Source organism: Kitasatospora terrestris (assembly GCF_039542905.1).
Taxonomy (GTDB): Bacteria; Actinomycetota; Actinomycetes; order Streptomycetales; family Streptomycetaceae; genus Kitasatospora; species Kitasatospora terrestris.
The window spans coordinates 1,972,984-2,084,963 of the sequence record NZ_BAABIS010000001.1 but is presented as its reverse complement, the minus strand read 5'-3'; the positions used below and the strand labels follow the sequence as shown (position 1 = coordinate 2,084,963).

Here is a 111,980-nt window from a genome sequence, read left to right as displayed (position 1 = left end):
AGGGCTCCCCGGTCACCGGCGCCTCCAACACCGCCTCGGTGGCCCGCGGGTCCGCGCTGGCCGACACCGACGACAACGCCGCCGACCTGAAGTCCGGCGCCCCGACCCCGGTCAACGGCAAGGGCGAGGCCCCCGACCTCCCGGACGGCGGCTCCGGCTCCACCGGCCCGACCGAGCCCGGCACCGTCCGGATCCACGACATCCAGGGCGCCACCCGGCTCTCGCCGAAGACCGGCAAGACCATATCCGGCGTCCCCGGCATCGTCACCGGCGTGCGCACCTACGGCTCCAAGGGCTTCTGGATGCAGGACCCGAACCCGGACGCCGACCCGGCCACCAGTGAGGGCGTGTTCGTCTACACCGGCAGCGCCACCCCGGCCGTCAAGGTCGGCGACGCCGTCCTGGTGACCGCCAAGGTCGCCGAGTACTACCCCAACTACAACGGCGGCAGCCAGTCGATCACCGAGCTGACCAACCCGCAGGTCACCGTGGTCTCCTCGGGCAACCAGGTGCCCGCGCCGGTCCTGCTGGACGACTCGAACATCCCCGCCGCGTACACCCAGGACGCGGCCGGCGGCTCGATCGACAACCTGCCGCTGAAGCCCGCGGACTACGCGCTCGACCTGTACGAGTCGCTGGAGGGCATGAACGTCCAGGTCGTCCACGTCCGCGTGGTGCAGGCCACCGACAAGTACAACGAGCTGTGGGTGGACGCCCGCAACCAGGACCGGCCGACCCGCCGCGGCGGCGTCGTCTACCTCGGCTACGACCAGCCCAACCCGGGCCGCCTGATGGTCCAGTCGCTCGTCCCGGCCGCCGAGCAGCCCTTCCCGCAGCTCAACGTCGGCGACGAGCTGGAGGGCGTCACCGCCGGTCCGCTGGACTACAACCAGTTCGGCGGCTACACCATCGCCGCCACCGGCCTCGGCCAGGTCTGGGACAGCAAGCTCCAGCGCGAGATCGCCGACCCCGCCAAGCCGAGCCAGCTCACCATCGCCACCTACAACGTGGAGAACCTCGACCCGAGCGACCCGGACGAGAAGTTCGCCCAGCTGGCCCAGGGCGTGGTCACCAACCTCCGCTCGCCCGACATCGTCACCCTGGAGGAGATCCAGGACAACAACGGCGCGGTCAACGACGGCACGGTGGACGCGAGCCAGACCGTCGCCAAGTTCCTCGCCGCGATCAAGGCGGCCGGCGGCCCGGCCTACGACTGGCGCTCCGTCGACCCGGAGAACGGCAAGGACGGCGGCGAGCCCGGCGGCAACATCCGCCAGGTCTTCCTGTTCAACCCCGACCGGGTCTCCTTCACCGACATCGCCGGCGGCGGCTCCACCACCGCCGTGGACGTGACCGGTACCGGCAAGCGCACCTCGCTGACCGCCTCGCCCGGCCGGATCGACCCCGGCAACGAGGCCTGGAACAGCAGCCGCAAGCCGCTGGTCGGCCAGTTCAGCTTCCACAACAAGCCGGTCTTCGTGATCGCCAACCACTTCAACAGCAAGGGCGGCGACCAGGGCATCGACAGCCGCTTCCAGGCCCCGGGCCGCAGCTCCGAGGTCCAGCGGATCAAGCAGGCCACCGTCGAGCAGGCGTTCGTGGCCAAGCTGCTGGCCGCCGACAAGAACGCCCGGGTGGTCTCCCTCGGCGACTTCAACGACTACCAGTTCTCGCCCGCGCTGGACGCCCTCACCAAGGACGACGTGCTGCGCGACCTGGTGATCCAGCTGCCCGAGCGCGAGCGCTACTCCTACGTCTACCAGGGCAACTCGCAGGTCCTCGACCACATCCTGGTCAGCCCCACCCTCAAGTGGCACGACGTGGACTACGAAGTGGTGCACATCAACAGCGAGTTCGCCGTCCAGGCCAGCGACCACGACCCGCAGGTGGTCCGGATCAAGCCGTGACCCGGCGGCCCCGTACGCTGTCGGGATGACCAAGCCGATAGAGCTCGTCGTCTTCGACTGCGACGGGGTGCTGGTGGACAGCGAACGGATCGCGCTCCGCGTCCAGGTCGCCCTGGGCGCGGAGTTCGGCTGGCCGCTGACCGAGCAGGACGTGGTGGAGCGCTTCATCGGGCGCTCCACCGCGTCGATCGGGGAGCAGGTCGCGGAGCGGCTCGGCGCGGCCGCCGCGGCCGCGTGGGGGCGGCGCTTCGAGGAGCTGCACCGCGAGCAGGTGGACACCGGCCTGGAGCCGGTGGACGGCCTTCCGGAGGCCCTGGACGCCATCGCGCTGCCCACCTGCGTCGCCTCCAGCGGTTCACACGCGAAGATGCGCCACACCCTGGGCCGGACCGGCCTCCACGGCCGCTTCGAGGGCCGGATCTTCTCCGCGACCGAGGTCGCCCGCGGCAAGCCCGCCCCGGACCTCTTCCTGCACGCCGCCCGGCGGATGGGCGTCGACCCGGCCGCCTGCGCGGTGGTCGAGGACAGCGCGCCGGGTGTCGCGGCGGCCCGCGCGGCGGGCATGCGGGCCTTCGGCTACGCGGGCGGGCTCACTCCCGCCGAGCGGCTCGCCGGGCCGGGCACCGTGGTCTTCCACGACATGCGCGAGCTGCCGGGCCTGCTGGCGGCCCGGGACGCGTGGGCGCCCCGGCCCTGAGGGTGGGGGCCGGGGCGCCGGTTCCGGAGGGCGGTCAGCGGCCGAGGGCCTTGAGGACCGCGCCGGCCATCGCCGCCTCGCCGGTGGCGTTGGGGTGGAACGGGACGGTCGGCGAGCCGGGCAGCGCGCCCTCCACCCAGCGGTCGTCCGAGCAGACGTCGTGGCCGCGGGTCGGGGTGAGGGTGTCCACGTAGGTGGCGCCGTTCGCCTTCGCGGTGGCGGCCAGCATGGTGTTCACCTTCCCGAGCACGCCCCGCAGGTAGGCCACGTCGCCGACGGTGACCGGCTGCCGGCCGAAGCAGTCCCGCTCGTTCTCCGGCAGCACCGAGGGGTAGCCGACCACCAGCACCCTGGCGTCCGGCGCCTTGGCGTGGATCTTCTGCAGCACGGAGGCGAGTCGCGGCGCCGTGTCGTCGACCCGCTTCGCCAGCGAGTCCTCGCCCCAGACCCACGCCCACTGGCTCCAGCTCCAGTGCCCGTCGGCGTAGTGGTCCTTGCACGGGGTGCCCAGCGGGTTGACCACGGCGCCCGCCACACAGGTGGCGATCACGTCGGCGATGCCGAGGTCCGAGGTGCCCAGGTCGTTGCCGCCGATCCCGAGGGTGACCAGGGTGGTGTCCGCGGTGACCGCGTTCAGCTGCGGGTCGTTGACCCGGAACGGGCCGTCCCACTGCGCCTCGGTCATCGCCTTCACCTTCGCCGCGCCGCAGGTGACGTCGGTGTACGAGCCGCCGATCCGGGCCGCCACCAGGTGGCCGTAATTGCGGTCGGAACGCAGGCACAGGCCCGCGTACTGACCGGGGACACCGGATCCGGCGGCGTACGAGTCGCCGAGCGCGACGTACTTTCCCCCCGCCTCGGCGGCGTGTGCGGGGGTGGTGGCGCCGGACAGGGCGGCGGCCAGCAGGACGCCGCTGACCAGGACGGACGAGCGCTTCAGGGCAGGACGGAGCACGGTTCCTCCTGGGGGAGAGGACGGTGGGGGTGGGTGCCGTACCAATCGGTAAGTTACCGACGCGTCAAATCGCTGTCCAGATTTTCGACACGATTTCCCGAAAGCCCGTCAGCGGTATTCGGAATTCCGCTCCGGTGCGTAGCGGAGGCAATTCTGATACGCCGTGGAGCGGAATTCCGGGCGGAGGAGGTTGACCGCCCGGCCGGAAGGCCGCAGGATCATGGCACCCCACCGCCCCGGAAGGACCCGCCGCATGGCATTCGACGCCGACGTGATCGTGATCGGAGCCGGCCTCGCGGGCCTGGCCGCCACCGCCGAACTCGCCGACGCCGGGCGGAAGGTGATCCTGCTCGACCAGGAGCCCGCGGTCTCGCTGGGCGGCCAGGCGCACTGGTCCTTCGGCGGCCTGTTCCTGGTCGACTCGCCGGAGCAGCGCCGGATGCGGATCCGCGACTCCCGCGAGCTCGCCTGGCAGGACTGGCTCGGTTCGGCGGGCTTCGACCGTCCCGAGGACGCCTGGCCGCGCCGCTGGGCACAGGCGTACGTGGACTTCGCCGCGGGCGAGAAGCGCGCCTGGCTGCACGCGATGGGCGTGCGCTTCTTCCCGGTGGTCGGCTGGGCCGAGCGCGGCGGACTGCTGGCCAGCGGCCCCGGCAACTCGGTGCCGCGCTTCCACATCACCTGGGGCACCGGCCCCGGCCTGGTCGAGCCGTTCGCCCGCCGGGTCCGCGAGGCGGCCGCCCGCGGCCTGGTCGAGCTGCGCTTCCGCCACCGGGTGACCGGCCTGTCCGCCTCGGCGGGCACGGTGGACACCGTCAGCGGTGAGGTCCTGGCGCCGAGCCGGGTCCAGCGCGGCGAGTCCAGCTCCCGCGAGGTGGAGGGGAGCTTCGAGCTGCGCGCCCAGGCCGTGGTGGTCGCCTCCGGCGGCATTGGCGGCAACCACGACAAGGTGCGCGCCGCCTGGCCGGAGCGTCTCGGCACCCCGCCGGCGCGGATGCTCTCCGGCGTGCCCGCGCACGTCGACGGGCTGATGCTGGACGTCGCCGAGGCGGCCGGCGGCCGGCTGATCAACGGCGACCGGATGTGGCACTACACGGAGGGCATCGAGAACTGGAACCCGATCTGGCCCGCCCACGGCATCCGGATCCTGCCCGGCCCGTCCTCGCTCTGGCTGGACGCCCGCGGCCGCCGGCTGCCCGTTCCGCTCTTCCCCGGCTTCGACACCCTCGGCACCCTCGAACACATCATGACCACCGGGCACGACCACACCTGGTTCGTGCTCACCCAGAAGATCATCGAGAAGGAGTTCGCGCTCTCCGGCTCCGAGCAGAACCCCGACCTCACCGGCAAGTCCGTCCGCGACGTGCTCGGCCGCGCCCTGCCCGGCGCCCCCGGCCCGGTCGAGGCGTTCAAGCGCAACGGCGTGGACTTCGTGGTCGCCGACACCCTCGGCGAGCTGGTCCGCGGCATGAACGCCAAGACCCCGGACACCCCGATCGACGAGGCCGACCTGCGCCGCGAGATCGAGGCCCGGGACCGCGAGATCGCCAACCCCTTCGCCAAGGACCTGCAGGTCACCGCGGTCCACGGGGCCCGCCGCTACCTGGGCGACAAGCTGATCCGCACCGCCGCCCCGCACCGGCTGCTGGACCCCAAGGCCGGGCCGCTGATCGCGGTGCGGCTCAACATCCTCACCCGCAAGTCGCTCGGCGGCCTGGAGACCGACCTGTCCGGGCGGGTGCTCACCGCCGACGGCGCGCCCCTGGAGGGCGTCTACGCGGCCGGCGAGGCGGCCGGCTTCGGCGGCGGCGGGGTGCACGGCTACCGCTCGCTGGAGGGCACCTTCTTGGGCGGCTGCCTGTTCTCGGGCCGGAACGCAGGACGGGCGGCGGCCGCAGCCACCGCCTGACCCGCGCCGTTCCCGGCGTTACTTGTCGATGTACATCGAGTCCATGAACTCGATCAGCTGGCGGTCGGTCACCCGCATGCCGTCGCGGTGACCGGACGCCAGGTCCTTCTCGCTGATCATGCCGACCAGCATCTCGCCGTCGATCACCGGGATGCGGCGGATCTGGTGCTGCTCCATCTTCTTCAGCACGTCGTCCATGGAGTCGTCCGCACGGACGCAGTGCAGGTGGCCGGCCAGTTCCATCGCCTTCATCGTCATCGGGTCCTTGCCCTCGGCGATACATCGGGTGACGATGTCACGGTCGGTGATGATGCCCTTGAGCTTGCCGTCGCTGCCGCAGATCGGCATGGCGCCGACGCCCATGTCGCGCATCATCATCGAGGCGTCCATCAGGGTCTGGTCGGCACCGACGCACTGGGCACCGGCATGCATGATGTCACGGGCTGTGATCACGGAACTTCCTCTCCTCGTCCGCGCGCAAGCCGCGGAAGGTGGTGGTGCTGCCACCGTAGGACGAGGTCCCGCCGCCCGCGCGGGGAGCTGCTCCGGGGCCCGGCGGCCGGGCGGCCCGGGCGCTGCGGCAGAATCTGGTGACCGCCCGTGTCCGGCCACCGCCGGACCGCAGCCCCCGCGGTCCGCGGCCGACGACGGCGGCGGGCCACCACGGAAGGACACTTGATGGCCCGTCGAGCCGCCCGGCAGCCCGCCGCCGCCCCCGCCGCACCGGTGACCGTGACCGTCTGCCGGGGCTGCTGCTGCGGCACGACGGCCAAGCACCCGGGGGTCGACCATGCGGGTCAGCTGGCCCGGCTGCGGGCCGGCGTCGGCACCGCCGGACAGGTCCGGGCGGTGGACTGCCTGGACGCCTGCGGGCACTCCAACGTGGTGGTGGTCAGCCCCTCCGCCGAGGGCCGCAGGGCGGGCGGCCGGCCGGTCTGGCTGGGCTGGGTGCTGGCCGAGGACATGATCGACGAGATCGGCGAGTGGGTCCGGGCCGGCGGGCCGGGCATCGTCCCGGCGCCGGGCGTGCTCGACCTGCAGGAGTTCCAGGTCTCCCGCCGGGTCCGCGACGGCCTCCCGGGCTGAGCGGCTCCCCGCACCCGGCCGGTCCGGCCCGGTGGGCGGCTGCCATCCTTGAGGGCATGACCGAACTCGACGGGCGGCCGGTGGACCCGGCGGAGCTGCAGGTGCTGGCGCTCACCAACTACGGGCACTTCACCACCGTGCGGGTGGAGGACGGCCGGGTCCGGGGGCTGGCGCTGCACCTGGAGCGGCTGACCGCCGACTGCCGGGCGCTGTTCGGCACCGAGCCGGACCCGGACCGGGTGCGGGCGTACGTCCGGCGGGTGCTGCCCGGGGAGGGCACGGTCAACGTACGGGTCACCCTGTTCGACCCGGCGCTGGACCTCGGCACCATCGGCGGCCCGGCCCACCCGCGGGTGCTGGTCACCACCCGCCCCGCCGGCCCGCTCGCCGCGGGGCCGATCCGGGTGCGCACCGTCCCGTACGTGCGCGACCTGCCGCAGGTGAAGGGCGTCGGGCTGTACGGCGCGCTGCGGCACCGGCGGGAGGCGCTGCTGGCCGGCTTCGACGACGTGCTGTTCACCGACCCGGCGGGCCGGCTGACCGAGGGCGGCACCTGGAACCTCGGGCTGGTCCGGGACGGCCGGGTGGTCTGGCCGCGCGGCGAGATCCTGGTCGGCACCACCATGCGGCTGCTGCAGCGGGTGGACGAGGACTGGTCGGCGGAGGACGTCCGCTCGCCGGACGGCTTCGAGGCGGCGTTCGCCACCAACGCCGCGGTCGGCGTGCGGGTGGTCTCGGCGGTCGACGGGCGGCCGCTCGCCGGGGAGCACCCGGTGGTCGAGCGGCTGCGCGCCGCGTACCGGGAGCTGCCCGGCGAGCCGGTCTGACGCCGGATCGGGCACCGGGGTGCCGGATCCGGTCAGACGGTGAACCAGGCCTTGCCCTCGGGCGAGTTGAACGCCCGCAGGATGGCGATCGCGAGCACGATGCCGAGCAGGCCGGGGACGGAGCCGCTGAACAGGGCGACGATCCCGTTCAGCACCGCCAGGCCCTCGATGACCGTCACCGTGACGCGCACCCAGCGCAGCCGCCGGGGTACCAGAGCCGCGCAGATCGCCAGCACGAGCGCGAGGAACAGGGTGATCCCGCCGATCGCGCCGAGCACCCCGGAGTCGTCGTCGCCGTCGCTCAGGCCGAGCAGCAGCAGGCCGACCAGGCCGTTGGCGAGCACCTGGAAGACCAGGCCGCCGATCGCGAACTTGAGCGGGCGCGGCATCGGCCCGCCGTACTGATGAACCGTCATGTCCGTTGTCCCCCCGGAACCGTCGAACTCTTCCCGTGTGGAGAGGATGGGCGGACGGCCGCGGGGTGTCAACGGTGCCGGTGATCAGCTCTCGAAGCCGAACCGGTCCAGCCGGAGCGCGCCCCGGAGCGTGAGCCGGACGTCGTGCACGCCGGAGGCGGGCGCGGCGAGTCCGGCCGTCAGCTCGGTCCACTCCTGCGGGCCGCCGGTGGACGGGACCGGGACGGTGGTGACCCTGCCGTCCAGCTCCACCTCGACGGCGGCGGAACCGGGCAGCGCGCGGGCGACGGTCAGCCGGATCCGGCCGGCCCGCCCGCCGAGGTCGCAGTCGTGGAACAGCAGCCGGGCGAGCCCGGCGCCCTCCACCGCCTCGCCGCCCTCCGCGCGGCTGCGCTCGACGATCCGGGCCCCCTGCGCCTCGTTGAAGTCGCGGGCGAGGACGGTCGTCCCGTGCGCCGGTCGCGGCGCGGACTCCGCGGCGGGCAGGGCGAGTTCGGCGGTGGAGCGGAGGTCGCCGGCGCTGGCGGCGGCGGCCAGCAGCTGGCGGCCGGCCGGGGCGGCCCAGCGGTGGTGGGCGACGTCCCGGTGGCCGAGCGCCTCCAGCGGCACCGCGAACTCCACCTCGCGGGCCTCGCCGGGTGCCAGCTGCACGCGCCGGAAGGCGTGCAGGCGCAGCGGTGCGCTGTGCCGGGCCTCCAGTGCGCGGGCGTACAGCTGGACGGTCTCGGTGCCCGCGCGCCGCCCGGTGTTGGTGACGGTGAGCGCCGCGACCACCCGTCCGTCGTCGAGCGAGACCCGCAGCGGGCCGTACCCGAAGGCGGTGTAGCCGAGGCCGTGGCCGAAGGGGTACAGCGGCTCCTCGTCCAGGTACTGGTAGGTGAGGCGGCCGGCGATGATGTCGTAGTCCAGGAGGCCGGGCAGCGGCTGCCCGGCGCGGTACCAGGTCTGCGGCAGGCGGCCGGTGGGCGCGGCGTCGCCGAGCAGGACGTCCGCCAGCGCGGCGCCGCCCTCCTGGCCGCCGTGCGCGGTCCACAGCACGGCCGGGACCTCGCGGGCCGCCCAGTCGACGGCGTACGGGTGGCCGGAGACCACCGCGAGGACGGTGCGCGGGTTGGCGGCGCGGGCGGTGCGCAGCAGCTCCTCCTGCTGCGGGGGGAGGGCGAGGTCGACCCGGTCCTCGGTCTCCCGGCCGTTCAGGTGCGGGTCGTTGCCGGCCACCACGACCACGGTGTCGGCCGCGGCGGCGATCCGGGCGGCCGCGGCGGCGCCGGCCGACACCAGGCGGCAGACGAACGGCTCGGCCTCCTCGTACGCGGTGGTGCACGTGGTGAGCGCGCCGGTGCCGGCCGCCACCGCGATCCAGCGGCCGCTGCCCAGGTGCTGGATCCGGGTGCGGCCGTCCTCGCCGCGCTCCAGCCGGAAGGCCTCCTGGACCACCCACGCGTCGGGGTGGTCGGCGGTGGCGGCGAGCAGCCCGTAGTCGTCCTTGGTGAGGTAGCGGCCGTCGTGCGCCTGCACGGTGGTGACGCCCCGGCCCCAGTCCTGGACGGCGAAGACCTCGCTCCCGCCGACCGCGGGGGCGGTGGCGGCGAGCAGGCCGTCGGGGCCCGCGCCGAGGTAGCCGCCGGTGGTGGTGGAGCGCAGCGCGATCCGGTCCAGGCCGTCGGTGTGGGTGACCCGCTCGGCGCCGAGGCGGGCGCGCAGCGCGTCCAGCAGGGTGGTGCGGTGGGTGAGCGAGCCGCTGTACCAGTCGCGCAGCACGTCGTCGCCGAGCGGGCCGACCACCGCCAGGGTGCCGGTGGGGGCGAGCGGCAGCAGCGCGTCCTCGTTGCGCAGCAGCACCACGGCCTGCCGGGCGCTCTCGCGGGCCAGCGCCCGGTGCTCGGGGCAGTCCACCACGGCCTGGCCGGTTCCGGCGTACGGGTCGAGCCCGGGGTCGAGCTCGCCGGTGCGGATCCGCAGGGTGAGCAGCCGGGCGACGGCGGCGTCGATGTCGGCCTCGTCGACCAGGCCGCGCTCCAGCGCCTCGGTGAACCGGGCGGCCGTGACCTGCGGGTCGGCGCCGTGGTCGGTGAAGCTGTCCACCCCGGCGCGCAGTGCGGCGGCGTGGCCGGTGGCGTGGTCCGGGTAGTGGCGCTGCGCGGCGACCAGGTTGGAGGGGGCCTCGGCGTCGCTGCACACCAGCAGGTCGGCGCCGTGCTTCCAGCGGCGCAGCTCGTCCTTCAGGTAGCCGCTGACGTGGGCGGGCCGGCCGTTCACCACGTTGTACGAGGGCATCACGGCGGCGATCGCTCCGGACTCCACCGGGCCTCGGTAGCAGGGGAGTTCGTACTCGTGCAGGACGCGCTGGCGCAGGTCGGAGGAGCTGGTGGTGCGGTCGGTCTCGTTGTTGTAGCCGAGGAAGTGCTTCAGCGTGGGGGCGGTGCGCCAGTACACCGGGTGGTCGCCGCGCAGGCCCTGCGCGTACGCGGTGGCGAGTTCGGCGGTGAGCAGCGGGCACTCGGCGTAGCCCTCCTCGTTGCGGCCCCAGAGCGGGTGGCGCAGCGGATTCACCACCGGGGCCCAGACGTTGAGGCTGATCGGGGCCTCGCGGCCGGGTGCGGGCGGACGCTCGTGGAAGGCCCGGACCTCGGTGGAGACGGCCTCGCCGACCGCGCGGACCAGCTCGGGGTTCCAGGTCGCGCCGAGGCCGACCGCCTGCGGGAAGGAGGTCGCCGCGCCGAGCCAGGCGACCCCGTGCAGCGCCTCGGTGCCGGTCACGTGCGCGGCCAGGCCGAGTCGCGGGACGGCGGGCGCGTACTGGTGCAACAGGGCGATCTTCTCGGTGGGTTCGAGCCGGGAGAGGAGGTCCTTCACCCGTTCGTCGACGGGCAGCCGCGGGTCGCGGAACGGGGCGTCTGACATGGCGGCGGTCCTCCGGCGGGCTGGCGATCGAAGCGCTTCGAAGTTCGCAGTCCGCCGTGGTGGTGTCAAGGTGCGCACCTGGCCCGAAGCGGCCCGTGCCGCCTGTGTCGTGGTCAAGTCCTGAACTGTGAAGCCCGTGCAAACCCTTGTGCGTCGGCTCCGGCTGGCCTAGCCTCGGCGCCACGTTGAAGCGCTTCGACAGTGCGCTCGACGGACCCGGTCCGCACCACCCCAATCGCCGCCCCCGCGCCAGGACGAAGGGCTCCTCCCACCATGAACAGCGCTGACAGAGCCGCGCTCGCCGCCAACCCCTCCCGCCGCCGGCTGCTCGCCGGTGCGGTCGCCGCGGTCGCGGCGACCACCGGTGGCGGGCTGCTTTCCGCCTGCTCCTCGGGCAAAGGCGGCTCCACGGCCAAGGGCGGCGTGGCCGGCAACGACACCCTGGCGAGCGTCCTCCCGGCGTACGCCGCCTCCGCCGTCGTCACGCCCGACATCCCGAGCGTCAACGGCTCCACCCCGGCGTTCCTGAAGTTCCCCGCCGAGCTGAAGGCGTCCGTGGCCAACAAGCCGGGAAAGGGCGGCAGTTACACCTTCTTCACGCCGCTGTGGGGAGCGGACCCGGGCAGCGGCTCCAAGTACTTCGCCGCGATGGACGACGCGCTCGGCATCAAGGTCAAGTGGCAGCTCCAGGACGGCGTCACCTACCAGGACAAGCTCGGCGCGGTGCTGGCCGGCGACAACGTCCCGGACCTGTTCTGCATCCCGGGCTGGAACATCCTGGGCCAGATCCCCAATGCCATCGGCGCCAAGGCCGCCGACCTCGGCCCCTACCTGTCCGGCGAGAAGGTCAAGAAGTACCCCAACCTGGCCGCGATCCCCACCGGCGCCTGGCAGATGTGCGTCTTCGGCGGCAAGCTCCGCGGCCTGCCCATGCCCAACCGGCCGCTCGGCGGCGTGGTGCCGTACTACCGGGCCGACCTGCTGGAGGCCAAGGGCATCACCCGACTGCCGAAGACCGCCGACGAGTTCCTCGCGCTGGCCAAGGACCTCACCAGCGCCGACGCCAAGGTCTGGGCCTGCGACGACATGTGGTGGACCGCCCAGGTGCTGTTCAACCTGGTGCCCGGCTCGATGCCCAACTACTGGAAGCAGGACGGCGGCAGGCTGGTCCACCGGATCGAGACGCCGGAGTACCTGGAGGCGCTCGCCTGGACCCAGAAGCTCTACGCCCAGGGCAGCGTCCACCCCGACGCGGTGGCCGGCAAGACCAACGACGCCAAGACCCGCTTCACCTCCGGCCAGACGCTGTTCATGAACGACGGCGACGTGATGCGCGGCATGATGAACGAACAGGCCAAGGCCAACCCGAAGTTCCGGATGAAGCCGATGGACTTCTTCGCCCACGACGGCGGCAAGCTGGAGCTGTACGTCGGCCAGCCGGCCGGCATCTTCAGCTTCCTGTCCGCCAAGCTCTCCGGCGCGCAGATCGAGGAGCTGCTCGGCGTCGCCGACTTCGCGGCCGCCCCGTTCGGCAGCAAGGAGTTCCTGCTGGAGAAGTTCGGCGTCGAGGGCCTCCACTACACCAAGGACGCCTCAGGCACCCCGGTGCAGACCGAGCTCGGCACCAAGGAGGTCGTCTCCTCCTACGAGTTCGTCGCCTCCCCGGCCCCCGCCATCGCCTGGCCCGACCAGCCGCAGGCCGCCACCGACTTCGCCAACTGGATGGGCCGGATGATGGCCTTCGGCAAGAAGCCGATGTTCTACGGCATGCAGGTGCAGGAGCCGACCCGGCTCGCCTCGCTCTACACCCGGTTCAAGGACATCGAGAACGACGTGGTCCGCGGACGCAAGAAGATCGGCGACATGCAGGACGAGGTCGCCAACTGGAAGAAGAACGGCGGCGACGAGCTGCGCGCCTTCTACCAGGACATCCTCGACAAGAACGGCAGCGGGAGCTGATGAGCACCGTCCTCGGCAGCCGCCGGGCCGACCGGGGGGAGGCCGCCGCGCCGGCGACGGCCGCCCCCCGGGGCATCACCCGGTGGCAGCGGTTCAAGCGCGACCGGGTCCTGGTCCTGATGACCCTGCCCGCGCTCGCGCTGCTGGTCGTCTTCAACTACGTCCCGCTGCTGGGCAACGTCGTCGCCTTCGAGGACTACGACGTCTACGGCGGCGGCATCACCGGCAGCGAGTTCGTCGGCTTCGACAACTTCGCCGCGGTCTTCAACGACGACCAGTTCTGGGCCGCCGTCGCCAACACCCTCTCCATCACCGGGATCCAGCTGCTGCTGTTCTTCCCGGTGCCGATCGCGCTCGCCCTGCTGCTCAACAGCGTCATGAGCGGCCGCGTCCGCACCGCGGTCCAGTCGATCCTGTACCTGCCGCACTTCTTCTCCTGGGTGCTGGTCATCACGGTCTTCCAGCAGATGCTCGGCGGCGCCGGCCTGATCGCCCAACTGCTGCGCCGGCACGGCATCCAGGGTTTCGACCTGATGACCGACCCGGCGCTGTTCAAGTTCCTGATCACCGCCCAGGCGATCTGGAAGGACGCCGGCTGGGGGGTGATCATCTTCCTGGCCGCGCTCAGCTCGGTCAGCCCCGAGCTGTACGAGGCCGCCGCCGCCGACGGCGCCGGCCGCTGGCGGCGGATCTGGCACGTCTCGCTGCCCGCCCTGCGCCCGGTGATCGCCCTGCTGCTCGTCCTGCGGGTCGGCGACTCGCTCACCGTCGGCTTCGAGCAGATCCTGCTGCAGCGCGACGCGGTCGGCGTCGGCGTCTCCGAAGTGCTCGACACCTACGTCTGGTTCCGCGGCATCCGCAGCGGCGACTTCTCGTACGCGGCCGCGGCGGGCCTGGTCAAGGGCGTCTTCAGCTTTCTGATGGTGGTCCTGGCCAACCGGGTCGCCAGGCGCCTCGGCGAGGAAGGGGTCTACAGCAGATGAGCACGACGATCCGACCCGTGTGGGAGGAAGAACCGAGTGCGGTCGGCAAGGGGTTCAAGGGGCTCGGCCTGGGGGCCATCTGCCTGCTGATCCTCGGGCCGCTGTGGGTGGTGGTGCTGACCAGCGTCTCCGACCCGCGCACCGTCACCGAGGCCGGCGGGCTGGTGGTGGTGCCCGGCGGGCTGTCGGTCCGGGCGTACCAGGAGATCCTCGGCGGCGGCGCGGTCACCCGCGCGGTGGTGGTGAGCCTCGGGCTGACCGGGGTCGGCACGGCGGTGTCGATGCTGGTGTCGGTGCTCGCCGCGTACGGGCTCTCCCGGCGCGGGACGTGGGGCCACCGGCCGATCCTGCTGGCCATGATGGTGACGATGTTCTTCGGCGCCGGGCTGATCCCGACCTACCTGCTGATCCAGAACCTCGGACTGATGGACAGCTACTGGTCGCTGGTCCTGCCGAGCGCGGTGAACGTCTTCAACCTGCTGGTGCTGCGCGCCTTCTTCATGGGCGTCGCCCCGGAGCTGATCGACAGCGCGCGGATCGACGGCGCGGGCGAGTGGCGGATCCTGTGGCAGATCGTGCTCCCGCTCTCCCGGGCGGTGGTCGCCGTGGTCGCGCTGTTCTACGCGGTCGGGTACTGGAGCGCCTGGTTCAACGCCTCGCTGTACCTGAACGACCAGCACCGCTACCCGCTGCAGAACATCCTCAACTCCTTCGTGCTGCGCCAGCAGGCGCCGACCGGCATGTCGCAGGCCATCAACACCGGTGCGGTGCCCGCGCTCTCGGTGCAGATGGCGGTGATGGTGCTGGCCCTGGTGCCGGTGGTCTGCGTGTACCCGTTCGTCCAGAAGCACTTCCAGAAGGGCATGCTGATCGGCGCCGTCAAGGGCTGATCGCACCGCACCGTCCGAGGAGGACCCGCTGATGCCATCCCTCGCCGACGCCACCCGGGGCCGGATCCTGTTCGGTGGCGACTACAACCCCGAGCAGTGGCCGGAGGAGACCTGGGCCGAGGACGTCCGGCTGATGAAGGAGGCCGGCGTCACCACGGTGACGGTCGGTGTGTTCTCCTGGGCGCGGCTCGAACCCGCGCCGGGCAAGCGCGACTTCGGCTGGCTGCGGCGGCTGCTCGACCTGCTGCACACGGGCGGCGTCGAGGTGTGCCTGGCCACCCCGACCGCCTCCCCGCCGCCGTGGCTGGGGCGGCTCCACCCCGGCACGCTGCCGGTCACGGCCGACGGGACCACCCTGTGGTGGGGCTCGCGGAACCAGTACTGCCCCTCGTCGGCCGACTACCGGCGGTACGCGGGCGCGCTGGTGGCCGACCTGGCGGCGGAGTTCGCCGACCACCCGGCGGTGGTGATGTGGCACGTCAACAACGAGTACGGGCCGGTCTGCCACTGCGAGGAGACCGCCGAGCGCTTCCGCGGCTGGCTGCGCGACCGCCACCGGACCCTGGAGGGGCTCAACTCGGCCTGGGGGACGGCCTTCTGGAGCCAGGGCCACGGCTCCTGGGAGACCGTGATCCCGCCTCGGAGCGCGCCGTACCTCCCGAACCCGGCCGCGGTGCTCGACTTCCGGCGGTTCTGCTCGGACGTGCTGCTGGAGTGCTTCACCGCGGAGCGCGACCTGATCCGGCTCCACCGGCCGGACGCGCCGGTGACCACCAACTTCATGACCCTCCACCCGCACGTGGACTGCTGGTCCTTCGCCGCGGCCGAGGACTTCGTCTCGCTGGACAGCTACCCCGATCCGGCGGATCCGCGGGCCGCGGTGTACGCCTCGCTGGGCCAGGACGTGGCCCGGTCGGTCGGCGGCGGCAGGCCCTGGATGCTGATGGAGATGGCGGCGGGCGCCGTCAACTGGCGCCCGGTGAACCGGGCCAAGCCCGCCGAGCGGCTGCGGCTGGAGGCCCTGCAGTCGGTGGCGCGGGGAGCGGACGCGATCCACTTCTTCCAGTGGCGGGCCTCGCGCTCCGGGGCGGAGAAGTTCCACTCGGCTATGCTCCCGCACGCCGGCCCGGACACCCCGCAGCACCGCGCGGTCCGCGAGCTCGGACGGGAGCTCGGCCGGCTCGGCGAGGCGGTCGGCGGCGAGGTCGCGGCCGACGTCGCGGTGGTGCTGGACTGGCCGAACTGGTGGGCGCTGGAACAGCGCGGCCGGCCGAGCGAGCGGGTCGAGCTGCCCGAGCTGCTGCTCGCCTGGCACGGGGCGCTGTGGGACGAGCACCTGACCGTCGACTACGTCCGCCCGGACGCCGACCTGCGGCGCTACCGGATGGTGACCGTGCCCAACCTCTACCTGGCCGACGACCCGGCCGTGGCCAACCTGGTGGCGTACGCCGCCGGCGGGGGCACGCTGGTCTGCGGCTTCCTGACCGGCGTCGCGGACGGGAACGACACCGTCCGCGAGGGCGGCATGGACGCCAGGCTGCGCGCGCTGCTGGGGGTGCACCCGCTGGAGTGGCGGCCGCTCGGCGAGGAGAGCGCGCCGCTCACCGGGCTGGACGGCGCCGCGACGCTGTGGAGCGAGGCGCTGCGGGTCGAGGCGGGGACGGAGGTCCTGGCGCGGCTGGCCGACGGCACCCCGGCGGTCACCCGCAGGGGCAGGGCCTGCTACCTGGCGACGCTGCCGGATCCGGCGCTGCTGCGGCGGCTGCTGGGCGGCGCCGCGGCGGCCGCGGGTGTCCGGCCGGAGGTCGAGGGACTGCCGGACGGCGTCGAGGCGGTCCGGCGGGGCGGGCTGCTGTTCGTGCTCAACCACACCGGCGCGGCCGTCCGGATCGCGTCCGGCGCCGGGCGGCACGAGGTGCTGACCGGCCGGGAGCTGCCGCCGGACGCCGAGCTCGGCCCGTACGACGCGTGGGTGCTGCGGTAACGCGGGGGTTCCACCGGGTGCATCGCCCGGTGCGGTTCTACGATCGAGGACGGTCCTTCCATGTCCAGCCCGGCCCACGGCCTGTTCGACACCGCTCTTGCCGACGACTGGCGGGACGGCTACCTGTGCGGCAACGGTCGGCACGGCGCCGTGGTGCACGGCGACTGCGTCGTGGTGACGCACCACGACCTGGTGCTGCCCGATCCGCTGAGCGGCGTGGAACCGCCGCTGCTCGCACCCCGGTTGGAGGCGATGCGGGACGCGCTGCTGGCCGGCGACCAGGAGCGCGCGGTGCGTCTGTTCGGCGGTGACTGGGAGCCGCGGTCCGTCCAGCGGTTCCATCCCGGCTTCGCGGTGCGGATCCGCCGGCCGGACGCGGCGCAGGCGGAGGGCTTCCGGCGCACCGTGGACTTCGCGACGGGCGTGGTGGCGGCGGAGTGGACGGACGCGGCGGGGCGGTGGCGCTCGGAGTGCTTCGTCTCGCGGGCGGACGACGTCGTGGTGCAGCGGCTGGTGGCGCCCGAGGGGGCGGGCGTCGAGGCGGAGATCGGCGTGGACGGCCGGCTGCCCGGCGTGCCGGAGGAGCTGCGGGCCGCGGTCCGCTCGGTCCGCCGGCCCGCGCAGGCGCCGGCGGTGGAGGGCGGCGGGGCCCGCGACGAGGCGCTGCTGCGGCTGCGGGCCCGCTACCCGGAGAGCGGGCTCGGCTACCGCGGGGCGGTCAGGGTCCTCGCGCCGGGCGGTGCGGTGCGCTGCGACGGGCCGCGGGTCCGGGTCTCCGGCGCGCCCGAGGTGCTGCTGCTGACCCGGGTGGCGCGCGGTCCGGTCGGTCCGGTGGACGGCGACCCGGCCCGGCTGGACACCGGCATGTACGAGCTGCCGCAGAGCCACGCCGAGCTGCTGGAGCGGCACCTGGCCGTGCACCGGCCCGCGTACGAGCGGGTCACCCTCGACCTGGGCGCCGACCCGGCCGAGCGGGCCCGCCCGGTGGCCGAGCTGCTGGCCCGGCAGGAGGCCGACCCGTCGGCGGTGCAGCCCGCGCTGCTGGAGGCGCTGTTCGCGGCCGGCCGCTACCACCTGCTGTCGGCCTCGGGCCACCGCCCGCCGCGGCTGTGCGGGCTGTGGACGGGGGACTGGGACACCGCCTGGGGCGGCGCGTTCACCACCAACGCCAACCTGAACCTGCAGCTGGCGTCCGCCGCGGTCGCCGACCTGCCGGAGGCGGTGCACGCGCTGGCCGCGCTGGTCGCCGACCAGCTGCCCGACTGGCGGACCAACGCCGCCCGCCTGTTCGGCACCCGGGGCGTCGTCGCGCCCGCGCACACCGACGGCGCCAACGGTCTGCAGTACCACTTCAACCACAGCTGGGCGCACCACCTCTGGACGGCGGGCGCCGACTGGCTGCTGCACCCGCTGCTGGAGCACGCCGAGACCACCGGCGAGGCGGTCGACTGGCTGGGGTCGGCGCTCGGCGAAGTGGCGGAGTTCTACCAGGACTTCCTGACCCGTACCGGCCCGGACGGCGCACCCGTCCTGGTGCCGTCCTACTCGCCGGAGAACCACCCGGTCGACCCGGCGACCGGCGCGCCCATGCCCGGGGCCGCCTCGGCGAACGCCACCATGGACCTGGCCGCCGCCCGGCACGCGCTCACCGCCGCCGCCCGCCGCACCACCGACCCGGACGCGGCCGCCGCCTGGCGGGCCCTCGCCGAGCGGCTGCCCGGCTACGCGGTGAACGCGGACGGCGCCCTCGCCGAGTGGGCGTGGCCGGGTCACCGGGACGGCTACGACCACCGGCACGTCAGCCACCTCTACCCGGTCTGGCCGCTGCACGCGATCACCCCGGAGGACACCCCGGAGCTCGCCGACGCCGCCCGCCGGGCGCTGCGGCTGCGCGGCGACGAGAACCACTCCGGCCACGGCCACCTGCACCGCGCGCTGGCCGCCGCCCGGCTGGACGAACCGGCGCTGCTCGCCCGGCCGCTGGCGCACCTGCTCGGCGACGGCTTCTGGTACCGCTCGCTGATGAGCAGCCACTACCCGGGCCGCGAGGCGTACAACGCGGACGTGGCGCACGCGCTGCCCGGGGTGCTGATCGAGGCGCTGGTGCGCTCCACCCCGGAGGAGGACGGGCGGCCCGCCCGGCTGGTGCTGTTGCCCGCGCCGGTCGCCGGGCTGGAGCGCGGGGTGCTGCGCGGCGTGCGCACCCGGTTCGGCGCCACCGTCGAGGAGCTGGCCTGGGACGGCGAGCGGGTCTCGGTGACCCTGCGCGCCCCGGCCGAGCGCCGCTTCGAGTTGCGCGTGGTGCCGGGCGGGAAGCCCGCCGAGCCGGTCCGGCTGACCGCCGGCGCCGCCCGGACGCTGGTGTTTCCGCTGGTCTGAGGGCCCGACGGACTTTGCGAAGGCATGGAGAGTCTTGCGGTGCGCCAGACCGACACGACCGGGAGCGCTCATCGGACGTCCGGGCGGGGCCACCGCGCGCTGGAACGCTCCGGCCATGGATGTCCAACGCATGGGCGTGCCCGCGGGGCTCGCCGACCGGATGAGCACCGCGGAGCAGCACGAGTACCTGCGCAGCAGGCTCTCCCGGCGCGGCCTGCTGCGCGGCGGCGCAGTGACGGTCTCCGCGCCGGCCGACACCACGGCCGGGACCGACGGCGCGATGGTGGCGCCGATCGGCCGTCACCTCGCGTTCGGCGCCGAGCCGGACAGCCAGATCCGGATCTCCTGGCAGGTGCGGGCGCTGCACACCCCCGCGCTGACCCCGACCGGCACCCCGGTCGGCCACCAGGGCTTCGACCCCGCCTCGCAGCAGGCGATCTCCACCCTCTCCACCTTCCGCACCGCGCCCTCCCGGCACGGACGGCACAACCGGCGTACCCGCCGTTCACCTTCACGGCCTTCGGCGACCAGGGCGTCAGCGCGCACGCGGTCGGCAACGACCACGTGATCCTGGCCCAGGACCCGGCCTTCCACCTCCACGCCGGCCGCAGCCTGTGCGGCTTCGACGCGCCGGACAGCTGCGAGGGCCACGAGCAGCGGGTCGACGAGGTCGCCACCCACCACTTCGCCGAGGGCGGGGTGAAGGTGCCCGAGACGGTGGAGTGGTCGCGGGTGCGCTGCACCGGCTACTCCTTCATCAAGGTGGACGGCACCCGGGTCGACCACTGCACGGTGGCGCGCCGCGCGGGGGAGTGCGCCTCGTAGACTGCCCGGTCATGACCGTGCTGCGCTCCGCCCTGCTCTTCGTCCTCGCCGCTCTCCTGGAGATCGGCGGAGCATGGCTGGTCTGGCAGGGCGTGCGCGAGCACCGGGGCTGGGCGTGGATCGGCGCGGGCGCGGTGGCGCTCGGCGCGTACGGCTTCGTCGCCACGCTCCAGCCGGACGCCGCCTTCGGCCGGGTGCTCGCCGCGTACGGCGGGGTGTTCGTGGCGGGCTCGCTGCTCTGGGGGGTCGTCGTGGACGGCTTCCGGCCCACCCGCTACGACGTGGTGGGTGCGCTGATCTGCCTGGCCGGGGTCGCCGTGATCATGTACGGCCCCCGCCGCTGACCCGCTGTTCCTTCCGCGCCCTCGTCGGCCCGTCCGGGCCGGTGGGGGCGTCCGGCGTTTCCGGGACGTGACGCGAGGGTTGACGCGTCCTCGGCATCGACCCTAAGTTCAAGCCTCGCAATAAGGTTCAGACCAATTCCGGCGGCCCAGGTGACGGCCCGTCGGCTGGACCGGCGTGCCCCCACGCGTCCCTGCTGCCAGAGGGAGTCCCCCATGCTCAGAAACGTGTCTCGCGCCCTCGCCGGCGCCGTCGCGCTACCCGTCGCGGTCGCCGGCCTGCTGCTCGCCGGCAGCTCACCGGCCGCCGCCGCGGCCAACCCGGGGCCCGGGTTCCCGGCGCACTACGCGGCCCCGTACATCGAGACCTGGAAGTCCCCGTCGGTGATGGCCGACGTCCGCAACGCGACCGGCCTGAAGTACTTCACCCTCGCGTTCGTGATCGCCGACGGCAGCTGCAATGCCACCTTCAACGGCAACACCCCGATCACCGACGCCGGTTGGACCGGCGCGGTGAACAGCCTGCGGGCGGCCGGCGGCGACGTGATCGCCTCCTTCGGCGGCGCGGCCGGCACCGAACTGGCCCAGGCCTGCACCAGCGTCTCCTCGCTGCAGGCCCAGTACAAGCGGGTGGTCGACACCCTCAACCTCACCAGGATCGACCTGGACATCGAGGGCGGCGCGCTGAACGACACGGCCGCCAACGACCGCCGCAACCAGGCCCTGGCCGGCCTGCAGCAGAGCTACGCGGCGGCCGGCAGGAAGCTCGCCGTCAACTACACCCTGCCGGTGGACCCGGGCGGCCTGCTGCAGAACTCGCTCGACCTGCTGAACAACGCCAAGTCCCGCGGCCTGGACGTCAACCTGGTCAACATCATGACCATGGACTACGGCCCGGCGCTGGACATGGGCCAGGCCGCGATCGACGCCGCCAACAGCCTGCACACCCAGCTCGGCCGGATCTGGACCACCAAGACCTCCGACCAGCTGTGGGCGATGGAGGGCAACACCCCGATGATCGGGGTCAACGACACCACCGTCGAGGTCTTCACCACCGGCAACGCCACCACGCTGGAGGGCTTCGCGGCGAGCCGCGGCATCCAGCAGCTCGCCTTCTGGGCGGTCGGCCGGGACAAGGCCTGCGCCACCAACGGCACCCTGTCCGACTCCTGCAGCGGCACCCCGCAGTCCCCGTACCAGTTCAGCCGGATCTTCAACGCCGTCACCGGCGGCACCACGCCCCCGCAGCAGCGGACCGGCCGGATCACCGGCTACGGCGGCAAGTGCGTGGACGTGGCCGCGGCCTCCACCGCCAACGGCACCGCGATCCAGCTGTACGACTGCAACGGCACCGCCGCGCAGACCTGGACGGTGGCCGACGACGGCTCGCTGCGCGCGCTCGGCAAGTGCATGGACGTCACCGCGGCCGGCACCGCCAACGGCACCCAGGTGCAGCTCTACGACTGCAACGGCACCGGGGCCCAGAAGTGGCAGGCCGGCGCCGGCAACACCCTGGTGAACCCGGCCTCCGGCCGCTGCCTGGACGCGACCGGGCCCAGCTCGGCCAACGGCACCCGGCTGCAGATCTGGGACTGCTTCGGCGCCGCCAACCAGCAGTGGAACCTCCCCGCGTGACCGGCGTGACCACCCACCCGCTGCCCCCCAGGAGTCCTCGATGAACACGACAGCCCGCAGGAGGGCCGTCCCGCTGAGCAGCGTGCTCGGCCTGCTCGCCGGCACCGTCTCCGCGGTGGTCCTCACCCCCGCGCCCGCCGCCCACGCGGCCGTCCCCACCGGTTTCGTCACGGTGGTCGCCAAGAACAGCGGCAAGTGCGTGGACGCCGCCGCGGCCGCCACCGCCAACGGCACCGCCGTCCAGCAGTACGCCTGCAACGGCACCGGCGCGCAGAACTGGCAGTTCCAGGATGCCGGCGGCGGCTACGTCCGGGTCAACGCGCAGGGCGACCCCGGCAAGGTCTGGGACGTCACCGACGTCTCCACCGCCGACGCCGCCAAGGTCCAGCTGTGGACCTACGGCGGCGGCGCCAACCAGCAGTGGCTGCCGGTCGCCGAGGCCGGCGGCACCTACCACCTGGTCAACCGCAACAGCGGCAAGTGCCTGGACGTCCCGTCCGCCTCCACCGCCGACGCGGTGCAGCTGCAGCAGTACACCTGCAACGGCACCGCCGCGCAGTCCTTCACCCTCGGAGTCCAGAACGTGCCCGGTACACCGGACTTCGGGCCGAACGTGACGGTCTTCGACCCGTCGATGCCGGCCTCCTCCATCCAGGCCAAGCTCAACTCGGTCTTCTCCCAGCAGGAGTCCAACCAGTTCGGCACCGAGCGGCAGGCCCTGCTGTTCAAGCCCGGCAGCTACGCGGTCGACGCCAACGTCGGCTTCTACACCCAGGTCGCCGGCCTCGGCCTGTCGCCCGACGACGTCACCATCAACGGCGCGGTGCACGCCGAGGCCGACTGGTTCCAGGGCAACGCCACCCAGAACTTCTGGCGCTCCGCCGAGAACCTCTCGGTCAACCCGAACGGCGGCACCGACCGCTGGGCGGTCTCCCAGGCCGCGCCGTACCGCCGGATGCACGTCCGCGGCAACCTGCAGCTGGACGACGGCGGCTGGTCCAGCGGCGGCTTCATCGCCGACTCGAAGATCGACGGCCAGCTGCGCTCCGGCTCCCAGCAGCAGTGGCTCTCCCGCAACGCCCAGTGGGGCAGCTGGACCGGCTCCAACTGGAACATGGTCTTCGTCGGCGACGTGAACGCGCCCGCCAACACCTTCCCCAACCCGCCGTACACCACCGTCGGCCAGACCCCGGTGGTCCGCGAGAAGCCCTTCCTGTACGTGGACGGGGCCGGCGCCTGGCAGGTGTTCGTCCCGGCGCTGCGCAGCAACAGCAGCGGCATCACCTGGGCCGGCACCCAGCCCGGCAGCTCGCTGCCGATCGACCGGTTCTACATCGCCAAGCCCGGTGCCACCGCGGCCGACCTCAACGCGGCCCTGGCGCAGGGCAAGAACCTGCTGATCACCCCGGGCGTCTACCACCTCGCGCAGACGCTGAACATCACCCGGCCCGATACCGTGGTGCTGGGCCTCGGCCTCGCCACGCTGATCCCGGACAACGGCGTCACCGCGGTGAACGTCGCCGACGTGGACGGCGTCAAGCTGGCCGGCCTGCTGATCGACGCCGGACCGGTCAACTCGCCGGTGCTGATGCAGATCGGCGCCGGCGGTTCGAGCGCCGACCACGCGGCCGATCCGACCTCGCTGCACGACGTGTTCTTCCGGATCGGCGGTGCCGGTGTCGGCAAGGCCACCCAGTCGCTGGTGGTCAACAGCAACAACGTGATCGGCGACCACCTGTGGATCTGGCGCGCCGACCACGGCAGCGGCGTCGGCTGGACGGCCAACACCGCGGCCAACGGCCTGGTCGTGAACGGCCGTTCGGTCACCATGTACGGCCTGTTCGTGGAGCACTTCCAGCAGCACCAGGTGATCTGGAACGGCGAGGGGGGCCGCACCTACTTCTTCCAGAACGAGATGCCCTACGACCCGCCGAACCAGGCGGCCTGGACGAACGGCTCCACCCGGGGCTACGCGGCCTACAAGGTCGCCGACTCGGTGGTCGACCACGAGGCCTGGGGCCTGGGCAGCTACTGCTACTTCAACGTCAACCCCGGCGTGGTGGCCGAGCACGCCTTCGAGGTGCCCAACCGGTCGACGGTGCGCTTCCACGACATGGTGACCGTCTCGCTGGGCGGCACCGGCACCATCAACCACGTGATCAACGGGACGGGCGGACCGTCCAACTCGTCGACCAACGTGGCGAACCTGGTCGCCTACCCGTGACCGACCGGCGGCCGGGCCGGGACTCCAGGCCCGGCCCGGCCGCCGCGTCTCAGGCCGGCTCCCAGCGCCAGCCGTTGTTGTCCACGCACTTGATGGCCCGGCCGCTCGCGTCCGTCCCGTACACGCCGTGGTCGGAGGTGCGGCAGTACTGGCCGGCCTTGTAGCAGTTGCCGGCGTTGGAGAGGGGGTGGCAGCCGCCGGCCTGCGGCTGGGTCGGCTGGGGGGCCTGGGTGGTGCGCGTCGGGGTGGGAGTCCTGGTCGCGGCGGCCGTCCGGGTCGGCGCGGCCTGCGCGGGCACCGCCGTCGCGGTGGGCGTCGGGGTGGGCGTCGGCGTCGGGGTGGGGGTCGGCGACGCGGTCGGAGTGGGCGACGGCGTCGCCGGCACCACCGGGGACGGGGTCGCCGGCGCGCTCGCGGCGGTGGTGGACGGCCGGGCCGGCGGCGGTGCGGCGGCCTCCGGCTCGCAGGCGGTGGTGAACAGTGCCGCGGCCAGGGCTGCCCCGAGGAGGGCGGCCCTGACGGCTCGTGGCACGGCGCGGTCGGTGTGGTGGCGGGTCATGGCGGCTTTCGTCCGGGGACGGGATGCCGGACATCCTGGCGAGTGCCGCCGCGGCGCACCGGCGGAGTGATCCAGTCGTTGCCCGCCGGTGACCGGACCGCTACTGGCGGTAGGTGGTGAGGAAGCGGCCGATCCGGCTGATCGCGGTCTCCAGGTCGTCCGCGCGGGGCAGCGTGACGAAGCGGAAGTGGTCCGGGCGGGGCCAGTTGAAGCCGGTGCCCTGGACGATGTGGATCTTCTCGCGGAGCAGCAGGTCCAGCACGAAGCGCTCGTCGTCGACGATCTTGTGCACCGCCGGGTCGAGCCTGGCGAAGGCGTACAGCGCGCCCTTGGGCTTGACGCAGCTGACGCCCGGGATGTCGTTGAGCGCCCGCCAGGCGACGTCCCGCTGCTCGGCGAGCCGCCCGGTCGGCAGCACCAGGTCGTTGATCGACTGGTGGCCGCCGAGCGCCGCCTGGACGGCGTACTGGGCGGGCACGTTGGGGCACAGCCGCATGCCGGCCAGCATGGTCAAGCCCTCCAAGTAGTCCTTGGCGAGCTCCTTCGGGCCGGACACGGCCAGCCAGCCGCTGCGGTAGCCGCACACCCGGTAGGACTTGGACAGGCCGTTGAAGGTGAGGGTGAGGACGTCGTCGGAGAGCGCCGCCAGGCAGTGGTGCTCGGCGCCGTCGTAGAGGATCTTGTCGTAGATCTCGTCGGCGAGCACCATCAGGCCGTGCCGGCGGGCGAGTTCGAGGATGCCCTCCAGGAGCTCCTTCGGGTAGACCGCGCCGGTCGGGTTGTTCGGGTTGATGACGACGATCGCCTTGGTGCGGTGGCTGATCTTTGCGGCGATGTCCTCCAGGTCGGGGTACCAGTCCGCCTCCTCGTCGCACAGGTAGTGGACCGCCTTGCCGCCGGCCAGCCGGACCACGGCCGTCCAGAGCGGGAAGTCCGGCGCCGGGACGAGCACCTCGTCCCCGTCGTCGACCAGGGCCTGCACCGCCATCTGGATGAGCTCGGAGGCGCCGTTGCCCATGTAGACGTCGTCCACGGTGACCCCGGCGACCCCGCGCTGCTGGTAGTACTGCACCACCGCGCGCCGGGCGGGCAGGATGCCGCGCGAGTCGCTGTAGCCGTGCGCGTTGGGGAGGTTGCGGATGATGTCCTGGACGATCTCCTCGGGCGCCTCGAAGCCGAACGTCGCCGGGTTGCCGGTGTTCAGTCGGAGCACGCTGTGCCCGGCCTCCTCGAGGGCGTTGGCGGTGTCCACGACCGGGCCGCGGATCTCGTAGCACACGTCCTTGAGCTTGCTGGACTGGCGGAACTCCATCAGGGGCCTCCCGGACCGGTCGCCGGGCCACCGCGGCCGGCAATGCTTTGTTCTACCAAGTAGTCGCTTGGAAAGTCCAACCTATTGGCTATGCTGACCGCATGCCACGCCGAAGCTACGACCAGTACTGCGCCGTCGCCCGTGCCCTGGACGCGGTGGGCGAGCGCTGGAGCCTGCTCATCGTCCGGGAGCTGCTCGGCGGTCCGCGCCGCTACACCGACCTGCACGCCGACCTGCCCGGCGTGTCCACCGACATCCTCGCCGCCCGGCTCAAGCAGCTGGAGAGCGAGGGCCTCGCCGAGCGGCACCGGATGGAGAAGCCCGCCAACGCCGTCCTCTACCGGCTGACCGAACGCGGCCTGGCCCTGCGCGGCGTCGTCGAGGCGCTCGCCGCCTGGGGCGCGGACGAGCTCGGCGAGCCCCGGCCGACCGACGCGGTGCGCGGCCACTGGTACACCGGGCAGCCGGTGGCGGGCGACTGACCCCCGTCCCGGCCCGTGGACCGGGGCTTTCGCGCGGCGCGGCCCGTGGTTAGCGTCGCCGCATGACCACCGAACCCGCGCACCAGCTCGCCCAGATCAACATCGCCCGGATGCTCGCCCCGCTGGACAGCCCGCAACTCGCCGACTTCGTCGCCGCGTTGGAGCCGCTCAACGCCGCCGCCGACCGGGCCGAGGGCTTCGTGTGGCGGCTGGCCGACGGCGAGTACGGCGGCAACGCGACCGGCTCGCGGATCTACGGGGACGACTGGCTGCTCGTCAACATGTCGGTCTGGCGCGACCCCGGGACGCTGGAGGCGTACGTCTACAGCCCGGAGCACCGGCCGGTGCTCAAGCGGCGCCGCGAGTGGTTCGAGCGGCCGGCCGAGGCGATGACCGCGCTGTGGTGGGTGCCCGCCGGGCACCGGCCGACCGTCGCCGAGGCCGAGGCCCGGCTCGACCTGCTGCGGGCGAAGGGCCCCACCGCCGACGCGTTCACGCTGAAGGAGCGCTTCCCGGCGCCGGACGCCTGACCGGGAAAACCGTTGAACCGTCAGCGACGGTGTGGTTGAGTGGCAGTCCGGCGCACGGAGCGCCGCAGGCCGCCACGGGCGGAGGAAGGAGGCGTCGCGATGCATCCCGTTCACACCCCGGCGCCTCCGCGTACCGGCCGCTGAGCCGGCCCAGGCGCCTCCCGACTGCTCCGGAGGCAGCGTGTTCTTCCGTCCCACCGTCGAGTCCGACCTCGACGCCGTCCTCTCCGTCACCGTCACCGACCCGATCAGCTGGGCCGACCCCGAGCGGTACCGCCGCTTCCTCGACGCCGGCAGCTACCGTCCCGCGCACACCTGGATCGCCGAGGACGCCGACGGGCGGATGCTCGCCCGCGCCGTCTGGTGGACCTTCCCCGAGGGCGACCGTCCGCTCGCCCTCGACTGCATCTGGGTCGACGGGTCCGTCGCCGACCGGGTCGCCGTCGCCGCCGCGCTGCTGGGCGCCGCGCACCGGGCCTTCCCGGCCGGGGCGCTGCCCGAGTACCACCTCTTCCTGCCGCCGGGCTGGCGCCGGGACCCGGCCGTCGCCGCCGCGGTGCGCTGGCGGCAGGAGGCCGCGGCGCGCGCCGGGCTCGGCGCCGAGCTGGAACGGCTGCGCTACGAGTGGACGCCGGAGCTCCCGGTGCCCGCCGACCGCGGCCTGCTCGAGTTCCGGGCCGAGCCCGACGACGCCGCGTTCGTCGAGGTGTTCCGGCGGGTCGCCGTCGGCAGCCTCGACGACGACACCCGGCGCGGCCTCGAACGGGCCGACGCGCGGGCGCAGGCCGAGGAGACCCTGGCCGACTACCTGCGGATGCCCGGCGAACGCTCCTGGTGGCGGCTCGCGTACACCCCGCAGGGCGAGGTCGCGGGCTTCGCCATCCCCTCCGCCAACCAGGGCGGGCCGGTGGTCGGCTACCTCGGCGTCGTCCCCGAGCAGCGCGGCCGCGGCCTGGTCGACGACCTGCTCGGCGAGATCACCCGCTCCCACGCCGGCCGCGGCGCCCAGCGGATCGGGGCGGACACCGACTTCGGCAACGCCCCGATGGCCGCCGCCTTCGACCGGGCCGGCTACCGCAACTTCGGCGTCCGCCTGGTCCTCTCGGCGACCGCGCACTGACCCGACCGGCGACCGCGCACCGACCCGACCGGCGACGCGCACAGACCCGCCCCGGGCCGCGCGGGCCCGCCCTACCGAGGGGTAGGGCCCGCGCGGACAGGATCGCGGGTGCGCGTACCATCGGTGGGCCATGGAGAACACACCCGCATCCCCCGTGTCCAGTTACGTCGCCGTCGGTGACTCCTTCACCGAGGGCATGTGCGACGACCTGCTGCCCGACGGCCAGTACCGCGGCTGGGCCGACCGGGTCGCCGCCGCCCTTGCCGCCGAACGGCCCGGCCGGGAGTTCCGGTACGCGAACCTCGCGGTGCGCGGCAAGCTGATCGGCCAGATCTGCGAGGAACAGGTCGGCGCCGCCGCCGCGATGGGCACCGACCTGGTCACCCTCGCCGGCGGGCTGAACGACGTGCTGCGGCCCGGCTGCGACATCGACGACGTCGAGGAGCGCCTCGGCAAGGCCGCGGCGGCCCTGATCGCCGAAGGCCGGACCGTGGTGATGTTCACCAGCACCGACCCGACCCGCCGGCTGCCCGGCTCCACCCGGCTGCTGCCGGCGATCCTGCGGATGAAGGCGTTCGTCGAGTCGATCGCCCGCGACAACCCCGGGCGCGTCGTGGTGGTCGACCTGTACACCGCGCCGTGCTTCGACGACCGCCGGATGTGGGCCGAGGACCGCCTGCACCTCTCGCCGGAAGGGCACCGCCGGGTCGCCGCCGCCGTCCTGGAGGCGCTCGGCCGGCCCGCCGCCGAGGACTGGCGGGCCCCGCTCACCGCCGCCGCACCGCGCGGCCGGGGCGAGAAGCTGCGCGACGACCTGCGCTGGCTGCGCCTGCACCTCGGCCCGTGGATCGGCCGCCGGCTGCGCGGTCGCTCCTCCGGCGACGGCCGCCCCGCCAAGCGGCCCGAACTGCTCCCGTACGAGGGCTGAACACACCCGTCCGCCGCGCGTCCGGCCGCCCGACGTGCCGCCGCGCCCGGGATCCCGCCCGGCCCGACCGGTCGGTCCGGACCTGCCAGAATGGCGGAGTCCCGCGAGGAGAACCAGAGAAGGTGCCGGCTTCGTGACCATGCCAGTCGAACGCAAGATCGCCGATGAGCTGGGCGTCCGCGAAGGGCAGGTGAAGGCGGCCGTCGACCTGCTCGACGGCGGCTCCACCGTGCCGTTCATCGCCCGCTACCGCAAGGAGGCCACCGGCGCGCTCGACGACGCCCAACTGCGCACCCTGGAGGAGCGGCTGCGCTACCTCCGCGAGCTGGAGGAGCGCCGGACCGCCGTCCTGGAGTCGATCGGGGCCCAGGGCAAGCTGGACGACACGCTGCGCGCCCAGGTCCTCGCCGCGGACTCCAAGGCCCGCCTGGAGGACATCTACCTCCCGTTCAAGCCCAAGCGGCGCACCAAGGCGCAGATCGCCCGCGAGGCCGGCCTCGAACCGCTCGCCGACACCCTGCTCGCCGACCCCGCCCAGGACCCGGCCGCGGTCGCCGCCGGCTACCTGAACGAGGCCGTCGCCGACACCGCCGCCGCCCTGGACGGCGCCCGCTCGATCCTGGTCGAGCGCTTCGGCGAGGACGCCGACCTGGTCGGCTCGCTGCGCGAGCGGATGTGGACCCGCGGCCGCCTGGTCGCCAAGGTGCGCGACGGCAAGGAGCAGGACGGCGCCAAGTTCGCCGACTACTTCGACTTCGCCGAGCCGTACACCAAGCTCCCCTCGCACCGCATCCTCGCCATGCTGCGCGGCGAGAAGGAAGAGGTCCTCGACCTCGAACTCTCCCCGCTGGACGGCTCCGAGGCCACCGACCTGCCCGGCGAGAACGACTACGAGCAGCGCATCGCCGCCCGCTTCGGCATCGCCGACCGCGGCCGCCCCGGCGACAAGTGGCTGACCGACACCGTCCGTTGGGCCTGGCGCACCCGGATCCTGGTCCGGCTCGGCATCGACCTGCGCACCCGGCTGCGCGCCGAGGCCGAGGACGAGGCCGTCCGCGTCTTCGCCGCCAACCTGCGCGACCTGCTGCTCGCCGCACCCGCCGGCACCCGCGCCACCATGGGCCTCGACCCGGGCTTCCGGACCGGCGTGAAGGTCGCGATCGTGGACGCCACCGGCAAGGTCGTCGCCCACGACACCGTCTACCCCCACCAGCCCGCCAACAAGTGGGACGCCGCGATCGCCACCCTGGCGGCGCTGGCGAAGAAGCACGACGTCGACCTGGTCGCCATCGGCAACGGCACCGCCTCGCGCGAGACGGACAAGCTCGCCGGCGACCTGATCACCCGTCACCCCGACCTGGGGCTCACCAAGGCGATGGTCAGCGAGGCCGGCGCGTCCGTCTACTCGGCGTCCGCGTTCGCCTCGCAGGAGCTGCCCGGCCTGGACGTGTCGATCCGCGGCGCGGTCTCCATCGCCCGCCGACTGCAGGACCCCCTGGCCGAGCTGGTGAAGATCGACCCCAAGTCGATCGGCGTCGGCCAGTACCAGCACGACCTCAGCGAGGTGAAGCTCTCCCGCTCGCTGGACGCCGTGGTCGAGGACTGCGTCAACGCCGTCGGCGTGGACGTCAACACCGCGTCGGCGCCGCTGCTCACCCGGGTCTCCGGCATCACCGGCACGCTCGCCGACAACATCGTCGCCCACCGCGACGCCAACGGGCCGTTCCGCACCCGCAAGGCGCTCAAGGACGTGGCCCGGCTCGGCCCGAAGGCGTTCGAGCAGTGCGCGGGCTTCCTGCGGATCGCGGACGGCGACGACCCGCTGGACGCCTCCGCCGTGCACCCCGAGGCGTACCCCGTGGTGCGCCGGATCCTCGCCGCGACCGGCGGCGACCTGCGGACCCTGATCGGCAACGGGGCCGTCCTGCGGTCGCTGAAGCCCGGCGAGTTCGCCGACGACACCTTCGGCGTGCCCACCGTCACCGACATCCTCGGCGAGCTCGACAAGCCCGGCCGCGACCCGCGCCCCGCGTTCCGGACCGCGACCTTCAAGGAGGGCGTCGACAAGATCGGCGACCTGGAGGTCGGCATGGTGCTGGAGGGCGTCGTCACCAACGTGGCGGCGTTCGGCGCGTTCGTCGACATCGGCGTGCACCAGGACGGCCTGGTCCACGTGTCGGCGCTGTCGAAGACCTTCGTCAAGGACCCGCGCGAGGTCGTCAAGCCCGGCGACATCGTCAAGGTCCGGGTCACCGCCGTCGACGTGCCGCGCAAGCGGATCGGGCTGACGCTGCGGCTCGACGACGACGTGAAGTCCGGCGGCGGGGGTGGGGGCAACGGCGGTGGCGAGCGGCGCGACCGCGACCGGCGGCCGCCGCGCCAGGACCGCCGCGGCGGTGGCGGCAACCAGCCGCCGGCGGCCAACAGCGCCATGGCGGACGCACTCCGCCGGGCCGGCCTGACCAAGTAGGACGAACCGCCAGGGGCGCGGAGGACCGCGCGGCCGGCCACCCCGTCCCGGGGCGCACGGCTGGACGCGCGGGTCCGCGCGCCCCTACCGGTACTGCTCGACCGCGAGGTCGACGAGCTCGCCCCACCACGCTTCGCGGCCCCGCACCAGGAGCCGCTTGGCCTCCGCCGGCTCCATCGGGCGGACCTCCACGACCTGCTCGCCGTCCGCCGGATTGGTCGGCGCGGAGTCGACCACGACCTCCGCCCAGCCCCACAGCCACGCCTTCTCGGGGTGCGGCTGCCACGGCCGGTACGGCACCGGGTGGTCGGTCACCGCGCGGTGCGCGCCGATCCACCGCGCGGGTCCGACCAGCCGGGCGCCCGCCTCCTCGCGCAACTCGCGTTCCAGGCAGGACTCCACGGACTCGGCGGCCTCCCGCGTACCGCCGGGCAGGAACCAGTGGCCGCGGACGTCGCGGCACAGCACGACCAGCCCGTCGGTGAACCCCACCAGGTGGATGTTGGTGATCAGCCCGTCCGGCGGCAGCTCGGCCGAGAACTGGGCGTCGATGCCGCCCCAGGCCCAGCGCTGGGGCGCGTGCAGGATCGGGAACCGGGCTGCGAGGGCCGCGAGTTCCGCTGCTCTGTCCGTGGTGTCCGTCATTGATCGATCGTAGTGCCCGATGATCCCCGACGCCGGGATATTCGCTGTTCGGAGGTGGGGGGCGGGCTGGCATCATGTCGGCGGAGACTAGGGGGCAGGCAACCATGGCACTGGACGACCGGACCGCGACCGCCGTCGGCTTTCTGCTGCGGATGGCGGACGACGGGATCGCCGAGCGGGTCCGCGCCCGGCTCGGCCTCGACGAGGGGCGGGCCGCCGCCGGGGGCGTCGTCGACAACTCCTTCCGCAGCGAGGTGCGCCAAGCCCCCGCGCAGGTCCGGCTGTGGCTGCTGCAGGCGGACGACCCGGAGGTCAACGCGGCCCTGTTCGGCATGGGCGTGCTGCCCGCCGGCCTCGCCCGCGACGTGGCCGACGGCGTGCCGTTCGGACCGGGGGACGCCGGACGGAGGGTCGAGCGCAGCCCGTACGTCACCGCCGTCCGGCCGGACGACGAGCGGCTCGGTGAGGGTCTCGCCCTGCCCCGGATCCTGGAGCGGCTGTACGGAGCGGTCACCCGCGGATCGCTGAAGCGCGCCCGGCGGGCGGCGCAGGAGGTGCGCAGCGCGGACTGGCCCGGCGTCGCGGCGGCCCACGCCGAGCGGCCGCTGCCCGGCTACGCCCGCTGGGCGCTCGCCGGGCGGTTCGACTGCCCGCCCTCGCTGCGGACGGCCTTCGGCACGCACGCCAAGTTCACCCACCGGCTGCGGGAGGCCGGGATCGTCGAGGGCCTGGACGACCTGGTGACCGGAGTGGCGCCGGCGATCTCCGCGCTGCCCCTGCTGGACGTCCTGTACCGGGCGCAGCCGCGCGTGGTGGACCGCAGCGCGTCGGCGGTCCGCCCGCTGGTGCACGAGCGGCTCGGCGGGCACGTCGAGGCCTGGGCGATCGTGGCGCAGCTCCTTCCCGAGTTCATCGGCACCACGGCCGAACTCGTCGACCTGGCGGCGGCCGTCGCCGGCCCCGAGCCGGAGGGGCCGTGGGGGTGAGCGGGCACGTGGTCGACCTGACGGACCGGCGGGCCCTGGCGGAGTGGCGGCCCGCGCCGCCGGAGGTAGTGGCGCAGGCACGGCGGTTGAAGGAGGCGGCGCTGCTGGACTTCGGGCTGACCGAGTCCGCGGTGGCGTCGTGGCTGTACGCGAAGTGCCGTCACCAGGTGCCGACGACGGCGGTGGAGACGGCGGCGGTGGTGGCGTCCGGCGACGGGACGTGCCTGCTGCTGTACAACCCGCGGTTCTTCGTGGCGGTGGGCCTGGCGGGGGTGAAGTTCGTGCTGTTCCACGAGGCGCGGCACCTGCTGCAGCGGCACCTGTTCGCGGAGCCGGAGCTGCGGGCGGACCCGGTGTTCCGGGTGGCGACCGAGGTGTCGATCAACCACGTGGCGATGGTCCGCCTCGGCCGTACCGGCCTGCCGCTGCTGGACGGTGAGCCGGTGGGGATCGACCCGCGGGGGATCCACGCCCGGTACGTCGCGGATCTGACCGCGCAGGGCCTGGACGCGCTGGCGTACCCGGACTTCGTGGAGACGGACCAGAGCGTGTACCGGGAGCTGCTGCGGATGACGGATCCGCCGGTGCCGGCGCACCGGTGCCTGCACCTGCTGCCGGGCGGCGTGCCCGCCGACCAGGAGACGGTCGACCGGATCGGCTCCTCGGTGCTGCTGAACACGCTGCTCGCGGCGCGCCGCGGCCAGGCCCTGGCGGAGCGCGAGCTGCTCGACCTGCTGGACCGGACGGACGGCGCGTCCGAGCGCGCGACCCGGCTGTGGGGCACGCTCGGCGCGGGCGCGTTGCGCGGCACCGCCGGCGCGACCCGCCGGGTCGACTGGTGGCAGCGCTGGCTGGTCGACGTGCTGGCGAGCAAGCTGTCCGAGGGCGAGCGGCTGGTGTACCCGAAGAAGCGCGGCGCCCTGCTGGCGGCGCTCGGGCAGCCGCCGACGCTGTCGCGGCGCGGGCCGGTGCGCACCAAGGTGCTGGTGGTCGCGTACGACACCTCGGGGTCGATGCCGGCCCACGTGGTCGAGTGGCTGACCGAACTCGTCGGCCGGATCGACGGGGTGGAGGCGCACTGGCTGTCCTTCGACGGCGTGGTGATGCCGTTCCGGCCGGGCGAGCGGGTGTACGGAGGCGGCGGTACGAGTTTCCAGGCGGTCGCCGACCACGTGGAGGGCCGGACGCCGACCGCCGAGGGGCGGGCGTTCGAGGAACGCCCGGACGCGGTGGTCGTGCTCACCGACGGCTACGCCCCGCACATCACCCCCGCCGAGCCCGAGAAGTGGATCTGGCTGATCACCGAGGGCGGCGACGACTGGCCCGACCACCACACCCCGCAGATGGCGTGCCACCGGGTCACCACAGGAGCATCATGACCACCACCGCGCCCGCCGTCCGGACCTGGCGGCCGAACGCCACCTACCCGGCTCCGCCGGAGGGCTGGACCGGTACCTCTCCGCTGGAGTCCTTCATCGACGCGATGATCGAGCTCGGCCAGACCGGCCAGGTCTTCGGCGAGCACGGCATCGGCAAGACGTCGACCTTCCACTCGCACCTCGCCGCGGCGTACCCGGACGCGGTGCTGGTGGTCGTCCCGGCGGCCAACCTGACCCCGGACGACCTGCTGGCCAACGCCCCGGTGCGGGACGAGGCCACCGGCGAACTGGTGCTGCGGCAGCTGGTGATGAGCCAGCTGAAGCCGGGCCGGCCGTTCGTGCTGCTGATCGACGACTCGCTGCAGGCGGGGGAGACGATCCAGTCGCAGCTGATGCAGATCGCCTGCAACTGGACGCTCGGCGGGTACGACCTGCGGGCGCTGGGCTGCATCGGGGTGTTCCTCACCGACAACGAGTCACTGGCGGAGACCAGCGCCCGGCGCAGCGACCTGGCGATCCTGGACCGGATGGTGACCCTGCGGATCACCGCCAACGACACCGCCTGGCGGCACCGGCTGGCCGCGGTCCACCGGGACCGGGACCTGTCCAAGGTGTTCCGGATCTGGGCGTCGCTCGACCCGGCGATGCGCGAACTGCTCTCGCCGCGCACCCTGGAGCACGTGCTGGCGATGGCCCGGGAGGGCTTCCCGCTGGTGTGGGGGCTCCCCCTGGTCAACGGGGAGCGGATGCGGCTCGCCGAGCCGGGGAAGGGCGGCAGACCGGGCCGGGACCGGACCGGTGAGGTCCTCGACCGGATCGCGGCCGCCCTGGGCGTGCCCAATCCGGACCGGATCGCCGACCCGGTCCGCCGGGTGGTGGAGGCGGCGCTCGCCAACCGCTGGGCGGTCCTGCTGCAGGGCCCGCCCGGCTGCGGGAAGACCGAGCTGGTCCGGGAGCTGACCCGGGCGGCGCTGGGCCACGACGCGCTGTACTTCTCGATGCCGGTGACCAACGTCGAGGACCTCTGCGCGCCCGTCCCCACCCCGGACGGCGCGCTGGAGAACCTGCTCGCCGCCGACTTCACCGGCCCGGGGCCGAAGGCGATCATCTGGGACGAGTACAACCGGCCCAAGGACAAGGCGGCCTTCGCGAAGCTGATGGAGATCACCCAGGAGTGGTCGATCGCCGGCCGCCCGATCGAGGGCCTGCGCGCCCAGATCGCCCTGCAGAACCCGCCGTACCACCTGGGCCGCAAGCTGCTGGTCGCCCGCAACAACATCGCCCAGGCGACCCGGTTCACCGCCTCGCTGACCGTCACCCCGGCGGACATCCCGGCCAACGAGTGGCTGATCCGGCACTACGGCCGGGACGCCGAGACGGTGCTGGAGTGGTGGAAGAACGACCTCGACGAGGACGGCCGGGCATGGATCACCAAGCGCACCATGGAGCGCCTGATCAAGCTCCACCGGCGCGGCCTGCCCCTGCAGTTGGGCACCGTCTACCTGGGTGACGGCGAGTACGCCCCGGTGTCGCTGACCGCGCTCACCGACCGGCTCGCCGGGCGGCAGGTCACCGGGCTGAAGGAGATCGCCCGCGACCTGGACGGCTGGCTCGCCCGGCTGCGCTCCGCCGCGGCGGCCGGGGCGGAGGGCAACGACGACACCGACGTGGTCCACCAGGCGGTGGCCAACGCCGAGTTGAGCCAGCTGGAGAAGCACCGCAAGGCGGTGGCGGCGCTGGTCGCGCTGCTGCCGGCGAAGCTGCGCTCCACCTACCTGGTGGGTGCCTCCGCCGAGCAGCAGCGGTACTGGATGAAGGTGTTCGCGCAGATCCGCGGCTGACGGGAGGTCAGGGCGGCGGGGTGCGGCGGACGCCGCGCACCGCCGCCACGTCCGGGGCCACCGCCGCCCGCCGGCGGCCGGCCGGTCACCACTCCGCCACCCGGTAGTCCTTGAGGAAGACGCCGGAGAGCGGGTCGCCCGCCTCGCCCCGGACGATCGGGTCGTACACCCGGGCCGCGCCGTCCACGATGTCCAGCGGGGTGCGGAAGCCGTGCGCGGCCAGCCGGGACTTCTTCGGCAGCGGATTCTCGTCGGTGATCCAGCCGGTGTCCACGGCGCACATGTGCACGCCCCGGCCCGCCAGTTCGGCGGCGCTGGTGCGGGTCAGCATGTTGAGCGCCGCTTTCGCCATGTTGGTGTGCGGGTGGCCGGGCATCTTGTTGCGGACCGCGAACCGGCCCTCCACGGCGGTCACGTTGACGACGTACCGGGAGGGGCGCGGGGAGGCCAGCAGCAGCGGCAGCAGGCGGTCGCAGAGCAGCGCCGGCGCGAGCGCGTTGACCAGCTGGGTCTCCAGCACCTCCGCCGGGTCCAGGCCGCCGAGCGTCGCGGACCAGGAGTTGGCCGCCGCGGTGTCGGGGAGCAGCCCGGCCTCGTCCACGGCCGGCAGCACCCGGCCGTCCATCGCGGCGGGCGCCAGTTCGGCGGCGGGCCAGGCGGCGGTCAGCGCGGGCATCGGGGTGAAGCCGGGCGCGTGCGAGACCAGGGCCGGGGCCGGGCCGTCCTCGCCCGCCGCGAGCACCGCATACGCCTCGGGCGGGCGGCGCAGGGTCTGGGCGGCGTTGTTCACCAGGATGTCCAGGGGCCGGCCGTCGGCGCGCAACTGCTCGCACAGGCCCAGCACCTGGCGCGGGTCGCGCAGGTCGATGCCGACCACCCGCAGCCGGTCCAGCCACCCCTCGCTGCCCTCGGCCGCCCGGAAGCGGCGGACCGTGTCGTGCGGGAAGCGGCTGGTGACGATCAGCTCCGCGCCGTCCCGCAGCAGCATCAGGGCCAGCTGGAAGCCGATCTTGACCCGGCCGCCGGTCAGCAGCGCCCGGCGGCCGCGCAGGTCGGTGGAGAGCGCCCGGCGGGCCGTGTTGTCCGCCGCGCAGGCCGGGCAGAGCAGGTGGTAGAAGCCGTCCACCTGACGGTAAGTCGACTTGCAGACATAGCAGCGCCGGGAGCGGCGCAGCTCGCCCACCGGGCCGGCGGCGGGCGGCGGCGCCAGCGGCGCGTCCTCGCGGCGGCCCCTGGCGCCGGTGGCGGTCGCGGCGAGCAGCGCGGCGTCGGCGTCGGTCGCGGTCTCCCGGCGCTCCTGCCGGCGGCCGCGACGGCCGTCCCGGACGAAGGACTCGGCGACCCGCTCGGCCCGCAGCCGCACCGGATGGTCGGCGGGCAGCGCCCGCAGCCGCCCGACCGTCCGGTCGAACGCGGCCAGCTCCGCGTCGTCCAGCTCGACCTGCGACATCGTTCCTCCGGGTGCGGCCTGCGTCGGGTGCCGCCCGGGGGCCGGATTCGAACCGGCGTCTGCGCGATGCCATCGCGCCGCGCCTGCCTCTGCGCTACGCCCGGGGGTGAGAGGGATGCTAGCCGCTCGGCCGCGGCGGTCGGCAAGCGGATTCCGCGCTGGTGGGCCCGGCCGGATTCGAACCGGCGTCCCCCCGGTTCTGGAGACCGGTCGCGTCTGCCTCTGCGCTACGGGGCCCTGGCTGCCACTCGGGGGCCGGATTCGAACCGGCGTGCTCCGCCCTGAGAAGGCGGCGCGCCTGCCCCTGCGCTACGCCCGGGTGACGGTACGGATGGTAGCGCGGGGAACGGCGTGGACCCGACCGGATTCGAACCGGCGTGGACGTCCGAGCAGGACGTTGCGTCTGCCTCTGCGCTACGGGCCCGTGCACCTGAGCCGCCCGGGGGCCGGATTCGAACCGGCGTGCTCCGCCTTGTGGGGGCGGCGGCGTCTGCCTCTGCGCCCACGCCCGGGGGCGGCAGTGATGCTACCGCGCGCCGGAGGCGCCGGCGCCCGCGGCTACCAGGTCGGTGCGGGAACGGTGGTGACCCCCAGGGTGCTCTGCGCGGGCAGCAGGCCGGACCGGATGACGGCCAGGAACAGCGGGACCATCAACTCCATGAAGCGTTCGGTGCCCGCGGTGCCGAGGGCCCGCCAGGGTGCGGCGGCGAGCTGGTCGGTGAGCCGCTCCACCTCGTTGCGCCCGGCCCGGCCCCGCTCGGTGGCGGCGCCGTCCGCGTCCACCCAGCCGCGGGCCGCCAGCCGCTCGGTCGCGGCGGCCCACTCCTGCCCGGTCCAGCCGCGGCCGGCGAAGTTGGCGGCCGGTGCGGCCCCGATGGCCGCGAAGGAGACCAGGGATTCGCACGGGTCGAGCCCGGCGGCCATCAGCGCGGCCAGGTGTCCGTCGCCCCGGTGCTCGCGCAGGACGGTGAGGGCCTGCCAGAGGTCGAGGTGCGGCTCCTCGGCCGGGCCCAGCGCCGCGTTGGCGGCGGTGAGCGGCCGCCCGGCGCTGTCGGCGGCCGCGGCGTCGGCGGCGCGCCGCGCCAGGCCGACCAGTTCGGCGAGGTCGGGCATCCCGGCCGGTTCGCCGAACAGGGCCCGGTAGGTGGCGTCCACGGCCCGCAGGCGGGCGTCCAGGACGGCCGCCGGCTCGGCCACGGCCCAGGCGGCGGGGACGTGGCGGGCGACCGCGGCCGGGCTGAAGCTGTAGAAGGCGGCGGCGGTGAGCTCCGCGCCGACGGCGCCCAGCGGGGCGGCGCGCCAGGCGAAGTAGCTCGGCCAGCGGTCCTCGACGTCGTACCCGAGCCGGGCCGCCTCGGCGAACGCCTCCGGAGCGAAGTACAGCACCGCGTGGGCGGGCTCCAGGTGGTGCCAGGCGCGGCGGGGCAGGGCGCGGTCGAAGGGCACGGTTGCCTCCCGGGTGGTGTTCGGGGTGGGACGACCACCGATCGAACACCACCCGGACGGGCCTGTCCAACGGGAACTGACGGGAGGTCAGCCCGAGTACTGCGCGAAGATCTTCGAGAACTCGTACGGGCTCTGCGCGACGTTGGTGCACTTGTAGAGCGGGCCGCCGGTGCAGGCGTTGCGGTCGCGGGTCATCTCCCAGAACGCCAGCACGCCCAGGTGCTTCTGCTTGGCGAAGGCCACCAGCTGCTGGGCGTCGGCCTGGTTGTAGACGCCGTGGTCGTCGTTCTCGCCGAGCATCGGGGTCACGCCGGTCATCGCCCACAGCTGGGCGTCGGTCCTGGCGGGGTAGAGCGCCTTGATCTGGTCGTGGGTGGACTGGGCGGCCTGCACGGCGTCGTCGCCGTAGTCGGTGGCGGGCCGGTTGTAGTCCATCGCCATCACGTTGACCAGGTCCAGGTCCACGCCCTTGTCGCGGGCGGAGCGGACCACGGAGACCCCCTCGGCGGTCAGGCCCTCCGGCAGCACCGGCAGGGTGAGCGACACCTTCAGGCCGGGGTGGGCCTGCTGCAGCTTGGCGAGCGCCGCCGAACGGCGGTCGTTGGCGGCGGTGTCGGGGACCGCGGCGCCCTCGATGTCGAAGTCGACGTACCTCAGGTCGTACGCCTTCACCACCGCGTCGTACTCGGCGAACAGCGAGTCCACCGTCGAGCAGGCCTGGGCGAGTTCGGTGCCGGAGGCGCCGCCGAAGGAGACCTTGACGTCGCCGCCGGCCGCGCGCAGGGCGTCGATCTGGTCCTTGCCCCAGCCGCTGCGCGGGTTGTAGGCGTTGAACCAGGTGGCCCTGCAGCCGGTGGAGGTGACGAACGCCAGCGTGAAGGACTTCAGGTTGCCCGCCGCCGCGAGGTCGGTCAGCACCGGGGTCGGCCAGGAGCCCAGGTCCACGTAGGGGGCGACCGGGACGGCGACGTTCGGCGGGGGAGCGGTGGCGGTGGACGACGGCGACGCGGAGGCGGAGGCGGACGCCGAGGCCGAGGCGGACGGGGACGGCGAGGAGCTGCTCGGCGGCGGGCCGGTGGGCGTTCCGCCGGGGCCGGAGAGCACGATGTCGTCGGCGGTGTACGCGCCCTGCCCGTACCAGCCGTGCAGGTAGACGGTGACGCTGGTGGTGGCCGCGCCGGTGGTGAAGCTGGTGGACAGCTGCTGCCAGGAGCTGCCGCCGGGCGTCCAGGTGGCGGGGTCGGTGACGCCGCTGCCGGTCGCGCCGAGGTACACGTACTGGCCCTGCACCCAGGCGCTCAGCGAGTAGGTGGTGTTCGGCCGGACGGCGACGGTCTGGCTGCACTGGGCGGTACCGGACGCGGAGACCGCCCCGCGCAGCGCGTACGAGCCGCCGTGCACGGGCGAGTTGACGACCGTGCCGGTGCCGCCGGCGCAGCTCCAGGCGCCGAGCGCGCCGGACTCCAGGCCGGGGTCGGCGAGCAGGTTGGTCGCGGCGGCGTCGGCGGTGGCGCCGAGGCCGGCCAGGCCGCCGGCGGCGAGTGCGGCGGCGCAGAGCGCGGGCACGAGGACGGAACGCCGCCGGGCGGCGTGGCGGTGGAGCTCGCGTGGCATGGGGGTTGCCTTTCGGACGTGCCGCGGCGGCCGGGACGTGGACGGGGCGTCACGGGCGGAGCGGATGTGGGGGTTCGGTCCTGACGCGGTGCCGGGTCGGGCGGCTCCGCGTTCAAAATGGACTGGACCACTTGTGCACGTCAAGCGAACTCATCCGGTTTGACCAGACCTTGAGGTTCCGGCCCGGTCCGCTTGACTTCGAGTGCACTCCAAGGGACAGGCTGGTTCCCGCACGACCGGTTCGGAACGAAGAGGAGTGAGGGCGATGCGTACCACCACACTGGGCAGCGGCGGACCCGAGGTCGGCGTGGTCGGGCTCGGCTGCATGGGGATGACCTGGGCGTACGACCCCAACGGCCGGGACGACTCGACCTCGGTGGAGGTGATCCGGGCCGCGCTCGACCTGGGGTCCACGCTGATCGACACGGCCGACATCTACGGCCCGTACGACAACGAGGAGTTGGTCGGCAAGGCGCTGGCCGGCGAGTTCCGCGAGCGGGCGGTGCTGGCCACCAAGGTCGGCCTGGTGCCGGGCACCGGCGGGGCGCGGATCGGCAACGACGGCCGGCCGGAGCACGTGCGGCGCTCGATCGACGACAGCCTGCGCCGCCTGGGCACCGACCACGTCGACCTGTACCAGCTGCACCGGGTCGACCCGGCGGTGCCGATCGAGGAGACCTGGGGCGCGCTGGCGGAGGCGGTGCGGGCGGGGAAGGCGTTGCGGATCGGCCTGTCCGAGGTGACGGTGGAGCAGATCGAGCGGGCCCGGGCGGTGCACCCGGTGGCCTCGGTGCAGTCCGAGCTGTCGCTGTGGACCCGCGACGCGCTGGACGAGGTGCTGCCGTACACCGAGGAGCACGGCATCGCCTTCCTGCCGTTCTCCCCGCTCGGCCGGGGGTTCCTGACCGGCCGGTTCGCCTCGGCCGAGGACATTCCGGCGGACGACTGGCGCTCCAACCTGCCGCGCTTCCAGGCGGACGCGCTGGCGGCCAACCTGGCGCTGGTGGAGAAGGTGAAGGAGATCGCCGCCCGGCACGGGGCGACGCCCGCGCAGGTGGCGCTGGCCTGGGTGCTGGCCCAGGGCCGGTACGTGGTGCCGATCCCGGGCACCAAGACGCCCAAGTACCTCGCGGACAACGCGGGTTCGGCCGACGTGCGGCTCACCGCGGCCGACCTGGCGGAGCTGGACGCGCTGCCCCCGGCGGTCGGCTCCCGCTACTGAGCCGGTGCAGTGCGGGCCCCGCCGCGCGCAGGACGCACGGCGGGGCCTCCCGGAGGCTCAGCGCTCGCGGATCCAGATCTGCCGGCGGCCGGTCTCGGACGGGGCGCTGATCGGGACCTCCTCGACCCGGTCGAAGCGGTAGCCGAGCCGGCGCGGGACGCCGGCGCTCGCGGTGTTCGCCTCGTCGCAGTGGATCTCCACCCGCACGATCCCGGGCAGCGCGAGCGCGGCCTCGGTGAGCGCCCGGGCCGCGCCGGTGGCGATGCCGCGCCCGGTGTGCGCGGCGTCCACCCAGTAGCCGAGCTCCAGCGCGCCCGCGCCGATCCGGCCGTGCAGGCCGAACGCGCCGAGCACCGCGGCGGGGTCGGCGGCGGTGTCGACCACGTACATGAAGTCGGTGCCCTCGTCCCAGATCCGCTCGCCGGCGGCGGCCATCTCCACGCTCTGCGCCATCTCGGGGGCCCGGCCGGCCCAGGGCATCCAGGGGCGCAGGTGCTCCAGGTTGGTGGTGACGGTGGCGTTCAGGCCGGCCGCGTCGGAGCGCCGGCGGCGGCGCAGCCGGTAGCCGTCGAAGAGCGGCAGCAACTCGGGCGGGCGGCCGGTGGTGACCGGTCGGGGCGTGCTGTCAGGGGCGTCCGGGGAGTGGCTCATGATCGGAGTATGGGCCACCCGGTACCGCCCTGACCAGCGCTTTCCCCGACCGGCCGGTGCGGACCGGAGCCGGATCGGAGCCGGATCGGCGTCGGAGCAGTGCCGGATCAGAGCCGGACCAGGACGTCCTCCAGCGGTTTGCGCAGCAGGTCCGGCACCCGCGCGCCGGGCGCGGGGTAGCCGACCGGGATGACGTAGGCGGCGCGCTCCTCGGCCGGGCGCTCGCACACCTCGTTGAGGAAGCGCATCGGGCTGGGCGTGTGGGTGAGGGTGGCCAGTCCGGCCTGGTGGAGGGAGGCCAGCAGCAGCCCGACCGCGATGCCGACGGACTCCTTGACGTAGTACGGCCGGGGCGTGTCGGGGCCCTTGTGCACCTCGAAGACCACGATGACCGCGGGCGCGTCCTCCAGGAACGGCTTGTGCCAGTCGGTGCCGATCGGGGCGAGCGCGGCCAGCCACTCCTCGGACGCCCGGCGGCCGTAGAACTCGCGCTCCTCGGCCTCGGCCGCCTCGCGCAGCCTCCGCTTGCGCTCGGGGTCGGTGACCACCACGAACCGCCAGGGCTGGACGTGCGCCCCGCTGGGCGCGGTGGCGGCGGTCCGGACCGCCCACTCCAGCACCCCGTCCGGGATCGGATCGGTGGCGTAGTCGCGGACGGTCCGGCGCTGGGCCATCACGTCGTGGAAGGTACGGCAGCGGTCCGCCGCCTGTTGGGCGGGCACCGTCATGGGCCGGAGCGGGACGGTCGGATGGGCCGTCGCCGATGCACTGTCAACCATGGCCGTCAGCAGAGCACATGACGGTGCGTCAGGGGAAGGGCTCAGTGCTCGTGGACCAGACCATTCTCGACGACCAGCCGCCGGTTGACCGACACGGTGTCCAGCATCCGCCGGTCGTGGGTGACCAGCAGCAGGGTGCCGGTGTACGAGGCGAGAGCCGACTCCAGCTGCTCGATCGCGGGCAGGTCGAGGTGATTGGTCGGCTCGTCCAGCACCAGCAGGTTGACCCCGCGGGCCTGCAGCAGCGCCAGCGCCGCCCGGGTCCGCTCGCCGGGGGAGAGGGTGGCGGCCGGACGCAGCACGTGCGCGGCCTTCAGCCCGAACTTCGCCAGCAGGGTGCGGACCTCCTCCGGGTTCTGGTCCGGCACGGCGGCCTGGAAGGCGTCGGACAGCGGCTCCTCGCCGAGGAACAGGCCGCGCGCCTGGTCGACCTCGCCGACCAGCACGCCCGAGCCCAGGGCGGCGCTGCCGCCGTCCAGGTCGAGCCGGCCGAGCAGCGCCGCCAGCAGCGTCGACTTGCCCGCGCCGTTGGCGCCGGTGATCGCCACCCGGTCCGCCCAGTCGATCTGCAGGTCGACCGGGCCGAAGGCGAAGTCGCCCCGGGTGCAGGCGGCCCCGCGCAGGGTGGCGACCACCGAGCCGGAGCGCGGCGCGGAGGCGATCTCCATCCGCAGCTCCCACTCCTTGCGGGGCTCCTCGACCACGTCCAGGCGCTCGATCATGCGCTGGGTCTGCCGGGCCTTGGAGGCCTGCTTCTCGGTGGACTCGGCGCGGGTCGCGCGGGCCTTCTTGTCGTTGTCCGAGCCCTTGCGGCGGGCGTTGCGGACGCCGTGCTCCATCCAGTTGCGCTGCATCTGCGCCCGGGCCTCCAGCGAGGCCTTGGTGTCGGCGTACTCCTCGTAGTCCTCGCGGGCGTGCCGGCGGGCGACGGCACGCTCCTCGAGGTACGCCTCGTAGCCGCCGCCGTACAGGTTGACCTGCCGCTGGTGCAGGTCCAGCTCCAGCACCCGGGTGACCGTGCGGGCCAGGAACTCGCGGTCGTGGCTGATCAGCACGGTGCCCGCGCGCAGGCCCTTGACGAAGGCCTCCAGCCGCTCCAGGCCGTCCAGGTCGAGGTCGTTGGTGGGCTCGTCCAGCAGGAAGACGTCGTAGCGGGAGAGCAGCAGCGAGGCGAGGCCCGCGCGGGCCGCCTGGCCGCCGGAGAGCGCGGTCATCGGCAGGTCCAGCGAGACCTTCAGGCCGAGCTGGCCGGCGATCTCCTCGGCCCGCTCGTCCAGGTCGGCGCCGCCCAGCTCCAGCCAGCGGTCCAGGTTCTCGGCGTACGCGTCGTCGGCACCCGGACGGCCCTCGACCAGGCCTTCGGTCGCCTCGTCCAGCTCGGCCTGGGCGGCGGCCACGCCGGTGCGGCGGGCCAGGAAGGCGCGCACCGACTCGCCGGGGCGGCGGTCCGGCTCCTGCGGCAGGTGGCCGACGTTGGCGGTGGCGGGGCTGAGCCGCAGCTCACCGCCCTCGGGGGTGTCCAGCCCGGCGAGCAGCCGCAGCAGGGTGGACTTGCCCGCGCCGTTCACCCCGACCAGGCCGATCACCTCGCCCGGGGCGACGACCAGGTCCAGGCCGGAGAAGAGGGTGCGGTCGCCGTGGCCGGCGCTCAGATCCTTGGCGACGAGAGTGGCAGTCATGATGGGCCGAGTTTAGTCGGCCCCGGCCGTGCCCCCGAAAAACCCTTTGCGCCCCCCGCGGGCGGTCCCTACCGTTGGGGGCGTCGGAAAGAACTCCCCGCGTTTGGAGAAGGCCCTTGCTCCTCTGAAGTCACGAGACACCGCGTCGCGCCGCCACCGAGATGGCAGGCGTGCGGTCGGGTGTACGACTTCAGCGTCGAGCGGGCCGTTTCTGTTTTCCGGACCCCTGCGTTCCCGTACCCCCGCGGTGTCTCCCCGTGCAGTCCCCACACCCACGGCGACCACGCAGGAGGCCCACACCATGGCGCAACCGACCACTTCCATCCTCTGCACCGAGCTGTCCTTCGAGTGGCCCGACGGCACCCCCGTGCTGGACGGCTTCCACCTCGCGGTCGGCCCCGGCCGGACGGGCCTGATCGGCCTGAACGGCGCGGGCAAGTCCACCCTGATCCGGCTGATCGCCGGCGACCTCACCCCGACCTCCGGCACCGTCCGGATCGCCGGCGAGGTCGCCTACCTGCCGCAGGACCTCACGCTGGCCAACGACCAGAGGGTGGACGAGGCACTCGGCATCCGGGCGGCCCGCGAGGGCCTGCTCGCCATCGAGTCCGGCGACACCGACGAGCGGCACTTCACCGCCGTCGGCGACGACTGGGACGTCGAGGAGCGCGCCCGCGCCACCCTCGACCGGCTCGGCCTCACCGCACTCGGCCTCGACCGCAGCACCGCCGACCTGTCCGGCGGCGAGGCCGTGCTGCTCCACCTCGCCGCGCTGCTGCTGCGCCGCCCCGACGTGCTGCTGCTCGACGAGCCCACCAACAACCTGGACCGGGTCGCCCGGACCCGGCTGTACGAGGCGGTGGCCGGCTTCCCCGGCGTGCTGCTGGTGGTCAGCCACGACCGCGAGCTGCTCCAGCACGTCGACCAGATCGCCGACCTGCGCGGCGGCGAGGTCACCTGGTACGGCGGCAACTTCGCCGCGTACGAGGCGACCCTGGCGGCCGAGCAGGAGACCGCCGAGCGGCTGGTGCGCAGCGCCGAGGCGGACGTCCGCCGGCAGCAGCGCGACCTGGTCCAGGCCCGGATCCGGTCCGACCGCAGCGCCAGCTACGGCAAGAAGATGGCCGTCACCCGCAACGACCCCAAGATCATCGCGGGTGGCATGAAGAACCGGGCACAGAACACCGCGGGCCGGCTCGCCGGCATGCACACCGACCGGCTGAACGACGCCAAGGACCGGCTCACCGCCGCCGAGGAGGCGGTGCGCGACGACGCGGAGATCCGCATCGACCTGCCGCGCACCGCCGTCCCCGCCGGACGCACGGTGCTCGTCCTCGACCGGGTGCGGCTCGCCCACGGGCCGGCCGCCGACCTCGAACTGCGCGGCCCCGAGCGGATCGCGCTGATCGGCCGCAACGGCTCCGGCAAGTCCACCCTGCTGCGCACGATCGCGGGCGAACTCGCCCCGGTCGAGGGCGAGGTGGGAGTGCCGGTGCCGATGCGGTACCTGCCGCAGCGGCTCGACCTGCTCGACGGGCGGCTGAGCGTCTTCGGCAACGTGAAGGCGTTCGCCCCGGCGCAGAGCGACAACGCCGTCCGGGCCCGGCTGGCGCGCTTCCTGTTCCGCGGCGCCCGGGCCGACCAGAGCGCGGCGACGCTGTCCGGCGGCGAGCGCTTCCGGGCGACGCTCGCGGCGCTGCTGCTCGCCGACCCGCCGCCGCAGCTGCTGATGCTCGACGAGCCGACCAACAACCTGGACCTGGCCAGCATGCGCCAGCTCACCCAGGCCCTGGCCGGCTACCGCGGGGCGCTGATCGTGGCCAGCCACGACCTGCCGTTCCTGCGCGGGCTCGGCATCACCCGCTGGATGGAACTCGAGGGGGGCGAACTGCGCACGGTGGACCCGCGGTGACCCCCGGCACGCTCCGCCTCCCGGGCCGGGTCCTCGTGGTGGACCCGGCCCCGGGCGTCCTGGCCCTGCCGGAGCTGGACGCCCTCCACGGGCTCGGCCTGGAGCCCACCGTCAACCTCCGCCGGATCGGCGACGCCGGCCTGCGGGCGGAGATCGCGGCCCGGTGGGCGACGGTGGACTTCGACGGGTTCGCGGAGGAGCAGCTGGCGTGCGCCCTCGAGTCCGGCGGGGCCGGGTTCGACGCCCTGAAGTGCCGGGCCGGTATCCCGCTCACCGCCGCGGTCCTGGCCCGGGCCACCGCCGCCGGCCTCGGACGGCGCCTGGTCCTGGCCGGCCGGGCCGCGTCCGGGGCCGACACCTTCGACGCCGGGGCGGCCGACCGCCTCGGCGTCGCGGTCCGCACCACCCCGGGCGCCAACGCGGCGGCCGTGGCGGAACTGACGCTGGCGCTGGTCCTCGACGCGCTGCGCGGAGTCTCCCGGCGGTCGGACGCGCTGCGCGCCGGCCGCTGGGGCGACGCGGTCGACGGCCTGCCCACCGGGAGCCTGGCCGGCGCCCGGCTCGGCCTGATCGGCTCCGGGGCGATCGCCCGGCGGGTCGCGGAGCTGGGCCGGGCGTTCGGGGCCGAGGTGCTGGTGCACGGGTCGCCCCGGTTCACCGCCGAGCGGGCGGCCGGCTGGCCGGGACGACGGGTGCGGACGGTCGAGGAGCTGCTGGCCGCCTGCGACGTGGTGTCCGTGCACGTGCCGGCCACCGCGGAGACCCGGGGGCTGATCGGGCCCGAGCGGCTGCGGCTGATGCGGCCCGGGTCGGTGCTGGTGAACACGGCCCGGTCGAGCGTGGTCGACGAAGCCGCGCTGGACCGGGCGCTGCGGGACCCGCTGTCCGGCCCGTCCCGGGCGGCCGTCGACGTCTTCGACGAGGAGGGGCCGGGCTTCGCCTCGCCGCTCGCGGACAACCCGTTCTGCACGCTGTCCCCGCACGCCGCGGGCATGACCAGGTCGGCGGTGGAGGAGTCCTCGCGGCGCCTGGTGCGGGCCTTCGCGGAGTTCCTCGGGGAGGCCGGCCCGGGCCGCCGGTGAGGAGTCAGGAGGGGGCCGATTGCGAAATGGTGACGGTCCATTCTGTTCATAGAACTGTTTGGCTGTTCACGGACAGGCTCTGACTCGGCTACCCAGCAGCTACCCGACTGGAGTACAGAGTGAGCCCCTCCTCCTCTTCCCCGCGCCGCCGCACCCTCACCGCCGGCGCCCTGGCCGCCACCGCCGCCCTGGTCGCGGCCGGTGTGCAGTTCACCACCGTCGCCGACGCCGCCAACGGCCGGGACACCGCCATCGCCAAGGCGAAGGCCAACGTCTCGCGCAACGCCGACCTGTTCGGCTTCGGCGCCGGCCAGGACCTGCAGGTCAAGGACGTGGTGATCGACGCGGACGGCACCCAGCACGTCCGCTTCGACCGCACCTACCAGGGCCTGCCGGTGATCGGCGGCGACCTGGTGGTCCACCAGGACCCGCACGGCCGGCTCAAGGACTCCTCGCGCGCCAAGGGCCACAACCCGGCCGTGAAGACCACCGTCCCCGCCGTCCCCGCGCAGACCACCGCCGCCAAGGCGCTCGGCGCGGTCGGCCAGGACGTCACCGCCGCCACCTCCACCCCGCAGCTGGTCGTCTGGGCCGCCGACGGCACCGCCCGGCTCGCCTGGCAGACCACCGTGAGCGGCACCGGGAAGCAGGGCCAGCCCTCCGGCCGGATCGTGGTCACCGACGCCATCACCGGCGCCGAGATCGAGCAGCTCGCCACCGAGCACCAGGCCTCCGCCACCGGCACCGGCCACTCCGAGTACACCGGCGACATCACCTTCGCCGACACCCTGCAGGCCGACGGCACGTACGCGCTGATCGACCCGGTGCGCGGCCACGTCACCAAGGACGCCCACAACCTGTCGTCCAGCAGCATCAAGGCCACCTCCGGCACGCTGTACACCGACGCCGACAACGTCTGGGGCGACGGGAAGAAGTTCTCCACCGACCGCGCCACCGCCGCCGTCGACGCCCACGCCAACACCGCCTGGACGTACGACTACTACAAGAACACCTTCGGCCGCAGCGGCATCAAGAACGACGGCAAGGGCGCCACCGTCTTCGTCCACGTCGGCACCAACTGGGACAACGCCCAGTGGTCGGACGCCTGCTTCTGCATGATGACCGGCGACGGCGACGGCACCACCGACCCCGAGCAGGTCGACCTGGACACCATGGGCCACGAGATGACCCACGGCGTCACCAGCGCCACCGCCAACCTGCGTTACAGCGGCGAGTCCGGCGGCCTCAACGAGGCCACCAGCGACATCTTCGGCACCATGGTCGAGTTCTACGCCAACAACGCGTACGACAAGGGCGACTACCTGTTCTCCGACCAGTCCACCCCGCCGTGGCTGCGCCGCTTCGACAAGCCCTCGCTGGACGGCCGCTCGGCCGACTGCTGGAGCAAGTCGGTCGGCCGCCTCGACGTGCACAACTCCTCCGGCGTCGGCAACCACTGGTTCTACCTGGCCAGCGAGGGCAGCGGCGCGAAGACCGTCAACGGCGTCAACTACAACTCGCCGACCTGCAACGGCTCCACCGTCACCGGCATCGGCAACCAGAAGGTCGCCGCGATCTGGTACCGGGCGCTGACCGTCTACATGACCTCCACCACGGACTACAAGGGCGCCCGCACCGCGTCCCTGAACGCCGCCAAGGACCTGTACGGCAGCGGCAGCACCGAGTACAACGCGGTCGCCGCGGCGTGGAGCGCGGTCAGCGTCTCCTGACCCCGCCCCGGCCGCACGGGAACGGCCCGGTCCCCACGGACCGGGCCGTTCCGTCGTTCGGCACCACGTCAGAGCTGGGTGACGGTGACGTCGTCGCAGTAGCCGTACCCGGTGCCGCTGCGGGCGTAGCAGTAGATCCGCGCGGTGGTGGTGTTCGCCCCGGTGGTGAAGGTGGTGGAGCCCTGTGCGTACGCGGTGGCGGTGAAGGCCGCCCGGGTGGTGGAGCCGAGCGCGTCGTACTGCTTCACGCCGAGCGAGAGCTCGCTGCCGGCCGCCGACACCTTGCCCCAGCCGGACAGCCGGTACGTGGTGCCCGGCTTGACGGTGATCACCTGCTCGGCCGCCGCCTGGGCCGGGCCGACCTTCACCGCGTACGTGCCGGAGTGCGCGTTGGCGGTGTCCAGCACCACCCCGCCGTAGTACGTCCACGGGGCGATCGCGCCGGACTCGAAGCCGCCGTTGCGCACCGGGTCGGGCGCCGCGCAGGCCGCGTCGTCGAAGGACCCCGCCTGCTGGAAGCCCTGGTCGGGCCGGCAGACCTGCGGGACGGGCGCGCCGAAGAAGTCCTGCCCGCCGTTGCCGGCCACCACCGCTCCCGCCCCGCGGGCCGGGGAGCCGGCCGCCAGGGCGAAGTCGGCGGCGGCGGTGCCCGCCTGGTTCGCGAACTTCGGGTCGGCGGTGACCTTGCCCGGGTCGGTCGGCTCGTTGGCCGGGTGGTTGCCCCAGAACAGGTTGGAGTCCCAGGTGAAGTCGCCCGGCTTGTAGGCGCTGGACCCGAAGCCGGTGTACCCGCCGGTGCCCAGGTTGGCGAACACGTTGCCGGACAGCAGGGTGGTCGAGGTGCCCGAGCCCTGCTGGACCACCGCCGCGGTCGAACCGCTCGGCAGGTAGGCGGTGTTGTTGTACATCCGGGCGTTCTTCTCACCGACCGCGAACAGCCAGCGGCTCCTGTCGGCCCGGCTCAGGTTGTACCGGACCACCGTCCCGGTCGAGCTGGACCCGGCGCCGCACGCCCCGCAGAACAGCATGAAGCCGCCCTCGTTGTCGTGGCTGTAGTTGTACTGGAACAGCGCGCCGGTGTTGCCGTAGTCCGAGTCGAAGGCCATGCCGTCGTTGTTGTCGGACAGCCGGCGGACGTGGTGGACCTCGTTGTACTGGATCGTGGTGGAGTCCGAGTTGATGGTCCAGATGCCGGCGTTGGAGCCCATCGGGCGCATCGCGATGTCGTACGCGGTGTTGTGCTCGACCAGCGCGTGGTCGGCGGCGCGGACCACGATGCCGTCGCCGCCGGTGTCGCTGACGGTGTTGCCGCGGAAGACCAGGCGGGTGCTGGCCCGCCAGTTGACGGTGGTGCCGCAGCCGTCGCCGGTGCCGTAGCTCGGCCGGCACATCCAGGTGGAGCGGTTGGTCAGACCCTCCCGGTCGACGTGCTCGATCCGGGAGTTCTGGACCAGGACGTCGTCGAAGTTGGTAGGGGTGGTGGTGCCGGAGACCCGGAACTGGATGCCGTTGGACCACTTGGTGGCGTCGCCGTTGACGTCGTGCACGTGGACGTCGTCGACCAGGTAGTGGGTGCCGACGCCGTCGGGGAGGTCGGCGACCTCGACCAGCAGGCCGTTGCGCTCCCGCTTGGTGGCGTTGGTGTCGGCGAAGGTGATCTCCAGGTCGCGGATCTCCCACTGCTCGACGTTGTAGAGGTGGACGGCGGCCTTCTCGGTGGAGGCGGGGTTGCCGGCCACCACCGGGCGGGCGGTGCCGGTGCCGTACGCCGCGAGGGTGATCGGCGCCCCGGCGGTGCCGGAGCCCTGCGGCTTCAGCGTACCGGTGCAGGTGGCGCCGCGCTTGAGCAGCAGCTTGTCACCGGGCTGGAAGAGGTGGGCGTTGGCGGTGCCGAGACCGTTCCACGGGCTGGTCTGACTTCCGGTACCGTCCGAGGCGGCCGAACAGTCCAGGTACCAGGTGGCCGGGGCGGCCGCCGCGGTGGCGGCGGGAACGAGGGGGAGGAGCAGCGCGGCGGCGAGGGTGCCGGTGAGCGCGGTGCGGTGCAGGAGCATGGTGGGGACTCCCGAGAATGGAGAGGGTGGGGGTGGGCGCCCGCCCCGCACCGTAGGTTTGGCTGCGTGATCGAGTCAATACATCCAGAGCACTCGATCGAAAGCCGATCGAATGATACAAATTGATCGGACAGGTTCGTGTGCATGACCGAGTCAGTGAAGGGGACCCGATGAGCAGCTCGGCGGACGAACGGCGGGCGCGGATCCTGAAGGCCGTCCGCGAGCTCGGCAGCGTACGCGTCGTCGACCTCGCCGACCGGCTCGCCATCCCGGCGGTCACCGTCCGCCGCGACGTCGCCGCCCTCGCCGACGCGGGTGAACTCCACCGCTCGCACGGCTCCGTCGCCCTCCCCGACAGCGGCCCCTCCGGCCGCACCGGCCCCGGCCGCGACCGGGTGATCGGCATGCTCGTCCCCACCGTCGGCTCCTACTTCGACGAGGTGATCGCCGGCGCCCGCTCCGCCGCCACCGCCGCCGGCGCCCGCCTCGTCCTCGGCATCGCCCCGTACGAGGCCCGGGACGACCGCGCCCAGGTCGACCGGCTGCTCGAATCCGCCGTCGACGGCCTGCTGCTCACCCCGAACTGGCGCCCCGACCAGGATCCCGACCAGCACGACTGGCTCGGCGACCTGCCAGTCCCCGCCGTCCTGGTGGAGCGCAAGGCCCTCCCCGGCAGCCCCGGCGCCGAGCTCGACGCGGTCGGCTCCGACCACCGCCACGGCGTCCTGCTCGCCCTGCGGCACCTCGCCGCGCTCGGCCACGGCACCGTGGCGCTCGCCGCCCGCGACGACACCTGGACCGCCCACCAGGTCCGCACCGGCTACGCCGAGGGCGTCCGCCTGCTCGGCCTCGAACCGCACCCGGTGATCGAGACCCACCGGCCCGGCACCCCGTTCGGCCTGACCGACTCCGAGTGGTCCGCCGACCAGCTGGCCGGCGCCGTCGAGCAGGGCATCCGCGCCTTCATCGTGCACAACGACCAGGACGCCATCCAGCTCCCGCCGCTGCTGCGGGTCCGCGGCCTGCGGGTGCCCGACGACGTCGCGCTGATCTCCTACGACGACGTCTTCGCCGCTCTCGCCGCGCCCCCGCTCACCGCCGTCTCCCCGCCCAAGCGCACGGTCGGCGCCACCGCCCTGGAGCTGCTGCTCCGCCGTCTCGCCGCCGCCGCCCCGATGCCGGGCCACCACCTCGAACTCCTCCCCGAGCTCAAGATCCGCACCTCCTGCGGCGGCAGCTGACGGTCCACCCCCCCCGGGCCCCCGGGCCCGCGGCCGGTCAGAGCAGCACGAGCAGCTTGGTGCCCGTCACCAGCTTGCGGTTGACGGAGGTCGACTGGACGAACACGGTGTAGGACGGGTTGTCGCCCGGCTTCACCGTGGCCTCCGCCTGCGGCAGGCCGAGGAGCTGACGGGCCGCCGGGCCCGAGAACACCCGGCCCGTCATCCGGCCGGTGGCCGGGTCCTTCTCCGCCACGGCGAGCTGCTTGTTGCCCTGGATCTTCTCGCGCTTGGAGAGCTCGTAGAAGGCGCAGCCGGTCTTGTACGCGTGGCCGGCGCTGGTGACGAACTCGCGGATCGGCGACTGCTGGTCGACCGGGATGAGGATGTACTTGCCGTTGTCCAGCGCGTCGAGGTTGGCCTTCACGTCGGCCGCGCTCAGGTCCTGACCCATGGCGAAGAGGTTCTTGGTGCCGCGGACGCCCTGCTCGCGGCCGCGCAGGAAGCTGGTGGCGGCCGACTTGACGGTGCCGATCGCCTCCTCGACGCCCTGGGTGGAGTCCGCGTCCCAGATCGCGATGTTGCCCGCGGGGAAGCCGTACTCCTGGGCGGTGCGCTTGGCCAGCGAGTTGGGCACCAGGATCGCCGACGTCCAGTGGTCCGGCAGCGCGTCCATCGCGCCGCGGATCCGGCCGAGCCACTTGTCGAGGACCGCGGCGCCCCGCTTGCCGCCCATCCGGACGTGCATCTGGCCGGTCTCCGAGCAGCCCGAGGCGTTCTCCTCGCCGTCGGTGACGACGACCTGGAGGAAGGAGTGCTCGCCGTACCCCTCCCAGATGTTCTTGAGGTCGTCGATGGACTTCACGGCCGCCTCGATCAGCGCCGTCGCGCCGTTGTCGACCCGGTAGAGGCCCCGCAGGGACGGCAGGTGCTTGACGTCCATGTCCCAGACCAGGTTCTCCACCTCGTGGTCGAAGGAGTAGAGGCTGATCCGGGTCTCGTGGCCGAGGCGGTCGGACTCCTCCTGGAGGCCCTTCACGAACTCGTCCACCACCCGGACGAGCTGCGCCTCGTGCTTGCGCATCGACCCGGAATTGTCCACCACCAGGGAGACGTGGTTGACCTTGTGCTTGATCTTCTTGGAAACCATGGAAATACCCCTTCCCAACGCCTTTTCGGCGCCCCCTCCGACGTTGGTTCCACACTACGGTGCGGCACTGACAGTCCCCTCCGACCTGGGCGGACACCGGTTCTGACGGACATTCCGGGAACTCCCCGGCCGCGCGCGGCGCTGATTTCCGGGGTGCCCGCCGGAAATGCGCCAACCCGCCCCGACCGGCCGAACGGCGGCCGAATGCCGACCGGACGCCCGGCCGGTCACCGGGTCGGTTTCCCCGGCCGGTCGGCCGGGGGCCGCGTACGCCGCGCGGAGGAGGCGGCGGCCCGCCGGATCGACCCGCCGGGTGATCCCGGCCGCACCCGGTCGCGGCTAGCGTGGCGGACATGACGGACCTGGGTGACCTCGTGCAGCACACCGCCGACCGGCTCGCCGAGCAGCGGGCGGGCGTGGTGGTGGCCGCCGTCGCGGGCGGCGCGACCGAGATCCGCGGCGCCGGCCGCACGGGCGGCCCCGACGGTGCGGCGCCCGGCCCGGACACGGTGTTCGAGATCGGCTCGGTCACCAAGGTGTTCACCGCGCTCGCGCTCGCCCGGCTCACCGTGGCCGGCGCCACCGCCCTCGACGAACCGCTCGCCGACCTGCTCCCGGCCGGGGCCCGCGTCCCCGCCCGCGACGGCGTACCGATCACCCTGCGCGACCTCGCCACCCACACCTCCGGCCTGCCCCGCCTCCCGAAGGGCATGCTGCTCGGCGCCCTGCTCCGCCCGCACGCACCCGACCCGTACGCCGGCTGCACCGCCGACCGGCTGCTGGACGGCCTGGCCCGCACCCGGCTCGGCGCCGTCCCGGGCCGGCGGTTCCGCTACTCCAACCTCGGGGCCGGGCTGCTGGGCCTCGCCCTCGCCCGCCGGGCCGGCGGCACGTACGGCGACCTGGTCGGAGGCCTGATCACCGGCCCGCTCGGCCTGACCGACACCCGGCTCGACTCCGATCCGGCCCGCACCGCGCAGGGCCACTCCGCCCGGCTGCGGCCCGTCCCGCACTGGCACCTCGCCGACCTCGCCGGGGCCGGCGGACTGCGGTCGACCGGCGCCGACCTGGCCCGCTTCCTCCAGGAGCAACTGGACCCCGGCCGGGGGGAGTCGGCCGAGGCGATCGCCCTCACCCGGACCGTCGAGCACCCGGTCGCCCCGGTGGCCGCGGTCCACCTCGGCTGGATGAGCCTGCGCCTCCACCCCCGGCAGGGCGGCCACCGGCGTTACTGGCACAACGGCGGCACCGGCGGCTTCACCTCGTACCTCGGCTTCGACCCGGAGCGCGGGGTCGGCGTGCTGGCCCTCGCCAACACGGCCCGCCCGGTGGACTCCGCCGCCGAACTGCTCACCGAGCTGCAGGGCGCCGCCTGACCCGGCGCCGAGGCGCGGCGCCTGAATAAATCGGACATATCACCCTAGTCTGGCCCACATGACGGACCTGGACTTCGCAGACACGACCGACTTCGAGAACGCCGACCGCGGCTTCCTCGGCACCCTCGCGGACCCGCGGATCACCGGCCCGGACGGCCGGGTGGTGTGGGACGCCGCCGCGTACGCCTTCCTGGACGCCGAGTGCCCGGACACCGCCAACCCGAGCCTGTGGCGGCAGGGACAGCTCACCGCCCGGCACGGCCTGTACGAGGTGACGCAGGGCATCTACCAGGTGCGCGGCCTCGACATGTCCAACATGACCCTGGTCGAGGGAGACACCGGGGTGATCGTCATCGACCCGCTGATCTCCGTCGAGACCGCGGCCGCGGCCCTGGCCCTGTACCGCGAGCACCGCGGCGACCGCCCGGTCACCGCGATGATCTACACCCACTCGCACGCCGACCACTTCGGCGGCGCCCGGGCGATCGTCCCGCACGGCCGGGACGGCACGGTCCCGGTCCTCGCGCCCGCCGGCTTCCTGGAGCACGCCGTCAGCGAGAACGTCTACGCCGGCACCGCCATGACCCGCCGCGCCATGTTCATGTACGGCATCGGCCTGCCCGTCCACCCCGCCGGGCAGATCGGCTGCGGCCTCGGCGCCGCCGGATCCACCGGAACGGTCAGCCTGGTCGCGCCGACCCTCGACATCACCCGCACCGGCCAGCGGGAGACCATCGACGGCGTGGAGATCGTCTTCCAGCTCACCCCGGGCACCGAGGCGCCCTCCGAGATGAACTTCCTCTTCCCGCAGCGCCGGGCCCTGTGCATGGCCGAGAACGCCACCCACACCCTGCACAACATCCTGACCCTGCGCGGCGCGCTGGTCCGCGACCCGCGGATCTGGGCCCGCTACCTCTCCGAGGCCCAGGACCTCTTCGCCGACCGCGCCGAGGTGGTCTTCGCCTCCCACCACTGGCCGACCTGGGGCCGGGAGGACATCACCGCGTTCCTCACCGCGCAGCGCGACGTCTACGCCTACCTCCACGACCAGACGCTGCGCCTGCTCAACCGCGGCCTCACCGGCCCGGAGATCGCCGAGGAGATCACCCTGCCCCTGGCGGTCGAACGGACCTGGTCCACCCGCGGCTACTACGGCTCGGTCAGCCACAACGTCAAGGCGATCTACCAGCGCTACCTCGGCTGGTTCGACGGCAACCCGGCCCACCTGTGGGAGCACCCGCCGGTCGAACAGGCCCGCCGCTTCACCGCCGACTACGGCGGCATCGCCGCGATCACCGCCAAGGGCCGCGAGTACGCCGCCGCCGGCGACCTGCGGTTCGCCGCCACCCTGCTCAACCACGCCGTCTTCGCCCAGCCCGAGCACCGCCCGGCCCGCGAGGCGCTGGCCGAGGTCTACGACCGGCTCGGCCACGGCGCCGAGAACGGCACCTGGCGCAACTTCTACCTCACCGCCGCGATGGAACTGCGCGGCACCCTCGCCGAGGTCGACATCAACCTCGGCAACCCGGAAGTGACCCTCGCCCTGACGGTCGAGCAGCTGATCGACTCGCTGGCGATCCGGATCGACGGCCCGCGCGCCTGGGACACCCGCCTCACCGTCGACTGGCGGATCACCGACCTGGAGCAGGCCTGGCGCCTCACCCTCTCCAACGGCGCCCTCACCTACCGGCCCCTCCCGTCCTCCGCCGACCCGGAGCACCCCGCCGACCTCACCCTGACCCTCACCAAGCCCCAACTCCTCGGCGTCCTCGCCGGTCAGGGCCTGGACGGCATCACCCTCGACGGCGACCCCGCCGTCCTCGCCCGCCTGGTCGCCCTCCTCGACACCCCGGACCCGAACTTCGCCGTCGTCACCCCCTGATCCCCACCCCCACCCGCGCGGCCCGGACCCCCGACGGGGACCGGGCCGCACGCGGTTCCGCTACCCCGGGTGGAGCGAGCGCAGGAGGGCCGCCCCGGTGGGGAGCAGGGGCGGGAGCGGGGCGGCGGAGGGGTGCCAGGGGGCCTCGTACTCCCAGGAGACCCAGCTGCCCCCGGGGAGCAGGCGCAGGCAGTCGGCGACCGGGAGGACGCCGGTGCCGAGCGGGAGCGGGGTGAGGTCGGCGGTCGAGGCGATGTCCTTGACCTGGACGTAGCCGAGGTGCGGGGCGAGCGCGCGGTGGGTCTCGGCGGGTGTCTCGCCCGCGAGGTGGGTGTGCATCAGGTCCCACAGGGCGCCCGCCGCGGGGGAGCCGGCGGTGGCGAGCAGGCGGGCGAGGTCGTGGCCGGAGCGGTGCGAGTCGTGGGTCTCCACCAGGATCCGGACGCCGAGACCGGCCGCCCGGGCGGTGGTGGCGGTGAGCCGGCGCGCGGCGCGGGCGTCCGCCCCGGCGGCCGGTCCGTCGCCCCCGCGCGGGAACACCCGGACGTACGGGGCGCCGAGGTCGGCGGCGAGCTCCAACTGGCCGTTCAGCTCGGCGAGCAGGGGCGCGTCCGGGCCGGGCTCGGCGATGCCGACGTAACCGGCGACAGCGAGCGGGGTGATCCCGGCGGCGGTGAACGCGCGTGCGGCGGTGCGGCGTTCGGCCGGGCCGAGGCCGGGGTGGACGGGTTCGCCCGGCGCGGAGCGCAGTTCGAGGCCCTGCCAGCCGCTGTCGGCGGCCAGCCGCAGGGCGTCGGCGAGCGGCAGTCCGGGGACGCCGAGGGTGGAGAAGGCGATCGGCACGGCGGGTCTCCCGGCTAGTCGGCGCGGACGGTGACGGCGGCGGTGGCGAGCTCCGCCCGGTGCGTGCCGCCGTCGGGCCAGTGGACGGTCACCTGCCAGGCGCTGCCGGAGGGTTCGGCGGTGACCGCGGGCGGGGTGAACGGCTGCTCGGCGGCGGTCAGCCGGACGGCCGCCACGGACAGCCCGTCGCCGACCGTGCCGTGCAGCTCCGGGACCGCCGCGGCCGGGCCGTACGCGGTGCCCGCCGGCACGTCGGTGACCGCGGCGCCGGCGAATCCGCGCAGGCCGTGCACCTCGCTGAGCAGCGGCGCGTCCGAGGTGTCCGACGGGGCGGACCCGGCGGCGGGGACCGGTACGGCCCGGACCCGGGCGTGCGGGCCCTCCGCCTCGGCGGCGACCCGGCTGCCCGCCGCGGCCCAGCCGCTCGCCCGGACGGGGGTGTCGGCGGGGGCGCCGGTGACCAGGTGGACGCGGAGCTCGTCGGCGCCGCGGGCGAGGGTGAGCGAGGTGACGGTGGTGCCGGGGCGGGGGTGGTGGGCGGAGGCGGCCCAGCCGGGCCCGGCGCCGAGCGGGGTGATCCGGCCGCGTCCGGTCGGCGTGCCGTCGAGGAGCAGCGCGAAGCGGTTGTCGCCGTCGGTCGGCCCGGTCCGGGTGGAGTGGGCGAGCGGGGCGTAGAGCGGGTCGTCGGGGGCGGGTTCGGGTGCGCTGCCGGCGGCGAGCTGGTCGTCGCTGCCGTGGTTGTGCAGCCGGACGAGGCCGTCGGCGGCGGTGGACTGGATCAGCCAGCCCGCCGTGGGCAGCGCGGTGACCGCGTCCGCGCGCTCGCTCGGCCCGGGTTCCTCGACCGCCGTCCAGACCGGGTGCTCGGCGGGCAGCAGCAGCCCGAGGAAGCCCTTCGAGGCCCAGTACGGGGAGGCGGGCCCGGAGTAGGGCTGGACCAGTGGCGGGTAGGGGCCGTGCCAGCCGAGGGTGAGCAGGCCGTCGGCGCCGACCGCGCCCCGGTCGAGGAAGTAGCGCAGGGCGCCGGAGGCGAGCCGGCGGGTGGCGCCGGGGGAGAGCGGGGTGCGGTCGGCGAGCGCTCCGGCCCACAGCGGCGCGGCGGCGGCGAACCGGTAGCTGAGCGAGCGGCCCTGGTGGACGGGCGCCCCGCTGCGGTCGAAGAGCCGGGCGTACCCCTCCAGGTGCTCGGCGAGCCGGGCGCCGTAGCGCTCCAGCAGGCCGGCGTCCTTGCCCGCCCAGGCGTGCAGCACCGGGTACAGGTGCAGCGCCCAGCCGTTGTAGTGGTCGAGGGCGCGGGGGCGGCCGTCGGTGTACCAGCCGTCGCCGAGGTACCACTGCTCGATCGCGTCGAGCCCGCGGTCGACGGCGGCCCGCGCCGCGTCGGTCTCGATGCCGGCCTCGGCGAGGAAGCCGCCGACGGAGAGCGGGAAGAGCCACCAGTTGTTGTCGTGCGGCTGCCGGCGGAGCGCGTCGGCGAGCCAGCGGCCGGCCCGTTCGCGGACGCCGTCGTCGAGGCGGTCCCACAGCCAGGGGCGGGTGAGGCGCAGGGCGACGGCGACGGAGGCGGCCTCGACCATGGGCTGGGAACGGTCCTCGATCCGGCCCCAGGACTCGGTGTCGCCGTCGGCGAGGTCGCGTTCGGCGGTGGGGGTGCGGGTGCCCGCGTCGAGGCCGGCGGCGTAGCGCTCCAGCAGGCCGTGCGGGTCGGCGCCGCCGGCGCCGGCGACCCGGAAGGCGGCGAGCAGGAAGGTGCGGGCGTAGCCCTCCAGGCCGTCCGAGCGGCGGCCGGACCAGCTGGGGCGGGTGCCGGGCAGGTTGATCAGGGCCCGGCCGGGGCTCGCGTGCGGGTGGACGGCGGCCAGCAGCCGGTCGGCGGCGGCCTCCCAGTGCGCCCTGGTCCAGCCGGTGTACGGGCTGAGCTCGCGGTCTTCGGGGGGCAGCTGCATCGCACGTCCTTGGGTGGCCGGGGGCGTCGTGGGCGCGTGGGCGTCGTGCCGAATCTAGGAAGCGGGTGATCGGGAGTCAAGAGCAGCTGATCAAGCGATCGCGTTGATCGGATCGTAACCTGGCCCTCCAGGGGCCATTTTCCAAGCTCAATGGCGGTTGATCGGCCGATCGGGCGCTGATCAGATCGGATCATTTGATCCAGATCTCTTGACTCTGATCGCGACCCGACCCAAGATAGCGGTCAACCCAGCCCGACCAGGCCAAACCCGCAGCAATTCGGGCAATCCCCCACAGGAGTCGAGCATGCCCTCTTCCGCTCTCCACCGCCGCAGAGCCCTCCGCGCCGCCGCCGGCGCCACCGCCACCGTCCTGTGCGCGACGCTGCTGGCCGCCTGCGGCAGCAGCGGCGACAAGGGCGCGACCGCGGCCGACGCCAACGACGGCAAGCCGGTCTCGCTGACCTTCTGGGGCTGGGCCAAGGGCACCAAGGACGTGGTGGCCGCGTTCAACGCCTCGCACCCGAACATCCAGGTCACCTTCGAGGAGATCCCTTCCGGCAACGCAGGCGGCTACGCCAAGATCTCCAACGCGGTGAAGGCCGGCAACGCCCCCGACGTGTTCAACGTCGAGTACCCGCAGCTGCCCGACTTCGTCAGCCAGGGCGCCGTCCAGGACATCAGCAAGCTGGTCTCCGCCGACCTGAAGAAGAAGTACCTGTCGCAGGCGGTCGACCTGACCACGCTGGGCGGTTCCACCTTCGCCCTGCCCCTGGACGCCGCGCCGCAGGCCTTCTACTACCGCAAGGACCTGTTCGAGAAGGCCGGCGTCGCCGCGCCGAAGACCTGGGACGAGTTCCGCACCGCCGCCGAGAAGCTGAAGGCCGCCGACCCGAACACCCGGATCGCCACCTTCTTCCCCGACGACCCGTCCACCGTCGAGGCGCTGAGCTGGCAGAACGGCGCCCACTGGTTCGCCACCGCCGGCGACACCTGGAAGGTCGACCTGGCCGGCGCGGAGACCAAGAAGGTCACCGACTACTGGCAGAAGCTGATCTCCGACGACCTGGTCCGCTCGATGCCCTCGTTCAGCCAGCAGTGGACCGCCTCCCTGCAGAAGGGCGAGACGGCCGGCTACGTCGGCGCCGCCTGGGGCGGCGGCGTGCTGAAGGGCACCGTCCCGGACGCCTCCGGCAAGTGGGCGGTCGCCCCGGTCCCGACCTGGGACGGCCGGCCGGCCAGCGGCATGCTCGGCGGCTCGACCTTCGCGGTCTCCAAGGACAGCAAGAAGGCCAAGGCCGCGGTCGAGTTCGCCACCTGGGCCACCACCACCCCCGAGGGCATCCAGGCCCGGATCGCCACCGGCACCTCCTCGATGTTCCCGGCCGCGCCCGACCTGGTGCCGGTCGCCAAGGCCGCCTTCAAGACCGACTTCTACGGCGGCCAGGACATCTACTCGGTCTACGTGGACGCCGCGCAGTCCATCAAGCCGGACTGGACCTGGGGCCCGGCGATTAGCGCCACCAACGGCTCGCTCAAGGACTCCTTCGGCAAGCTCGCCCAGGGCGGCACCGTCTCCGGCGCGGTCGACACCGCCCAGCAGGCCACCGTCGCCGAGATGAAGAACCGCGGCCTCAAGGTCAACGGCTGATGTCGACCCCCGCGCCCAATCCCGCGCAGGCCTCCCGCGCCGCCGCCCGGCGGCGCGGGCGGTACGGGGCGCCCGCCCTGCTGCTCGCCCCGTTCATGGTGCTCTTCACCGCCTGCACGCTGGTCCCGATCGGCTACGCCGTCCACCTCAGCCTGTACACCGAGCACCGCTCCGGCCTCGGCTTCGGCGGCTCCGAGACGGTCTTCACCGGCCTGGGCAACTACACCCGGGCGCTCGGCGACGCGGCCTTCCGGGCCGGCTTCTGGAACACCGCCCAGTACTGCCTGCTGTACATCCCGCTGATGATCGGCCTGTCGCTGCTCACCGCGCTGCTGCTGGACTCCGCGCTGGCCCGCGCCAAGCGCTTCTTCCAGCTCGCGCTGTTCCTGCCGCACGCGGTGCCCGGCATCATCGCCGCGCTGGTCTGGGTGTACCTGTACACCCCCGGCATCAGCCCGGTGATCGACGCCCTGGGCGGCGCCGGCGCCCAGGTCGACGTGCTCGGCCACCCGCTGTCCGCCGTGGTCAACATCGCGGTCTGGGAGTGGACCGGCTACAACATGGTGATCTTCTACGCCGCCCTGCAGGCCATCCCGCGCGAGGTGCTGGAGGCCGCCGTGGTCGACGGCGCCGGCCCGCTGCGCACCGCGCTCAGCGTCAAGATCCCGCTGATCCGGGCCTCGATCACGATGGTCGGCCTGTTCACCGTGATCGGCTCGCTGCAGCTGTTCACCGAACCGATGATCCTGCACGACGTCGCCCCCGGCGTGGTCTCCACCTGGACCCCCAACATGTACGCCTACTCGGCCGCGTTCGAGCGCAACGACTACGGCCTGGCCGCCGCCTCCTCGGTGCTGCTGGCCCTCGCCGCCGCCGTGCTCTCCTTCGCCGTCACCCGGGCCTCCCGGGGCCGCAGCCGCAAGGAGGACGCCGCGTGAGTACGACGCTGACCCCCGCCCCCCGCACCGAGCCGGCGGCCCGCCGCACGGCGGGCCCCCGTCCGCCGCGCCGCCCGTGGACGCTGTCGAAGACCGCCGTCAACGGCGCCCTGGTGCTGGCCACCGTCTACACCCTGCTGCCGCTCGGCTGGCTGGTCACCGCCTCCGCGAAGAACACCGGCGACCTGCTGGTCGGCCGCACCCTCACCCCCGAGCGCTTCCACCTCGGCCAGAACCTGCACGACCTGGCCACCACCGGCGACGGCATCTACTTCCGCTGGTACCTCAACTCCCTGCTGTACGCCGGGCTCGGCGCGGTGCTCTGCGCGTTCGTCTGCGTCTGCGCCGGGTACGCCTTCCACGTCTACCGCTTCCCCGGCAAGGAGCAGCTGTTCGGCCTGGTCCTGCTGGGCGTGCTGGTGCCCACCACCGCGCTCGCCCTGCCGATGTACCTGCTCGCCTCCGAGCTGCACGTCGTCAACACCTTCTGGGCGGTCTTCGTGCCCTCGCTGGTCAACCCGTTCGGCGTGTACCTGGCCCGGGTGTTCTGCGCCGGCTACGTGCCCGGCGAGGTGCTGGAGGCGGCCCGGATGGACGGCGCCGGCGAGCTGCGCACCTTCTGGTCGATCGGCCTGAAGATGGTCATGCCCGGCTTCGTCACCGTCTTCCTGTTCCAGTTCACCGCGATCTGGAACAACTTCTTCCTCCCGCTGGTGATGCTCTCCGACAACCGGCTCTTCCCGGTCAGCCTCGGCCTGTACGCCTGGAACACCCAGACCCACGCCTTCCCCGAGTACTACCCGCTGGTCGTCACCGGCTCGCTGCTCGCCGTCCTCCCGCTGGTGATCGCCTTCGTGGTCCTGCAGCGGCACTGGAAGGCCGGCCTGACCGCCGGCAGCGTCAAGTAACCGGCAGCGTCGAGCAACCGACCCGCCACCACCGTTCACCGACTCCGATCGGGAGCCCCCGATGCCCAACGCCCTGCCCGCGCCCGCCCAGGCGCCGCCCGGCCCCGCCGTCCCGGCCGCCCGGCACCGCCCGCGCGCCCTGCTCGCGATGCACCGCGACCTGGCCGCGAAGCTGATCGACGACACCGCGATGGCCGCGCTGACCGCGGCCGCCGACCTCGACCCGGCGCTGATCGTCGACGACTTCACCGACCCCGGTGCCGCCGCCGCCCTCGCCGAGGCCGAGGTGATCGTCTCCAGCTGGGGCTGCCCGCCGCTGGACGAGGCCGTGCTCGCCGCCGCGCCCCGGCTGCGCGCCGTGGTCCACGCCGCCGGGTCGGTCAAGCACCACATCACCGACGCCTGCTGGCGGCGCGGCATCCAGGTCACCTCCGCCGCCTGGGCCAACGCGCTGCCGGTCGCCGAGTACACCCTCGCCGCGATCCTGTTCGCCAACAAGCCGGTGCTCCGGCTGGCCGCCGACTACCGCGGGCGCCGCGCCCAGCACGACTGGCAGGCCGCCTACGCGCGCACCGGCAACTACCGGCGCACCGTCGGCATCGTCGGCGCCTCCCGGATCGGCCGCCGGGTCCTGGAACTGCTCCGGCCGCACGACTTCGCGGTCCTGCTGCACGACCCGTACGTGGACGCCGCGGGCGCCGCCGAGCTCGGCGCCCGCGGCGTGGAGCTCGACGAGCTCTGCGCACTCAGCGACGTGGTGAGCGTGCACGCGCCCGAACTCCCGGCCACCCGCCACCTGATGGACGCCCGCCGGCTCGCCCTGATGCCCGACGGCGCCACCCTGGTCAACACCTCGCGCGGCTCGCTGATCGACCAGGACGCGCTCCTCGCCGAGCTGCGCACCGGCCGGCTGAACGCGGTGCTCGACGTCACCACCCCCGAGGTGCTGCCCGCCGACTCCCCGCTGTACGAGCTGCCGAACGTGCTGCTCACCCCGCACGTGGCGGGCTCGCTCGGCACCGAGCTGCACCGGATGGCCCAGGCCGCCGCCGACGAACTGGCCCGCTACGCCGCCGGGCTGCCGTTCGCCCACCCGGTGCTGGCCGACCAGATCGACCGCACAGCCTGATGTTGCGTCAGCTGGCCACCCGGAAGCCGATGTTGCCGCTGGAGCTGTCCGGGGTGTTGGAGCTGCGGGCGCCCAGCCGGTAGCGGTTGCAGTACGAGGCGTGGCACATGTGGGAGCCGCCGCGCATCACCCGGGAGGGGCCGTCCGGCGGTCCGACCGGGTCGGTCCGGGGCCCGGTCAGGTGGAAGTCGGCGCTGAACCGGTCGGCGCACCACTCCCACACGTTGCCCACCGGGTTGTACAGCCCGAAGCCGTTCGGCCGGTAGGAGCGCACCGGCGCCGTGCCGCGGTGCCGGCCGGTCTGCACGGTCGGGAAGACGCCCTGCCAGATGTTCAGCAACTCCCGTCCGCCCGGAGCCAGTTCATCGCCCCAGGGGTAGCGCTGCTGCTCCCGGCCGCCGCGCGCGGCGTACTCCCACTCGGCCTCGGTGGGCAGCCGGGTGCCCGACCAGGCGCAGTACGCCTGCGCGTCGTGCCAGGAGACGTGCACCACCGGGTGCTGCTGGCGGGCGGCGAAGTCGGACCCCGGCCCCTCCGGCGCCCGCCAGCTGGCCCCCGCCACCGCCCGCCACCACGGGGTGGCGGCCACCGGCGGGGAGACGGCGCGCAGCCGGTCGGTCAGGAACCCCTCGAAGACGAAGCTGGACCCGAAGCGCTCCGCCTCCGTCAGGTACCCGGTCTCCCGGGCGAAGGACGCGAACTCGGCGTTGCTGACCGCGGTCGGTGCGACCGAGAACCCGGAGACCGTCACCGGCCGCACCGGGCCCTCCCCGTCCGCCGCGATGCCGTCCGGGTCCTCGGCGCCCATCAGGAACGTGCCGCCGGGCAGCGCGATCAGCTGCCGGGCGGCGCGCAGCGCCGCCGCCGAGGGCGGGGCGGCGACGGGCAGCGGCAGCCCGAGCTCGACGGGCTCACGTCCGGGGGTGCAGCAGGACAGCATCGCGGGGGCCTTTCGGGCGGGGCGGGTCAGGAGGTCCGGTCGGCGGCCAGCTGCGCCGCCAGGGCCGGGACGCCGAGCGCCTGCTCGTCCGCCGGACTCGCCTGGTACAGCCTGTTGGTGAGCTGGTACGGGTCGGCCACCAGGTCGTAGTACTCGCGGAAGGCCACCGCCCCGGTGCCGGCCGGCCGGCCGTCGGCGTCGGTGTGGAGCTTGTAGTACTCGGTGTACTGCTTGGTCCTGCTCAGGTACGAGGACCAGGTGTGCGGGCTCTTCGCCTGGTGCACGCCCTGCTCCCACCACTCCACCAGCAGGTGGTCGCGGCTGTACGGGCCGAGCAGCGAGTGGCCGTCCAGCGACCAGTTCGGGGTGATCCCGGCGGCCTCCAGGACGGTCGGCGCGATGTCGATGTTGGCGACGATCCGGTTGTCGGTGGTGCCGGAGCCGAGCCCGCCGGCCGGCCAGGAGAGGTAGAACGGCACCTCCACCGACGGCAGGTAGGGCACCGACTTCTTCAGCCAGCCGTGGTCGGCCCAGGTGTAGCCGTTGTCGCCCAGGTAGATCACCAGGGTGTTGTCCAACTGGCCGAGCGCCGCCAGCTTGTCGTGGAACGCCTGCACCGCGTCGTCCACCGACAGCAGGGTGCGCAGCTGGCGGGTGCGCAGCGCCTGCGCGTCGGCCAGGGTGGCGCCGGCGTCCCGGATCCACTCGGGCTTGTCGCTGCGGTCCGCCTCGGGCACCGAGGGGCGGCCGTTCCAGGCCGGGACGGCGGTGTCGGCGTACTTCGGCTCCGGGGTGTTGGGCTCGTGCGAGGCCTTCGGCGCGACGAACGCGAACCACGGGCGGCTGTCGGTGGCGGCCTTGTCCAGGAAGGCCAGGGTGCGGTTCCTGATGACCGTGGTGGAGTACCCGGCGATGGTGCGGACGGTGCCGTTGTCGTTGTACGTCCCGTCGTTGTAGACGACCGGGTCCTCCAGCAGCCACTCCTCGAAGTGCGGCGGGTTGTCGGCCACGTTCCAGGCGTTGAGGTACTTGCCGAACAGGCCGGTCCGGTAGCCCGCCTGCTTCAACGCCCGCTGCAGGGTGGCGCTCTGGTCGAGGTTGTACGGGTGGCCGTTGTCCAGCACCCCGTGGTTGTGCGCGTAGCGCCCGCTGAAGATCGAGGACCGGGACGGGGCGCACAGCGGGGTGGTGACGTGCCCGTCGGTGAAGCGGACGCCGTTCCCGGTCAGCCAGGCGACGGTGTTGGGCGTGGCCCACTCGGTGTGCTTGGGCTGGTCGTCGGTCAGGATCACCAGGACGTTCGGGCGGGTCGCGGCCGCGGCGGCGGGTGCGGCGGCGATCGAGGCCGCCGCGGGGACGGCGGTCGCGGCCGCCACGGCGGCGGCGCCGGCCAGGAATCCCCGGCGGCCGAGCTGCGGTTCGTCGTTCCGGCTCATGGAAGCCCTTTCATGGAGGGGAAGACGGGGAACGGAAGACACGGACCTCTCTCGGCGGTGGAGTCACGCCGAGGGGCTCGGACAGAGCGCGCCGTGCAGTCGACCGAAGTCGACGTGCCGGCGCGCGGTGAGATGCGCTGCTGCCGCCATGGCAGGGAACCTAGGGCCGGTCCGGAGGGCTCCGGAAGCGGCCGGCGCCAATCAACGCACGGATTTCACGGTGCTGTTGCAATGTTGCGCGAACCCGCCGGTTTCACCCGTCCCACAGGATGGAACGCCCGCGCACGCTGCGCGGACGTCAGGGCAGGATCGCCGGAGCCCCCACGCCCACCCGGAAGGACGCCCCCGTGACCGTCGTCGAGGTCCCCGGTTCCAAGTCGGTCACCGCCCGCGCGCTGTTCCTCGCCGCGGCCGCCGAGGGCACCACCACCCTGCTGCGACCGCTCGCCTCGGACGACACCGAGGGCTTCGCCGAGGGGCTGCTGAAGCTCGGGTACCGGGTCGAGCGCGAGGAGCGCGAGTGGCGGATCGAGGGCCGCCCGCAGGGGCCGGCCGGCGACGCCGAGGTGTACTGCCGGGACGGCGCCACCACCGCCCGATTCCTGCCGGTGCTCGCCGCCGCCGGCCGGGGCAGCTACCGCTTCGACGCCTCCGCGCAGATGCGCCGCCGCCCGCTCGGCCCGCTCACCGCCGCCCTGCGCGACCTCGGCGTGCGCCTGCACCACGAGGAGCAGGAGGGCCACCACCCGCTGCGGATCGACGCCGACGGCGTCGCCGGCGGCGAGGTCACCCTGGACGCCGGCCTGTCCTCCCAGTACCTGACCGCGCTGCTGCTGCTCGGCCCGCTCACCCGCGACGGCCTGCGGATCACCGTCACCGACCTGGTGTCCGCGCCGTACGTGGAGATCACCCTGGCCATGATGCGCAGCTTCGGCGCCGCCGTGGAGCGCGACGGCAACGTCTTCACCGTCCCGGCGGGCGGCTACCGGGCCGCCGCGTACCCGGTCGAGCCGGACGCCTCCACCGCCTCCTACTTCTTCGCCGCGGCCGCCGTCACCGGCCGCGAGGTCACCGTGCCCGGTCTCGGGCGGGGCGCGCTCCAGGGCGACCTGCGCTTCGTCGAGGTGCTGGAGCGGCTCGGCGCCCGGGTGTCGGTGGAGGCCGACCGGGTCACCGTCGCCGGGCCGGCGGGCGGGATGCTCTCCGGCGGCACCGTCAACATGCGCGACATCTCCGACACCATGCCGACGCTCGCCGCGATCGCCCCCTTCGCGGCCGGGCCGATCCGGATCGTCGACGTCTACAACACCCGGATCAAGGAGTGCGACCGGCTCGACGCCTGCGCGCAGAACCTGCGCCGGCTCGGCGTCGACGTCGCCACCGGCCGCGACTGGATCGAGATCCGTCCCGGCAACCCGGCCCCCGCCGAGATCGCCACCCACGGCGACCACCGCATCGTGATGTCCTTCGCGGTCACCGGCCTGCGCACGCCGGGCATCACCTTCGACGACCCCGGCTGCGTCCGCAAGACCTTCCCCGACTTCCACCAGGCCTTCGCCGCCTGGGCCGCGACCGAGGACTAGGCCTTCGCGGCGGTTTCGGCGGCCGCTTCGGCGGCTTCCGGGGTGGCCCCGGGTGTGGGGCGGGTGCGGGTGAACAGTCGGGTGCCGAGCCGGTCCAGGCCGACCACGGCGGCGGCCAGCAGGACGAACTCCACCGTCAGCTGGCCGATCTGCCCGGCCACCCAGCCGTAGCCGTGCTCGGTCGGGTCGAGGAAGAAGTACGGGTACTTCAGCGGGAAGCCCGGGAAGAGGATCGCCCGGGCCTCGGTGACGACCGCGTACCCCAGCGGGAAGGCCAGCCACAGCGGCAGGTCGCGCCAGCGCGAGGCGTTGCGCGGCTTCAGCACCAGCCAGTCGGCCAGCACCAGCAGCGGCGTGGTGTAGTGCAGGAAGAAGCTCGACCAGCTCTGCAGCCGCTCCGGGCCGGAGACCAGGCCCGGCAGCGGGTTCTCCCCGTGGTTGAGCAGGACGTGCGCGACGATCCCGGTGATCGTGATGTACAGCACCGCCGCCCCGCGCAGCCGCGGCGCGGGAGCGTCCGCGGTCGAGCGCCTGACCATCCAGTACGCGGTGCCGAGGAAGTAGCCGAGCACGATGACGTTGCTCTGGATGGTGAAGTAGACGAGCGAGCTGTTGCTCAGGACCAGTCCGAGGAAGGCCGAGAGCGCGATGGCCAGCCGCCACCAGAGTGCAGGACGGGTCCAGACGTTCATGCGCCGCACTCTACCCACCGGTAGCCAACTGCCGGAAGCACCTGCCGGTCACCCCGACGTCACCCGGAGTCCATCACGGCCGCACGAAACCCGAGCGGTACGCGACGATCACCGCCTGGGTGCGGTCGCGGGCGCCGAGCTTCGCCAGCACCGAGGCGACGTGCGACTTCACCGTCTGCGCGCCGATCAGCAGCCGCTCGGCGATCTCCAGGTTGCTGAAGCCCGCGGCCATCAGCCGCAGCACCTCCCGCTCGCGCTCGGTGAGCCGGGCGATCCGGCGGTCCGGGTCGGCGCCCCCGCTCCGGCCCGCCCCGCCCCCGTCCGCCACGCTGCCGCGCACCGCCGGCGGGAAGAGCAGCGACTCGCCGTGCGCCGCCAGCCGGACCGCGTGCACCATCTCCTCCGGGCGGGCCCGCTTCAGCAGGAAGCCCGCCGCGCCCGCGCGCAGCGCCCGGTGGACGTGGTCGTCGTGCTCGAAGGTGGTCACCACCAGGATCCGCGGCGGCGGGTCGAGCGCGGCCGTCAGCTGCTCGGTCGCCCGGATCCCGTCGACCCGGGGCATCCGGACGTCCATCAGCACCACGTCGGGCCGCAACTCCCGCACCAGTGGCACCACTTCGTCCCCGCTCGCGGCCTCGCCGACCACCGTCAGGTCCGGCTCGGCCTCCAGCACCACCCGCAGGCCGGTGCGCACCAGCCGCTCGTCGTCCGCCACGACGATCCGGATCATCCGGCGTCCCCGGTCGGCAGGACCGCCGCGAGCCGCCAGCCGGTGCCGTCGGCGTCCGGACCGGCGGTGAACTCCCCGCGCAGCGCCGCCGCCCGCTCCGCCAGCCCGCGCAGCCCCCGGCCCCCGCCGGGCCGGCTGGTCCGGCCGGCGCCCAGTGGATTGGTCAGCTCCAACTCCAGCCTCTCGCACCGTCGTTCGATCCGCAGCTCGGCCTCCCCGGATCCCGCGTGCCGCAGCACGTTGCTCAGCCCTTCCTGCGCGATCCGGTAGGCCTCCCGGGAGAGCTCCGGCGCCAGCGCGTCCAGGCCGGGGCCGGTTCGGGCCCGTACCCGCAGGCCGGCCAGGCCGACCTGCCGCAGCAGCAGCTCCAGCCCGCCCCCGCCGAGCACCGGGCCGACCCCGCCGCCGTCCTGCTCCTCGCGCAACAGGCCGAGCACGGCGTCGAGTTCGCCGACCGCGTCGCGTGCGGTCCGTTCGATCGCGGCCAGCGCCTCGGCGGCGAAGGCCGGATCGCGTTCCAGCACCCGGCCCGCCGCCGCGGCCTGGATCGCCACCGCGCTCAGCGCGTGTCCGATGGAGTCGTGCAACTCACCGGCCAGCCGGTTGCGTTGGGCGAGGACCAGGGTGCGCCGTTCGGCCTCGGCGATCCGCTCGGCGGGCGTCGGCCCGAGCAGGGGCGGCGCGCAGCGGGCCAGCAGCGCGCCGGCCCCGGCACTGGTCAGCACCACCAGGGCGGTGAGCGCCGCCGCGAGCAGCGCCGGGGCGGGCGGCTGCGGCCCGAACCACAGCCGCAGCCGTCCGTCGTCCGGCCGGACCAGCAGGGCCACCACCGCCGGCGGGGCGGCCAGCGACATGCCCGCCACCACCCCGCCCAGGCCCAGGTGCAGGACGAACCACAGGGCGGTCCTTCGGCGGGCCTCCCAGGAGCGGTCCACCGTCGTGGCGAGCTCTCCGCCGGCGCCCGCGCACAGCGCCCGGGCCGCCGCCGACTCCAGCACCCGCACCACCGGCACCAGCGCGGTGACCGCGGCGGCCGGCAGCGCCAGCGGCAGCGCGGCGAGGTCGAGCAGCACCGCGTGCCGCGGCCCGTCGCCCGGGACCAGCGGGGTGAGCACCACCAGGGCGAGCATCCAGTACGGCATCAGCAGTGCGCCGCCGAGCACCAGGTGGACCCACCGCAGGGCGGCCCGCCGTCCGATCAGTGCGCTCATCGCGCTGACTCTACGTCAGCCGTCCCGGACGCGCGTTCGACCAGGGCCAGGGTGCCGACCACCAGGAGCAGCAGCCCGGCGGCGACCTGCGCCGCCCCGGCCAGCAGGGCCGCGGCGGGCAGGGCGTGGGCGGCGTCGCCGGCGCCACCGAGGACCGTGGCGAGGAAGGTCCAGCCGCCCCAGCAGAACAGCCCGCCGCCCGCGGTCCACGCGGCCACCAGCAGCGGGAGCACCCGCCCGCCCGGCCGCAGCCGGAACACCAGTGCCAGGTGCGAGCCCGCCGCGCCCGCGGCTGCCAGGGCCAGCACGCCCGACATGATCCGCCCGCCCCGGCCGAGGTCGGCCGCCGCCGTCGAGGACAGTGCCAGGTCGGAGCCGCCCAGCCAGGCGAGGTGCAGCACCAGGGCGGGCAGGGCCAGCAGGGTGCCGGCCGCGGCCAGGCTCCGCTGCAGCGGCAGGGTCGCCGTCCCCGGCATCCCGCCGACCCGCCCGCCGAGCAGGGCCGCCCAGCGCTCCCGCCCGTACAGCGCGAACCCGGCCGTCAACGCGACCGCCTGCACCGCGAACCCGCCGTAGACCAGCGCGTACACCCACGGGGCCAGCCAGTCCGCGCCCGGCCGGGCCGGCTCGGCGCCCAGCACCGCGGCCGCGCCGGTGTTCAGGACCAGCGCGACCATCAGCGGGCCGAGCAGGCCGGTCGCCACCCACATCGGGAACGCCACCAGCCCGCCCGGCATCCGGCGCCCCCACGGCCGGACGAAGGCGAGGGCCAGCGCCACCGCCGCCGCGTCCAGGCCGAAGGTCAGCAGGTTCAGCCACCACAGCGCGGTGGCCCCGGTGGGCGTGGAGCCCGTGATGCCGACCGTGCTCCCGCACAGCCACAGCAGCTTCAGGGCGAGGTACGGCGCGGTGGCCGCGACGGCGGCCGCGCACAGGCCGCGCCGCAGCGGGCCGGAGGGGGTGAGGTCCATGCGGACGACTCTGCCGCCGGCCCGGTCCGCGGCGCCTCCGTCCCGGTCACGATCCGCCTCCCCCGTGCGGGGGAGCCCCCGGGTCCCGGCGGGCTCAGAAGATCAGGCGGGGCTGTTCGTGGGTGTGGGACTCGATGCCGGTGGCGGCCCGGTCGACCAGGGCGTGGGCGAGCTGGGAGCAGGCGCGGGCGGCGGCCAGTTCCTCGCCGATGACGGAGTCGGGGCTGTCGTCGGGGCTGCGGCGGGCGGTCCCGGTGCCCTGCACACCGGGGGCGCTGAAGCCGCTGAGTGAAGCGGTGCAGGTGGTGCGGGTGTCGTCCTCTTCGAAGTTCAGGTCGACGATCCAGTGGTTGTGCATCACCGGTCACCTTCCTCTCGCGAAGCGTCGTCAGCCCCAGAATCCGCCCGCCGGGGGCGCATCGCAAGGCCGGGACGACCGGCCGCCCCAGGGCCTTGTTACCGGCCGGTCACCTCTCTATCATCGCCAGTGTGACAGCTTCACTGTCAAAGACGGAGGACGGGGCGATGGGGCCGCTGGCCGGAGTGCGCGTACTGGAACTCGCCGGGATCGGCCCCGGGCCGTTCGCCGCCATGCTGCTGGCCGACCTGGGCGCGGACGTGGTCCGGGTCGACCGCCCCGGACCGCCCGCGATCGGGCCGGACCCGGCGTTCGACCTCACCAACCGCAACAAGCGCTCGGTGCGGGTCGACCTGAAGGCGCCGGACGGACCGGGCCTGGTGCTGGGCCTGGCGGCGCGCGCCGACCTGCTGGTCGAGGGCTACCGGCCGGGCGTCGCGGAGCGCCTGGGCGTCGGCCCCGAGGCCTGCCTGGCCCGCAACCCGGCGCTGGTGTACGGCCGGATGACCGGCTGGGGCCAGGACGGCCCGCTCGCCGCCCGGGCCGGCCACGACATCGGCTACCTGGCGACGTCCGGCATCCTCGGCCTGATCGGCCCGGCCGACGGGCCCCCGGCGATCCCGGCGAACCTGCTCGGCGACTACGCCGGCGGCTCGCTGTACCTGGTGGTCGGACTGCTCGCCGCCCTGCAGCACGCCCGGCGGACCGGCGAGGGACAGGTGGTGGACGCCGCGATCGTGGACGGCGCGGCACACCTCGGCGCGATCCTGTGGGGCCTGCTGGGCGCCGGCCAGTGGCATGACCGGCGCGGCGTGAACCTGCTGGACGGCGGCGCCCCGTTCTACGGCACCTACCGGGCGGCGGACGGCGGCTACCTGGCGGTCGGCGCGCTGGAGCCGCAGTTCTGGGCCGAGTTCGCCGCGCTGCTGGAGCTCGGCGAGGACGCGCCCGGGCAGTGGGACACGGAGCGCTGGCCCGAGCTGCGGGCCCGGATCGCGGACCGCTTCGCGAGCCGGACGCAGGCCGAGTGGACGGCCGTGTTCGAGGGCTCGGACGCCTGCGTGGCACCGGTCCTGACGCTCCGGCAGGCCGCCGCCCACCCGCACCTGGCGGCCCGCGGCACCTACACCGACCACGAAGGACTCACCCAACCCGCCCCGGCCCCGCGCTTCTCCGCCACCCCGACCGCGCTGCGCCGCCCGCCGGCGCAGCCGGGCGAGCACACGGCCGAGGTGTTCGCGGACTGGGCCGTCGAAGCGCCGTGACCTCCCCCTGCGGGACCGACGAAAGGCAACCGTTGTGCAACGCGAGCTGTACGAGCCGGAGCACGAGGCGTTCCGGGAGACCGTGAAGGCGTTCCTGGCGAAGGAGGTGCTGCCGCACCACGACCGCTGGGAGAAGGCGGGCATCGTCGACCGGGAGGCGTGGCTGGCGGCCGGCCGGGCGGGGCTGCTGGGCACCGCCGTCCCCGAGGAGTTCGGCGGCGGCGGGGTGCCGGACTTCCGGTACGCGTCGGTGCTGGCCGAGGAGTTCGTCCGGGCGGGCGCCAGCGGACTGGCGATCGGCCTGCACAACGACATCATCGGCCCGTACCTGACCTCGCTCGGCACCGAGGAGCAGAAGCGTCGCTGGCTGCCGGGGTTCTGCTCGGGCGAGCTGATCACGGCGATCGCGATGACCGAGCCGGGCGCCGGCTCCGACCTGCAGGGCATCCGGACCACCGCCACCGACGCGGGCGACCACTACGTGCTCAACGGCTCGAAGACCTTCATCTCCAACGGCATCCTGGCCGACCTGGTGGTGGTGGTCGCCCGGACCACTCCGGAGGGCGGCGCGCACGGCCTGAGCCTGCTGGTGGTGGAGCGCGGCACGGCGGGCTTCGAGCGCGGCCGCAACCTGGACAAGATCGGCCAGAAGGCGCAGGACACCGCCGAGCTGTTCTTCCACGACGTGCGCGTCCCCAAGGAGAACCTGCTCGGCGAGGAGAACGGCGCCTTCTACGCCCTGATGCGCAACCTCGCCCAGGAGCGCCTGGCCATCGCGGTGGCCGCGATCGCGGGCGCCGAGCACCTGCTGGAGCTGACCACGGAGTACGTGAAGCAGCGCACCGCCTTCGGCAAGCCGCTCGCCAAGCTGCAGCACGTGCGCTTCGAGATCGCCGAGCTGGCGACCGAGTGCGCGGTCACCCGCACCTTCGTGGACCGCTGCGTCACCGAGCACAACCGGTACGCCCTCACCCCCGTCGACGCCTCGATGGCGAAGTGGTGGGCGACCGAGCTGCAGAAGCGCGCCGCCGACCGCTGCCTGCAGCTGCACGGCGGGTACGGCTACATGAGCGAATATCCGGTCGCCAAGGCCTTCACCGACGGCCGGATCCAGACCATCTACGGCGGCACCACCGAGATCATGAAAGAGATCGTCGGCCGCTCCCTCCTCGGCTGACCGACCACCCCCGGGCCAACCCCGAAAGGTATGCACCCCATGACGACCGAAGCGTACGTCTACGACGCGATCCGCACCCCACGCGGTCGCGGCAAGGCCAGCGGCTCGCTGCACGGGACCAAGCCGATCGACCTGGTGGTCGGCCTGATCCACGAGATCCGGCGCCGCTTCCCGTCGCTGGACCCGGCGGCGATCGACGACATCGTGCTCGGTGTGGTCTCGCCGATCGGGGACCAGGGCTCGGACATCGCCCGGGTGGCGGCGATCGCCGCCGGGCTGCCGGACAGCGTGGCCGGCGTGCAGGAGAACCGCTTCTGCGCCTCGGGCCTGGAGGCGGTCAACCTGGCCGCGGCGAAGGTCCGTTCGGGCTGGGAGGACCTGATCCTGGCCGGCGGCGTGGAGTCGATGTCCCGGGTCCGGATGGGTTCGGACGGCGGCGCCTGGTTCGCCGACCCGATGACCGCGTACGAGACCGGCTTCATCCCGCAGGGCGTCGGCGCCGACCTGATCGCCACCATCGAGGGCTTCAGCCGGACCGACGTGGACGCCTTCGCCGCCGAGTCGCAGGCGCGCGCGGCCAAGGCCCAGGCCGACGGCCTGTTCGACCGCTCGGTGGTGCCGGTGCGCGACCGCAGCGGCCTGGTGGTGCTGGAGCGCGACGAGTTCATCCGCCCGGGCACCACGGTGGAGACGCTGGCCGGCCTCAAGCCCTCCTTCGCGGGGATCGGCGAGGCCGGCGGCTTCGACGCCGTGGCGCTGCAGAAGTACCACTGGGTGGAGTCGATCGACCACGTCCACCACGCGGGCAACTCCTCCGGCATCGTGGACGGCGCGGCGCTGGTCGCCATCGGCTCGAAGGAGGTCGGCGAGCGGTACGGGCTGACCCCGCGCGCCCGGATCGTCTCGGCGGCGGTCTCCGGCTCCGAGCCGACCATCATGCTGACCGGCCCGGCGCCGGCCACCCGCAAGGCGCTCGCCAAGGCGGGCCTGACCGCCGCCGACATCGACCTGGTCGAGATCAACGAGGCGTTCGCCGCGGTCGCCCTGCGCTTCGTCCGCGAGATGGGCTTCCGCGCCGACCAGGTGAACGTCAACGGCGGCGCGATCGCGCTCGGCCACCCGCTGGGCGCGACCGGCGCGATGCTGATCGGCACCCTGATCGACGAGCTGGAGCGCCGCGACCTGCGCTACGGCCTGGCCACCCTCTGCGTGGGCGGCGGCATGGGCATCGCCACCGTCATCGAGCGCATCTGAGACCCGGGAGACCTACCACCATGACCGACGTGACCGACGCAGCCGCCATCCGCTGGGAGCAGGACCAGGACGGTGTGGTCACCCTCGTCCTCGACGACCCGGCCCAGTCCGCGAACACCATGAACGCCGCCTTCACCGACGCCCTGGAGGCGACGGTCGAGCGGCTGAAGGCCACCGAGAACCTGCGCGGTGTGATCATCACCTCCGCGAAGAAGACCTTCTTCGCCGGCGGCGACCTGAAGCTGATCTCCGCCGCCCGCCCCGAGGACGCCGAGCAGGTGTTCGCCAACTCGATGCGGATCAAGCGCGCGCTGCGCACCCTGGAGACCCTCGGCCGGCCGGTGGTCGCCGCGATCAACGGCGCCGCGCTCGGCGGCGGCCTGGAGATCGCCCTCGCCTGCCACCACCGGATCGCGCTGGACGCCCCCGGCTCGAAGATCGGCCTGCCCGAGGTCACCCTCGGCCTGCTGCCCGGCGGCGGCGGCGTGGTCCGCACGGTGCGCCTGATGGGCATCACCGACGCCCTGCTCAAGGTGCTGCTGCAAGGCCGCCAGTACCGCCCCGCGCAGGCGCTGGAGAACGGCCTGGTGCACGAGCTGGCCGCCGACCGCGAGGAGATGCTGGCCAAGGCCCGCGCCTTCGTGGACGCCAACCCGGAGGCCGTCCAGCCCTGGGACGTCAAGGGGTACAGGATCCCCGGCGGTACGCCCTCGTCGCCGGCGTTCGCCGCCAACCTGCCCGCCTTCCCGGCGAACCTGCGCAAGCAGCTGGCCGGCGCGCCGTACCCGGCGCCGCGCAACATCCTGGCGGCTGCGGTCGAGTCCACCCAGGTGGACGTCGACACCGCGATGGTGATCGAGGCCCGCTACTTCACCGAGCTCGCCTGCGGCCAGACCTCGAAGAACATGATCCAGGCCTTCTTCTTCGACATGCAGGCGGTCAACTCCGGCGCCGGCCGTCCGAAGGACGTCCTGGCCCGGACGGTGCAGAAGGTCGCCGTGCTCGGCGCCGGCATGATGGGCGCCGGCATCGCCCACTCCTGCGCCAAGGCCGGCATCCAGGTGTTCCTCAAGGACGTCACGCCGGAGGCCGCCGAGCGCGGCAAGGCCTACTCGGCCGGCCTGCTGGACAAGCTGGTGGCCCGCGGCCGGATGACCCCGGAGGCCCGCGAGGAGTTCCTGGCCCGGATCACCCCGACCGCCGAGGCCGCCGACCTGGCGGGCTGCGACGCGGTGATCGAGGCGGTGTTCGAGAACCCCGAGCTGAAGCACAAGGTGTTCCAGGAGGTCCAGGGCGTGGTCGCCCCGGACGCGCTGCTCTGCTCCAACACCTCCACGCTGCCGATCGGCCTGCTGGCGGAGGGCGTCGACCGCCCGGCGGACTTCATCGGCCTGCACTTCTTCTCGCCGGTGGACAAGATGCCGCTGGTCGAGATCATCGTCGGCCCGCAGACCGGCCGGGAGGCGCTGGCCCGCGCCTTCGACCTGGTCCGGCAGATCGCCAAGACGCCGATCGTGGTGAACGACTCCCGGGGCTTCTTCACCTCCCGGGTGATCGGCCAGTTCATCAACGAGGGCGTGGCCATGATCGGCGAGGGCCTCGACCCGGTCTCGGTCGAGCAGGCGGCCGCCCAGGCCGGCTACCCGGCCAAGGTGCTCTCGCTGCTGGACGAGCTGACCCTGACCCTGCCCCGCAAGATCCGCAACGAGTCGAAGCTCGCGGTCGAGGCGGCCGGCGGCACCTGGCGGACCCACCCCGGCGAGGTGGTGATGGACCGGATGCTGGACGAGTTCGACCGTCCCGGCCGCAGCGGCGGCGCCGGCTTCTACGAGTACCAGGACGGCCGCCGCACCCGGCTCTGGCCGGGCCTGCGCGAGCACTTCGCGGTGCCCGGCAAGGAGATCCCGTTCGAGGACATGAAGGAGCGGATGCTCTTCGCCGAGGCGCTGGACTCCGTCCGCTGCCTGGACGAGAACGTCCTCACCTCGGTCGCCGACGCCAACGTCGGCTCCGTCCTCGGCATCGGCTTCCCGGCCTGGACCGGCGGCGTGCTCCAGTACATCAACGGCTACGACGGCGGGCTGCCGGGCTTCGTCGCCCGCGCCCGGGAGCTGGCGGCCGCGTACGGCGAGCGCTTCGAGCCGCCGGCGACGCTGGTGCGGATGGCCGAGGAGGGCGCGACCTTCCGGGACTGACGCCCGGAGCGGGCCGCCCGGTCACTCCGGCCGGGCGGCCAGCTCCTCGGCGAGCGAGCGCTGGAAGGCGGTCACCAGGGCCTGCACCACCATCGGCTGGATCCGGTCGGTGAGCGCCTTCATCCGCTCCAGCTCCTCCGGCGCGGGGGAGCTCTCCCGGTACGGCTTCCACACCGTCTCGCGGAACAGCCGGTGCAGGTCGTGCGCGGTGGCCTGGCTGTGCAGCCGCACCACCGCGCGGGCCGCGACCAGGGTCTCCAGCGGGATCGGCACGTCCAGCACCTGGACTCCGAGCGGCAGCAGCCCCGGCTCGATCTTGAAGACGTCCGGGTCCGCGGTGCGGTGCAGCGCGCCCATCGCGGCCAGGTTGTCCAGGTCGGCATCGGACAGCGTGCGCCCGGTGCGGCGCTCCAGCTGCTCCCGGGTGGCCTCCTCGGCGCTCTCCGGGGTCCAGGAGGCGACCAGGGCGCGGTGGATCGCCAGGTCGAGGGAGTTGATGTCGGCCGGGAGCTGGGCCAGGTAGCGCTCGATCGCGGCGAGGGTGAGGCCCTGGCGCTGCAGCTCCTCGATCAGCTCCAGCCGGCCCAGGTGCTCGGGGCCGTAGAGGCCGACCCGGCGGGGGCCGAGCTCGGGCGGGGGGAGCAGGCCCTTGGTGGCGTAGAAGCGCAGCGTCCGCACGGTCACCCCGGCCCGGGCGGCCAGTTCGTCGACGGTCAGCCGGGTCGCCGCCTCGTTCAAATGCCCAACTCCCCGTGCCCGGACCTTGGTGAAGCCTTGGTGCAGCAGTCTTGCTGTGACAGCGCCAGTGTGACACCGTCGCAGTGCGGCAGTCCACTCCCAGACCGGCCGTCCCGGACCGGGGAGAGCGCCCGGGACGGCCGCCTGGGCGGCCGGGTCAGAGCGGCAGCAGTTCCGCGTGGTGCCGCCGGGTCACCTCGGGGTGGGCGCGCAGGTAGCCCTTGAGCTCGTTGCGGCCGAACTCGGCGTACAGCGGGTTGGCCGGGTCGGCGGTGGCGCCGGGCGCGTGGTGGGCGTGCGGGAAGTCCAGCGGCTCGATGTGCGCGTCCAGGCGCGGGTTGTAGAAGAACGGCACCGAGAAGCGCTCGCGGGCCCCGGGCGGGCTGATCACCCGGTGGCTGGTGGCCTTCAGGTAGCCGTCGGTGGCGACCTCCAGCAGCTCGCCCAGGTTGACCACGAAGGCGCCCTCCATCGGCGGCACGTCCAGGAACGAGCCGTCCGGGCGGGCCACCTGCAGACCGCCCACGGTGTCCTGCAGCAGCAGGGTGATGAAGCCGTAGTCCTTGTGGGTGCCCACGCCCTGCCCCGCGCCGTCCGGCGCGGTGCCCGGGTAGCGGACCAGCTTCAGCCGCAGGTGCGGGTGCCCGGCGAAGGCGTCGTCGTAGAAGTCCGGATCGGCGCCGATCGAGGCCAGCAGCTCGTGCAGCAGCCGGTCGGCGACCGCGCTCAGCCGGTCGATCCAGTTCAGCGCGGCGGTGCGCAGCTCGGGCAGCGCCGCGGGCCACTGGTTGGGGCCCTCCAGCCACCAGTACGGGGGCTCGCCGGGGCCGGGGACGTGCGGCGGCCGCTCGGCGCCGATGTCCAGCTGGTCGCGCCAGTCCTGGCTGCCGCCGGTGCGCTCGTCGCCGGTCCGGGTGTAGCCGCGGAAGTGCGGTGAGTTCAGGTTGCTCACCGCCAGCCGGTCGGCCTCGGGGAGCTCGAAGAAGGCGCGCATCGCGTCGGTGAGGGCGGTGGTCTCCGCCCGGGTGACGCCGTGGCCGGTCAGCTGGAAGAAGCCGACGTCGGTGGCGGCGGCCCGCAGGGCGTCGTGCAGGCGGGTCCGGTCCTCGGGGGCGCCGTCGGCGAGCGACAGGTCGATCACGGGGAGGCCGGTGGAACGGGACTGCTGCGTCATGGGTGACATCCGCGAAGGTCGGTGCCCCGGCGGAGCCCGGCGGTCGCCGGGGTCGCTGCCGCAGCCGCCGCCGGGTCGGGCGGTCGGGCGGAGCCGGAAGCAGGGTGTGTGCCCACAGGAGAGGGGCGGGGAAGGGGAGGAACGAGGTCAGCCGGAGCGTCGACAGGACATGCTCGTGACGCGGAGCAGGTCCACGTGGCGACGGCTGACGAGTATGAGCACGTGACCAGAGTAGAGGACCGTCCCGGGGGCGGGCGAACACCCGTGCGGCCGCCCCGGTCACCGGGCGAGCGCCCGGGCGGCCGGGTCCCGCAGCTCGGCCCCGCGGACCTTGCCGCCGGCCGTCGGCGGGAAGCCCGGCACCACCCGCAGGTGCCGGGGCGTCTCGCAGTGCGCCGGCCGGCCCCGGCAGAACGCGGCCGACTCCGCGACGCCCGGTGCGGCGGCCGGTGCGGCGGCCGGGTCGCGGAGCACCGCGAAGGCGCGGACCTCCTCGCCGGGGCGTTCGTCCGGCACCCCGACGACCGGCCCGTCCGCGGTCGCCGGGTGGGTGGGCAGGAACTCCTCGACCTCCCGCGGGTGGACGTTCGCGCCGCGGCGGATGATCACGTCCTTGATCCGGCCGACCACCGCCGGGCAGCCGTCGGAGCGCATCACCGCCAGGTCGTCGTCGCGCCTGGTCACGGTGGACACCGGCGCCGTCCCGGTCATCCCGTACGCGATCGCCGCCTCCGGCACGCGCAGCTCGGTCCGGACCGGCTTCATCACCTCCACCGGGCAGTTCGCCGCCCGGACGGCGACCCGGTCGCCCGGCCGCACCCCGGGCGCCCGCAGGCCGCGGGCCGGCCGGTCCACGTCGGCGGCCGGCGCTGACCAGGGCCGGCGCCGCCCGGTCTCCACGTCGACCAGCGGCTCCCGGTCGGGGAGGGCCGGGGCGGTGCGGTCCGGCCGGGCGCCGATCGTCCCGGCCGGTGGCGCGGGCTCGTCGCCGCCGTGCTCCTCGGACAGCTGCTGCTCGGCCACCGCCACCGCCTCCACTCGGATCCGCGTCGCGCCCGACCAGGCTTGGACAAGCGCGACGGATCGTCAAGAGTGCGTGCCCGGAGGGGTGTCGGCCTTCGCGTGCGGGAACGGACAGCCACCCGGACGGCCGTCCTCGAAGGTGCCCAGCTCACTGATCTCGTAGCCGTTCGGGTAGCCGCGCACCTGCCGCCCGTCCCGGGCCAGGCTGGGCCGGCGGCGCGGCGGCAGCAGCCGCACGAACCGCCCGCGCAGCCGCATCCCCGCGCGCACCGCGAGGCGCAGCGCCGCGGGCGGGCGCGGGTAGCCGAACGCCTCCCGCAGCGGGTCGTCCAGCAGGCACAGCGAGGCGTACCGCATCGCCGCGCCGAGCGGCCGCGGGTACCAGCTCGCGGTCAGGTCCAGGGTGGCGTCCGAGACGTCCCGCCCGCCCCGGTCGAAGGCGAAGTGGGCCCGCTCGTAGCCGTCCAGCAACCGCTCGAACTCCTGGTACGTCTCCGGGACGTCGCGCAGGCCCATCCGGCGCCCGAGCTCCCGGTAGTAGTTGACCGAGGCCCTCACCTCGACGGGGGAGTACGGGCGCCAGCCGAACTCGTCCAGCCAGCGCTTGGGCACCACCACGAAGGTGGACAGCACGTAGACGAAGTCCTCGTTCGAGATCTCGTACCGGCGGTGCATCCGGTTCATCCGGCGCACCGCCTCCCGGCCCTGCTCGGAGTCGAAGCCGTGCTCGACCACCGCCTCCAGGATCAGCACCGTGTCGTCGTACCGCTTCTGGGTGCGCGCGGTGAACTCGCCGGTCTCCGCCAGCAGTCGGCCGATCGACGGCACCGCGTAGGTGCGGTACAGCGCGAAGCCGAGCGCCTGCGTGGTGTCCCACGGGAACTCGTACTGGCTGCTGATCCGGTAGATCTCGGTGTACTCGGTCTCCGGATCGAGCTGCCGGATCCGCTCCAGGTGCCGGACCGTCACAACGCCCCCTCGGCTGCGCGCGGCCGACCCGGACGGACGGCCGCAGCGACTGTACCGGCGCCGGGGCGGCGCAGGTCAACGGGGCGTCAGCCGGCCACTGCTGCCGCCACGGACCGCCCGGCACCGCGCCGCGGCTCCCCGTCGCCGCCGGCGCCCGGCCCTGTACGCCGCCGGCGCCCGGCCCTGTACGCCGGCCGCGGCCGCGACTGGCGAAGGCGGACCACCACCGGGGAACGGCCGTGACACCGACGCGAGCACCGACCGCCTGGGCGCCTCCGTCAGCGACCCACCGCCGAGGAGGCCCGGCCCGTGAATCCCCGTCCACCACCCTGCCGCTGCGCCACGGCACCGATCCGCACCAGCGCGCGTCCCACGCCGTCCCGGTCGCCGAGGACCGGATGCCGATCCGGGTGCTGAACGGCGAACCCTCGTACATCGACCTGCTGGACGCCCTCAACGCCTGGCAGCTCCTCCGGGAGGCCGCCCGCACCCTCGGCCGGCCCGCCGCCGCGTCCTTCCCACACGTCTCACCCGCCGGCGCCCGCGCCGCCGCCCTCACCGTCCCCGCCGGCGAGCTCACCGCCGCCGACCGCCGCGCCTGGCTCGCCCGGCTCACCGGCGTCGCGCCTCTTCCAGCACTGAGCGACCCGCTGTCACCGGCCACTGGGACGATCACCTCCGGTCGACCGGAGAGGAACGAGGACATGCTGGAGGACAGGGCGCGGCGGCTCGCCGCGAAGATCCTGGCGCACGCACCCGAGGGGTGGACGGGCGCGGTGCTGACGTCCACCGCGAACGAGGGCAGCATCGACTGCTCCGGCGGCTACCACCTGCCCGGCGCGGCCTTCCCGAAGCCCGTGCCGAACAGCTTCGACGAGCTGCGCCTGCTCGCCGCGGAGGTGCGCGGGGCCCGCGGTTGGCAGGCGGTCTGCCTGGAGATCGCCTGCCGGCCCTCCGGCGAGTACCGCCTGACCGTCTGCGAGGCCACGCTCACCACCCTGACCGGCCGAGACGGCGGCGCGCTGCTCGTGCTGGACCCCGACGGCCGGCCGCCGCAGCCCGGCGCGGCCCAGGAAGGCGGCACGGCCGCCCCCTCGGGCGACCCGGAGCAGGCCGTCGCCCGCCTCCGGGACTTCGTGCGGCAGCGCGCCGAACTCCTCGACGAGCCGGTCGAGCTGCCGCCACCGGCCGGCGAGGCCGCCGTCGCGGAGACCGAGCGCCGGATCGGCGCGACGCTGCCCGCCGACCTCCGCGCGCTCTACCGGCTCGCCGACGGCGACGGCGGCCGGTACCTCTTCGACACCTACGGCTGGATGCCGGTGGCGAGCCTGCCGGAGGCCCACCGGTGGGTCCGCGAACCGGCCTGGTTCGGCTGGGAGCTCGGCCGGCGCACCGTGGTGTTCGACGCGGACCCCGCCGACACCGTACGGCGCTGCGGCGGGCACCCCGGCTGGATCCCGTTCGCCACCGGCGAGGACGGCAACTACCTCGCCGTCGACCTCGCCCCCGCCCGCGACGGCCGCCCCGGCCAGGTCATCCGGGTGGGCCGCGACTTCGACGGCGGCCCCGAGTACGTCGCCGAGTCGCTGACCGCCCTGCTCGGCGAACAGCTGGAGCTGATGGCCGTCGGCGCCTACGAGGTCGACGACGACTTCCTCGACCTGCGCCTGCCGCCGCGCCCCCGCGGCCCCCGGCAGCTGGTCGGCCGGACGCCGGACCGGGTACTGCCCACCCACCAGGCCGTCCACCTCAACGACGCCCCCTCCCCGGTGGACCTGCGCCCCGTGACCGCGGCACGCGCCCTGCGCCGGCTCCACCTCAACCGGTGCTCCACCACCGACCTCGCCCCGCTCCGCGAGCTGCCCGTCGAGGACCTGCGCGTCCACCTGACCGGCGGCGACCTCGCCCCGCTCGCCGGGCACCCGCACCTGGCGGCCCTGGCGCTCGGCTCCGCCGTCCCGGTCGACCTCGCCCCGCTGCGCGCCGTCCCGCACCTGCACGCCCTCGACCTGGCCGCCGCCCTCGTCCCGCACCTCGGCGTCCTCGCCGACCTGCCCGGCCTGCGCCACCTCGCGCTCGACCGGACGCAGTGGGCCGAACTGATCGACGGCGGACGGGTGCCCGGCACCCTCGCCGCCGCCCGGCTCGTCGGCCGGGACGTCACCCTGGACGAGGCACTGGCCTGGGCCGCGCGCCTCGGCCACGACGCCGCGCCGCTGCGGGTCACGGGCACCGCAGAGCCCGGCGGCCTCAGCGGTCCGCGGGGACGGTCAGCAGCAGGGCGGTGATGTTGTCCTCGCCGCCCGCGGCCAGCGCACGGCCCACCAGGCCGCGGGCGGAAGCGAGTTGATCGGCGGCACGGTTGCGGGGGAGGGCGGCGCGCAGGTCGTCCGGGTGCGGGAGGTGGCGCCACAGGCCGTCGGTGCACAGCAGCAGCCGGCCCGGGACCGACGGGCGCAAGCTCGCCACCGCCGCCTCGGGCGGCTCGGCACCGGCACCCAACCAGGCGGTCAGCGCGTCGAGTTCGCCGGTGTCTTCCTCGGTGAGCACCCTGCCGGGGCCGTGCTCGGGCAGCCAGTACGCGCGGCTGTCGCCGACGCCCGCGCACCAGAGGCCGGCCGGCCCGGTGATGCCCGCGAGATAGGTGCAGGCGGGTGCGTTGTCGGCGGTGCCGCCGGGGGCCAGCGCGGCGACCGCGCGGGCCGCCCGGGCGGCGGACTCGGCGAGCGCGGTCTCCGGGAGCGCGCCCTCCCGCAGCAGGGCGGCCAGCGCCGCCGCCCCGGTCTCGGCCGCGACCTGGGCCGCCCGGTCGGCGCGCGGCGCCATCGACACCCCGTCGCAGACCACCCCGACCGACCACGGGCCGACGGCGGTCAGCGCGAAGGCGTCCGCGTTGGTCGCCTTCCGCAGCCCCCGGTCGGCGACCGCGGCGGAGCCGCGCCCGTCCGCCGCCTCCAGCCGCGCCCGGAAGGCGGGTTGGGCCGCCCCGCAGTTCCAGCACCGGCCGTCGGGGGCGACCGTCCCTCCACACACCGCGCAGTTCGGAGTCCCTGTCCTCATCGGCACCCATCCTGGCAGAACGCGCCACCGGCCGGTCCGCCATGATGGCGCCATGGACCCGATCGTCGGCATGGACCTCACCGGCTTCACCCAGCTCGAGCCCGGGGTGTGGACCGACGGGCGGGGCGTGGTCCTCTCCGTCCACTCCTTCGACCTGGTCCCGGACCTGCCCGCCCCGCTCGACCGGATCGAGCGGCTGCAGGACGGGCTGGCCCGGTTCGCCGCGGCGGCGGTGGTTCGGCCGCCGGGGCTGACGCGTGGTCACCCCGCGGCGGTCGGGGCGCGGTCGGCCGCCGTCCGGGCGGCCCGTTCGACCCGGGCGCGGTGGGTGGCCCAGCGCTCCCGGTCGCCCGGCGGGAGGTTGCTGTCGCGTTCGCGCAGCCCGGCCGCGCCGTCGATCAGCTCCCGCACCACGTCGGCGTGCCCGGCGTGCCGCCCGGTCTCGGCGACCATGTGCAACAGCGCCTGCTGCAAGGTGAGTTCGGAGTAAGGCTCGAACGGGACGCGGCCGACCGCGTCGAGCGCCAGGGCGTCGATCACCGCGTCGGCGTGCGCCCAGGCCGTCCGGTAGCCGTCGACGATCAGCTCGCGGCTCTCCTCCGGGGTGGCCCAGAAGTCCGCGTCCGGTTCTGCGTCGCCGGTGATCCAGAGCGGCGGCGCGTCGAACGGCCGCCCGAAGGTGGCGCCGAAGTACAGCGCCTCCGCGCCGGTCAGGTGCTTGACCAGGCCGAGCAGGTTGGTGCCGGTCGGGGTCATCGGCCGCCGGAGGTCGTACTCGGACAGGCCGTCGAGTTTCCACAGGACCGCCCGGCGGGCGTCGCGCAGGTAGCGGTGCAGATCGGACTTCGGGTCGGGTGCCGAGGATCGGGTCATGCGGCGAGTCCGCCGTGCCCGCGCCGCCGGTCCACCTGGTTTTCCGGCCCGCCCGACCGGTCCGAATTCGTTTGCGGCACGGCCTCCACGGCTGCCTATGATGCGGACGTGCAGCGATATTAGAGGCAGTCCGCGCGCCCCCGAGGCGTGCCCGACCATCCGCGCGGTGAGTTCCCCCCGGATGGGACTGCCTCCGTCCTGCCTTCCTCCCGGTGATTCCCGTTCCCGTTCTCCCGGTCGGGCCCGCGTGCGGCGGCGGTCAGCCACCCTCTCCTTGCGACCCCGATGGGACCGACCATGACCGACATCCTCGACGCGTCCTCGCGCGAACTGACCGCGATCCTGGAGACCGCCCCCGACCTGCGCGAGGGCCCCGCGCTGGAGGAGGTGCTGCGGATCCTCGCCGAGCGCCGGACGATGGACCTGTCCGCGCTCGGCCCCGCCCGGCAGGCCGCGCTGATCCAGGACCGAGCGGCCCGCCTGCTGCCGGGCGCCGACCGGCTGACCGAGCTGCTGGAGTCCGCCCGCGCGGACGGGCGGCGGCTGATCGTGAAGTTCGGCATCGACCCGACCGCCGCCGACGTCCACCTGGGCCACGCGGTGCCGATGATCCTCGCCGGCCGGTTCCAACGGATGGGCCACCGGGTGGTGTTCATCGTCGGCGACATCACGGCGAGGATCGGCGACCCCTCCGGCCGCAGCGCCGACCGGCCCCCGCTGACGGACGAGGACGTCCGGCGCAACCTGGCCGCCTACCGGGAGCAGGTCACCCCGTTCTTCGACTTCGACCGCGCCGACTTCCGGTTCAACAGCGAGTGGCTGGCGCGGGTCGGGCTGCCGGAGTTCATCGGCGTGCTGGCGCGGCTGCCGCTCGCGGCGTCCCTGCAGCGCGAGGACTTCCGCACCCGGCTGGCGGCCGGCAGCGGGCTGACCATGGCGGAGCTGGTGTACTCGGTGGTGATGGCGCTCGACTCGGTCGAGATCGACGCCGACGTCGAACTCGGCGGCCTGGACCAGCTGCTGAACCTCCAGATGTGCCGCCGGGTGATGGAGAACGCGGGCCGGGAGCCCGAGGTGGTGATCGCCACCGGTCTGATCGAGGGCACCGACGGCACCGGCGCGAAGATGAGCAAGAGCAAGGGCAACTACGTCGGACTCTCCTCCGGCCCGCAGGACGTCTTCGGCCGGCTGATGTCCGCGGCCGACCGCCTGCTGCCGGACTACCTCCGCGCGCTCACCGAACTGCTGGACCCCGAGGTGGAGTTGCTGCTGGAGCTGGCCGAGCGGCGGCGGATCCACCCGATGGGCGTGAAGACCCTGCTGGCCTCCGACGTGACCGGCACCGTCCACGGACGGCAGGCCGCCGCCGGGGCCCGGGCGGCCTTCCGGGCCCGCTTCTCGACCCGGCGGTTCTCCGACCTGGCCGGCCTCCCGGCCGCCGCGGTCTCGGAACAGGCCGCGACCGGCCCCGCGGAGCTGCTGGCCGGTGTGACCGGTGCGGCCGGCAGCCGCAACCAGGTCCGCCGGGTGGCGGCCGGCGGCGGTCTGCGGCTGGTCGCCGAGTCCGCCGGCGGCGGGCAGCGGACGGCCGTCCTCGCGGAGGCCGACGCCGACCTGCCGCTGGCCGAACTCCTCGGCGCCCGGCCCGGGTTCGCTCCGACCGAGGGGCTGCGGGTGTTCCTGAAGTGCGGCCGCCGGCTGGTCGAGCTGGTCGGCTGACCCCGGCCGGTCAGGCGGAGCTCCACCCCGCGCGGTGCAGCCGCTCCACCCCGTCCAGCAGCAGGTCCAGCGCGAACTCGAACTCGAACTGGTCGTCGCAGCCCGGCCCCACCACCGAACCCCGGTCGTGCGGCCGGGCGGCGACCACCTCCGCGATGTGCGGGAACGCGGCGGCGAGCGCCGCGGCCTCCGCCCCGCGGCCGAGCCGGCGCTGAACTCCCTGAACACCGCTGACGGCGCAGGTCAGGACGGTGCCCCCGCCCTAAGCTGATCATGGATGAACGTTCGCATCGACACGGGGGGCGACCATGGAGAAGCAGTGGCCGGAGGGGCGGGTCGCCGACCCGGAGGCTGCCCGCGAGCGGTACGACGCCGATCTGCGCAGGCTGCGCGCCGGCCTGGCGATGCCCTGGGTGGACGTGCAGGACGCGCACCTCGGCCTCGGGCTGGTCCTGCTCGCGAGCGTGCTGGTCGGAGTCTTCGCCGGTCCCGCGACCGCGGCCCTGGTGCTCGCGCCGTTCGGTGCCCTCTTCCTGGTCGTCCTCGCCGTCCAGCGCCTGCGGGGCCGGCGCGTCGCCGTCGCGGCCCGAAGCGCCTATCTCGCCGCCTTCGGCTGGCTGGCCTTCTGCTGACCCTGCGGCGCGGGTCGGTATCGAATAAAGGTTCGATGCATCGCCTAGGCTGGACCCATGGAGTTCCATCTGCAGGGGTCGCTGTTCGACGCGGTCGGCGAGACCGGCCTCGGGCCGCTGCGCGGGGTGCGGCGCACCGTGCTCGGCGACGGGGCGTGGATCGACGTGCTGCCGGGCTGGCTGGGCGGCGCGGACGCGCTGTTCGAACGCCTGGCGGCCGAGGTGCCGTGGCGGGCGGAGCGGCGGGAGATGTACGACCGGGTGGTGGAGGTCCCGCGGCTGCTCGCCCACTACCGGGAGGGCGCCGAGCTGCCGGATCCGGTGCTCGAACGGGCGCGCGCGGCGCTCAGCGGGTACTACGCGGAGGAGCTCGGCGAGCCCTTCGCGACCGCGGGGCTCTGCTACTACCGCGACGGCCGTGACAGCGTGGCCTGGCACGGCGACCGGATCGGCCGCGGCGACCGCGAGGACACCATGGTGGCGATCCTCTCGGTGGGGGAGGCGCGCCCGTTGCTGCTGCGGCCCCGGTTCGGCGGCGGGCCGACGGTGCGGCGGGTGCTCGGCCACGGGGACCTGATCGTGATGGGCGGATCCTGCCAGCGGACCTGGGAGCACGCCGTCCCGAAGAGCACCCGGTCGGTCGGCCCGCGGATCAGCGTCCAGTTCCGTCCGCGCGGCGTGCGCTGAGACTCCGTCCCGTTGTCACTCCCCTGTCGTACTGTCACATCCGGTACTGCCACGCGTCACCGACATCGAGGACTCACCGATGCGCACCCTGATCAGCACTGCTTTCGTCTCGCTCGACGGTGTCGTCGAGGCCCCCGGCGGAGAGCCCGGCTACCGCAACTCCGGCTGGACCTTCAAGGACGTGGAGTTCCTCCCCGAGGCGTACGAGATCAAGGTGCGGGAGCAGGAGGAGGCCGGCGCCATGATGCTCGGCCGGGTCAGCTACCAGGCGTTCAGCGCCGTCTGGCCGGACATGGCGGACTTCGCGCGGTACAGGATCCTGCCCAAGTACGTGGTCTCCACGACGCTGACCGACGCCGACCTGGTGGACAACTGGGGCGAGACCACCGTCCTGCGCACCCTCGACGAGGTGGCCGCGCTGAAGGAGACCGACGGCGGCCCGATCATCATCCACGGCAGCGCCGCCCTCACCCGCGACCTCTCGGACGCGGGCCTGATCGACCGCTACCACCTGCTGGTCTTCCCGCTGCTGCTGGGCGCCGGCAAGCGCCTGTTCAGCACCACCGACAAGGACACCCAGCACCTCAAGCTGGTCGAGCACGAGGTCTACCCGAACGGCCTGCAGAAGCAGGTCTTCGACGTGGTCCGCTGACACCGCGGCGCGCAGGCGGCCGGCCCCACCGCGCGGTCCGTCCGCTCGGGAGGGCCGGCCGGCCCCGGTGCCGTCCTACGCCGCGGGCGCCGGCGTGATCATCGCGAACGGCGCGCCCTGCGCGTCGGCGACCACCGCCATCCGCCCCGCCGCCATGTCGAACGGCGGGGCCAGCACCAGGCCCTCGCGCTTGACCAGCGCGTCCACGGTGGAGTCCACGTCGTCGACCGCGAAGTAGGTCAGCCAGTGCGGCGGGGTGCCGGTCGGGTCCTTGGCGAGCAGCGTCACGCCGCCGACGGCCCGGCCGCCCACCCGCAGCTCCCAGTACGCGTCGGCGCCCTCCACCGGCTCGATCTCGATGCCGAACGCCTCGCCGTAGAACGACGTGGCACCCGGCACGTCGTTGGTGTGCAGCTCGTTCCAGGTCAGCGCGCCGGACTCGTTGACCACCCGGGCGCCGGAGAACTCGCCGGGCTGCCAGACGCCGAACACCGCGCCCTGCGGGTCGGCGGCGATCAGCATCCGGCCGAGGTCGCCGACGTCCATCACCGGTGCGAGCAGGGCGCCGCCCGCCGCCACGATGGCGTCCTGGGTGGCCTGGGCGTCGGTGCTGGCCAGGTAGCCGGTCCAGACGGTCGGCGGCTCCGGCATCCCCTCGGGGGCCATCGCCGGCCCGATGCCGGCGACCGCCCTGCCGTTCAGCTCGCAGACCGCGTACCCGCCGAACTCGGCCGGCCCGGGCTGTCCCTGCCAGCCGAAGAGGTCGGCGTAGAAGTCCAGCGCGGCCCGCTGGTCCTTCGCCATCAGGTCGACCCAGCACGGGGTGCCGGTCGCGTAGGGGGTGGTGACTTCGGGCATGCCCACTCCTAGCTCTGGGGAGTTCCTGCGGGCCCAGCCTTTCGCCGCGCCCTCCCGCCCGCCACTCGACGCACCGTGCGCCCTCACGATCCGTGCCGGTGTGCGTGCTATACGTGAGGTGATCCGCGGTGGAACGACCCGAACACAGAGGAGACGGCATGGCCGAGCGCCAGTACGGCACCGTGAAGTGGTTCAACGACGAGAAGGGCTACGGCTTCATCACCCCCGAGTCCGGCGCCGACCTCTTCGTGCACTTCCGGTCGATCGAGGGGGCCGGCTTCAAGTCCCTGGTCGAGGGGCAGCGGGTGTCCTTCGAAGTGGTCCAGGGCCCCAAGGGCGCGCAGGCCGACAAGGTCCAGGTCGAACCGTAGCCCGGATCTGCTCCTGACCCAGGAGGCGCCGACCGTGCGGGAGTTGACCATGTTCAAGCACTGGTAGGAAACTTTACTTTCTATTACCCTCCCGTGTGGCGGCTTGGCGCGGCGCCCGCACCGGACGGGGCGTGACGCGCTCAGTCGAGAGCTCTGACCCGGCCGCCGCGATGGTGCGGTCATCGCTCCTCCGGCGTGCGTGCAGGCCGGTGCCCAGCTCTCGCCGTCCTAGGTCAGGGAGTTCAGGAATGCATCAGGGAGTCGTGGCCAGGCGTGCCCGGATCGGCGTGTACGCCGCCGTGCTCGCGCTGGTCGGGGGTCTGCTGCTCGGGTGGTCCGAGCGGGCGGGAGCGGCGGTCGACCCGCTGCTCTCGAAGGGGAAGGCGGCGACGGCCTCGTCCACCGAGGGGTCGTCGTACGTGGCGGGCAAGGCGTTCGACGGGAGCACCACCACCCGCTGGGCCAGCGCCGAGGGGAAGGACCCGCAGTGGCTGCGGGTGGACCTCGGCGCCAACGCCACCGTCTCGCGGGTGAAGCTGAGTTGGGAGGCCGCGTACGGCAAGGCGTACCGGCTGGAGGTGTCGGCGGACGGGACGACCTGGACGACCGTCGCCGAGGAGAAGGCCGGCAACGGCGGCACCGACGACTGGACGGGCCTGTCCGGCAAGGGCCGCTACGTGCGGATGTACGGCACCGCCCGCGGGACCTCGTACGGCTACTCGCTGTTCGAGATGGAGGTCTACGGCGTGCCGGACGGCGGCCCGCCGCCGAGCGGCGCGTTCACCGTGGTCGCGGCCGGTGACATCGCCGCCCAGTGCACCGCCTCCGACAGCGGCTGCGCGCACCCGAAGACCGCCGCGCTGGCGCAGCAGATCGACCCGAAGTTCTACCTGACGATGGGTGACAACCAGTACGACGACGCCCGGTTGTCGGACTTCAAGAACTACTACGACAAGAGCTGGGGCGCGTTCAAGGCGAAGACCCACCCGGTGCCGGGCAACCACGAGACCTACGACCCGGCCGGCTCGCTCTCCGGGTACAAGTCGTACTTCGGCAGCATCGCCTACCCGCAGGGCAAGAGCTGGTACAGCTTCGACGAGGGCAACTGGCACTTCGTCGCGCTGGACTCCAACGCCTTCGACCAGAGCGCCCAGATCGACTGGCTGAAGGCCGACCTGGCGGCCAACGCCAAGAAGTGCGTCGCCGCGTACTGGCACCACCCGCTCTACTCCTCCGGCGGCCACGGCAACGACCCGGTCTCCCGGCCGGTGTGGAAGATCCTCTACGGCGCCAAGGCCGACCTGGTGCTGAACGGCCACGACCACCACTACGAGCGGTTCGCCCCGCAGGACCCGGACGGGAAGGCCACCGCCGACGGCATCGTCGAGATCGTCGGCGGCATGGGCGGCGCCGAGCCCTACCCGATCGAGACGGTCCAGCCCAACAGCCAGAAGCGGATCAGCGGTGACTACGGCGTCCTGAAGCTGGACTTCACCGACACCGGCTACGGCTGGAGCTACGTCGGCACCGACGGCCAGGTCAAGGACAGCAGCCCGAAGTACAGCTGCCACTGATGATGTACCTGGCCACCACCGGCCGCGGTTCGGACGCGCCGCCCCGCCCCACCGGGGTGGGGCGGCGCGTCCCCGGCACGGTTCTCGCGCTCGGCGCGGTCAGCCTGGTCACCGACGTCTCCTCGGAGATGGTCACCGCCGTGCTGCCGCTCTACCTGGTGCTGGGTCTCGGCCTGTCACCCCTCCAATTCGGCTTCCTCGACGGGATGTTCAACGGAGCCACGGCGCTGGTGCGGCTGCTCGGCGGCCGGCTCGCCGACCGCGGCGACGGCCGGCACAAGGCGGTCGCCGGAGCCGGCTACCTGCTCTCCGCGCTCTCCCGGCTCGGCCTGCTGCTGGCCGGCGGAGCGGCCGGCGGAATCGCCGCCGCGCTGGCCGCCGACCGGCTGGGCAAGGGCGTGCGGACCGCGCCCCGGGACGCGATGATCTCGCTCAGCGCACCGCCGGAGGCACTCGGCCGGGCGTTCGGCGTGCACCGCGCGATGGACACCACCGGCGCGCTGATCGGCCCGCTGGTCGCGTTCGCGGTGCTGTGGGCGACGGCCGACGCGTACGACGCCGTGTTCGTGGTCAGCTTCGCCACCGGGCTGCTCGGGGTGCTGGTGCTGGCCCTGTTCGTCCCGGGACGGACGGGCCGGCCGGTGCCCGCGCCGGTGCCGGTGCCGGTGCCTGTGCCCGCGCCGGCACCGGCGCGGGTGGCCCGGCCCGCGCGGCCGACCGCCCGACGGGCACTCGCCGATCCGGTGTTCCGGCGGGTCGTCGCGGCCGCCGCGCTGCTGGGCGCCGCGACGATCGGCGACTCCTTCCTCTACCTGCTGCTGCAGCGCCGCCTGGACCTGCCGCCCGAGTACTTCCCGCTGCTGCCGCTGGGCGCCGCGGCCTGCTACCTGCTGCTCGCCGTCCCGGCGGGCCGGATCGCGGACCGGACCGGCCGGCGGACCCCGTTCCTGTACGGGCACGGCGCGCTGCTCGCCGCGTACCTCGTCCTGCTGGCCCCGCCCGGGTGGGCGACTGCCGGGCTCGTCCTGGTGCTGCTGGGCGTCTTCTACGCCGCGACGGACGGCGTGCTGATGGCTCTCGCCGGTCCGGTGCTGCCGCCGGAGCGGCGGGCGGGCGGACTCGCCGTCCTCCAGACCGGCCAGGCCCTGGCCCGGCTGGTCGGCGCGGCCGGCTTCGGCGCCGCGTGGACCTGGTGGGGCGCGCGCCCGGCCCTGGCGGTGGCCGCGCTCGCGCTGGCCGCGGGCCTCGCCGCGGCCTGGCGGATCCTGCCGGAAGGGAAGACCTCGTGACGACGACTTCGGAGCCGACGGTGGACGGGAACGACGAGCCGACGGCGCGTCCGGTGACGGAAGGCCCGGCGGAAGGTCCGACGGCAGGTCCGGCGGCGCGTCCGGTCACGGCGGCGCGGGTGGCGGTCCTGGTGGCCGCCGTCCTGGTGCTGCTCGGCGGGTCGCTCGGGTACGTGCTGCACGCCCAGCAGCGCGGCGGCGGGCACCGGGCCGTCGCCGCGGACGCCTCGTTCACCCTGGACGGGCCCGGCGTCTACTACCGGGACGCGGCGTCGGGCCGGGTCGCCCGCCGCGGGGGACCGGCCGACGGGCCGTCCTGCGAGCGGTTCTACGCGGCGGGTGACCGGGCGCTGTGCCTGCGGGCCCTGCCCGGCACCCCGGCCCGGACCGAGGCGGTGGTGTACGACCGGCGGTTCACCGTGCTCCGGACGGTGACCGTGCCCGGCATCCCGAACCGGGCCCGGGTCTCCGCCTCCGGGCAGCTGCTGTCCTGGACCACCTTCGCGGTCGGCGACTCCTACGCCGTCAGCGGCTTCTCCACCCGCACCTCGATCCTCGACCTGCGCACCGGCTACCTGGTCAAGTCGATCGAGACCCTCCCGCTCACCGTCGACGGCGCCCGGTACCACGCGGCCGACGTCAACTACTGGGGCGTCACCTTCGCCGCCGACGACAACCGCTTCTACGCCACCGTCTCCACCGGCGGCCGGACCCACCTGGTCGAGGGCGACCTCAAGGCCTGGTCCGCCCGGACCCTGCGGGAGAACGTCGAGTGCCCGTCCCTCTCCCCGGACGGCACCCGGATCGCCTTCAAGAAGAAGGTCTCCGCCGACCCGGCCGCCCCCTGGCGCCTGTACGTCCTCGACCTCGCCGACCTGCGCGAGCACCCGCTCGCCGAGCCGCACAGCGTCGACGACCAGGCCGCCTGGCTGGACGACCGGACCCTCGCCTACGCCCTGCCGGCCGGGGAGGGCGGGCCGGGCAGCGACCTCTGGTCCGTCCCCGCCGACGGCACCGGCGCCCCGACCCTCCTCGCCCCCGGAGCCTCCTCCCCGGCCGCCGTCCTCACCCCCAGGGGCTGACCGTCGTCTCGCCGGGCACCACGATCGACGCGACGCCGCCGGTCCGGGTGCGTCCGATCCAGACCGGGCACCAGCCCTGGGGGGGTGCCGAAGGTGATCAGGTCCGCCCCGCGGGTCTCCGTACGGGCCTTCTCGAACCAGTGGTCGCAGAGGCACTCGGTGTCCCGCGGGGTGACCGCCGCCCCCCACGGCCCCTCGGAGGACTGCCGGGCCTCGCGGCGGAACGGCCCGACCAGTTCCTCCCACGCGGTGGCGTCGGCCAGGCCGCCGTTGGCGGCGGCGGAGTCGAATCCCGCGTCGCCGGCCCGCGCGACGTCCTCGCCCACGGCCAGGCCGACCTCCCACCCGGCCACCGGGTCGTCGCTCACCCGCAGCCGCGTCGCCGGACACTCCTCGCGCTCGAAATAGCTGCCGCCGCTCAGGTCCCCGGTCCTGGCCCACGCCGCCTCCACCGGGTAGGTGCCGGGCGGGATCCGGGCCGCCAGCTCCCGGCCCGGCTCCTCGGACCAGGGGTTGTCCACGATCAGCCGCCCGGTGGGGAACCGGACCGTGGTCACCTCCTCCAGGACCACCCCGTCGAGGAAGCCCGGCGGCCCCTCGTAGCGGATCCCGGGCCGTACGCCCGTCGGGAAGAGCAGGTCCAGGTACCGCCCGACCTCGGCCGCGACCCCCGACCGGGGCTCCTCCACCCACGTCATCCTCGCGTCCTTCCGCTCCGGCCATGGTCGAACAGCCCGCCCACACAGTAGGCCCCTGCCCCGGCGGACGCCGAACGCACCGGCCTCCTGATCCACGGCCGCATCGAACGCCACCACGGCGCCACCGACCTCATCGCTTCCCGGATGTCCCCCTCCGCCTCGGCGTCCGACCCGCTACGCTGCCCGGTTCGGCCGAACGCTGCCCGGCGGAACCGACCGGACCAGGCAGCTTCGGGAGAGACCCCCATGGACCGCGATTCCGCCGGCGCCCTCGACTTCCTCCAGTCGTGGTACGCGGAGCAGTGCAACGAGGACTGGGAGCACGGGTTCAGTATCCGGATCGCCACCCTCGACAACCCCGGCTGGACCGTCGAGATCGACCTCGTGGACACCGACCTCGAGGGGCGCCGACTCGACAAGTCGAAGCAGGAGGGGCCCGGAGGGTGCTGGCTCTGGTCCTGGTCGGACGGCGAGGTGTTCTCGGCCGCCTGCGACGAGCGCTCCCTGGAGCGGGCGATCCGCCGGTTCAAGGACTTCGCCGAGCAGGTGGAGCAGCCGTAGCGGCCGTACCCGCCGGGTGGTCAGATCCCACGGAGGGAGCAGACGGTGAACGCGACCGCGACGACCGCCAGGACGGCCATGGCGATCCCGGCCCTGCGGCCGCGGCGGGCGACCTCCTCGTACGGTCCCCGTTGACGGCCGCCGTCAGCAGGAACACGGCTGCCCCCGACCAGCGCCGAGGCACCGGGCCCCCGCCTGCGGAGCGCCGGGGGCGTCATGCGGAACAGCGCACCTGCGAACACGCCGAGCGCGGCGATCGCAAGCACCCAGAAGGAGGACGGCTTCGCGGCGGGCGGCAAGATCGTAGCGAGTGGACCACCCGTACGCTGGGCGGATGGCGAAGAAGCGGGTGCGGCGGTTGGTGGTGGGCGGGGACGAGTACCTGTGGACCGGGCGGATCGGGCACGTCGGGACCGGCGCAGAGGTGCGGCGGTGCGTGCACCTGCGGATCCTCGCCGGGCGGCGGGCCGTGCTGCCGGTGGTGATGGTGTCGGCCGGGCCGCTCGGGCCGTGGGGCGCGGCCACCGACTGCTCGTACCCGACGCCGGGCACCGTCCGGGCGGTGCTGGAGCTGGCGCTCGCCGAGGGGTGGGATCCGCGGGCGCCGGACCCCGGGTTCGCGATGCTGGGGGCGCTCGACGGCTGGGAGTTGTACGCGCCGGAGGACGAGCACCCCCGCTACTGGCTGTACCAGCGGCTGCTCGCCGAGGCCCTGCCGGCGGACGAGCTCGCGCTGCTCGCCCGGATCATGCGCGACCCGGACCCGGCCATGGCCGCCGGGACCCTCACCTGGCAACTGGACCGCAGGGCAGAGGAGTTGCTGGGCGACGCCCAGGCGTTCCACGCCTGGGCGGAGCAGCTGGGCCGGATCGGGGCGGACTTCCACCGCGCCAAGCTCGCGGAGTGGGAGCTGTTCCGTACGGTCACCGCCGGCGAGCCGTGGTCGGAGGCGGCACTGCTCACCGCCACCGACCGCAGCCAGCGTCAGCTCGCCGAGCGGGCGGTCGATCCGGCCGCCCTCGACCTGCTCGCCCGCGAGGGCCGCACCCGCCGCGTCCGCAACCGGGCGGCCGCCCGCCTCGCCGAGTCCCGCAGGAAGCGCAGCTAGGCCTCCCGGACGGCCGGCAGGCCCAGGTCGACCGGCCCGTCGCCGGGGCGGGTGCAGGTGTCGTGGCAGTCGGCGTCCAGGCTGCAGCACAGCGAGCAGATGGTGCCGGCGTGGAACGGGCACTCGGCGGTGTCGGGGATCTCGTACGAGCCCTCGCAGACCGCGCACTGCCGCGTGTCGGTCGAATCCACCAGCCCCGCTTCGGGGTTGGGGCGGGCGAGGTAGTAGCGGCCCTGGGTGGCCCAGGCGATCAGCGGGCACAGGGCCATGGCGAGGGCCAGGGCGATGAACGGGCTGAACGCCTGCGCGTAGGTGCCGAACCAGCCGAAGAACGCGGCGATGGAGACGGCCGCGGCGACGCACATGGCGCCGAACCCGGCCGGGTTGACGGCGTACAGGTGGGCGCGCTTGAACTCGATGTGCCGGGGGCTCAACCCGAGCGGCTTGTTGATGACCAGGTCGGCGGTGACCGCGCCGATCCAGGCGATGGCCACGTTCGAGTAGAAGCCGAGCAGTGAGCCCAGCGCGCTGAACATGTCCAGTTCCATCAGCAGCAGCGCGATGCCGCAGTTGAGGAAGATGTACCAGACCCGTCCGGGGTGGCGGTGGGTGATCCGGGAGAAGAAGTTCGACCAGGAGAGCGAGCCGGAGTACGCGTTGGTCGAGTTGATCTTGATCTGGGAGACCACCACGAACAGCCCGGCCACCGGCAGCGCGGCGGCGCCCAACCAGGGCCGCAGCGACTCCACGTACGGGGCGATCGGCTCCAGCGCCTTCGCCTCGCCGACCGCGCCGAGCGCCGCGAAGGCGAGCAGGGCGCCGCCGAGCTGCTTCAGCGCCCCGATCACCACCCAGCCGGGCCCGGCGGCCAGCACCGCGAGGTCCCAGCGCCGGGCGTTCGCGGCCGTCCGGGCGGGCATGAACCGCAGGTAGTCTGCCTGTTCGCCGATCTGGGCGATCAGCGACAGCGCCACGCCGGTGCCCAGCCCGAAGCCCATCAGGGTGAAGCCCGAGCCGACCCCGTGGGTGCCGCCGAAGGATGCGAACTCCCGGTAGGAGGACGGCGATTCGACCGCCAGGATGACGAACGGCGCGACCAGGCCGACGATCCACACCGGCTGCGTCCAGGACTGCATCCGGGCGATCCAGGCCATCCCCTTGAAGACGATCGGGATGACGATCAGGGTGGTCAGCAGGTAGCCGACGGGCAGCGGGACGTGCAGCACCTCGTGGAAGGCCTGCGCCATGATCGAGCCCTCGAGGGCGAAGAAGATGAAGGTGAAACTGGCGTACACCAGCGAGGTCAGCGTCGAGCCGAAGTAGCCGAACCCGGAACCCCGGGTCAGCAGGTCCATGTCGACGCCGTTGGCCGCGCAGGCGCGGGCGATCGGGATGCCGGTCAGGAAGATGACCACGGCGGCGGTGAGGATCGCGGCCAGCGCGTTGGTGAAGCCGTACGACATGACGATGCCCGCGCCGATCGCGTAGTCCGCCAGGTAGGCGATCCCGCCGAGGGCGGTGGAGGCGACCGCCAGCGGCGACCAGCGGCGGAAGGAGTGCGGGGCGTAGCGGAGCGAGTAGTCCTCCAGGCTCTCGTCCGCCGCGGACCTGGCGTACGAGCGCCGCGGCCCCGCGGCAGGGGACGGAACCGGGGAGGGGGAGTGCGCGGGCGGGCTGCTGATCTCGGTCATCGCCGCTCCAGGGAGTCGGGTGCAGGTGACCGGTGAGGTTAGGGACGTGGTGTGAAGCCCGCGGTGCCCGCGTCGTTTCGCGCCGGTAACCCCTTCAACGGCATTGCGCCGCCCAGGGGTTGCCGGCGCGGGCGCTACCGGGACGCGTCGACCGCCTGGGGCTTGCGGCCGGCGCCGGGCGGGCCGGCGAAGGCCTGGGCGATGGGGAGCCAGGTCTGGGCGGTGGGGCCGGTGGCGGTGAGGGCGAGGTCGTCGCGGTGGCGGCGCTGGGTGGCGAGGAGGCAGAAGTCGAGGGCGGAGCCGGTGACCCGGTCGCTCGCGTCGTCGGGGCCCCAGGTCCACAGGTCGCCGCCGGGGGAGCGGAGTTCGACCCGGACGGGGGCCTCGGGGGCGGGCAGGCCGTGGGCGGCGAAGGCGAAGCCGAGGGTGCGCACGGAGAGGTGCGCGATGTGGCGCAGCCGGTCGGTGGGTTCGCGGGTGACGCCGAGGGCGTCGGCGACGTCCTGGCCGTGGGCCCAGGTCTCCATCAGGCGGGCGGTGGCCATCGAGGGGGCCTTCATCGGCGGCCCGAACCAGGGCAGCCTGGTGTCGGCGGGGACGGCGGCGAGGGCGGCGAGCAGCTCCTCGCGTCCGGTGCGCCAGCGGTCGAGGAGTTCGGCGGGCGGCTCGCCGACGCCCTCGGCGGCGCCGCGGTCGACGGCGCCGAGGCCGTCGGTGAACTCCCGCCCCAGGGCGGCGGCGAAGCCCTCGGGGTCGCGGGCGGCCAGCAGCGACCAGCGGTCGGTCCAGGCGAGGTGGGAGAGCTGGTGGGCGACGGTCCAGCCGGTGGCGGGTGTCGGGGTGGCGAGCCCGGCGGCGTCGAGCGGGCCGACCAGGCGGTCCAGGTCGGCGTTCTCGGCGCGCAGGTCGTCGAGCAGGGCGGTCAGGTCTGCCACGGTGGTTCGTCCTCTCCGGAAGGTCGCACGCCATTCCTACCAGTCGGGAACACCGGTGAGTAGGGTGCGCGGGAATGCTGGTGGGGGCGGCTGCCGCGTGTGAGAATCGGCGCCGTGACCGGGGCGTACGGCATCTCCACCGCGGCGGCCGCGCTCGATGGCGAGGCGGCCGCGCTGGTCCGGGCTGCGGTGCTGGGCGATCTGGCCCGCCGGGTGGTGGCGGAGTGCGGGGCGGACGTCGGCCTGGTGGGCGTACCGGACCGGGCGGACCGGCCGGGCCGGATGGTGCTGCGGCACTGGGCGGGTACCCGGGCGGCGCTGCTGCACGACCTGGACGTGCCGATCGGCACGGGCCTGGGCGGCCGGGCGCTGGCCGAGCGGGCGCCCAGCTGGGTGCCGGACTACCGGGCGGCGAGCACCATTTCGCACCATTACGACGCCGCGGTCGCGGCCGACGACCTGTACGCGATGCTGACCGTCCCGCTGGTGCAGGGCGGAGCGGTGCACGGGGTGGTGTACGCCTCGATGCGTTCGGTGGTGCCGTTCGGCGACGTGCGGATCGCGTCGGTGGCGCGGCTGGCCGCGACCGCGACCCGGGCGCTGGCCTGGGCGGGTGCGCCGAGGCCGGCCCCCGAGCGTCAACCGAGGCTGACTCCACGGGAGTTGGAGGTGGTCCGGTGGGCGGCGACCGGCCGGTCCAACCCGGAGATCGCCGCCCAGCTCGGGCTGACCCGCAACACGGTGACCGGCTACCTGAAGGACGCCATGCACAAGGTCGGGGCCCGCAACCGGACCGAACTGGCCCTGCGGGTGCGGGAGACCGGCCTGGTCAGTTGACCTTGCGGTCGCGGCCGGTCCAGTACGGCTCGCGCAGCCGGAACTTCTGCAGCTTGCCGGTGGCGGTGCGGGCGAGTTCGGTGCGGAACTCCACCGAGGTCGGCGCCTTGTAGCCGGCCAGCCGCTGCTTGCAGTGCGCGATCAGCCCCGCCTCGTCGGCGGTGCGGCCCTCGCGGAGCACCACCAGGGCCTTGACGGTCTCGCCCCACTTCTCGTCGGGCACGCCGATCACCGCGACCTCGGCGACCGCCGGGTGGTCGTACAGGCAGTCCTCCACCTCGATCGAGGAGACGTTCTCGCCGCCGCTGATGATGACGTCCTTCTTGCGGTCGGAGATGGTCAGGTAGCCGTCGGTCAGGGTGCCGCCGTCGCCGGTGTGGAACCAGCCGTCGCGCAGCGCCTCGCCGGTCGCGGCGGGCTGGTCCCAGTAGCCCTCCAGCACGGTGTTGGAGCGGGCCACCACCTCGCCCTGCCCGTCGACCCTCAGCTCGGTGCCCAGCGCGGGCGCGCCCGCCTGCACCAGCTTCTCGGCCCGCTCCGCGGCGGGCAGCGCGTCCCACTCGGCGCGGCCGCGGTTGACGGTGAGCACCGGGGAGGTCTCGGTCAGGCCGTAGATCTGCATGAACTCCCAGCCCAGCTCCGACTCCATCCGCTGCACCATGGAGGTCGGCGGCGGCGCCCCGGCGACGATCATGCGGACCTTGTCCCGGCCGGGGACCGGCCCGTCCCAGTCCGCGGCGGCGTCCAGCACCATGGCGACCACGGCGGGCGCGCCGCACAGGAAGGTCACCCCGTGCCGCTCGACCCGGCGCAGGATCTCCGCGCCGTCGACCTTGCGCAGCACCACGTGCTGCGCGCCGAGGCCGGTGAGCGAGAACGGCAGCCCCCAGCCGTTGGCGTGGAACATCGGCAGGGTGTGCAGGTAGACGTCCCGGTCGCTCGCGCCGAAGTGCAGGCCCATCAGCACCGCGTTCAGCCACAGGTTGCGGTGGGTCAGCTGAACGCCCTTGGGGCGGGCGGTGGTTCCGCTGGTGTAGTTGACGGTGGCGGTGTCGTTCTCGCCGATCGCGTGCCGCACCGGCTCCCGGTCGAAGTCGTACAGCAGGGCGTCGCTCTCCGCGCCGAGCACGAAGCGGTGCCTCACCGCGACCCCGGCCAACGCCTGGTCCAGCTCCGGGTCGACCAGCAGCACCGAGGCGCCGGACTGCTCGACGATGTACGCGACCTCCTCGGCACGCAGCCGGAAGTTGATCGGGACGAGGATCCGGCCGTGGCCGCTCACCCCGTACAGCGAGGTCATCAGGCGGGCCGAGTTGTGCGAGACGACGGCGACCCGCTCGCCGGGGCCGACACCGAGCCGGTCCAGCCCGGCGGCCTGCGCCCGGGCCAGCTCGGCCATCCGCCGGTAGCTGACCTCGCCCCAGGAGGCGGCCGGCTGGACGGGCTCGTCGACGATCCCGATCCGGTCGCCGTAGACCTGCTCGGCCCGGTCGAGGAAGTCCATCACGGTGAGTGGAGTCTGCATGCGGTCACTGTGCCCGCCGCACCCCGGCCCCAACACCCCCGATCGGGGGTGCCGCCCGCCGTCCGGGTGACGGGTGCGGCCTCCCGTGGCCGAGCGGTGGTCCGTGGTACCTCTTGGGGTGGGGCCGAGCGGAGAGGCGGGCTGCGGATGGTGTCGATCGCCGTCGTCGGGGCCAACGGGAACATCGGGCGGTGCCTGGTCACCGAGGCGCTGGCCCGCGGGCATCTGGTCACCGCGGTGGTCCGCGACCCGGACCGCTACCAGGGCCTGGCGATGGACGTGCTGCCCGGCGACGTGCTGGAGCCCGAGGACGTGGCCCGGGTGGCGGCCGGGCAGGACGCCCTGGTCAGCGCGGTCGGCGGCGGCCGGGTGGTCGCCGAGGCGGCCCGCTCGCTGGTCGCGGGCCTGCGCGAACTGGACGACGCGGCACCGCGGTTGCTGGTGGTCGGCGGCGCGGGCAGCCTGCTGGTGGGCCCCGGCGTCCGGGTCTGGGACGACCTCGGTCTGCCCGCCCCGCTGCGCCGGACCATGCACGCGCACGGCGAGGCGCTGGAGTACCTGGAGACCGTCGCCGACCTGGCGTGGACCGTGCTCAGCCCGGCCGAGCTGCTCGAACCGGGCGCGCGCACCGGCCGCTACCGCACCGGCACCGACCACCTGCTGGTCGGCCCCGACGGACGCAGCCGGATCACCGTCGCGGACTACGCGGTCGCCCTGGTGGACGAGCTGGAGAACCCGCGCCACCTGGGCGAACGCTTCACCGTCGGCTACTAGCAGCCGCTAGCCGAGCTGGATCGAGCGCTTGGCGAGGCCCATCCAGAAGCCGTCGATCACGCTGCGCTGCCCGCCGAGGTCGGCCTCGCCCGCGCCGAGGGTGACGAACAGCGGGGCGAAGTGCTCGGTGCGCGGGTGGGCGAGCCGCCCGGCGGGGGCCTTGTGCTCGAAGTCGAGCAGCGCGTCGAGGTCGCGGGCCTCCAGCGCGCGGCGCCCCCAGTCGTCGAACTCGGCCATCACGGAGCTGACCCGGCCCTCCATGGAGAGGGCGCGCAGGTTGTGGGTGAAGAAGCCGCTGCCGACGATCAGGACGCCCTCGTCGCGCAGCGGGGCGAGCTTGCGGCCGATCTCCATCAGCTTCCGCGGGTCGAGGGTGGGCAGCGAGACCTGGAGCACCGGGATGTCGGCGTCCGGGAACATCTCCACCAGCGGGACGTACGCGCCGTGGTCCAGGCCCCGGTCGGGGATGTCCTGGACGGGGGTGCCGGCGCCGCGCAGCAGCTTGCGGACGTCCTCGGCGAGCCGCGGCGCGCCGGGCGCGGGGTACCGCACCTCGTAGTAGTGGTCGGGGAAGCCCCAGAAGTCGTGGACCAGCGGCACGGTGGTGGTGGCGCCGAGGGCGAGCGGCGCCTCCTCCCAGTGGGCGGAGACCATCAGGATCGCCCTGGGGCGCGGCAGGTCGGCGGACCAGGCGGCGAGCTGGCCGGGCCAGACCGGGTCGTCGGCGAGCGGCGGCGCGCCGTGCGAGAGGTAGAGCGCGGGCATGCGCTCGGGGGCGGCGGCGGTGCTCATCGTCTCCTCCGGATGGTTCAAATTTGAACTGATACTCTCGACGGTACACCTGAGTTCGAATTTGAACAACAGGAGTAGAGTGGGCCCCATGACCGAACCCCGCTGGCTCAACGAGAACGAGATGGCCGCCTGGCGCGGGTTCGTCGCCGCCACCAACCTGGTGGCGCGCCACCTGGAGCGGCAGCTCAAGGACGACGCGGGCCTCTCGCACACCCAGTACGAGATCCTGGTCCAGCTCTCCGCCCAGCCCGACGGCGCGCTGCGGATGACCGACCTCGCGGACCGGCTGATCACCTCCAAGAGCGGCCTGACCTACCAGGTCACCCAACTGGAGAAGGCGGGCCTGGTGGCCCGCCGCTCCTGTCCCAGCGACGTCCGGGGCGTCTTCGCCGAGATCACCGACCAGGGCTGGGAGGCCCTGCGCGAGGCCGCGCCCGGTCACGTCGCCGCCGTCCGCGAGGCGCTGATCGACGTCCTCACCCCCGAGCAGCTCACCGCCCTCGCGGACAGCCTCGGCACGGTCAGCGACCGGCTGCGGGCCGACGACCGCTGAACCCCGCGCGGGGCCGACGACCGCTGAGCCCGCGGGGCCGACGGCCGCCGGGCCCGGCCGCGGGCTCAGTCGAGCACGGCCGCCCGGACGCACAGCACGTCCGGCAGGTGCGAGACCAGCGGCGACCAGCTGTCGCCCTCGTCCGCCGAGCCGTACACCTCGCCGTTGCGGTTCCCGAAGTACACGCCGGCCGGCTCCCCGTCGTCGGTGCACAGCGCGTCGCGCAGCACCACGCCGTAGTGGTCCTCGGCGGGCAGGCCGGTGCTCAGCGGCTGCCAGCTGCCGCCCGCGTCGCGGGTGCGGTACACCCGGCAGCGGTGGTCGACCGGCAGCCGGGCGTAGTCGGCCTCCAGTGGGAAGAGGTAGGCGGTACCGGCGGTCCGCGGGTGGGCGGCCAGGCCGAAGCCGAACGAGGCGGGCAGGTCGTCGGCGATCGAGGTCCAGCTGCGCCCGCCGTCCTCGCTGCGGTAGACCCCGCCGTGGTTCTGCAGGTACAGCCGGTCCGGGTCGCCGCCGTCCGCCGCGACCTTGTGCACGCACTGCCCGAACTCCGGGTACTCGTCCGGCAGGAACTCCGCGCGGATCCCGGTGTTGGACGGCGCCCAGCTCGCCCCGCCGTCCGCCGAGCGGTACACCCCGCCGGTGGAGACGGCGACCGTCAGCGCCCGCGGGTCGCGCGGGTCGGTGACGATGGTGTGCATGCCCTGGCCGCCGAACCCGGCGTCCCACTCGGCGCGTTGCGGGTGGTCCCAGAGCGCGTCGACCAGCTCGAAGCTCTCCCCGCCGTCGGTGGAGCGGAACAGCGCGGCGGGCTGGGTGCCCGCGTACACCACGCCCGGCGCCTCCGGCCCGGCCGGGTGCAGCTGCCACACCCGCTCCAGCGAAGTCCCGGTCCGCTCGGGGAACTTGACGGCCGGTCGGGCCGGCTCCCGCCAGTTCGCCCCCAGGTCGTCCGACCACCAGACCGACGGGCCCCAGTGGCTGCTGTCCGCGCCGACGAGCAGCCGGGTCCGGCCGCCGCGGCGGTCGATGCCCACCGAGTAGACCGCGTTCATCGGGAAGTGCGGCCCGGAGAACTCCCACTTCACCCGGTCGGGGCTGCGCCCCAGGAACAGGCCCTTCTGCGTTCCGACGGCCAACAGCACTTCCGGCATGGCGACTTCCCACCTGATCGACGGACGGGTCCCCCGGCGGCCAGTCTCCTCCCGGCGGCCGGGCGGCGCACGTTACCGCGCCGCACCGACAGTCCGATCGCGTCGCTCAGACCGCCAGCAGGTCCGCCGCGGCCCGCGGGTCGTCCTCCCGCATCCGCCGCTGCGGCCGCCGGACCAGCAGGTACGCCGCGCCCGCCAGGCCCACCGCGCCGATGCCGAGCAGCGCCGCCCACACCTGGTACCAGGGCGCCCCCGGCGGTGCCAGCACCGCGCGCGGCCAGCAGATGTTGACCACCTCCAGGCCGGTCCACAGCACCGCCAGGACGTTCAGCGGGGTGCCGAGGCGCCCGTACGAGACCTCGCCCGCCGGGCGCCAGGTGCCGCGCAGCCGGGCCGTCAGGGCGGCGGCGCAGAGCAGGAAGAACGGCAGGAAGGTGGCGGCCGTGCCGAAGGTGATCAGGCTGCCGATCGCGGTGGACTCCAGGCCCAGCGGCAGCGCCGCGCAGCTGATCACGGTGGCGGCGACCAGGCCGCCGATCGGCGCCTGCTGCCGGTTGACCCGGCGGACCTTGTCGGCGAACGGGAACACCCCGTCCCGGGCCAGCGAGTAGAGGCCGCGGGCCGCGCCGCCCTGCGAGGCCATCAGGCAGGCGGTGAAGCTGACCAGCACCACCACCACGAAGGGCTTGGCCGACCAGTCGCCGAATCCGGTGGTGACCGCGGTGGTCACCGGGTCGAGGTCGGTGCCGGCCACCACGGCGGCCGGGTCCGGGTGGGCGAGGGCCACCGACACCGCGTTCAGGATCACCACCGCGCCGACGCTGAGCAGCGCCCAGCGCATCGCCCGGGGCACCTGGCGGGCGGCGTCCCTGGTCTCCTCGGCGGTGGACACGCACGCGTCGAAGCCGATGAACGCCCAGCCGCCGACCGCGACCACCGCCAGGAACGCCGCCGCGCCGCCGGTGCCGTTGGCCGCCGGCGCGTCCAGGGTGTCCAGCAGCAGGCCGAAGCCGTGCTCGCGGAAGAACAGCAGCAGGGCCAGCCCCACCCCGACCGAGGCGATGACCTCGGCGGCGATCCCCAGCGAGACGAACCGGCGCAGCAGGTCGATGCCGTACGCGTTCACCAGGGTGCAGAACAGCATGAAGCCGACCGCGGTGAGCACCAGCTGCGGCGGGGTCGGGACGGCGCCGAACAGCGCGAAGAACCACGGCGCCGCCAGGTACGCCACCGTGGTGTTGGCGAACATCACCGCGAACTGCCACATCCAGCCGGTCAGCCAGGCGAAGGACGGGCCGACCAGCCGACGGCTCCACTGGTACGCGCCGCCCGCCAGCGGCCACTGCGAGGCCAGCTCGGAGTAGACCCCGACCACCAGCAGCTGTCCCAGCAGGCAGACCGGCAGGGCCCACACCCAGGCGCCGCCGTCCACCGCCATGCCGACCTGCGCCACCGCGTACAGGCCCACCACCGGGGAGACCACGGCGAAGCCCATCGAGATGTTGCCGAGGACGCCGAGGCTGCGGCGCAGTTCCTGCCGGTAGCCGAGGGCGGCCAACCGGTCGCCGTCGGTTCTGCGGTCAGTGTCGGGAGCGTCGTTCATGCCGGGTCACCTCGCCGTTCCGTTAAAACTAACTTTGTTAGTCCGGGACCGTAGCCGCTCCCGGCCGGAAGCGGAAGACGCCGACACCAGGCTGTAACGTGACCCGTCGGGAACACGGGCCACGAAGGGGCGGGAACGGTGGGGCGACCGAGCAGGGCGCTGCTGAGCAGGGAGATCATCGCGGCGGCCGCCCTCGACCTGGTCGACCGCGACGGCCCCGGCGCGCTCACCATGCGTGCCCTCGCCGACCGGCTCGGGGTGAAGGCCGCCTCGCTCTACAACCACGTCGCCGGCAAGGACGAGCTGCTCGACGCGCTCGCCGAACTCGTCAACGCCGAGATCGACCTCACCCCGCTGGACGACCCGGACCGCCGCGCCGGACTGGCCGCCTACGCCCGCGGCTACCGCGCGGTCTTCCTGCGCCACCCCCACACCATCGCGCTGCTCGCCCGCCGCCGGGTCGAGGCCGGCCGCCAGCTGCTCACCTACGACGCGCTGCTCGCCGCCCTGGTCCGGGCCGGCCTCGACCCGGCCGACGCCGCCGAGACCGCGGCCGCGCTCGACTACCTGGTCCTCGGCTCCGCGCTGGAGACCTTCACCGCCGGCTTCGCCCGCGACGCCGCCGACTACCGCCCCGGCTACCCCGCCCTCGCCGACGCGCTGGAGGCCTCCGCCTCCCGCGGCCCCGGCCTCGACGACCGCGGCTTCGAACTCGCCCTGCGGCTGCTGCTCGCCCCGATCTGAGCACCGCGGCCGGGCGGCGGCCGCCGGAACGCCGACGGGCGCCCGGCCGTCGTCGTGCGACGGCGCGGGCGCCCGCGGGGGAGCGGTGCCGGTCGGGCTACTCGGCGGCGGCCGCGGCCTTCTGCTCGGCGACGTTGGCGTGCACCTCGGACATGTCCAGCGCCCGGGCCTGCTTGATCAGGTCCTCCAGGGCCGGCTCCGGCAGCGCGCCGGGCTGCGCGAACACCAGCACGCCCTCGCGGATGATCGCCAGCGTCGGGATCGACCGGATCTCGAACGCCGCCGCCAGCTCCTGCTGCGCCTCGGTGTCCACCTTCGCGAAGGTGATGTCGGTGTGCTTGTCGGAAGCGCGCTCGAAGATCGGCCCGAACATCCGGCACGGACCGCACCACGCCGCCCAGAAGTCGATCAGGACGAACCCCTTGCCGTCCTCGCCCTGGACCACCTCGTCGAAGTTGTCCTTGGTCAGCTCGACCGTGCTCATCAGCTTCCACCTGCCCTTCGGGAGTCTGTCCGGTGGCGTCAACGGCACCGGCCGCCGGGCTATTCCGTGCCCCGTTGAACCCCGCCGCCGTCCGGCGCGTACCCCGGGGTGGACGGGTGCACACCGCGCCCGTCGACAGCCCAGGGACGCACCATGACGCGCAGCACTCCCACCCACGCCGTCAAGCTCGCCCGGGTCGCCGCCGGGGTCGCGGCCGTCGCCGCCCTGGCCGCGGGCTGCGGCTCCGGCGGCGGTTACGGCGGCGGCTCCGGCAGCAGCGGCAGCGGCTCCCCGCCCGCCTCGACCGCCCCCGCCCAGCAGCCCGCCCTGACCACCGCCGACACCCCGCTCGGCACCGTGGTCACCGACGGCCAGGGCCACACCCTCTACCGCTTCGACAAGGACACCAACGCCCCGTCCACGTCGAACTGCACCGGCACCTGCGCCACCACCTGGCCGCCCGCCGCCGGTGGCGCGAACCCGCAGCTCAAGGGTGTCGACGCCAAGCTGGTCTCCACGGTCACCCGGACCGACGGCACCCAGCAGCTCACCCTGGACGGCTGGCCGCTCTACCGGTACGCCGCCGACACCGAGCCCGGCGACACCAAGGGCCAGGGCGTGAACGGCACCTGGTTCGCGGCCACCCCGACCGGCGCCAGGGCCGGCACCGGCACCCAGCCCGCGACCCCGCCGCCCGCGAGCCCGAGCGGCGGCTACGGCTACTGAGCCGCAGGGTCCGGCGGGCCCGGAAGGTGAGGCGGGCCCGGAGGGTGCGGCGCGGGCGCCCGCGCCGCACTCCTGTGGTTATCGACCGCGGCGGCCCCCGACTTGAGGGGCCCGGCGGGGGAGGCCCCGCTTCCTGTCGACCCCGGAGGAGCAGGTGCGCGAGGATGGCGCCGTGACCGAGCACCCGCGCCCGGCCGGTCACCCCGGTCGCGGCGGGCCGCCCGGCGCCGTGCCGGACGAGGAGCTGATGCGGGCGCTGTACCGCGAGCACGCCGGACCGCTCCTCGGCCACGTCCTGCGACTGGTCGCGGGCGACCGGCAGCGCGCCGAGGACGTGGTGCAGGAGACGATGCTGCGCGCCTGGCGCACCATCGACCGCCTGGACACCACCCGCGAGAGCCTGCGCCCCTGGCTGGTCGCGGTCGCCCGGCGGATCGTGATCGACGGCCACCGCCGCCGGCTCGCCCGCCCCCGCGAGGTCGACCCGGCGCCGCTCGCCGGCCTCCCGGCCGAGGACGGGCTCGACCGGGTGCTGCGCCTGATGACCGTGGCCGACGCCCTCGGCGACCTCACCGACGCCCACCGCGAGGTGATCGTGGAGACCTACTTCGAGGGCCGGACCGTCGACGAGGCGGCCGACCTGCTCGGCGTCCCGCCGGGCACCGTGAAGTCACGGATCTTCTACGCGCTGCGGGCCCTGCGGCTCGCACTCGAGGAACGAGGGGTGACACCGTGACACCGCGCCCGGAGGACCACCACGACGCGGCCGCGTACGCGCTCGGCGTCCTCTCCCCGGCCGACCGCGGACGCTTCGAACGGCACCTCGCCGACTGCCCGCGCTGCGCCGCCGAACTGGACGGCCTCGCCGCCCTCCCCCCGCTGCTGGCCGACCTCGCCGCCGAGTCCGGGCCGGATCCGCTGCCCGAGCCCCGCCCGCAATTGCTGGACCGGCTGGTCGCCGAGGTGACCGCCGCCCGCCGCAAGGGCCGGATCCGCCGGCTGGCGCTGGCCGCCTGCGCCGCCGTCCTGGTCGTCGGCGGGCCGGCCGCCACCTGGGCGCTCACCCAGCCGACCGCCCAGGTCGCGGTCGCGCAGCAGCGGTTCACCGCCACCGACCCGGCCACCGGGGTCTCGGCCTCGATCGGCGTGGCGCCCCGGGCCTGGGGGAGCGAGGTCACCCTCGCGCTCGGCGGCGCCCACGGGCCGCTCGCCTGCGAGCTGGTGGCCGTCGCGCCGGACGGCGCCCGGCAGACCGTCACCACCTGGTCGGTGCCGGCCGACGGCTACCGGGACGGGCCGGTGCGCACCACCGGCGGCGCGGCGCTGGGCCCGTCCGGCATCGACCGCTTCGAGGTGCGCACCCTGGACACCGGCCGGCTGCTGGTCGCCGTCCCGGCCCGCGGCTGAGCGGGCCCGGCGCGGCCGGACGGCGCGCCCGGTCGGTGCACGCGATCAGTGCGCACCCGGTCGGCGGGCGGCCGCGAGGCGGCGCAGGGTGCGGCCGCAGTGCCGGGCGTACTGGTGCTGGAGGAACGGGACGAGCGGCCCGGCGAGCCGGGTGTACCAGCGGCCGGGGCGGCTGAAGGCGGTCACGGTGAACCACACCCGGCCGTCGGGGGCCAGCTCCACCTGGAACACCTCCTCGCCGCACTCGGGGTGGCCGGCCAGCGTCCCGTACGAGAAGCCGATCCGGTCGCTCTCGTACGCGGTCCACACCACCCGGCACGGTGCGCCGACCCGCAGCGGGCCGACGCCGATCGTGCAGCGGACCGGCAGCCCGACCTCGGCGCGGGCGCCGTCGGTCTCGACGTGGACGCCGGCCTCCCGGTGCATCCGGAAGGTGGTGACGGACTCCCCGGCCGCCTCCAGCACCTCGCGGCCGTGGCCGATCAGGGCGCGGTGGTGCAGGTGGTTGTAGCCGGCGGGGAGCGGGCCGGGCCGGGTGACGGCGCCGACCTCGGGGTAGTTGTGCGCGGTGTTCATCGCTGGGTCTCCGGTCGGTGGGCGAGACGGCGCCAGGCGAGGACGGCGCACAGGGCGAAGCCGAGTGCGTTGCCCAGGCCGTGGGTGGCGGCCATCCAGGTCAGGGTGGGGTGGGGCAGGTCGGCGGCCTCGCCGGCCGCCCACCACAGGGCGAGCAGCATGGTGGCGGCGAGCACGGCCGAGGAGGTGGCGAGCAGCGCGGCGGTGAGCCGGTCCGGCGCGCGGTGGCGCAGGTCGCGCCAGCAGGTCAGGCCGACCAGCCACATGCCGGCGGTGAGGACCAGCGCGCCGAGCAGCTCGGCCCAGTCGTCGACGAAGTAGCCGGCGAGGACCAGCAGGGTGCCGGCGGGGACGCTGAGCGCGGCCCAGCGGGCGGCGGCCAGGTCGGGGGCGGCGCGGCAGACCAGCCCGGCGACCAGGGCGGCGGTGAAGCCGGCGAAGTGGAAGTGCGGCACGGTGAGCGCCAG

The 111,980-nt window shown here is 74.1% G+C and carries 97 protein-coding genes, 4 tRNA genes and 3 pseudogenes (2 of these 104 only partly in view); 57 read left to right on the top strand and 47 right to left on the bottom strand.

Translation table 11 applies throughout. The features are described 5' to 3' along the window. Both ABEB06_RS09675 and ABEB06_RS09670 read left to right on the top strand, forming a co-directional pair. A protein-coding gene (locus tag ABEB06_RS09675) for an endonuclease/exonuclease/phosphatase family protein (protein WP_425559599.1) crosses the window boundary here: on the top strand, positions 1-1,907 show its 3' portion. Its footprint begins 550 nt before the window's first position; the window shows 1,907 of its 2,457 coding nt (coding positions 551-2,457); the start codon falls outside the window, past its left edge; the stop codon is at positions 1,905-1,907. Positions 1,908-1,932: 25 nt separating this feature from the next. Beyond that, positions 1,933-2,604, top strand: a complete 672-nt coding sequence (locus ABEB06_RS09670) for an HAD family hydrolase (protein ID WP_345696402.1) — start codon at positions 1,933-1,935, stop codon at positions 2,602-2,604. A gap of 34 nt (positions 2,605-2,638) precedes the next feature. On the opposite strand, the gene ABEB06_RS09665 is transcribed toward ABEB06_RS09670, so the two are convergent. After that, positions 2,639-3,559, bottom strand: coding sequence for an SGNH/GDSL hydrolase family protein (locus ABEB06_RS09665; RefSeq protein WP_345696401.1), 921 nt, complete (start codon positions 3,557-3,559; stop codon positions 2,639-2,641). Between the two features lie 253 nt (positions 3,560-3,812). Here ABEB06_RS09665 and ABEB06_RS09660 point away from each other — a divergent pair, with 253 nt between their 5' ends. Next, positions 3,813-5,468, top strand: a complete 1,656-nt coding sequence (locus ABEB06_RS09660) for an FAD-binding dehydrogenase (protein ID WP_345696400.1) — start codon at positions 3,813-3,815, stop codon at positions 5,466-5,468. 18 nt (positions 5,469-5,486) lie between these two features. On the opposite strand, the gene ABEB06_RS09655 is transcribed toward ABEB06_RS09660, so the two are convergent. Next, positions 5,487-5,921 carry a CBS domain-containing protein gene (locus ABEB06_RS09655; protein ID WP_345696399.1) on the bottom strand — a complete coding sequence of 145 codons (435 nt, stop codon included), beginning with the start codon at positions 5,919-5,921 and terminating at the stop codon, positions 5,487-5,489. A gap of 225 nt (positions 5,922-6,146) precedes the next feature. On the opposite strand from ABEB06_RS09655, the gene ABEB06_RS09650 reads away from it, so the two are divergent. Then, complete coding sequence (locus tag ABEB06_RS09650; RefSeq protein WP_345696398.1) at positions 6,147-6,554, top strand: (2Fe-2S) ferredoxin domain-containing protein; 408 nt, start codon at positions 6,147-6,149, stop codon at positions 6,552-6,554. Positions 6,555-6,610: 56 nt separating this feature from the next. Continuing rightward, entirely contained in the window at positions 6,611-7,381 is a 771-nt protein-coding gene (locus tag ABEB06_RS09645) for an aminotransferase class IV (RefSeq protein WP_345696397.1), read from the top strand. A gap of 32 nt (positions 7,382-7,413) precedes the next feature. Here ABEB06_RS09645 and ABEB06_RS09640 read toward each other — a convergent pair whose 3' ends face one another. Continuing rightward, positions 7,414-7,797, bottom strand: a complete 384-nt coding sequence (locus tag ABEB06_RS09640; RefSeq protein ID WP_345696396.1) for a hypothetical protein — start codon at positions 7,795-7,797, stop codon at positions 7,414-7,416. A gap of 84 nt (positions 7,798-7,881) precedes the next feature. Next, on the bottom strand, positions 7,882-10,701 hold the full coding sequence (locus tag ABEB06_RS09635; RefSeq protein WP_345696395.1) for a glycoside hydrolase family 3 C-terminal domain-containing protein: 2,820 nt from the start codon (positions 10,699-10,701) through the stop codon (positions 7,882-7,884). 273 nt (positions 10,702-10,974) lie between these two features. On the opposite strand from ABEB06_RS09635, the gene ABEB06_RS09630 reads away from it, so the two are divergent. The 10 genes from ABEB06_RS09630 to ABEB06_RS09590 all read left to right on the top strand — a co-directional run bounded on the left by ABEB06_RS09630 (position 10,975) and on the right by ABEB06_RS09590 (position 23,921). Then, positions 10,975-12,660, top strand: a complete 1,686-nt coding sequence (locus ABEB06_RS09630) for an extracellular solute-binding protein (protein WP_345696394.1) — start codon at positions 10,975-10,977, stop codon at positions 12,658-12,660. After that, on the top strand, positions 12,660-13,643 hold the full coding sequence (locus ABEB06_RS09625; RefSeq protein ID WP_345696393.1) for an ABC transporter permease: 984 nt from the start codon (positions 12,660-12,662) through the stop codon (positions 13,641-13,643). Before ABEB06_RS09630 ends, ABEB06_RS09625 begins: the two co-directional genes overlap by 1 nt. Then, the gene (locus ABEB06_RS09620) at positions 13,640-14,533 is read left to right on the top strand and encodes a carbohydrate ABC transporter permease (RefSeq protein ID WP_345696392.1); all 894 of its coding nucleotides are present in this window, start codon (positions 13,640-13,642) and stop codon (positions 14,531-14,533) included. Before ABEB06_RS09625 ends, ABEB06_RS09620 begins: the two co-directional genes overlap by 4 nt. A 31-nt stretch (positions 14,534-14,564) precedes the next feature. Beyond that, positions 14,565-16,517, top strand: a complete 1,953-nt coding sequence (locus ABEB06_RS09615; protein ID WP_345696391.1) for a beta-galactosidase — start codon at positions 14,565-14,567, stop codon at positions 16,515-16,517. Positions 16,518-16,577: 60 nt separating this feature from the next. Further along, the gene (locus tag ABEB06_RS09610) at positions 16,578-18,896 is read left to right on the top strand and encodes a glycosyl hydrolase family 95 catalytic domain-containing protein (protein WP_345696390.1); all 2,319 of its coding nucleotides are present in this window, start codon (positions 16,578-16,580) and stop codon (positions 18,894-18,896) included. A 115-nt stretch (positions 18,897-19,011) separates the two neighbouring features. Continuing rightward, complete coding sequence (locus ABEB06_RS09605) at positions 19,012-19,464, top strand: hypothetical protein (RefSeq protein WP_425559598.1); 453 nt, start codon at positions 19,012-19,014, stop codon at positions 19,462-19,464. After that, complete coding sequence (locus tag ABEB06_RS39320) at positions 19,461-19,721, top strand: hypothetical protein (protein WP_425559597.1); 261 nt, start codon at positions 19,461-19,463, stop codon at positions 19,719-19,721. The genes ABEB06_RS09605 and ABEB06_RS39320 overlap by 4 nt, the downstream gene beginning before the upstream one ends. Before the next feature lie 11 nt (positions 19,722-19,732). Then, a complete protein-coding gene (locus ABEB06_RS09600; RefSeq protein ID WP_345696389.1) occupies positions 19,733-20,065 on the top strand; it encodes a YnfA family protein in 333 nt (110 codons plus the stop codon). A gap of 213 nt (positions 20,066-20,278) precedes the next feature. Continuing rightward, positions 20,279-21,697: an RICIN domain-containing protein gene (locus ABEB06_RS09595; RefSeq protein WP_345696388.1), complete on the top strand. Its 1,419-nt coding sequence runs from the start codon at positions 20,279-20,281 to the stop codon at positions 21,695-21,697. Between the two features lie 40 nt (positions 21,698-21,737). After that, entirely contained in the window at positions 21,738-23,921 is a 2,184-nt protein-coding gene (locus ABEB06_RS09590; protein ID WP_345696387.1) for an RICIN domain-containing protein, read from the top strand. A 49-nt stretch (positions 23,922-23,970) separates the two neighbouring features. Here ABEB06_RS09590 and ABEB06_RS09585 read toward each other — a convergent pair whose 3' ends face one another. Beyond that, positions 23,971-24,480, bottom strand: coding sequence for a hypothetical protein (locus tag ABEB06_RS09585; RefSeq protein WP_345696386.1), 510 nt, complete (start codon positions 24,478-24,480; stop codon positions 23,971-23,973). A 100-nt stretch (positions 24,481-24,580) separates the two neighbouring features. Continuing rightward, positions 24,581-25,792 (bottom strand): pyridoxal phosphate-dependent aminotransferase, encoded by a 1,212-nt coding sequence (locus tag ABEB06_RS09580; protein WP_345696385.1) that lies wholly within the window; start codon positions 25,790-25,792, stop codon positions 24,581-24,583. 101 nt (positions 25,793-25,893) lie between these two features. On the opposite strand from ABEB06_RS09580, the pseudogene ABEB06_RS09575 reads away from it, so the two are divergent. From ABEB06_RS09575 to ABEB06_RS09555, 5 genes and pseudogenes are all read left to right on the top strand, one after another. After that, a pseudogene (locus tag ABEB06_RS09575) lies at positions 25,894-26,247 on the top strand (winged helix-turn-helix transcriptional regulator); the annotation flags it as partial. 89 nt (positions 26,248-26,336) lie between these two features. Further along, the gene (locus ABEB06_RS09570) at positions 26,337-26,804 is read left to right on the top strand and encodes a DUF3291 domain-containing protein (protein WP_345696384.1); all 468 of its coding nucleotides are present in this window, start codon (positions 26,337-26,339) and stop codon (positions 26,802-26,804) included. Between the two features lie 181 nt (positions 26,805-26,985). After that, a complete protein-coding gene (locus tag ABEB06_RS09565) occupies positions 26,986-27,924 on the top strand; it encodes a GNAT family N-acetyltransferase (RefSeq protein ID WP_345696383.1) in 939 nt (312 codons plus the stop codon). Between the two features lie 130 nt (positions 27,925-28,054). Then, a complete protein-coding gene (locus tag ABEB06_RS09560) occupies positions 28,055-28,852 on the top strand; it encodes an SGNH/GDSL hydrolase family protein (RefSeq protein ID WP_345696382.1) in 798 nt (265 codons plus the stop codon). A 139-nt stretch (positions 28,853-28,991) separates the two neighbouring features. Next, on the top strand, positions 28,992-31,322 hold the full coding sequence (locus ABEB06_RS09555) for a Tex family protein (protein ID WP_345701790.1): 2,331 nt from the start codon (positions 28,992-28,994) through the stop codon (positions 31,320-31,322). 84 nt (positions 31,323-31,406) lie between these two features. Here the strand turns inward: ABEB06_RS09555 and ABEB06_RS09550 are convergent, their stop codons facing one another. Continuing rightward, the gene (locus ABEB06_RS09550) at positions 31,407-31,967 is read right to left on the bottom strand and encodes an NUDIX domain-containing protein (protein WP_345696381.1); all 561 of its coding nucleotides are present in this window, start codon (positions 31,965-31,967) and stop codon (positions 31,407-31,409) included. A 104-nt stretch (positions 31,968-32,071) separates the two neighbouring features. Between ABEB06_RS09550 and ABEB06_RS09545 the strand changes: the two genes are divergently transcribed. The 3 genes from ABEB06_RS09545 to ABEB06_RS09535 are packed head-to-tail and all read left to right on the top strand — an operon-like array spanning position 32,072 to position 36,173. Further along, positions 32,072-32,953, top strand: coding sequence for a hypothetical protein (locus ABEB06_RS09545; protein ID WP_345696380.1), 882 nt, complete (start codon positions 32,072-32,074; stop codon positions 32,951-32,953). Then, complete coding sequence (locus ABEB06_RS09540) at positions 32,950-34,332, top strand: hypothetical protein (protein WP_345696379.1); 1,383 nt, start codon at positions 32,950-32,952, stop codon at positions 34,330-34,332. The genes ABEB06_RS09545 and ABEB06_RS09540 overlap by 4 nt, the downstream gene beginning before the upstream one ends. Then, on the top strand, positions 34,329-36,173 hold the full coding sequence (locus ABEB06_RS09535; RefSeq protein WP_345696378.1) for an AAA family ATPase: 1,845 nt from the start codon (positions 34,329-34,331) through the stop codon (positions 36,171-36,173). The genes ABEB06_RS09540 and ABEB06_RS09535 overlap by 4 nt, the downstream gene beginning before the upstream one ends. Before the next feature lie 85 nt (positions 36,174-36,258). On the opposite strand, the gene ABEB06_RS09530 is transcribed toward ABEB06_RS09535, so the two are convergent. The 7 genes from ABEB06_RS09530 to ABEB06_RS09500 all read right to left on the bottom strand — a co-directional run bounded on the left by ABEB06_RS09530 (position 36,259) and on the right by ABEB06_RS09500 (position 40,683). Next, complete coding sequence (locus ABEB06_RS09530; RefSeq protein WP_345696377.1) at positions 36,259-37,623, bottom strand: SDR family NAD(P)-dependent oxidoreductase; 1,365 nt, start codon at positions 37,621-37,623, stop codon at positions 36,259-36,261. Between the two features lie 159 nt (positions 37,624-37,782). Beyond that, positions 37,783-37,861, bottom strand: a tRNA-Trp gene (locus tag ABEB06_RS09525). An 8-nt stretch (positions 37,862-37,869) separates the two neighbouring features. Beyond that, positions 37,870-37,943: transfer RNA gene (locus ABEB06_RS09520), tRNA-Glu, on the bottom strand. Between the two features lie 32 nt (positions 37,944-37,975). Then, positions 37,976-38,047: transfer RNA gene (locus ABEB06_RS09515), tRNA-Ser, on the bottom strand. A gap of 14 nt (positions 38,048-38,061) precedes the next feature. Continuing rightward, positions 38,062-38,136, bottom strand: a tRNA-Val gene (locus ABEB06_RS09510). Between the two features lie 45 nt (positions 38,137-38,181). Beyond that, complete coding sequence (locus ABEB06_RS09505; protein ID WP_345696376.1) at positions 38,182-39,069, bottom strand: SCO6745 family protein; 888 nt, start codon at positions 39,067-39,069, stop codon at positions 38,182-38,184. An 87-nt stretch (positions 39,070-39,156) separates the two neighbouring features. Beyond that, a complete protein-coding gene (locus tag ABEB06_RS09500) occupies positions 39,157-40,683 on the bottom strand; it encodes a carbohydrate binding domain-containing protein (protein WP_345696375.1) in 1,527 nt (508 codons plus the stop codon). A 265-nt stretch (positions 40,684-40,948) separates the two neighbouring features. On the opposite strand from ABEB06_RS09500, the gene ABEB06_RS09495 reads away from it, so the two are divergent. Further along, a complete protein-coding gene (locus tag ABEB06_RS09495; RefSeq protein ID WP_345696374.1) occupies positions 40,949-41,905 on the top strand; it encodes an aldo/keto reductase in 957 nt (318 codons plus the stop codon). Positions 41,906-41,962: 57 nt separating this feature from the next. On the opposite strand, the gene ABEB06_RS09490 is transcribed toward ABEB06_RS09495, so the two are convergent. From ABEB06_RS09490 to ABEB06_RS09480, 3 genes are all read right to left on the bottom strand, one after another. After that, positions 41,963-42,556 (bottom strand): GNAT family N-acetyltransferase, encoded by a 594-nt coding sequence (locus ABEB06_RS09490; RefSeq protein ID WP_345696373.1) that lies wholly within the window; start codon positions 42,554-42,556, stop codon positions 41,963-41,965. 107 nt (positions 42,557-42,663) lie between these two features. Next, positions 42,664-43,335, bottom strand: coding sequence for a nitroreductase family protein (locus ABEB06_RS09485; RefSeq protein ID WP_345696372.1), 672 nt, complete (start codon positions 43,333-43,335; stop codon positions 42,664-42,666). Positions 43,336-43,376: 41 nt separating this feature from the next. Further along, positions 43,377-45,014: an ABC-F family ATP-binding cassette domain-containing protein gene (locus tag ABEB06_RS09480; protein WP_345696371.1), complete on the bottom strand. Its 1,638-nt coding sequence runs from the start codon at positions 45,012-45,014 to the stop codon at positions 43,377-43,379. 301 nt (positions 45,015-45,315) lie between these two features. Here ABEB06_RS09480 and ABEB06_RS09475 point away from each other — a divergent pair, with 301 nt between their 5' ends. The 3 genes from ABEB06_RS09475 (at position 45,316) to ABEB06_RS09465 (ending at position 49,738) form a co-directional block, all read left to right on the top strand. Then, positions 45,316-46,926 carry an ABC-F family ATP-binding cassette domain-containing protein gene (locus ABEB06_RS09475; protein WP_345696370.1) on the top strand — a complete coding sequence of 537 codons (1,611 nt, stop codon included), beginning with the start codon at positions 45,316-45,318 and terminating at the stop codon, positions 46,924-46,926. Further along, complete coding sequence (locus ABEB06_RS09470) at positions 46,923-48,008, top strand: NAD(P)-dependent oxidoreductase (RefSeq protein ID WP_345696369.1); 1,086 nt, start codon at positions 46,923-46,925, stop codon at positions 48,006-48,008. Before ABEB06_RS09475 ends, ABEB06_RS09470 begins: the two co-directional genes overlap by 4 nt. A gap of 119 nt (positions 48,009-48,127) precedes the next feature. Next, positions 48,128-49,738 (top strand): M4 family metallopeptidase, encoded by a 1,611-nt coding sequence (locus ABEB06_RS09465; RefSeq protein ID WP_345696368.1) that lies wholly within the window; start codon positions 48,128-48,130, stop codon positions 49,736-49,738. A gap of 68 nt (positions 49,739-49,806) precedes the next feature. On the opposite strand, the gene ABEB06_RS09460 is transcribed toward ABEB06_RS09465, so the two are convergent. Beyond that, positions 49,807-51,792: a carbohydrate binding domain-containing protein gene (locus ABEB06_RS09460; protein ID WP_345696367.1), complete on the bottom strand. Its 1,986-nt coding sequence runs from the start codon at positions 51,790-51,792 to the stop codon at positions 49,807-49,809. A 170-nt stretch (positions 51,793-51,962) separates the two neighbouring features. On the opposite strand from ABEB06_RS09460, the gene ABEB06_RS09455 reads away from it, so the two are divergent. After that, positions 51,963-53,033: a substrate-binding domain-containing protein gene (locus tag ABEB06_RS09455; RefSeq protein ID WP_345696366.1), complete on the top strand. Its 1,071-nt coding sequence runs from the start codon at positions 51,963-51,965 to the stop codon at positions 53,031-53,033. 37 nt (positions 53,034-53,070) lie between these two features. On the opposite strand, the gene ABEB06_RS09450 is transcribed toward ABEB06_RS09455, so the two are convergent. Next, a complete protein-coding gene (locus tag ABEB06_RS09450; RefSeq protein ID WP_345696365.1) occupies positions 53,071-54,162 on the bottom strand; it encodes a vWA domain-containing protein in 1,092 nt (363 codons plus the stop codon). 353 nt (positions 54,163-54,515) lie between these two features. Here ABEB06_RS09450 and ABEB06_RS09445 point away from each other — a divergent pair, with 353 nt between their 5' ends. Together ABEB06_RS09445 and ABEB06_RS09440 are read left to right on the top strand one after the other, a co-directional pair. After that, the gene (locus ABEB06_RS09445; RefSeq protein WP_345696364.1) at positions 54,516-55,538 is read left to right on the top strand and encodes a serine hydrolase domain-containing protein; all 1,023 of its coding nucleotides are present in this window, start codon (positions 54,516-54,518) and stop codon (positions 55,536-55,538) included. 58 nt (positions 55,539-55,596) lie between these two features. After that, positions 55,597-57,420 (top strand): alkyl/aryl-sulfatase, encoded by a 1,824-nt coding sequence (locus ABEB06_RS09440; protein WP_345696363.1) that lies wholly within the window; start codon positions 55,597-55,599, stop codon positions 57,418-57,420. A gap of 60 nt (positions 57,421-57,480) precedes the next feature. On the opposite strand, the gene ABEB06_RS09435 is transcribed toward ABEB06_RS09440, so the two are convergent. After that, positions 57,481-58,263: a sugar phosphate isomerase/epimerase family protein gene (locus ABEB06_RS09435; protein ID WP_345696362.1), complete on the bottom strand. Its 783-nt coding sequence runs from the start codon at positions 58,261-58,263 to the stop codon at positions 57,481-57,483. A gap of 14 nt (positions 58,264-58,277) precedes the next feature. Continuing rightward, positions 58,278-60,209 carry a DUF2264 domain-containing protein gene (locus ABEB06_RS09430; RefSeq protein ID WP_345696361.1) on the bottom strand — a complete coding sequence of 644 codons (1,932 nt, stop codon included), beginning with the start codon at positions 60,207-60,209 and terminating at the stop codon, positions 58,278-58,280. A gap of 304 nt (positions 60,210-60,513) precedes the next feature. Here ABEB06_RS09430 and ABEB06_RS09425 point away from each other — a divergent pair, with 304 nt between their 5' ends. The 4 genes from ABEB06_RS09425 (at position 60,514) to ABEB06_RS09410 (ending at position 64,832) form a co-directional block, all read left to right on the top strand. Further along, positions 60,514-61,857 carry an ABC transporter substrate-binding protein gene (locus ABEB06_RS09425; RefSeq protein WP_345696360.1) on the top strand — a complete coding sequence of 448 codons (1,344 nt, stop codon included), beginning with the start codon at positions 60,514-60,516 and terminating at the stop codon, positions 61,855-61,857. Further along, entirely contained in the window at positions 61,857-62,795 is a 939-nt protein-coding gene (locus tag ABEB06_RS09420; protein WP_345696359.1) for a carbohydrate ABC transporter permease, read from the top strand. The genes ABEB06_RS09425 and ABEB06_RS09420 overlap by 1 nt, the downstream gene beginning before the upstream one ends. A gap of 83 nt (positions 62,796-62,878) precedes the next feature. Continuing rightward, positions 62,879-63,703 carry a carbohydrate ABC transporter permease gene (locus ABEB06_RS09415; RefSeq protein ID WP_345701789.1) on the top strand — a complete coding sequence of 275 codons (825 nt, stop codon included), beginning with the start codon at positions 62,879-62,881 and terminating at the stop codon, positions 63,701-63,703. Between the two features lie 148 nt (positions 63,704-63,851). Continuing rightward, positions 63,852-64,832, top strand: a complete 981-nt coding sequence (locus ABEB06_RS09410; RefSeq protein ID WP_345701788.1) for a hydroxyacid dehydrogenase — start codon at positions 63,852-63,854, stop codon at positions 64,830-64,832. Between the two features lie 7 nt (positions 64,833-64,839). Here the strand turns inward: ABEB06_RS09410 and ABEB06_RS09405 are convergent, their stop codons facing one another. Together ABEB06_RS09405 and ABEB06_RS09400 are read right to left on the bottom strand one after the other, a co-directional pair. Further along, a complete protein-coding gene (locus tag ABEB06_RS09405) occupies positions 64,840-65,772 on the bottom strand; it encodes a formylglycine-generating enzyme family protein (RefSeq protein WP_345696358.1) in 933 nt (310 codons plus the stop codon). A 26-nt stretch (positions 65,773-65,798) separates the two neighbouring features. Beyond that, complete coding sequence (locus tag ABEB06_RS09400; protein WP_345696357.1) at positions 65,799-67,208, bottom strand: sulfatase family protein; 1,410 nt, start codon at positions 67,206-67,208, stop codon at positions 65,799-65,801. Between the two features lie 347 nt (positions 67,209-67,555). On the opposite strand from ABEB06_RS09400, the gene aroA reads away from it, so the two are divergent. Further along, the gene (aroA, locus tag ABEB06_RS09395) at positions 67,556-68,791 is read left to right on the top strand and encodes a 3-phosphoshikimate 1-carboxyvinyltransferase (protein ID WP_345696356.1); all 1,236 of its coding nucleotides are present in this window, start codon (positions 67,556-67,558) and stop codon (positions 68,789-68,791) included. Here aroA and ABEB06_RS09390 read toward each other — a convergent pair. From ABEB06_RS09390 to ABEB06_RS09370, 5 genes are all read right to left on the bottom strand, one after another. After that, entirely contained in the window at positions 68,788-69,483 is a 696-nt protein-coding gene (locus ABEB06_RS09390) for a Pr6Pr family membrane protein (protein WP_345696355.1), read from the bottom strand. The two genes, aroA and ABEB06_RS09390, sit on opposite strands and share 4 nt — an antisense overlap. A 73-nt stretch (positions 69,484-69,556) precedes the next feature. Further along, complete coding sequence (locus ABEB06_RS09385; protein WP_345696354.1) at positions 69,557-70,213, bottom strand: response regulator transcription factor; 657 nt, start codon at positions 70,211-70,213, stop codon at positions 69,557-69,559. Continuing rightward, positions 70,210-71,424, bottom strand: coding sequence for a sensor histidine kinase (locus tag ABEB06_RS09380; RefSeq protein ID WP_345696353.1), 1,215 nt, complete (start codon positions 71,422-71,424; stop codon positions 70,210-70,212). Before ABEB06_RS09380 ends, ABEB06_RS09385 begins: the two co-directional genes overlap by 4 nt. Continuing rightward, the gene (locus ABEB06_RS09375; protein WP_345696352.1) at positions 71,421-72,395 is read right to left on the bottom strand and encodes a hypothetical protein; all 975 of its coding nucleotides are present in this window, start codon (positions 72,393-72,395) and stop codon (positions 71,421-71,423) included. The genes ABEB06_RS09380 and ABEB06_RS09375 overlap by 4 nt, the downstream gene beginning before the upstream one ends. Before the next feature lie 94 nt (positions 72,396-72,489). Next, entirely contained in the window at positions 72,490-72,753 is a 264-nt protein-coding gene (locus ABEB06_RS09370; RefSeq protein ID WP_345696351.1) for a DUF1876 domain-containing protein, read from the bottom strand. 167 nt (positions 72,754-72,920) lie between these two features. Between ABEB06_RS09370 and ABEB06_RS09365 the strand changes: the two genes are divergently transcribed. From ABEB06_RS09365 to ABEB06_RS09350, 4 genes are read left to right on the top strand one after another with little or no spacing between them, the layout of a single operon-like run. Then, positions 72,921-74,018 (top strand): CaiB/BaiF CoA transferase family protein, encoded by a 1,098-nt coding sequence (locus ABEB06_RS09365; protein ID WP_345701787.1) that lies wholly within the window; start codon positions 72,921-72,923, stop codon positions 74,016-74,018. A 34-nt stretch (positions 74,019-74,052) separates the two neighbouring features. Beyond that, entirely contained in the window at positions 74,053-75,195 is a 1,143-nt protein-coding gene (locus ABEB06_RS09360; RefSeq protein ID WP_345696350.1) for an acyl-CoA dehydrogenase family protein, read from the top strand. Between the two features lie 39 nt (positions 75,196-75,234). Then, positions 75,235-76,449, top strand: coding sequence for an acetyl-CoA C-acetyltransferase (locus tag ABEB06_RS09355; RefSeq protein WP_345696349.1), 1,215 nt, complete (start codon positions 75,235-75,237; stop codon positions 76,447-76,449). A gap of 29 nt (positions 76,450-76,478) precedes the next feature. Further along, positions 76,479-78,644, top strand: coding sequence for a 3-hydroxyacyl-CoA dehydrogenase NAD-binding domain-containing protein (locus tag ABEB06_RS09350; RefSeq protein WP_425559596.1), 2,166 nt, complete (start codon positions 76,479-76,481; stop codon positions 78,642-78,644). Positions 78,645-78,665: 21 nt separating this feature from the next. Here the strand turns inward: ABEB06_RS09350 and ABEB06_RS09345 are convergent, their stop codons facing one another. The 4 genes from ABEB06_RS09345 to ABEB06_RS09330 all read right to left on the bottom strand — a co-directional run bounded on the left by ABEB06_RS09345 (position 78,666) and on the right by ABEB06_RS09330 (position 82,548). Beyond that, entirely contained in the window at positions 78,666-79,382 is a 717-nt protein-coding gene (locus ABEB06_RS09345) for a MerR family transcriptional regulator (protein WP_345696347.1), read from the bottom strand. A 157-nt stretch (positions 79,383-79,539) separates the two neighbouring features. Then, positions 79,540-80,556: an isopenicillin N synthase family dioxygenase gene (locus ABEB06_RS09340; protein ID WP_345696346.1), complete on the bottom strand. Its 1,017-nt coding sequence runs from the start codon at positions 80,554-80,556 to the stop codon at positions 79,540-79,542. 279 nt (positions 80,557-80,835) lie between these two features. After that, on the bottom strand, positions 80,836-81,579 hold the full coding sequence (locus tag ABEB06_RS09335; protein ID WP_345696345.1) for an AMP-binding enzyme: 744 nt from the start codon (positions 81,577-81,579) through the stop codon (positions 80,836-80,838). Between the two features lie 63 nt (positions 81,580-81,642). Further along, a complete protein-coding gene (locus ABEB06_RS09330; RefSeq protein WP_345696344.1) occupies positions 81,643-82,548 on the bottom strand; it encodes an oxygenase MpaB family protein in 906 nt (301 codons plus the stop codon). A 239-nt stretch (positions 82,549-82,787) separates the two neighbouring features. On the opposite strand from ABEB06_RS09330, the gene ABEB06_RS09325 reads away from it, so the two are divergent. After that, positions 82,788-84,836 carry an SMI1/KNR4 family protein gene (locus ABEB06_RS09325; protein WP_345696343.1) on the top strand — a complete coding sequence of 683 codons (2,049 nt, stop codon included), beginning with the start codon at positions 82,788-82,790 and terminating at the stop codon, positions 84,834-84,836. Here ABEB06_RS09325 and ABEB06_RS09320 read toward each other — a convergent pair. Both ABEB06_RS09320 and ABEB06_RS09315 read right to left on the bottom strand, forming a co-directional pair. Continuing rightward, positions 84,799-85,608 (bottom strand): PP2C family protein-serine/threonine phosphatase, encoded by an 810-nt coding sequence (locus ABEB06_RS09320; RefSeq protein ID WP_345696342.1) that lies wholly within the window; start codon positions 85,606-85,608, stop codon positions 84,799-84,801. The genes ABEB06_RS09325 and ABEB06_RS09320 overlap by 38 nt on opposite strands. A 261-nt stretch (positions 85,609-85,869) precedes the next feature. Beyond that, entirely contained in the window at positions 85,870-86,481 is a 612-nt protein-coding gene (locus ABEB06_RS09315) for a DinB family protein (RefSeq protein WP_345696341.1), read from the bottom strand. Between the two features lie 297 nt (positions 86,482-86,778). Here ABEB06_RS09315 and tyrS point away from each other — a divergent pair, with 297 nt between their 5' ends. Continuing rightward, positions 86,779-88,200, top strand: coding sequence for a tyrosine--tRNA ligase (gene tyrS / locus ABEB06_RS09310; protein ID WP_345696340.1), 1,422 nt, complete (start codon positions 86,779-86,781; stop codon positions 88,198-88,200). Positions 88,201-88,210: 10 nt separating this feature from the next. On the opposite strand, the pseudogene ABEB06_RS09305 reads toward tyrS, so the two are convergent. Next, a pseudogene (locus ABEB06_RS09305) lies at positions 88,211-88,378 on the bottom strand (TetR/AcrR family transcriptional regulator); the annotation flags it as partial. A 130-nt stretch (positions 88,379-88,508) separates the two neighbouring features. Between ABEB06_RS09305 and ABEB06_RS09300 the strand changes: the two are divergent. The 3 genes from ABEB06_RS09300 to ABEB06_RS09290 all read left to right on the top strand — a co-directional run bounded on the left by ABEB06_RS09300 (position 88,509) and on the right by ABEB06_RS09290 (position 90,171). Beyond that, a complete protein-coding gene (locus tag ABEB06_RS09300; protein WP_345696339.1) occupies positions 88,509-88,832 on the top strand; it encodes a hypothetical protein in 324 nt (107 codons plus the stop codon). A 57-nt stretch (positions 88,833-88,889) separates the two neighbouring features. Continuing rightward, positions 88,890-89,519, top strand: a complete 630-nt coding sequence (locus tag ABEB06_RS09295) for an alpha-ketoglutarate-dependent dioxygenase AlkB (RefSeq protein WP_345696338.1) — start codon at positions 88,890-88,892, stop codon at positions 89,517-89,519. Positions 89,520-89,598: 79 nt separating this feature from the next. Beyond that, complete coding sequence (locus ABEB06_RS09290; RefSeq protein WP_345696337.1) at positions 89,599-90,171, top strand: dihydrofolate reductase family protein; 573 nt, start codon at positions 89,599-89,601, stop codon at positions 90,169-90,171. A gap of 75 nt (positions 90,172-90,246) precedes the next feature. Here the strand turns inward: ABEB06_RS09290 and ABEB06_RS09285 are convergent, their stop codons facing one another. Continuing rightward, positions 90,247-91,029, bottom strand: coding sequence for a VOC family protein (locus tag ABEB06_RS09285; protein WP_345696336.1), 783 nt, complete (start codon positions 91,027-91,029; stop codon positions 90,247-90,249). Between the two features lie 158 nt (positions 91,030-91,187). Here ABEB06_RS09285 and ABEB06_RS09280 point away from each other — a divergent pair, with 158 nt between their 5' ends. From ABEB06_RS09280 to ABEB06_RS09265, 4 genes are all read left to right on the top strand, one after another. Beyond that, on the top strand, positions 91,188-91,400 hold the full coding sequence (locus ABEB06_RS09280; RefSeq protein WP_345696335.1) for a cold-shock protein: 213 nt from the start codon (positions 91,188-91,190) through the stop codon (positions 91,398-91,400). A gap of 248 nt (positions 91,401-91,648) precedes the next feature. Continuing rightward, the gene (locus tag ABEB06_RS09275) at positions 91,649-92,974 is read left to right on the top strand and encodes a discoidin domain-containing protein (RefSeq protein WP_345696334.1); all 1,326 of its coding nucleotides are present in this window, start codon (positions 91,649-91,651) and stop codon (positions 92,972-92,974) included. Positions 92,975-92,976: 2 nt separating this feature from the next. Beyond that, complete coding sequence (locus ABEB06_RS09270; protein WP_345701786.1) at positions 92,977-94,263, top strand: MFS transporter; 1,287 nt, start codon at positions 92,977-92,979, stop codon at positions 94,261-94,263. A gap of 119 nt (positions 94,264-94,382) precedes the next feature. Beyond that, complete coding sequence (locus tag ABEB06_RS09265; RefSeq protein ID WP_345701785.1) at positions 94,383-95,345, top strand: TolB-like translocation protein; 963 nt, start codon at positions 94,383-94,385, stop codon at positions 95,343-95,345. A gap of 242 nt (positions 95,346-95,587) precedes the next feature. On the opposite strand, the pseudogene ABEB06_RS09260 reads toward ABEB06_RS09265, so the two are convergent. Continuing rightward, positions 95,588-96,043 (bottom strand): annotated as a pseudogene (locus tag ABEB06_RS09260) (DUF4241 domain-containing protein); the annotation flags it as partial. 246 nt (positions 96,044-96,289) lie between these two features. On the opposite strand from ABEB06_RS09260, the gene ABEB06_RS09255 reads away from it, so the two are divergent. Then, positions 96,290-96,604, top strand: a complete 315-nt coding sequence (locus ABEB06_RS09255) for an Imm53 family immunity protein (RefSeq protein WP_345696333.1) — start codon at positions 96,290-96,292, stop codon at positions 96,602-96,604. 20 nt (positions 96,605-96,624) lie between these two features. Here the strand turns inward: ABEB06_RS09255 and ABEB06_RS09250 are convergent, their stop codons facing one another. Beyond that, a complete protein-coding gene (locus ABEB06_RS09250; protein ID WP_345696332.1) occupies positions 96,625-96,903 on the bottom strand; it encodes a hypothetical protein in 279 nt (92 codons plus the stop codon). A gap of 35 nt (positions 96,904-96,938) precedes the next feature. Between ABEB06_RS09250 and ABEB06_RS09245 the strand changes: the two genes are divergently transcribed. Then, positions 96,939-97,712 carry a hypothetical protein gene (locus tag ABEB06_RS09245; RefSeq protein ID WP_345696331.1) on the top strand — a complete coding sequence of 258 codons (774 nt, stop codon included), beginning with the start codon at positions 96,939-96,941 and terminating at the stop codon, positions 97,710-97,712. Here ABEB06_RS09245 and ABEB06_RS09240 read toward each other — a convergent pair. Beyond that, positions 97,709-99,403 (bottom strand): purine-cytosine permease family protein, encoded by a 1,695-nt coding sequence (locus tag ABEB06_RS09240; protein WP_345696330.1) that lies wholly within the window; start codon positions 99,401-99,403, stop codon positions 97,709-97,711. The genes ABEB06_RS09245 and ABEB06_RS09240 overlap by 4 nt on opposite strands. 134 nt (positions 99,404-99,537) lie before the next feature. After that, positions 99,538-100,338 carry a TIGR03084 family metal-binding protein gene (locus ABEB06_RS09235; RefSeq protein WP_345696329.1) on the bottom strand — a complete coding sequence of 267 codons (801 nt, stop codon included), beginning with the start codon at positions 100,336-100,338 and terminating at the stop codon, positions 99,538-99,540. 114 nt (positions 100,339-100,452) lie between these two features. Between ABEB06_RS09235 and ABEB06_RS09230 the strand changes: the two genes are divergently transcribed. Continuing rightward, complete coding sequence (locus tag ABEB06_RS09230; protein WP_345696328.1) at positions 100,453-101,175, top strand: helix-turn-helix transcriptional regulator; 723 nt, start codon at positions 100,453-100,455, stop codon at positions 101,173-101,175. Here ABEB06_RS09230 and ABEB06_RS09225 read toward each other — a convergent pair. Further along, positions 101,168-102,700 (bottom strand): AMP-binding protein, encoded by a 1,533-nt coding sequence (locus tag ABEB06_RS09225; protein ID WP_345696327.1) that lies wholly within the window; start codon positions 102,698-102,700, stop codon positions 101,168-101,170. The genes ABEB06_RS09230 and ABEB06_RS09225 overlap by 8 nt on opposite strands. Positions 102,701-102,847: 147 nt before the next feature. On the opposite strand from ABEB06_RS09225, the gene ABEB06_RS09220 reads away from it, so the two are divergent. Beyond that, a complete protein-coding gene (locus tag ABEB06_RS09220; protein WP_345696326.1) occupies positions 102,848-103,474 on the top strand; it encodes an NAD(P)-dependent oxidoreductase in 627 nt (208 codons plus the stop codon). A gap of 6 nt (positions 103,475-103,480) precedes the next feature. Here ABEB06_RS09220 and ABEB06_RS09215 read toward each other — a convergent pair whose 3' ends face one another. Next, entirely contained in the window at positions 103,481-104,266 is a 786-nt protein-coding gene (locus ABEB06_RS09215; protein ID WP_345696325.1) for a dioxygenase family protein, read from the bottom strand. An 88-nt stretch (positions 104,267-104,354) separates the two neighbouring features. On the opposite strand from ABEB06_RS09215, the gene ABEB06_RS09210 reads away from it, so the two are divergent. Further along, on the top strand, positions 104,355-104,819 hold the full coding sequence (locus ABEB06_RS09210; protein WP_345696324.1) for a MarR family winged helix-turn-helix transcriptional regulator: 465 nt from the start codon (positions 104,355-104,357) through the stop codon (positions 104,817-104,819). Between the two features lie 65 nt (positions 104,820-104,884). Here the strand turns inward: ABEB06_RS09210 and ABEB06_RS09205 are convergent, their stop codons facing one another. Next, positions 104,885-105,973 (bottom strand): WD40/YVTN/BNR-like repeat-containing protein, encoded by a 1,089-nt coding sequence (locus ABEB06_RS09205; protein WP_345696323.1) that lies wholly within the window; start codon positions 105,971-105,973, stop codon positions 104,885-104,887. A gap of 106 nt (positions 105,974-106,079) precedes the next feature. Beyond that, positions 106,080-107,576, bottom strand: a complete 1,497-nt coding sequence (locus tag ABEB06_RS09200; protein WP_345696322.1) for an APC family permease — start codon at positions 107,574-107,576, stop codon at positions 106,080-106,082. A 138-nt stretch (positions 107,577-107,714) separates the two neighbouring features. Between ABEB06_RS09200 and ABEB06_RS09195 the strand changes: the two genes are divergently transcribed. After that, positions 107,715-108,320, top strand: a complete 606-nt coding sequence (locus ABEB06_RS09195) for a TetR/AcrR family transcriptional regulator (RefSeq protein WP_345696321.1) — start codon at positions 107,715-107,717, stop codon at positions 108,318-108,320. 97 nt (positions 108,321-108,417) lie between these two features. Here ABEB06_RS09195 and trxA read toward each other — a convergent pair whose 3' ends face one another. Continuing rightward, a complete protein-coding gene (gene trxA / locus ABEB06_RS09190; protein WP_345696320.1) occupies positions 108,418-108,804 on the bottom strand; it encodes a thioredoxin in 387 nt (128 codons plus the stop codon). Between the two features lie 153 nt (positions 108,805-108,957). Here trxA and ABEB06_RS09185 point away from each other — a divergent pair, with 153 nt between their 5' ends. The 3 genes from ABEB06_RS09185 to ABEB06_RS09175 all read left to right on the top strand — a co-directional run bounded on the left by ABEB06_RS09185 (position 108,958) and on the right by ABEB06_RS09175 (position 110,937). Then, positions 108,958-109,530 carry a COG4315 family predicted lipoprotein gene (locus ABEB06_RS09185; protein ID WP_345696319.1) on the top strand — a complete coding sequence of 191 codons (573 nt, stop codon included), beginning with the start codon at positions 108,958-108,960 and terminating at the stop codon, positions 109,528-109,530. A 154-nt stretch (positions 109,531-109,684) separates the two neighbouring features. Next, positions 109,685-110,266, top strand: a complete 582-nt coding sequence (locus ABEB06_RS09180) for a sigma-70 family RNA polymerase sigma factor (protein WP_425559595.1) — start codon at positions 109,685-109,687, stop codon at positions 110,264-110,266. Then, complete coding sequence (locus ABEB06_RS09175) at positions 110,263-110,937, top strand: zf-HC2 domain-containing protein (protein WP_345696317.1); 675 nt, start codon at positions 110,263-110,265, stop codon at positions 110,935-110,937. The genes ABEB06_RS09180 and ABEB06_RS09175 overlap by 4 nt, the downstream gene beginning before the upstream one ends. 45 nt (positions 110,938-110,982) lie before the next feature. Here the strand turns inward: ABEB06_RS09175 and ABEB06_RS09170 are convergent, their stop codons facing one another. Next, a complete protein-coding gene (locus ABEB06_RS09170) occupies positions 110,983-111,513 on the bottom strand; it encodes a DUF1990 domain-containing protein (RefSeq protein ID WP_345696316.1) in 531 nt (176 codons plus the stop codon). Next, positions 111,510-111,980, bottom strand: the 3' portion of a protein-coding gene (locus ABEB06_RS09165; RefSeq protein WP_345696315.1) for a YndJ family protein. It continues 372 nt past the right edge of the window; the window shows 471 of its 843 coding nt (coding positions 373-843); the start codon falls outside the window, past its right edge — the gene reads right to left on this strand; its stop codon occupies positions 111,510-111,512. Before ABEB06_RS09165 ends, ABEB06_RS09170 begins: the two co-directional genes overlap by 4 nt.

Coding starts and splice junctions, on each gene's coding strand:
- ABEB06_RS09620 (WP_345696392.1), top strand. CDS start 13,640: ATGAGCACGACGATCCGACCCGTGTGGGAGGAAGAACCGAGTGCGGTC.
- ABEB06_RS09670 (WP_345696402.1), top strand. CDS start 1,933: ATGACCAAGCCGATAGAGCTCGTCGTCTTCGACTGCGACGGGGTGCTG.
- ABEB06_RS09225 (WP_345696327.1), bottom strand. CDS start 102,700: ATGCAGACTCCACTCACCGTGATGGACTTCCTCGACCGGGCCGAGCAG.
- ABEB06_RS09570 (WP_345696384.1), top strand. CDS start 26,337: ATGACCACCGAACCCGCGCACCAGCTCGCCCAGATCAACATCGCCCGG.
- ABEB06_RS09550 (WP_345696381.1), bottom strand. CDS start 31,967: ATGACGGACACCACGGACAGAGCAGCGGAACTCGCGGCCCTCGCAGCC.
- ABEB06_RS09410 (WP_345701788.1), top strand. CDS start 63,852: ATGCACCGCGACCTGGCCGCGAAGCTGATCGACGACACCGCGATGGCC.
- ABEB06_RS09530 (WP_345696377.1), bottom strand. CDS start 37,623: ATGTCGCAGGTCGAGCTGGACGACGCGGAGCTGGCCGCGTTCGACCGG.
- ABEB06_RS09430 (WP_345696361.1), bottom strand. CDS start 60,209: ATGCAGCTGCCCCCCGAAGACCGCGAGCTCAGCCCGTACACCGGCTGG.
- ABEB06_RS09475 (WP_345696370.1), top strand. CDS start 45,316: ATGGCGCAACCGACCACTTCCATCCTCTGCACCGAGCTGTCCTTCGAG.
- ABEB06_RS09500 (WP_345696375.1), bottom strand. CDS start 40,683: ATGCCACGCGAGCTCCACCGCCACGCCGCCCGGCGGCGTTCCGTCCTC.
- ABEB06_RS09610 (WP_345696390.1), top strand. CDS start 16,578: ATGTCCAGCCCGGCCCACGGCCTGTTCGACACCGCTCTTGCCGACGAC.
- ABEB06_RS09270 (WP_345701786.1), top strand. CDS start 92,977: ATGTACCTGGCCACCACCGGCCGCGGTTCGGACGCGCCGCCCCGCCCC.
- ABEB06_RS09595 (WP_345696388.1), top strand. CDS start 20,279: ATGCTCAGAAACGTGTCTCGCGCCCTCGCCGGCGCCGTCGCGCTACCC.
- ABEB06_RS09455 (WP_345696366.1), top strand. CDS start 51,963: ATGAGCAGCTCGGCGGACGAACGGCGGGCGCGGATCCTGAAGGCCGTC.
- ABEB06_RS09580 (WP_345696385.1), bottom strand. CDS start 25,792: ATGGAGTTCCGCCAGTCCAGCAAGCTCAAGGACGTGTGCTACGAGATC.
- ABEB06_RS09275 (WP_345696334.1), top strand. CDS start 91,649: ATGCATCAGGGAGTCGTGGCCAGGCGTGCCCGGATCGGCGTGTACGCC.
- ABEB06_RS09650 (WP_345696398.1), top strand. CDS start 6,147: ATGGCCCGTCGAGCCGCCCGGCAGCCCGCCGCCGCCCCCGCCGCACCG.
- ABEB06_RS09240 (WP_345696330.1), bottom strand. CDS start 99,403: ATGACCGAGATCAGCAGCCCGCCCGCGCACTCCCCCTCCCCGGTTCCG.
- ABEB06_RS09215 (WP_345696325.1), bottom strand. CDS start 104,266: ATGAGCACCGCCGCCGCCCCCGAGCGCATGCCCGCGCTCTACCTCTCG.
- ABEB06_RS09555 (WP_345701790.1), top strand. CDS start 28,992: ATGCCAGTCGAACGCAAGATCGCCGATGAGCTGGGCGTCCGCGAAGGG.
- ABEB06_RS09255 (WP_345696333.1), top strand. CDS start 96,290: ATGGACCGCGATTCCGCCGGCGCCCTCGACTTCCTCCAGTCGTGGTAC.
- ABEB06_RS09425 (WP_345696360.1), top strand. CDS start 60,514: ATGCCCTCTTCCGCTCTCCACCGCCGCAGAGCCCTCCGCGCCGCCGCC.
- ABEB06_RS09380 (WP_345696353.1), bottom strand. CDS start 71,424: ATGAGCGCACTGATCGGACGGCGGGCCGCCCTGCGGTGGGTCCACCTG.
- ABEB06_RS09340 (WP_345696346.1), bottom strand. CDS start 80,556: ATGACGCAGCAGTCCCGTTCCACCGGCCTCCCCGTGATCGACCTGTCG.
- ABEB06_RS09635 (WP_345696395.1), bottom strand. CDS start 10,701: ATGTCAGACGCCCCGTTCCGCGACCCGCGGCTGCCCGTCGACGAACGG.
- ABEB06_RS09660 (WP_345696400.1), top strand. CDS start 3,813: ATGGCATTCGACGCCGACGTGATCGTGATCGGAGCCGGCCTCGCGGGC.
- ABEB06_RS09405 (WP_345696358.1), bottom strand. CDS start 65,772: ATGCTGTCCTGCTGCACCCCCGGACGTGAGCCCGTCGAGCTCGGGCTG.
- ABEB06_RS09210 (WP_345696324.1), top strand. CDS start 104,355: ATGACCGAACCCCGCTGGCTCAACGAGAACGAGATGGCCGCCTGGCGC.
- ABEB06_RS09170 (WP_345696316.1), bottom strand. CDS start 111,513: ATGAACACCGCGCACAACTACCCCGAGGTCGGCGCCGTCACCCGGCCC.
- ABEB06_RS09280 (WP_345696335.1), top strand. CDS start 91,188: ATGGCCGAGCGCCAGTACGGCACCGTGAAGTGGTTCAACGACGAGAAG.
- ABEB06_RS09355 (WP_345696349.1), top strand. CDS start 75,235: ATGACGACCGAAGCGTACGTCTACGACGCGATCCGCACCCCACGCGGT.
- ABEB06_RS09645 (WP_345696397.1), top strand. CDS start 6,611: ATGACCGAACTCGACGGGCGGCCGGTGGACCCGGCGGAGCTGCAGGTG.
- ABEB06_RS09490 (WP_345696373.1), bottom strand. CDS start 42,556: ATGAGCCACTCCCCGGACGCCCCTGACAGCACGCCCCGACCGGTCACC.
- ABEB06_RS09640 (WP_345696396.1), bottom strand. CDS start 7,797: ATGACGGTTCATCAGTACGGCGGGCCGATGCCGCGCCCGCTCAAGTTC.
- ABEB06_RS09300 (WP_345696339.1), top strand. CDS start 88,509: ATGGAGAAGCAGTGGCCGGAGGGGCGGGTCGCCGACCCGGAGGCTGCC.
- ABEB06_RS09630 (WP_345696394.1), top strand. CDS start 10,975: ATGAACAGCGCTGACAGAGCCGCGCTCGCCGCCAACCCCTCCCGCCGC.
- ABEB06_RS09220 (WP_345696326.1), top strand. CDS start 102,848: ATGGTGTCGATCGCCGTCGTCGGGGCCAACGGGAACATCGGGCGGTGC.
- ABEB06_RS09200 (WP_345696322.1), bottom strand. CDS start 107,576: ATGAACGACGCTCCCGACACTGACCGCAGAACCGACGGCGACCGGTTG.
- ABEB06_RS09285 (WP_345696336.1), bottom strand. CDS start 91,029: ATGCCCGAAGTCACCACCCCCTACGCGACCGGCACCCCGTGCTGGGTC.
- ABEB06_RS09560 (WP_345696382.1), top strand. CDS start 28,055: ATGGAGAACACACCCGCATCCCCCGTGTCCAGTTACGTCGCCGTCGGT.
- ABEB06_RS09370 (WP_345696351.1), bottom strand. CDS start 72,753: ATGCACAACCACTGGATCGTCGACCTGAACTTCGAAGAGGACGACACC.
- ABEB06_RS09480 (WP_345696371.1), bottom strand. CDS start 45,014: ATGACTGCCACTCTCGTCGCCAAGGATCTGAGCGCCGGCCACGGCGAC.
- ABEB06_RS09205 (WP_345696323.1), bottom strand. CDS start 105,973: ATGCCGGAAGTGCTGTTGGCCGTCGGAACGCAGAAGGGCCTGTTCCTG.
- ABEB06_RS09460 (WP_345696367.1), bottom strand. CDS start 51,792: ATGCTCCTGCACCGCACCGCGCTCACCGGCACCCTCGCCGCCGCGCTG.
- ABEB06_RS09400 (WP_345696357.1), bottom strand. CDS start 67,208: ATGAGCCGGAACGACGAACCGCAGCTCGGCCGCCGGGGATTCCTGGCC.
- ABEB06_RS09390 (WP_345696355.1), bottom strand. CDS start 69,483: ATGAACGTCTGGACCCGTCCTGCACTCTGGTGGCGGCTGGCCATCGCG.
- ABEB06_RS09605 (WP_425559598.1), top strand. CDS start 19,012: ATGGATGTCCAACGCATGGGCGTGCCCGCGGGGCTCGCCGACCGGATG.
- ABEB06_RS09585 (WP_345696386.1), bottom strand. CDS start 24,480: ATGACCCGCCACCACACCGACCGCGCCGTGCCACGAGCCGTCAGGGCC.
- ABEB06_RS09485 (WP_345696372.1), bottom strand. CDS start 43,335: ATGGTTGACAGTGCATCGGCGACGGCCCATCCGACCGTCCCGCTCCGG.
- trxA (WP_345696320.1), bottom strand. CDS start 108,804: ATGAGCACGGTCGAGCTGACCAAGGACAACTTCGACGAGGTGGTCCAG.
- ABEB06_RS09625 (WP_345696393.1), top strand. CDS start 12,660: ATGAGCACCGTCCTCGGCAGCCGCCGGGCCGACCGGGGGGAGGCCGCC.
- ABEB06_RS09535 (WP_345696378.1), top strand. CDS start 34,329: ATGACCACCACCGCGCCCGCCGTCCGGACCTGGCGGCCGAACGCCACC.
- ABEB06_RS09320 (WP_345696342.1), bottom strand. CDS start 85,608: ATGAGGACAGGGACTCCGAACTGCGCGGTGTGTGGAGGGACGGTCGCC.
- ABEB06_RS09440 (WP_345696363.1), top strand. CDS start 55,597: ATGACGGACCTGGACTTCGCAGACACGACCGACTTCGAGAACGCCGAC.
- ABEB06_RS09365 (WP_345701787.1), top strand. CDS start 72,921: ATGGGGCCGCTGGCCGGAGTGCGCGTACTGGAACTCGCCGGGATCGGC.
- ABEB06_RS09315 (WP_345696341.1), bottom strand. CDS start 86,481: ATGACCCGATCCTCGGCACCCGACCCGAAGTCCGATCTGCACCGCTAC.
- ABEB06_RS09495 (WP_345696374.1), top strand. CDS start 40,949: ATGCGTACCACCACACTGGGCAGCGGCGGACCCGAGGTCGGCGTGGTC.
- ABEB06_RS09450 (WP_345696365.1), bottom strand. CDS start 54,162: ATGGTTTCCAAGAAGATCAAGCACAAGGTCAACCACGTCTCCCTGGTG.
- tyrS (WP_345696340.1), top strand. CDS start 86,779: ATGACCGACATCCTCGACGCGTCCTCGCGCGAACTGACCGCGATCCTG.
- ABEB06_RS09600 (WP_345696389.1), top strand. CDS start 19,733: ATGACCGTGCTGCGCTCCGCCCTGCTCTTCGTCCTCGCCGCTCTCCTG.
- ABEB06_RS09290 (WP_345696337.1), top strand. CDS start 89,599: ATGCGCACCCTGATCAGCACTGCTTTCGTCTCGCTCGACGGTGTCGTC.
- ABEB06_RS09420 (WP_345696359.1), top strand. CDS start 61,857: ATGTCGACCCCCGCGCCCAATCCCGCGCAGGCCTCCCGCGCCGCCGCC.
- ABEB06_RS09245 (WP_345696331.1), top strand. CDS start 96,939: ATGGCGAAGAAGCGGGTGCGGCGGTTGGTGGTGGGCGGGGACGAGTAC.
- ABEB06_RS09375 (WP_345696352.1), bottom strand. CDS start 72,395: ATGGACCTCACCCCCTCCGGCCCGCTGCGGCGCGGCCTGTGCGCGGCC.
- ABEB06_RS09185 (WP_345696319.1), top strand. CDS start 108,958: ATGACGCGCAGCACTCCCACCCACGCCGTCAAGCTCGCCCGGGTCGCC.
- ABEB06_RS09295 (WP_345696338.1), top strand. CDS start 88,890: ATGGAGTTCCATCTGCAGGGGTCGCTGTTCGACGCGGTCGGCGAGACC.
- ABEB06_RS09445 (WP_345696364.1), top strand. CDS start 54,516: ATGACGGACCTGGGTGACCTCGTGCAGCACACCGCCGACCGGCTCGCC.
- ABEB06_RS09385 (WP_345696354.1), bottom strand. CDS start 70,213: ATGATCCGGATCGTCGTGGCGGACGACGAGCGGCTGGTGCGCACCGGC.
- ABEB06_RS09615 (WP_345696391.1), top strand. CDS start 14,565: ATGCCATCCCTCGCCGACGCCACCCGGGGCCGGATCCTGTTCGGTGGC.
- ABEB06_RS09590 (WP_345696387.1), top strand. CDS start 21,738: ATGAACACGACAGCCCGCAGGAGGGCCGTCCCGCTGAGCAGCGTGCTC.
- ABEB06_RS09545 (WP_345696380.1), top strand. CDS start 32,072: ATGGCACTGGACGACCGGACCGCGACCGCCGTCGGCTTTCTGCTGCGG.